Annotated in this window: 117 protein-coding genes (2 of these 117 cut by a window edge); 43 read left to right on the top strand and 74 right to left on the bottom strand. The window is 57.4% G+C overall.

Going from position 1 to position 113,520, the window contains the following annotated elements; genetic code table 11:
- Together ACR0D6_RS06965 and ACR0D6_RS06960 are read left to right on the top strand one after the other, a co-directional pair.
- On the top strand, window positions 1–353 hold the final stretch of the coding sequence (locus ACR0D6_RS06965; RefSeq protein WP_480764968.1) for a pyruvate dehydrogenase complex E1 component subunit beta. Its footprint begins 1,021 nt before the window's first position; 353 of the gene's 1,374 nt are visible here — the last part of the coding sequence; its start codon lies off the left edge, out of view; it ends in the stop codon at window positions 351–353.
- A 14-nt stretch (window positions 354–367) separates the two neighbouring features.
- Window positions 368–1,675 carry a pyruvate dehydrogenase complex dihydrolipoamide acetyltransferase gene (locus ACR0D6_RS06960; RefSeq protein WP_480764967.1) on the top strand — a complete coding sequence of 436 codons (1,308 nt, stop codon included), beginning with the start codon at window positions 368–370 and terminating at the stop codon, window positions 1,673–1,675.
- Between the two features lie 65 nt (window positions 1,676–1,740).
- Here the strand turns inward: ACR0D6_RS06960 and cysE are convergent, their stop codons facing one another.
- Window positions 1,741–2,550 (bottom strand): serine O-acetyltransferase, encoded by an 810-nt coding sequence (gene cysE, locus ACR0D6_RS06955; RefSeq protein ID WP_170651947.1) that lies wholly within the window; start codon window positions 2,548–2,550, stop codon window positions 1,741–1,743.
- 85 nt (window positions 2,551–2,635) lie between these two features.
- Here cysE and ACR0D6_RS06950 point away from each other — a divergent pair, with 85 nt between their 5' ends.
- Window positions 2,636–2,974: a TraR/DksA family transcriptional regulator gene (locus ACR0D6_RS06950; protein WP_480764966.1), complete on the top strand. Its 339-nt coding sequence runs from the start codon at window positions 2,636–2,638 to the stop codon at window positions 2,972–2,974.
- Here the strand turns inward: ACR0D6_RS06950 and ACR0D6_RS06945 are convergent.
- The 27 genes from ACR0D6_RS06945 to fabD form a co-directional block, all read right to left on the bottom strand.
- Window positions 2,955–3,251 (bottom strand): DUF7742 family protein, encoded by a 297-nt coding sequence (locus ACR0D6_RS06945; protein ID WP_480764965.1) that lies wholly within the window; start codon window positions 3,249–3,251, stop codon window positions 2,955–2,957. The two genes, ACR0D6_RS06950 and ACR0D6_RS06945, sit on opposite strands and share 20 nt — an antisense overlap.
- A 7-nt stretch (window positions 3,252–3,258) precedes the next feature.
- A complete protein-coding gene (locus tag ACR0D6_RS06940) occupies window positions 3,259–7,242 on the bottom strand; it encodes a baseplate multidomain protein megatron (RefSeq protein ID WP_480764964.1) in 3,984 nt (1,327 codons plus the stop codon).
- On the bottom strand, window positions 7,242–7,688 hold the full coding sequence (locus tag ACR0D6_RS06935) for an NlpC/P60 family protein (RefSeq protein ID WP_170651939.1): 447 nt from the start codon (window positions 7,686–7,688) through the stop codon (window positions 7,242–7,244). The genes ACR0D6_RS06940 and ACR0D6_RS06935 overlap by 1 nt, the downstream gene beginning before the upstream one ends.
- On the bottom strand, window positions 7,685–8,572 hold the full coding sequence (locus tag ACR0D6_RS06930; RefSeq protein WP_480764963.1) for a DUF2163 domain-containing protein: 888 nt from the start codon (window positions 8,570–8,572) through the stop codon (window positions 7,685–7,687). Before ACR0D6_RS06930 ends, ACR0D6_RS06935 begins: the two co-directional genes overlap by 4 nt.
- On the bottom strand, window positions 8,572–9,204 hold the full coding sequence (locus tag ACR0D6_RS06925; RefSeq protein ID WP_170651935.1) for a DUF2460 domain-containing protein: 633 nt from the start codon (window positions 9,202–9,204) through the stop codon (window positions 8,572–8,574). The genes ACR0D6_RS06930 and ACR0D6_RS06925 overlap by 1 nt, the downstream gene beginning before the upstream one ends.
- Before the next feature lie 15 nt (window positions 9,205–9,219).
- A complete protein-coding gene (locus tag ACR0D6_RS06920; RefSeq protein WP_480764962.1) occupies window positions 9,220–9,882 on the bottom strand; it encodes a phage tail tape measure protein in 663 nt (220 codons plus the stop codon).
- The gene (locus ACR0D6_RS06915; RefSeq protein WP_480764961.1) at window positions 9,869–10,078 is read right to left on the bottom strand and encodes a rcc01693 family protein; all 210 of its coding nucleotides are present in this window, start codon (window positions 10,076–10,078) and stop codon (window positions 9,869–9,871) included. The genes ACR0D6_RS06920 and ACR0D6_RS06915 overlap by 14 nt, the downstream gene beginning before the upstream one ends.
- A complete protein-coding gene (locus tag ACR0D6_RS06910; protein WP_170651929.1) occupies window positions 10,075–10,395 on the bottom strand; it encodes a gene transfer agent family protein in 321 nt (106 codons plus the stop codon). The genes ACR0D6_RS06915 and ACR0D6_RS06910 overlap by 4 nt, the downstream gene beginning before the upstream one ends.
- Window positions 10,395–10,808, bottom strand: coding sequence for a phage major tail protein, TP901-1 family (locus ACR0D6_RS06905; RefSeq protein WP_170651927.1), 414 nt, complete (start codon window positions 10,806–10,808; stop codon window positions 10,395–10,397). Before ACR0D6_RS06905 ends, ACR0D6_RS06910 begins: the two co-directional genes overlap by 1 nt.
- A gap of 20 nt (window positions 10,809–10,828) precedes the next feature.
- Complete coding sequence (locus tag ACR0D6_RS06900; RefSeq protein ID WP_480764960.1) at window positions 10,829–11,242, bottom strand: DUF3168 domain-containing protein; 414 nt, start codon at window positions 11,240–11,242, stop codon at window positions 10,829–10,831.
- Window positions 11,239–11,577, bottom strand: coding sequence for a phage head closure protein (locus tag ACR0D6_RS06895; protein WP_480449893.1), 339 nt, complete (start codon window positions 11,575–11,577; stop codon window positions 11,239–11,241). The genes ACR0D6_RS06900 and ACR0D6_RS06895 overlap by 4 nt, the downstream gene beginning before the upstream one ends.
- Window positions 11,574–12,173: a head-tail connector protein gene (locus tag ACR0D6_RS06890; RefSeq protein WP_480764959.1), complete on the bottom strand. Its 600-nt coding sequence runs from the start codon at window positions 12,171–12,173 to the stop codon at window positions 11,574–11,576. Before ACR0D6_RS06890 ends, ACR0D6_RS06895 begins: the two co-directional genes overlap by 4 nt.
- Before the next feature lie 172 nt (window positions 12,174–12,345).
- On the bottom strand, window positions 12,346–13,524 hold the full coding sequence (locus ACR0D6_RS06885) for a phage major capsid protein (RefSeq protein ID WP_480764958.1): 1,179 nt from the start codon (window positions 13,522–13,524) through the stop codon (window positions 12,346–12,348).
- 34 nt (window positions 13,525–13,558) lie between these two features.
- A complete protein-coding gene (locus ACR0D6_RS06880) occupies window positions 13,559–14,104 on the bottom strand; it encodes an HK97 family phage prohead protease (protein WP_480764957.1) in 546 nt (181 codons plus the stop codon).
- A gap of 26 nt (window positions 14,105–14,130) precedes the next feature.
- A complete protein-coding gene (locus tag ACR0D6_RS06875) occupies window positions 14,131–14,349 on the bottom strand; it encodes a GTA head formation protein, RCAP_rcc01685 family (RefSeq protein ID WP_170572321.1) in 219 nt (72 codons plus the stop codon).
- Entirely contained in the window at window positions 14,342–15,505 is a 1,164-nt protein-coding gene (locus ACR0D6_RS06870) for a phage portal protein (protein ID WP_480764956.1), read from the bottom strand. The genes ACR0D6_RS06875 and ACR0D6_RS06870 overlap by 8 nt, the downstream gene beginning before the upstream one ends.
- 259 nt (window positions 15,506–15,764) lie before the next feature.
- Window positions 15,765–16,391, bottom strand: a complete 627-nt coding sequence (locus tag ACR0D6_RS06865) for a C39 family peptidase (RefSeq protein ID WP_480764955.1) — start codon at window positions 16,389–16,391, stop codon at window positions 15,765–15,767.
- 185 nt (window positions 16,392–16,576) lie between these two features.
- On the bottom strand, window positions 16,577–17,947 hold the full coding sequence (locus tag ACR0D6_RS06860; RefSeq protein ID WP_480764954.1) for a DNA-packaging protein: 1,371 nt from the start codon (window positions 17,945–17,947) through the stop codon (window positions 16,577–16,579).
- Complete coding sequence (locus ACR0D6_RS06855; RefSeq protein WP_480764953.1) at window positions 17,856–18,200, bottom strand: hypothetical protein; 345 nt, start codon at window positions 18,198–18,200, stop codon at window positions 17,856–17,858. Before ACR0D6_RS06855 ends, ACR0D6_RS06860 begins: the two co-directional genes overlap by 92 nt.
- A 223-nt stretch (window positions 18,201–18,423) precedes the next feature.
- A complete protein-coding gene (locus tag ACR0D6_RS06850) occupies window positions 18,424–20,277 on the bottom strand; it encodes an adenylate/guanylate cyclase domain-containing protein (RefSeq protein ID WP_480764952.1) in 1,854 nt (617 codons plus the stop codon).
- 222 nt (window positions 20,278–20,499) lie between these two features.
- Window positions 20,500–21,660, bottom strand: a complete 1,161-nt coding sequence (gene mltG, locus ACR0D6_RS06845; protein WP_480764951.1) for an endolytic transglycosylase MltG — start codon at window positions 21,658–21,660, stop codon at window positions 20,500–20,502.
- Entirely contained in the window at window positions 21,661–22,926 is a 1,266-nt protein-coding gene (fabF, locus tag ACR0D6_RS06840; RefSeq protein WP_480764950.1) for a beta-ketoacyl-ACP synthase II, read from the bottom strand.
- Window positions 22,927–23,133: 207 nt separating this feature from the next.
- On the bottom strand, window positions 23,134–23,877 hold the full coding sequence (locus tag ACR0D6_RS06835) for a 1-(5-phosphoribosyl)-5-[(5-phosphoribosylamino)methylideneamino] imidazole-4-carboxamide isomerase (RefSeq protein WP_170651907.1): 744 nt from the start codon (window positions 23,875–23,877) through the stop codon (window positions 23,134–23,136).
- Between the two features lie 123 nt (window positions 23,878–24,000).
- Window positions 24,001–24,540: a GNAT family N-acetyltransferase gene (locus tag ACR0D6_RS06830; protein ID WP_480764949.1), complete on the bottom strand. Its 540-nt coding sequence runs from the start codon at window positions 24,538–24,540 to the stop codon at window positions 24,001–24,003.
- Between the two features lie 136 nt (window positions 24,541–24,676).
- Complete coding sequence (locus tag ACR0D6_RS06825; protein WP_170651903.1) at window positions 24,677–24,910, bottom strand: acyl carrier protein; 234 nt, start codon at window positions 24,908–24,910, stop codon at window positions 24,677–24,679.
- 207 nt (window positions 24,911–25,117) lie between these two features.
- Window positions 25,118–25,855, bottom strand: coding sequence for a 3-oxoacyl-[acyl-carrier-protein] reductase (gene fabG / locus ACR0D6_RS06820; protein ID WP_170651901.1), 738 nt, complete (start codon window positions 25,853–25,855; stop codon window positions 25,118–25,120).
- 43 nt (window positions 25,856–25,898) lie between these two features.
- A complete protein-coding gene (gene fabD, locus ACR0D6_RS06815) occupies window positions 25,899–26,837 on the bottom strand; it encodes an ACP S-malonyltransferase (RefSeq protein ID WP_480764948.1) in 939 nt (312 codons plus the stop codon).
- Between the two features lie 160 nt (window positions 26,838–26,997).
- On the opposite strand from fabD, the gene ACR0D6_RS06810 reads away from it, so the two are divergent.
- Window positions 26,998–28,227, top strand: coding sequence for a cytochrome b/b6 domain-containing protein (locus ACR0D6_RS06810; RefSeq protein WP_480764947.1), 1,230 nt, complete (start codon window positions 26,998–27,000; stop codon window positions 28,225–28,227).
- 88 nt (window positions 28,228–28,315) lie between these two features.
- Here ACR0D6_RS06810 and ACR0D6_RS06805 read toward each other — a convergent pair whose 3' ends face one another.
- Window positions 28,316–28,888, bottom strand: coding sequence for a YceI family protein (locus tag ACR0D6_RS06805; protein ID WP_170651895.1), 573 nt, complete (start codon window positions 28,886–28,888; stop codon window positions 28,316–28,318).
- Between the two features lie 126 nt (window positions 28,889–29,014).
- Entirely contained in the window at window positions 29,015–29,461 is a 447-nt protein-coding gene (locus ACR0D6_RS06800; RefSeq protein ID WP_480764946.1) for a hypothetical protein, read from the bottom strand.
- Between the two features lie 345 nt (window positions 29,462–29,806).
- Between ACR0D6_RS06800 and rpsF the strand changes: the two genes are divergently transcribed.
- The 6 genes from rpsF to ACR0D6_RS06770 all read left to right on the top strand — a co-directional run bounded on the left by rpsF (window position 29,807) and on the right by ACR0D6_RS06770 (window position 33,600).
- The gene (rpsF, locus tag ACR0D6_RS06795) at window positions 29,807–30,160 is read left to right on the top strand and encodes a 30S ribosomal protein S6 (protein ID WP_480449905.1); all 354 of its coding nucleotides are present in this window, start codon (window positions 29,807–29,809) and stop codon (window positions 30,158–30,160) included.
- Between the two features lie 28 nt (window positions 30,161–30,188).
- Complete coding sequence (rpsR, locus tag ACR0D6_RS06790; RefSeq protein WP_005982441.1) at window positions 30,189–30,416, top strand: 30S ribosomal protein S18; 228 nt, start codon at window positions 30,189–30,191, stop codon at window positions 30,414–30,416.
- 12 nt (window positions 30,417–30,428) lie between these two features.
- Window positions 30,429–31,043 (top strand): 50S ribosomal protein L9, encoded by a 615-nt coding sequence (gene rplI, locus ACR0D6_RS06785; protein WP_170651889.1) that lies wholly within the window; start codon window positions 30,429–30,431, stop codon window positions 31,041–31,043.
- 161 nt (window positions 31,044–31,204) lie between these two features.
- Window positions 31,205–31,693, top strand: a complete 489-nt coding sequence (locus ACR0D6_RS06780) for a transglycosylase SLT domain-containing protein (RefSeq protein WP_480725606.1) — start codon at window positions 31,205–31,207, stop codon at window positions 31,691–31,693.
- Between the two features lie 237 nt (window positions 31,694–31,930).
- Window positions 31,931–32,632 carry a LuxR family transcriptional regulator gene (locus ACR0D6_RS06775; protein WP_170651885.1) on the top strand — a complete coding sequence of 234 codons (702 nt, stop codon included), beginning with the start codon at window positions 31,931–31,933 and terminating at the stop codon, window positions 32,630–32,632.
- Between the two features lie 98 nt (window positions 32,633–32,730).
- Entirely contained in the window at window positions 32,731–33,600 is an 870-nt protein-coding gene (locus tag ACR0D6_RS06770; RefSeq protein ID WP_170651884.1) for an acyl-homoserine-lactone synthase, read from the top strand.
- A gap of 101 nt (window positions 33,601–33,701) precedes the next feature.
- On the opposite strand, the gene tig is transcribed toward ACR0D6_RS06770, so the two are convergent.
- The 3 genes from tig to ACR0D6_RS06755 form a co-directional block, all read right to left on the bottom strand.
- Window positions 33,702–35,033, bottom strand: a complete 1,332-nt coding sequence (gene tig, locus ACR0D6_RS06765) for a trigger factor (protein ID WP_480765244.1) — start codon at window positions 35,031–35,033, stop codon at window positions 33,702–33,704.
- 182 nt (window positions 35,034–35,215) lie between these two features.
- Window positions 35,216–36,343, bottom strand: coding sequence for a porin (locus ACR0D6_RS06760; RefSeq protein ID WP_480764945.1), 1,128 nt, complete (start codon window positions 36,341–36,343; stop codon window positions 35,216–35,218).
- 402 nt (window positions 36,344–36,745) lie between these two features.
- Window positions 36,746–38,383, bottom strand: coding sequence for an NAD(P)H-hydrate dehydratase (locus ACR0D6_RS06755; RefSeq protein ID WP_480764944.1), 1,638 nt, complete (start codon window positions 38,381–38,383; stop codon window positions 36,746–36,748).
- Window positions 38,384–38,551: 168 nt separating this feature from the next.
- Here ACR0D6_RS06755 and ACR0D6_RS06750 point away from each other — a divergent pair, with 168 nt between their 5' ends.
- The 6 genes from ACR0D6_RS06750 to ACR0D6_RS06725 all read left to right on the top strand — a co-directional run bounded on the left by ACR0D6_RS06750 (window position 38,552) and on the right by ACR0D6_RS06725 (window position 44,025).
- Window positions 38,552–38,890: a P-II family nitrogen regulator gene (locus tag ACR0D6_RS06750; RefSeq protein WP_170472761.1), complete on the top strand. Its 339-nt coding sequence runs from the start codon at window positions 38,552–38,554 to the stop codon at window positions 38,888–38,890.
- A gap of 37 nt (window positions 38,891–38,927) precedes the next feature.
- Window positions 38,928–40,334 (top strand): type I glutamate--ammonia ligase, encoded by a 1,407-nt coding sequence (gene glnA / locus ACR0D6_RS06745; protein ID WP_480764943.1) that lies wholly within the window; start codon window positions 38,928–38,930, stop codon window positions 40,332–40,334.
- Between the two features lie 126 nt (window positions 40,335–40,460).
- The gene (locus tag ACR0D6_RS06740) at window positions 40,461–41,108 is read left to right on the top strand and encodes an MSMEG_1061 family FMN-dependent PPOX-type flavoprotein (protein ID WP_480449910.1); all 648 of its coding nucleotides are present in this window, start codon (window positions 40,461–40,463) and stop codon (window positions 41,106–41,108) included.
- A 128-nt stretch (window positions 41,109–41,236) separates the two neighbouring features.
- The gene (locus ACR0D6_RS06735) at window positions 41,237–42,073 is read left to right on the top strand and encodes an amino acid ABC transporter substrate-binding protein (protein WP_480764942.1); all 837 of its coding nucleotides are present in this window, start codon (window positions 41,237–41,239) and stop codon (window positions 42,071–42,073) included.
- A 60-nt stretch (window positions 42,074–42,133) separates the two neighbouring features.
- Complete coding sequence (locus tag ACR0D6_RS06730) at window positions 42,134–42,931, top strand: lytic murein transglycosylase (RefSeq protein WP_480764941.1); 798 nt, start codon at window positions 42,134–42,136, stop codon at window positions 42,929–42,931.
- 197 nt (window positions 42,932–43,128) lie between these two features.
- Window positions 43,129–44,025, top strand: coding sequence for a hypothetical protein (locus ACR0D6_RS06725; RefSeq protein ID WP_480764940.1), 897 nt, complete (start codon window positions 43,129–43,131; stop codon window positions 44,023–44,025).
- A 34-nt stretch (window positions 44,026–44,059) separates the two neighbouring features.
- On the opposite strand, the gene ACR0D6_RS06720 is transcribed toward ACR0D6_RS06725, so the two are convergent.
- A complete protein-coding gene (locus tag ACR0D6_RS06720; RefSeq protein WP_480764939.1) occupies window positions 44,060–44,803 on the bottom strand; it encodes a heme-dependent oxidative N-demethylase family protein in 744 nt (247 codons plus the stop codon).
- Between the two features lie 123 nt (window positions 44,804–44,926).
- Here ACR0D6_RS06720 and dddP point away from each other — a divergent pair, with 123 nt between their 5' ends.
- The gene (gene dddP, locus ACR0D6_RS06715) at window positions 44,927–46,267 is read left to right on the top strand and encodes a dimethylsulfonioproprionate lyase DddP (protein WP_480764938.1); all 1,341 of its coding nucleotides are present in this window, start codon (window positions 44,927–44,929) and stop codon (window positions 46,265–46,267) included.
- Between the two features lie 174 nt (window positions 46,268–46,441).
- Here dddP and ACR0D6_RS06710 read toward each other — a convergent pair whose 3' ends face one another.
- A complete protein-coding gene (locus ACR0D6_RS06710) occupies window positions 46,442–47,326 on the bottom strand; it encodes an FkbM family methyltransferase (protein WP_480764937.1) in 885 nt (294 codons plus the stop codon).
- 362 nt (window positions 47,327–47,688) lie between these two features.
- Here ACR0D6_RS06710 and ACR0D6_RS06705 point away from each other — a divergent pair, with 362 nt between their 5' ends.
- Window positions 47,689–48,903 (top strand): bifunctional alpha/beta hydrolase/OsmC family protein, encoded by a 1,215-nt coding sequence (locus ACR0D6_RS06705; RefSeq protein WP_480764936.1) that lies wholly within the window; start codon window positions 47,689–47,691, stop codon window positions 48,901–48,903.
- 22 nt (window positions 48,904–48,925) lie between these two features.
- Here the strand turns inward: ACR0D6_RS06705 and ACR0D6_RS06700 are convergent, their stop codons facing one another.
- The 4 genes from ACR0D6_RS06700 to ACR0D6_RS06685 form a co-directional block, all read right to left on the bottom strand.
- Entirely contained in the window at window positions 48,926–49,273 is a 348-nt protein-coding gene (locus ACR0D6_RS06700; protein WP_480764935.1) for a hypothetical protein, read from the bottom strand.
- 10 nt (window positions 49,274–49,283) lie between these two features.
- Entirely contained in the window at window positions 49,284–49,844 is a 561-nt protein-coding gene (locus tag ACR0D6_RS06695) for a hypothetical protein (RefSeq protein ID WP_170651862.1), read from the bottom strand.
- Between the two features lie 63 nt (window positions 49,845–49,907).
- A complete protein-coding gene (locus tag ACR0D6_RS06690; RefSeq protein WP_480764934.1) occupies window positions 49,908–50,378 on the bottom strand; it encodes a DUF6314 family protein in 471 nt (156 codons plus the stop codon).
- Window positions 50,375–50,707, bottom strand: coding sequence for a hypothetical protein (locus tag ACR0D6_RS06685; protein WP_480764933.1), 333 nt, complete (start codon window positions 50,705–50,707; stop codon window positions 50,375–50,377). Before ACR0D6_RS06685 ends, ACR0D6_RS06690 begins: the two co-directional genes overlap by 4 nt.
- 88 nt (window positions 50,708–50,795) lie before the next feature.
- Here ACR0D6_RS06685 and purB point away from each other — a divergent pair, with 88 nt between their 5' ends.
- The 6 genes from purB (at window position 50,796) to ACR0D6_RS06655 (ending at window position 56,127) form a co-directional block, all read left to right on the top strand.
- Complete coding sequence (gene purB / locus ACR0D6_RS06680) at window positions 50,796–52,100, top strand: adenylosuccinate lyase (RefSeq protein ID WP_480764932.1); 1,305 nt, start codon at window positions 50,796–50,798, stop codon at window positions 52,098–52,100.
- A 120-nt stretch (window positions 52,101–52,220) separates the two neighbouring features.
- The gene (locus tag ACR0D6_RS06675; RefSeq protein WP_170651853.1) at window positions 52,221–52,376 is read left to right on the top strand and encodes a chitin-binding domain-containing protein; all 156 of its coding nucleotides are present in this window, start codon (window positions 52,221–52,223) and stop codon (window positions 52,374–52,376) included.
- Between the two features lie 105 nt (window positions 52,377–52,481).
- Window positions 52,482–53,030: a tetratricopeptide repeat protein gene (locus ACR0D6_RS06670; RefSeq protein ID WP_480764931.1), complete on the top strand. Its 549-nt coding sequence runs from the start codon at window positions 52,482–52,484 to the stop codon at window positions 53,028–53,030.
- 123 nt (window positions 53,031–53,153) lie between these two features.
- Entirely contained in the window at window positions 53,154–54,200 is a 1,047-nt protein-coding gene (locus tag ACR0D6_RS06665; RefSeq protein WP_480765243.1) for a flagellar motor switch protein FliG, read from the top strand.
- 139 nt (window positions 54,201–54,339) lie between these two features.
- Window positions 54,340–55,194, top strand: a complete 855-nt coding sequence (locus ACR0D6_RS06660) for a DMT family transporter (protein ID WP_480764930.1) — start codon at window positions 54,340–54,342, stop codon at window positions 55,192–55,194.
- Window positions 55,195–55,203: 9 nt separating this feature from the next.
- Window positions 55,204–56,127, top strand: coding sequence for a lysophospholipid acyltransferase family protein (locus tag ACR0D6_RS06655; protein WP_480764929.1), 924 nt, complete (start codon window positions 55,204–55,206; stop codon window positions 56,125–56,127).
- Here ACR0D6_RS06655 and ACR0D6_RS06650 read toward each other — a convergent pair whose 3' ends face one another.
- Window positions 56,128–56,829 (bottom strand): DUF1223 domain-containing protein, encoded by a 702-nt coding sequence (locus ACR0D6_RS06650; protein ID WP_480764928.1) that lies wholly within the window; start codon window positions 56,827–56,829, stop codon window positions 56,128–56,130.
- Between the two features lie 225 nt (window positions 56,830–57,054).
- Between ACR0D6_RS06650 and acnA the strand changes: the two genes are divergently transcribed.
- From acnA to ACR0D6_RS06635, 3 genes are all read left to right on the top strand, one after another.
- Complete coding sequence (gene acnA / locus ACR0D6_RS06645) at window positions 57,055–59,745, top strand: aconitate hydratase AcnA (protein ID WP_480764927.1); 2,691 nt, start codon at window positions 57,055–57,057, stop codon at window positions 59,743–59,745.
- A 143-nt stretch (window positions 59,746–59,888) separates the two neighbouring features.
- The gene (locus ACR0D6_RS06640; protein ID WP_480449927.1) at window positions 59,889–60,590 is read left to right on the top strand and encodes an SDR family NAD(P)-dependent oxidoreductase; all 702 of its coding nucleotides are present in this window, start codon (window positions 59,889–59,891) and stop codon (window positions 60,588–60,590) included.
- Window positions 60,591–60,688: 98 nt separating this feature from the next.
- The gene (locus ACR0D6_RS06635; protein ID WP_480764926.1) at window positions 60,689–62,191 is read left to right on the top strand and encodes a BCCT family transporter; all 1,503 of its coding nucleotides are present in this window, start codon (window positions 60,689–60,691) and stop codon (window positions 62,189–62,191) included.
- Between the two features lie 72 nt (window positions 62,192–62,263).
- Here ACR0D6_RS06635 and ACR0D6_RS06630 read toward each other — a convergent pair whose 3' ends face one another.
- The 10 genes from ACR0D6_RS06630 to yajC all read right to left on the bottom strand — a co-directional run bounded on the left by ACR0D6_RS06630 (window position 62,264) and on the right by yajC (window position 69,261).
- On the bottom strand, window positions 62,264–62,809 hold the full coding sequence (locus ACR0D6_RS06630; protein ID WP_480764925.1) for a DsbE family thiol:disulfide interchange protein: 546 nt from the start codon (window positions 62,807–62,809) through the stop codon (window positions 62,264–62,266).
- Window positions 62,802–62,960: a heme exporter protein CcmD gene (ccmD, locus tag ACR0D6_RS06625; RefSeq protein WP_480449929.1), complete on the bottom strand. Its 159-nt coding sequence runs from the start codon at window positions 62,958–62,960 to the stop codon at window positions 62,802–62,804. Before ccmD ends, ACR0D6_RS06630 begins: the two co-directional genes overlap by 8 nt.
- The gene (locus tag ACR0D6_RS06620) at window positions 62,957–63,730 is read right to left on the bottom strand and encodes a heme ABC transporter permease (protein WP_170651835.1); all 774 of its coding nucleotides are present in this window, start codon (window positions 63,728–63,730) and stop codon (window positions 62,957–62,959) included. The genes ccmD and ACR0D6_RS06620 overlap by 4 nt, the downstream gene beginning before the upstream one ends.
- A gap of 61 nt (window positions 63,731–63,791) precedes the next feature.
- Entirely contained in the window at window positions 63,792–64,448 is a 657-nt protein-coding gene (gene ccmB, locus ACR0D6_RS06615; RefSeq protein ID WP_480764924.1) for a heme exporter protein CcmB, read from the bottom strand.
- Window positions 64,445–65,059 carry a heme ABC exporter ATP-binding protein CcmA gene (gene ccmA / locus ACR0D6_RS06610; RefSeq protein ID WP_170651831.1) on the bottom strand — a complete coding sequence of 205 codons (615 nt, stop codon included), beginning with the start codon at window positions 65,057–65,059 and terminating at the stop codon, window positions 64,445–64,447. Before ccmA ends, ccmB begins: the two co-directional genes overlap by 4 nt.
- Window positions 65,060–65,197: 138 nt before the next feature.
- Entirely contained in the window at window positions 65,198–65,551 is a 354-nt protein-coding gene (locus tag ACR0D6_RS06605) for an Mth938-like domain-containing protein (protein WP_480764923.1), read from the bottom strand.
- A gap of 12 nt (window positions 65,552–65,563) precedes the next feature.
- A complete protein-coding gene (locus tag ACR0D6_RS06600) occupies window positions 65,564–66,328 on the bottom strand; it encodes a TSUP family transporter (protein WP_480764922.1) in 765 nt (254 codons plus the stop codon).
- On the bottom strand, window positions 66,309–67,277 hold the full coding sequence (gene secF, locus ACR0D6_RS06595; protein ID WP_170651824.1) for a protein translocase subunit SecF: 969 nt from the start codon (window positions 67,275–67,277) through the stop codon (window positions 66,309–66,311). The genes ACR0D6_RS06600 and secF overlap by 20 nt, the downstream gene beginning before the upstream one ends.
- A gap of 1 nt (window position 67,278) precedes the next feature.
- Window positions 67,279–68,940 carry a protein translocase subunit SecD gene (gene secD, locus ACR0D6_RS06590; protein ID WP_170651822.1) on the bottom strand — a complete coding sequence of 554 codons (1,662 nt, stop codon included), beginning with the start codon at window positions 68,938–68,940 and terminating at the stop codon, window positions 67,279–67,281.
- Between the two features lie 33 nt (window positions 68,941–68,973).
- A complete protein-coding gene (gene yajC / locus ACR0D6_RS06585; RefSeq protein WP_480449933.1) occupies window positions 68,974–69,261 on the bottom strand; it encodes a preprotein translocase subunit YajC in 288 nt (95 codons plus the stop codon).
- Window positions 69,262–69,477: 216 nt separating this feature from the next.
- Between yajC and ACR0D6_RS06580 the strand changes: the two genes are divergently transcribed.
- Together ACR0D6_RS06580 and serS are read left to right on the top strand one after the other, a co-directional pair.
- Window positions 69,478–71,130, top strand: coding sequence for a mechanosensitive ion channel family protein (locus ACR0D6_RS06580; RefSeq protein WP_480764921.1), 1,653 nt, complete (start codon window positions 69,478–69,480; stop codon window positions 71,128–71,130).
- Between the two features lie 108 nt (window positions 71,131–71,238).
- Window positions 71,239–72,531: a serine--tRNA ligase gene (gene serS, locus ACR0D6_RS06575; protein WP_480449935.1), complete on the top strand. Its 1,293-nt coding sequence runs from the start codon at window positions 71,239–71,241 to the stop codon at window positions 72,529–72,531.
- A gap of 62 nt (window positions 72,532–72,593) precedes the next feature.
- Here serS and ACR0D6_RS06570 read toward each other — a convergent pair whose 3' ends face one another.
- The 5 genes from ACR0D6_RS06570 to ACR0D6_RS06550 form a co-directional block, all read right to left on the bottom strand.
- On the bottom strand, window positions 72,594–73,181 hold the full coding sequence (locus ACR0D6_RS06570; RefSeq protein WP_480764920.1) for a helix-hairpin-helix domain-containing protein: 588 nt from the start codon (window positions 73,179–73,181) through the stop codon (window positions 72,594–72,596).
- A 94-nt stretch (window positions 73,182–73,275) separates the two neighbouring features.
- Complete coding sequence (locus tag ACR0D6_RS06565) at window positions 73,276–74,262, bottom strand: fatty acid desaturase (RefSeq protein ID WP_480764919.1); 987 nt, start codon at window positions 74,260–74,262, stop codon at window positions 73,276–73,278.
- 163 nt (window positions 74,263–74,425) lie between these two features.
- Entirely contained in the window at window positions 74,426–75,874 is a 1,449-nt protein-coding gene (gene der, locus ACR0D6_RS06560) for a ribosome biogenesis GTPase Der (protein ID WP_480764918.1), read from the bottom strand.
- A 48-nt stretch (window positions 75,875–75,922) separates the two neighbouring features.
- Entirely contained in the window at window positions 75,923–77,245 is a 1,323-nt protein-coding gene (locus tag ACR0D6_RS06555) for a PQQ-like beta-propeller repeat protein (RefSeq protein WP_480764917.1), read from the bottom strand.
- A gap of 46 nt (window positions 77,246–77,291) precedes the next feature.
- Window positions 77,292–77,963, bottom strand: a complete 672-nt coding sequence (locus tag ACR0D6_RS06550) for a hypothetical protein (RefSeq protein ID WP_480764916.1) — start codon at window positions 77,961–77,963, stop codon at window positions 77,292–77,294.
- Between the two features lie 224 nt (window positions 77,964–78,187).
- Between ACR0D6_RS06550 and ACR0D6_RS06545 the strand changes: the two genes are divergently transcribed.
- Together ACR0D6_RS06545 and ACR0D6_RS06540 are read left to right on the top strand one after the other, a co-directional pair.
- Complete coding sequence (locus ACR0D6_RS06545) at window positions 78,188–79,426, top strand: efflux RND transporter periplasmic adaptor subunit (RefSeq protein WP_480449941.1); 1,239 nt, start codon at window positions 78,188–78,190, stop codon at window positions 79,424–79,426.
- A complete protein-coding gene (locus ACR0D6_RS06540; protein ID WP_480764915.1) occupies window positions 79,423–83,205 on the top strand; it encodes an efflux RND transporter permease subunit in 3,783 nt (1,260 codons plus the stop codon). Before ACR0D6_RS06545 ends, ACR0D6_RS06540 begins: the two co-directional genes overlap by 4 nt.
- 62 nt (window positions 83,206–83,267) lie before the next feature.
- On the opposite strand, the gene ACR0D6_RS06535 is transcribed toward ACR0D6_RS06540, so the two are convergent.
- From ACR0D6_RS06535 to ACR0D6_RS06525, 3 genes are all read right to left on the bottom strand, one after another.
- The gene (locus ACR0D6_RS06535; protein ID WP_480764914.1) at window positions 83,268–83,675 is read right to left on the bottom strand and encodes a DUF2147 domain-containing protein; all 408 of its coding nucleotides are present in this window, start codon (window positions 83,673–83,675) and stop codon (window positions 83,268–83,270) included.
- 100 nt (window positions 83,676–83,775) lie between these two features.
- A complete protein-coding gene (locus ACR0D6_RS06530; protein WP_480764913.1) occupies window positions 83,776–85,599 on the bottom strand; it encodes an ABCB family ABC transporter ATP-binding protein/permease in 1,824 nt (607 codons plus the stop codon).
- A 57-nt stretch (window positions 85,600–85,656) separates the two neighbouring features.
- Complete coding sequence (locus tag ACR0D6_RS06525; protein ID WP_480764912.1) at window positions 85,657–87,012, bottom strand: LysM peptidoglycan-binding domain-containing protein; 1,356 nt, start codon at window positions 87,010–87,012, stop codon at window positions 85,657–85,659.
- Between the two features lie 122 nt (window positions 87,013–87,134).
- Here ACR0D6_RS06525 and ACR0D6_RS06520 point away from each other — a divergent pair, with 122 nt between their 5' ends.
- Window positions 87,135–87,686 (top strand): TIGR00730 family Rossman fold protein, encoded by a 552-nt coding sequence (locus ACR0D6_RS06520; protein ID WP_170651795.1) that lies wholly within the window; start codon window positions 87,135–87,137, stop codon window positions 87,684–87,686.
- 43 nt (window positions 87,687–87,729) lie between these two features.
- Here ACR0D6_RS06520 and ACR0D6_RS06515 read toward each other — a convergent pair whose 3' ends face one another.
- The 4 genes from ACR0D6_RS06515 to ACR0D6_RS06500 all read right to left on the bottom strand — a co-directional run bounded on the left by ACR0D6_RS06515 (window position 87,730) and on the right by ACR0D6_RS06500 (window position 90,813).
- A complete protein-coding gene (locus ACR0D6_RS06515) occupies window positions 87,730–88,188 on the bottom strand; it encodes a host attachment family protein (protein ID WP_480764911.1) in 459 nt (152 codons plus the stop codon).
- A gap of 214 nt (window positions 88,189–88,402) precedes the next feature.
- Window positions 88,403–89,299 (bottom strand): EamA family transporter RarD, encoded by an 897-nt coding sequence (gene rarD, locus ACR0D6_RS06510; protein ID WP_480764910.1) that lies wholly within the window; start codon window positions 89,297–89,299, stop codon window positions 88,403–88,405.
- A gap of 31 nt (window positions 89,300–89,330) precedes the next feature.
- Window positions 89,331–90,209, bottom strand: coding sequence for a metallophosphoesterase (locus tag ACR0D6_RS06505; protein WP_480764909.1), 879 nt, complete (start codon window positions 90,207–90,209; stop codon window positions 89,331–89,333).
- 4 nt (window positions 90,210–90,213) lie between these two features.
- The gene (locus ACR0D6_RS06500) at window positions 90,214–90,813 is read right to left on the bottom strand and encodes a superoxide dismutase (RefSeq protein WP_170651789.1); all 600 of its coding nucleotides are present in this window, start codon (window positions 90,811–90,813) and stop codon (window positions 90,214–90,216) included.
- A 103-nt stretch (window positions 90,814–90,916) separates the two neighbouring features.
- Here ACR0D6_RS06500 and ACR0D6_RS06495 point away from each other — a divergent pair, with 103 nt between their 5' ends.
- Window positions 90,917–91,675: an FkbM family methyltransferase gene (locus ACR0D6_RS06495; RefSeq protein WP_480764908.1), complete on the top strand. Its 759-nt coding sequence runs from the start codon at window positions 90,917–90,919 to the stop codon at window positions 91,673–91,675.
- Between the two features lie 273 nt (window positions 91,676–91,948).
- On the opposite strand, the gene ACR0D6_RS06490 is transcribed toward ACR0D6_RS06495, so the two are convergent.
- From ACR0D6_RS06490 to ACR0D6_RS06465, 6 genes are all read right to left on the bottom strand, one after another.
- The gene (locus tag ACR0D6_RS06490; protein WP_480764907.1) at window positions 91,949–92,347 is read right to left on the bottom strand and encodes a hypothetical protein; all 399 of its coding nucleotides are present in this window, start codon (window positions 92,345–92,347) and stop codon (window positions 91,949–91,951) included.
- A gap of 80 nt (window positions 92,348–92,427) precedes the next feature.
- Window positions 92,428–92,826, bottom strand: coding sequence for a hypothetical protein (locus ACR0D6_RS06485; protein ID WP_480764906.1), 399 nt, complete (start codon window positions 92,824–92,826; stop codon window positions 92,428–92,430).
- Window positions 92,827–92,997: 171 nt separating this feature from the next.
- Entirely contained in the window at window positions 92,998–93,564 is a 567-nt protein-coding gene (locus ACR0D6_RS06480) for a sarcosine oxidase subunit gamma (RefSeq protein WP_480764905.1), read from the bottom strand.
- Complete coding sequence (locus ACR0D6_RS06475) at window positions 93,557–96,571, bottom strand: sarcosine oxidase subunit alpha family protein (protein ID WP_480449953.1); 3,015 nt, start codon at window positions 96,569–96,571, stop codon at window positions 93,557–93,559. Before ACR0D6_RS06475 ends, ACR0D6_RS06480 begins: the two co-directional genes overlap by 8 nt.
- 68 nt (window positions 96,572–96,639) lie before the next feature.
- Window positions 96,640–96,969 carry a sarcosine oxidase subunit delta gene (locus ACR0D6_RS06470; protein WP_170651777.1) on the bottom strand — a complete coding sequence of 110 codons (330 nt, stop codon included), beginning with the start codon at window positions 96,967–96,969 and terminating at the stop codon, window positions 96,640–96,642.
- 86 nt (window positions 96,970–97,055) lie between these two features.
- Window positions 97,056–98,300: a sarcosine oxidase subunit beta family protein gene (locus ACR0D6_RS06465; protein WP_170651775.1), complete on the bottom strand. Its 1,245-nt coding sequence runs from the start codon at window positions 98,298–98,300 to the stop codon at window positions 97,056–97,058.
- A 176-nt stretch (window positions 98,301–98,476) separates the two neighbouring features.
- Between ACR0D6_RS06465 and ccmI the strand changes: the two genes are divergently transcribed.
- Genes ccmI through ACR0D6_RS06450 form a run of 3 tightly spaced genes read left to right on the top strand, consistent with a single transcriptional unit; the run spans window position 98,477 to window position 100,409 of the window.
- A complete protein-coding gene (gene ccmI, locus ACR0D6_RS06460; protein ID WP_480764904.1) occupies window positions 98,477–99,697 on the top strand; it encodes a c-type cytochrome biogenesis protein CcmI in 1,221 nt (406 codons plus the stop codon).
- Entirely contained in the window at window positions 99,694–100,158 is a 465-nt protein-coding gene (gene ruvX, locus ACR0D6_RS06455) for a Holliday junction resolvase RuvX (RefSeq protein WP_480764903.1), read from the top strand. Before ccmI ends, ruvX begins: the two co-directional genes overlap by 4 nt.
- 17 nt (window positions 100,159–100,175) lie before the next feature.
- Window positions 100,176–100,409, top strand: coding sequence for a DUF1289 domain-containing protein (locus tag ACR0D6_RS06450; protein ID WP_170651768.1), 234 nt, complete (start codon window positions 100,176–100,178; stop codon window positions 100,407–100,409).
- Window positions 100,410–101,056: 647 nt separating this feature from the next.
- On the opposite strand, the gene ACR0D6_RS06445 is transcribed toward ACR0D6_RS06450, so the two are convergent.
- Genes ACR0D6_RS06445 through dusA form a run of 4 tightly spaced genes read right to left on the bottom strand, consistent with a single transcriptional unit; the run spans window position 101,057 to window position 104,444 of the window.
- Window positions 101,057–101,785 (bottom strand): SpoIIAA family protein, encoded by a 729-nt coding sequence (locus ACR0D6_RS06445; RefSeq protein WP_480764902.1) that lies wholly within the window; start codon window positions 101,783–101,785, stop codon window positions 101,057–101,059.
- 37 nt (window positions 101,786–101,822) lie between these two features.
- Complete coding sequence (locus ACR0D6_RS06440) at window positions 101,823–102,608, bottom strand: hypothetical protein (RefSeq protein WP_480764901.1); 786 nt, start codon at window positions 102,606–102,608, stop codon at window positions 101,823–101,825.
- Window positions 102,602–103,426, bottom strand: coding sequence for a sulfite exporter TauE/SafE family protein (locus ACR0D6_RS06435; protein ID WP_170651762.1), 825 nt, complete (start codon window positions 103,424–103,426; stop codon window positions 102,602–102,604). The genes ACR0D6_RS06440 and ACR0D6_RS06435 overlap by 7 nt, the downstream gene beginning before the upstream one ends.
- 28 nt (window positions 103,427–103,454) lie before the next feature.
- Window positions 103,455–104,444: a tRNA dihydrouridine(20/20a) synthase DusA gene (gene dusA, locus ACR0D6_RS06430; protein ID WP_480764900.1), complete on the bottom strand. Its 990-nt coding sequence runs from the start codon at window positions 104,442–104,444 to the stop codon at window positions 103,455–103,457.
- A gap of 875 nt (window positions 104,445–105,319) precedes the next feature.
- Between dusA and ACR0D6_RS06425 the strand changes: the two genes are divergently transcribed.
- The 7 genes from ACR0D6_RS06425 to ACR0D6_RS06395 all read left to right on the top strand — a co-directional run bounded on the left by ACR0D6_RS06425 (window position 105,320) and on the right by ACR0D6_RS06395 (window position 112,630).
- A complete protein-coding gene (locus tag ACR0D6_RS06425; protein ID WP_480764899.1) occupies window positions 105,320–105,832 on the top strand; it encodes a hypothetical protein in 513 nt (170 codons plus the stop codon).
- 80 nt (window positions 105,833–105,912) lie between these two features.
- Entirely contained in the window at window positions 105,913–107,718 is a 1,806-nt protein-coding gene (locus ACR0D6_RS06420; RefSeq protein WP_480764898.1) for an ATP-dependent nuclease, read from the top strand.
- Window positions 107,715–109,478 carry an ATP-dependent helicase gene (locus ACR0D6_RS06415; RefSeq protein WP_480764897.1) on the top strand — a complete coding sequence of 588 codons (1,764 nt, stop codon included), beginning with the start codon at window positions 107,715–107,717 and terminating at the stop codon, window positions 109,476–109,478. Before ACR0D6_RS06420 ends, ACR0D6_RS06415 begins: the two co-directional genes overlap by 4 nt.
- A 125-nt stretch (window positions 109,479–109,603) precedes the next feature.
- Window positions 109,604–110,575, top strand: a complete 972-nt coding sequence (locus ACR0D6_RS06410; protein ID WP_480764896.1) for a DNA cytosine methyltransferase — start codon at window positions 109,604–109,606, stop codon at window positions 110,573–110,575.
- On the top strand, window positions 110,575–111,420 hold the full coding sequence (locus ACR0D6_RS06405; RefSeq protein WP_480764895.1) for an NgoMIV family type II restriction endonuclease: 846 nt from the start codon (window positions 110,575–110,577) through the stop codon (window positions 111,418–111,420). Before ACR0D6_RS06410 ends, ACR0D6_RS06405 begins: the two co-directional genes overlap by 1 nt.
- 2 nt (window positions 111,421–111,422) lie before the next feature.
- The gene (locus ACR0D6_RS06400) at window positions 111,423–111,836 is read left to right on the top strand and encodes a very short patch repair endonuclease (RefSeq protein WP_480764894.1); all 414 of its coding nucleotides are present in this window, start codon (window positions 111,423–111,425) and stop codon (window positions 111,834–111,836) included.
- Window positions 111,837–111,850: 14 nt separating this feature from the next.
- Complete coding sequence (locus tag ACR0D6_RS06395; protein ID WP_480764893.1) at window positions 111,851–112,630, top strand: hypothetical protein; 780 nt, start codon at window positions 111,851–111,853, stop codon at window positions 112,628–112,630.
- A gap of 184 nt (window positions 112,631–112,814) precedes the next feature.
- On the opposite strand, the gene ACR0D6_RS06390 is transcribed toward ACR0D6_RS06395, so the two are convergent.
- Window positions 112,815–113,114, bottom strand: a complete 300-nt coding sequence (locus tag ACR0D6_RS06390) for a hypothetical protein (protein ID WP_480764892.1) — start codon at window positions 113,112–113,114, stop codon at window positions 112,815–112,817.
- 399 nt (window positions 113,115–113,513) lie between these two features.
- On the bottom strand, window positions 113,514–113,520 hold the end of the coding sequence (locus ACR0D6_RS06385) for a recombinase family protein (RefSeq protein WP_480764891.1). Its footprint extends 674 nt past the window's final position; the window shows 7 of its 681 coding nt (coding positions 675–681); its start codon lies off the right edge, out of view — the gene reads right to left on this strand; it ends in the stop codon at window positions 113,514–113,516.

Raw genomic sequence — 113,520 nt, 5'->3', positions numbered from 1 at the left:
TTGGCATCGGCATGCAGTTCGCATTGGAAGCCGCCGACAAACTGGCCGAGGAAGGCATCAGCGCCGAGGTGATCGACCTGCGCACCATCCGCCCGATGGACACCGGCGCGATCATCAACTCGGTGATGAAAACCAACCGCCTGGTGACCGTCGAAGAAGGCTGGCCGCAGGGTTCCGTCGGCAGCTACATCAGTTCCGTGGTCATGCAGGAAGCGTTCGACTATCTCGACGCGCCGGTCATCAACTGCACCGGCAAGGATGTTCCGATGCCCTACGCCGCGAACCTGGAAAAACTGGCGCTTGTGACCACCGATGAGGTAATCGCAGCCGTCAAACAAGTGACCTACCGGTAAGGAGCGACAGACAGATGCCTACCGAAATTCTGATGCCCGCCCTTTCCCCGACGATGGAGGAAGGCACCCTTGCCAAATGGCTGGTCAAAGAGGGCGACACCGTCTCTTCCGGTGACCTGCTGGCCGAGATCGAAACCGACAAGGCCACGATGGAGTTCGAGGCCGTCGACGAAGGTACAATCGGCAAAATCCTGATCCCCGAAGGCACCGAAGGGGTCAAGGTCAACACCGCCATCGCGGTTCTGCTGGAAGATGGCGAAAGCGCCGATGATATTGCGGCGGCACCGGCCAAAGCCCCTGAAGCGGCCCCAGCCGCCGCGAGCAACGAGGCCGCCGCGCCAGCGGCGTCCGAGGCGCCCGCCCCTGCCCCGGCAGCTCCGACCACTGCAGCCGGTGGCCGTGTCTTTGCCTCGCCGCTTGCCCGGCGCATCGCGGCCCAGAAAGGTCTCGATCTGGCGCAGATCAAAGGCTCCGGCCCGCATGGCCGCATCGTCAAGGCCGACGTCGAAGGTGCAACTGCCACTGCTCCGGCCCCGGCTGCTGCACCAGCAGCTGCTGCGGCAGTGCCCGCACCGGCAGCTGCTCCGGCCGGTCCTTCGGCAGACATGGTGGCCCGCATGTACGAAGGCCGCGAGTACGAAGAAATCAAGCTCGACGGTATGCGCAAAACCATTGCCGCACGTCTGAGCGAAGCCAAGCAGACAATCCCGCATTTCTATCTGCGCCGCGAGATCAAACTGGACGCCCTGCTGAAATTCCGTGGCCAGCTGAACAAACAGCTGGAAGGTCGCGGCGTAAAGCTCAGCGTAAACGACTTTATCATCAAGGCCGTCGCCAACGCGCTGCAACAGGTTCCTGAATGCAACGCCGTCTGGGCTGGCGACCGGGTACTGCAGCTGAAACCTTCGGACGTCGCTGTTGCGGTTGCCATCGAGGGTGGTCTGTTCACCCCGGTCCTGCAGGATGCTGACACCAAATCGCTGTCAGCCCTCTCGACCGAGATGAAGGACCTTGCCGCCCGCGCCCGCGAGCGCAAGCTTGCCCCGCATGAATATCAGGGTGGCACCTTTGCGGTTTCCAACCTCGGCATGTTCGGCATCGACAATTTCGATGCCATCGTGAACCCGCCTCATGCCGGAATTCTGGCCGTTGGTACGGGTGCGAAGAAACCGGTTGTCGGGGACGATGGTGAGCTGACCGTCGCAACCGTAATGTCAGTTACCATGTCGGTCGATCACCGGGTCATTGACGGGGCGCTTGGGGCTCAGCTGCTTCAGGCCATCGTGGATAATCTGGAAAACCCCATGGTCATGCTGGCCTGAGCCTGCACGTAAACAACAAAAAAGCCGCCTCTTTCACCGAGGCGGCTTTTTCTGTTTCAGGAGCGTTACTGATCCTTGCCCAGCATGTGATCCATTGAGATTGCGGGCTGATCGCATCCGGCCTCGCCCACGATCTTGGCCGGAATTCCGGCCACCGTCTTGCAGGGCGGAACTTCCTGCAGCACCACGGAACCGGCGGCGATCCGGCTGCAATTCCCGACCTGAATGTTACCCAGCACCTTGGCACCGGCGCCGATCAGAACACCGTCACCGATCTTGGGATGGCGGTCTTCCTCTTCCTTGCCGGTTCCGCCCAGCGTCACCGAATGCAGCATCGAGACATTGTTGCCCACAACTGCGGTCTCACCGATAACGATGGAATGGGCGTGATCGATCATGATCCCCTGGCCAATCCGTGCAGCCGGATGAATGTCGATGCCGAAAATCTCCGATGACCGCATCTGAAAGAAATAGGCCAGATCGTGCCGCCCTTTACGCCACAGCCAATTGGCAACGCGATAGGCCTGCATCGCCTGATATCCCTTGAAGTAGAGAATCGGTTGCAGCAACCGGTGGCAGGCCGGGTCGCGCTCGTACACCGCCATCAGATCGGCCCGCGCCGCATCAACGACGCGATGATCGTCCGCATAGGCTTCGTCCACGATTTCGCGCAGCACCATCATCGACATCTCGTTCGAACACAGCTTGGCCGCAATCCGATACGACAGCGCCCGCTCAAGGCTCTTGTGATGCAGGATACAGGCGTGAACCAGCCCGCCCATCAGCGGTTCCTGCTCAACAGCCGCATGTGCTTCTGTCGTGATGCGATCCCAAACCGGATCGACAGGTGTCAGATTTCTGCGCGTTTCAATCATGGCTTTTGGTCCTTTGCTGCGCCTAGAATAGCCATCTAGGGGCAAAAAGGCCAAACGCAAACCCTTGATGTGCGTTACAACAGAAATGAATGAGACAGATCTGAGAGAATTCGAAACCCTGATCCACAAACAGCTGGCTGAATTGGAACAAAATTCCAGCGCCGGAGTGGAAGCGCAGGCCGTCGTTCAGCTTGATCAGCAGGCCGTTGGCCGTCTCAGCCGGATGGACGCCCTGCAGAATCAGGCCATGGCCAAGGCACAACAGGCCCGTCGCGACGTTGAGGCCAGCCGCTTGCACGCCGCGCTTCAACGCATTGAAGAAGGCGAGTTCGGCTATTGTGAAGACTGCGGTGAAGAAATTCCGCATGGGCGCCTGAAGCTGGATCTTGCCGCCAGCAAATGCGTCAGCTGCGCCTCCGGCTGACGCTGTGCTGGATCAGACACCTCAGGACGGTTTCAAAGCACCTGCAGTATTGCAGATCGTCGAAATTCGGCTCGTCCGGCAGGTTCTGCAACCTCGCTACCGCCATCAGTGACCCGTTTCCGAACCTTGGATGCAGCTTGCCGTATCGCGCCACAAATCGGTCGGCGATCTCGGCCTGCCGCAACAAGCGGAAACACTGACCTTCGCGCTCGGCGGGCGGCACGGACAACAATGCCCGCGCCGCCGCGCTGATATCCCCATGAAGAACCGGTCGCATGGTCCGGTTACTTCACCGTAAGTTCAGCGAACGCACCCGGCCCGTAAGTGGCCGAGACCTGTGCAACTTCAACCACATAGTCGCCGGAAATCCCGTCTTCGGCCTGTTTGGACAAGCTGTACAACCAGTTGCGGTCCCCGATGACGATCTCTCGCCGAACTTCACCGTTCTTGCGGATACGCAGAATGTAGGATTCGCTTTCTTCACCCAATGGCACGTCCAGCCCGGTCCAGTCGTCCCCGTCAACACGAGTACGCCGTATCCACGAGAACCGGGTACCACCGCCCGTAAGCCGCGCGGAAAGATGTGCCGGAGAATAAGGCCTCAGGCCATTGCCCTCGAAGGCCTCGACCAGATGGGTATACGACCTGTTGTTGTATCCGCGCCTTGCCGGTCCAATTCGATAGTTCTTGGCCACACGACGTTCCGAACGCAACAGCCCGGTCTGATACACCCTGTCATCCAGCAACACGAACATCGACCCGACAGGCCAGACATTCGGCATCATCGCATCCGTGCCCAACTGTCCTCGCAACCGACCCGTCAGCTCGTAAATGCCTTTCCCTTGCAACATCGCGTTGCTGAACTGAAAAACCTCCCAGTTTCCGGTGCTGCCGTCACCGATGGCCGCCAGATTGGCACCGTTCAGCAGGGCCGGACGTGGGCGGGATTCCAACACCCCGTCAATCAGATTGACCCGCAGCGCGGCACCTTCATCCCAAAGCCCGGGTGTTGCCCGGATAAGGGGCGTTTCCGTAAACCCGATCACGGCCTGGCTGGCGATGACCTCGCGCAGCGCATAGTCTTCGTCGTTTGACGATGCATAGACGGCAACGTTACCCGGCCACGGATTGGCTGCCACCGCCAGATATGGGGCATAGGGCACCTCGTTACCCGTGATCAGCGGCAGATCCAGAAATACCGGCAAGACCGGCGTGGGCGCCACAAAGGCCTTGGCCGCGACCTCATCTTCGGGCAGGTCCGAGGTCAGATAGACACCAGGCTGAATTCTGACCGCTTCAGCCAGCTGCATTTCCGCCTGCTCAATCCGGTCGATCCGATACAGCCCGCCCTGCTCTCCTTCTCTGGTTCCCGGAAGGCGAACAACGTCACCAGCACCCAGTTCCATCTTTGAAGGCGGCAAGGCAAACCGCGCCGTCTCGCGCGAGACGCGCGCCTCGCTGAGCCACCTTTCCACGGTTTGCCGGCCTTCGCTGCGTGTCATGGACAACGGCATTTCGTTGACCGCGACGGCATGGGTTTCGGTATCCGGCAGAACCACCTCTTCGGCGATCACGTCATGATCCGCATCCGACTGGACAAAGCGCAGCCTCACGCGCCCGGTCATCTGTGCCTCGGCCTCGCGCACATGTTCGACATCGCCGTCGATTTCCGCACTGATCGCAAACTCATCCGGCGCGATCTCGACGGCGTTTCTTCCGTCGCGCATCCGGAATCTCAGCGCGCCATCCCGCTCAATCGCATCGAACCCGTAGCGCAGCATAAGGGGCTGCAAGGCCGAGCGGGCGTCGGTCACATCCTCGATTACATAGCCCCGGACGATGCCCCACAACCCGGACACATCAATCTGCGTGACACCTGACGCGTAACAGATTTCCGCCACGACCGATGCCAGGGTCCGCGACCCGGACCGCCCGTTCAGCCAATGGCCACGGGCATAATTGTCACCATCGCTCCACAACGCACGCAAATTGGGAAATGTCGGATATGGCCGCGCATCCCACGCCCAGACATAGGCGTTGGTCAGGTCGATCATGCGCCTGCCATAGACGTCGGACATCGGGTTTTTTCCGGGCGCATTCCAATATCCCAAAACGGCCCTCAGGTATTGAACCTGCATAAGATCGTCACGCAAGCCATTGGAGTGCTTAGGATACTTCGATTCCGATGATTTGGGATCAATGAACTTGTTCGGCTGGTTCGTCCCTTTGTCGATGGCAGCACATCCCAGTTCGGTGAACCAGATCGGTTTCGATTTCGGCTTCCATGCTGTCCGTTTGGGCCGTCGAACGCCGTTGATCCGCTCGTGATGCGGTTTCGACCACCAGTTGCGCAGATCCTTGTAGCGCCAGACCCAAGGCTCCCCGTGATCGGCATCCTCGATGGGCGTGCGAATTTGAGCATCGGACTGATCCGAACCCCGATAATACCAGTCGTACCCTTCGCCACCCTCGATATTGCTTTGCAGATATTTCAGATCATAGATCGACCGCGCCCCGGCGGCGGCATCCAGATGATCGTCGCCATCCCGCCAATCGGACAGCGGCATGTAATTGTCGATCCCGACAAAATCTATGTTCTCGTCCGCCCATAACGGGTCCAGATGGAAATACCTGTCGCCGCTGCCATCGTCAGGCTGATACCCGAAATACTCAGACCAGTCCGCCGCATACCCGATCTTGGTGTTCGGCCCCAGCAAGGCCCGCACTTCAGCCGCCAAAGATCTCAGTTGCGCAACCGCAGGAAACCCCGATGCGCCCCGAATTTGGGTCAGCGCCCGCATCTCGGACCCGATGCAGAACGAATTGACGCCCCCTGCCGCCGCGCACAGCGCTGCATAGTGCAGAATGAACCGACGCAACCCCCATTCCTGTGGCCCGTGATATGTCACCTCACCATCGCCGATCACAAAATCCGACGCTTTCGCCGTTCCAAAGAACTTGGCCACCTGCATATCCGCCGCAGCCGTCTTGTCGGGCGATCCTTCGCGGCCCGGTGCCTTGCTCAGCGTGATGCGCCCGCGCCACGGCAGGTGCGGCTGGTGTTCGGCATCCGACCACGGGTCGGCCAAACCGTTGTCCGTAAGCTGATCCATCAGGATAAACGGATAGAACATGACACGCTTGCCCTGGCTCCTGAGGTGCCGAATAGCCTGAACAACCGAGCCATCGGCGGGCGTGCCACCATAAACCGGACGCTCATCGACCAGTTTGACCTTTTGCGCAGCAGACCGGGTCTGACCGGCGACCTGCCACGGCATCGTGTCCCCCTCGACATCGCCCTGTACGACCTTGGGCCGAATCTGGCATGCGTTGCACCGCAAGTCGCTGCCGAACCATGACACGATCAGCGAGGCCGCCTCGCATCCCGGCAATTCGCGTCGCAGGGCGCGTGTTGATGCCACCAGATCCGACAGGCCGGACGGAGAGTTCATATTGGCCGCCCAGGACCGCCCCTTGCCTTTGGTATAGTTCATCTGATCACGCGCCAGCGTGTATTCACCTGTGCCGGGCATCAAGGCCACACCCTTGATAATACTGGCCAACCTGTCCCCGTAGCCGGGCATGCCCTTTTGCTCCTGCCGGACCACTTCGAACGAAAACTGGGGAACGCGATTGCCGAAACGGCCCAGCGCCAGATCTTCGATCACAACATACGCCGTCCCGCGATAGGCAGGCACCTTGCCGACACCCTCGGTCGCTTCGATCAGCGGGTCGGGCAACTGGCCCTTCGTCCCGTGATATATCCGCATATTCAGATCGTCATGGGCCAGTTCCTCGCCATCCGCCCAGATTCTGGGGATATCCGCGATCTCGCCCGTTCCCACCGCAATCGCCAGCGAGACCGAATAACTGTAATTGTGCGTGGTGGTTGTCGTCGTGACCTCGGGCTGCTTTGGCGTTCCCTTGCCTCCTCCACCGCCTGTGGTCTGGGACGCAGTCGTCGTGCTACGCGTTTCCAGAAATTCCGAGGCCCAGATCACCTGTCCGCCGACCCGCATCCGCCCGAAAACCGTGGCCATTGGCGCGCCTTCGCCCGTTTCGGTCAGGCGGAACCGGTCCAGACGGCCGGTTTCGACAACCTCGCTGCCGCCGCCCATCACCTTCTGGCTCATCATCCGCTGGTCGATCAGGCGGCCAACGGTTGCTCCGACCGCCCGGCCAATGACCGCGGTTGACAACCCGGCCACCGTTCCACCGATTGACCCACCGAGTGCGGCACCCGCCGCCGATAGAATGATTGTCGCCATCAGCTTACCCCCTCGGGAAATTCGAAACGCGCCACCACCCGGCGGCGCCACGGCTCACTCAGCGAGTTTTCGACAACGCCATGCCCGGAATAGGCATGAATGAAACGCGGAGCTTCACCCGTTGCGCTGACGATCCCCAGATGTTTGGCCACGGCCACATCGCGCATCCGGAACAGCAGCACATCGCCAGCCTCCAGATCAGGGCCGGGTTTCTCGACCAGATGGCGACGGGCTGCATCCCACAACCGCTCTTCGCCCTGCGGCTCGGACCAGTCCGTGCTGTAAATCGGAACCGCCTCGGGCTCGTGCCCGACCAGCTCTCGCCAGACGCCGCGCAGCAGGCCCAGACAATCCGTTCCGGCCCCCTTGACCGACGCCTGATGCACATAGGGGGTTCCAAGCCAGGTCCGCGCCTCATCGACTATATTCTGCCGTGTAATTGTCACCGCCTGCTTCCCCCGTTGTTGGGTTGGCCCTTCTTGGGCACCGCCATCACCCAATCCTCGCTGGGCAGGTCCGGAAAACCCTGAAAATTCAAAATGTTTTCGAATTTTGTTCGACAAGTCGGCATCCGCTTGTCGCATCCAGCAATCAGCCGTGCCTGATCACCGACAGCGACGCCGCCGCCGATCGACTGCCACAGTTCCACGGTCCGCACGCCCTTGCGCAGCCTGTCATGCTTGATCGTCCCCCACAGCCCCTTGGCGCTGCCCGAGATGATCTCCAGCCGTCCTCGTTTGAACCAGCCGCTCTGAAAACGGCCCATGCCCCCAAACCGGAAAATGCCACCGTCTGCCACCTGAAGGATTTCTGCCTTGCCCGAAAACTTTGGGTCCGAGATGTTGATTTGGCAGTTCTCGTCGCCAAGCACAGCTGTACAAGGCTTTTGATACACGCGCCCCAACGGGCGGTTCAGCAGATCGGTCAGCCCGCGAAGCTCGGCATGAAAGGCACCACCGCCGCGCCGCAATTCACCGATCGATCCCCGGAACTGCAGAATACGCTGACTGGTATCGGCCCAGTTCACCAGCCACGCACGCACTTCGGCCGCGTCGAACCGGCCGGCTTCGATATCCTCTTCACGCACCGCAGCGTCGGAGATCGCGCCCATCGCCTCGGCATTGTCAATCGACAACCCGGTCGCCTGCTCAACGGCCGAGGCCGTCAACCCGGTATTGGCCTTGAACGTGACCCCGGCAAAGCTCAGCTCCAGATCGTGATCGGTAAAGCCGTGCACCACCCCATCCTTCCGGGTGATGGACCAGCACCGGCACAGCGTGGTCAGGCCGGTTTTGACATGTGCGTAAAGGGCGTTTTTCTTCAACTCCATCAGACCCGCACCTCCACCACCGGTACATTCGGCACATCGCCTGCCTGAAAGCTGGCGACACTGGTCTGGATCTTGTCGGTATCAAAGCGCACCGGCACGTCGAACTCGAACCCGGCTGTGATCTGTACATCCTCGGCAGGAGGGTTGAACAAGGTGATCACGCCGGTCGTCAAATCGACGTCAAAATCCACGCCCTCTTTCTGCTCGTCCTGCTCAAGTCCGACCCGCACGGTGCCCAGAACCGGTTTGACGATGGGCCGCTCATAGCTGAACCCGCCCGAGGCATAGGATTTGCGCAGCTGAAAGGAGGTCTGCGCGCCGTCCCCTCTGCCGATCACCTGATCCTGCATCGATACATCTGCCGTGGCCGCACCCGATTTGAAATCCGACCAGTCTTTCCAGCGAAATCCGAACATCTGTCCCTGCCGGGCCTCAAAGAACGAAATCAGCGCCTCGACATCGTCAAGCGAGCGCATCCCGACCCCGGCGTCGTAACGTCGCCGCGAATGCGCCCAGGGGGTGTTGCGTTCTTCGAAACCATTGGCCAGCGTCACGATATCCGTCCGCCGCTCCGGTCCCCCAACCGAGCCAAAGCTCAGATTGGCCGGGAACCTCACCTCGTGAAAGTTCATGCGTTGCTCCCCGAATTACCTGTTGCGATTGCCGCGCCCCAGCGCACGGCTCATCTGTGCTGCGATCTGTCCCTGACTGCGGCGAAACCCCTGAACGTCGGGGGTTGTGATATTCATCACCACGTTGACGGCGCGCCCCGCCCCCGAATTCCGCACCCCCAGCTTGCCATCCGGTCCGCGCGCCAGCGGCATGATCGCTTCTGGGCCCGCTTCGCCCATCAGGCCGACACCGCCGCGCATCGGAAAGGTGGTGGGGCCGCTGACCACGCCGCCATTGGCAAACGGCATCACCCGGCCCTGCGCAAAACTGCCGCCATCCGCAAAAGGCAGAATGCCCTGAACCAGACCGCCAACCGTATTGGCCAGCATCCCGCCGAAATGATCCGTCACCGGCTTGATCGCGGCCGCATAGGCGGTCTGAATCATCGAGTTCTTCAGCACATCCAGCGCGTCCGACAGGCCCATGCCATCCAGCACCACGCCGTCAAACGCCTTGCGCAGACCGCTGGACATGCCGCGCTCCAATGTGGCCGCATCCTTGCCCGTCTCTGCAAAGGCTGACCGAACCCGCTTCATCTGGGTGTCAAAGGCCGCCGCCATCGTCGCCGCATCGCCCAGCGCATATCCCAGCGCCTCGCCACGTTCCTGCAGGTCGTCAAACCCGTCACGATCCGTCATCACGCTCTCCTTGTTCCTTGTCCGGATAAGCCGCCAGCAGCGCATCCAGCCCGGCCCGGTTCATGGCGGGCATCCCCGCGCCCTGCCCCAGCATCAGCCGCAGCTCGGCCGGGGTCAGACGCCAGAACTGATCCGGAGCCAGACGCAGGCCGACCAACCCGGCCCGCATCAGGGCTGGCCAGTCGAACCCGCTCATGCCTGTTCCGGCACCATGAAGGCCCGCGCCAGCAGCTCGGCCGCCGCCCGTGCGCCAGCCATGGGGCCACCCTCGATCCCGGCGCTCAGCAGATCGGCGCGGGTGACATCCGCCCCGCCGCCCCGCAACCCGGCCACGATCAGCGCCAGCACATCACCGCTGGAGTAACCACCGCCCTCGAACCGCTGCACCAGCTCCACCAGTGACCCCGCGCCCAGCTCCTGTTCCAGTTCCGCCAAAGCGCCCAGGGTCAGCTTGAGCACCCGCCGCTCTCCGTCGATGGTCAGCGCCACCTCGCCCGTCCACGGATTGGCCATCAGAGCGCCGTAAAGCTCAGCGCACCGGCGCTCGCCATGCTCATCTCATAGGTCGCCTCGCCATTGTGCGAGCCCGCATATTCGATGCCGGTCACCTGAAACGGCCCCTCGACAATGCCGAAATCGGGGATGATCACCTGAAATGCCGGCGTCTCGCTGTCAAAGAACAGCTGCCGCGCGCGTTCGTCGGTTCCTTCATCCCGGAACACACCCGAACCCGAGATCGAGGCCGACTTGACCCCCGCCCCCGACAACAGCTCACGCCAGCCGCCCTGACTTTCCAGGCTGGTCACATCCACGCTTTCCGCGTTGAAACTGATCCGCGTGGCACGCAGCCCCGCGATGGTCTCGAACAGACCCGTGCCGTTCATGTCCACTTTGACCAGCAGGTCCTTACCGTTCTGGGCACCCATATGCTCTCTCCAATGATTGCTTAGTTGTCTTCCACGCGGGCGCGGAATTTCAGGTCGATCTGGCGGATCGCGCCGCCGGTTCCCGTGCGCCGGGCCGAGGCGCGTTCAAACCACAGCCCCACCAGGCGACCCCGGTCGAGCGTCAGTGATGCGCCCTCCAACGCATCACACACTGCCCCGGCCAGCGTCTTGGCCGCGCCGAAACCGGCAGCCCCGGAAACCACCGACACCGTGAACCGATGCACGGCACCACCGCCCGACCGGTCCGAGGCCTCTCGCACCTCCTCCGGTCCAAGCGTCACATAAGTCTGCGGCAGCGATCCGGCGGGCACCGCGTCATAGATCGCGCCACCTGACAGGGTGCCGACCTTTGCATCCCCCGAAAGCTGCTGAAACACCGCTGTCTGCAAAGCAGCCGATACGCCATAGCTCATGCCGCCACCTCCTCATCCGCGAAACAGGTCAGGTACTGGCCACGCCCATCTCGTTCAGCGACCGCGCGGATAACAAAGCGGCGGTCGCCTTCGCGAAACCGCTGATCCGGCGCGGGCCGCATGGCCGACCCCTCGGGCGCACCCCGCACAACGATGCGATAGCTGACCCGTGACACCGGTACCCCGGCAACCTGCCGCTCAGCCCCGCTGCGCGCGGTAACCTCGGCCCAATGGGTGCCCAACGCCTGCCAGCTCTCGGTGTACCCACCGGACCCGTCGGCTGCGCGCACCGGTGCCTCCAGCACCAGTTTCCTGTTCAACCTGGGCGTCTTCATTGCGCCACCCCGGCACCGAACCGCACCATCCGATAGCGCTGGATCAGGCTGGTCACGCCAAATGGCATGCACCCGTCACTCAACGCCGTTTCGTCGCGGTATTCGTAATAATGCGCAGCCAGCAACAGCACCGCCTGACCCAGATCGGCGGGCAGCCCACCCCAATCAGGTGCCATCCCGGCCGTAAATGTGATCTTCACTGACCCGCCCGTAGCGATCATCGGCAATCCTGAACCTGCAGGGCGCAACCGGGGCCGCTGCAAATCCCGTTCCAACCTGTAGGCATCCGCTGCCACCGCAGTCTCGGCACCCGCAGCATCCGTAACCATTACCGCGTCAACCGCAGTTACCGGAGCCACCGGCAACACCTCACCCGCGTGATCGCGCCAGCTGTTCAGGCTCCACGAAAAATTGCGCTCGATCAGTATTTTGCCGGTGCGCGCCTCAATCGCTGCAATCGCCGCGCGCAGGAATCCCTTTAGCACTTCGTCCTGCACATCGCCTTCGGCAAACCCCGTGCCCAGCCGCAGATGCGCCTTGAACTGATCCACCGGCAGCGCCGCATCCGCGATGGCGGTTTCTTCGATCAACATCATCCATTCTCTCCGCAATCTCGGACCCCTCCGGGGGCCGCATCCTTGGAAAATGACGGGCACGCGCCGCCCCACGTTGCTCGGACGGAGGGGAGCAGCTAGACAACGCAGGGGATCTCACCCCGGCCCGCGCCCGCCGCCCGAGGGGCGCAAAGCCCCCCGGATCCGTCACCGCTTAGGCGGTGCCGAATTTCACCAGCTTGATTGCAGCAAAGTCGCTGACGTCGCCGCCCACGCGCTTGGTCGCGTAGAACAGGACATGCGGCTTGGCGCTGAACGGATCGCGCAGCACGCGCAGATCGGGACGCTCGGCGATGGTATAACCGGCCTGGAAGTCACCGAACGCAATCGAGAAGCTGTCGCTGCCCGCGTCCGGCATGTCTTCGGCGATCAGCACCGGATAACCCATCAGACGCGCAGGCTCACCCGCAGCCAGAGCATCCGACCACAGGAAGCGGCCATCGCCGTCTTTCAGCTTGCGGATCACACCGGCAGTCTTCGAGTTCATCACGAAGGTGCCATTGACGCGGTACTGCGCGCCCAGCGCATAGACCACATCGACAATCGCATCCGCATCGACACCGCCGTCGATCCCTGTTGGCACATAACCAAGATTGCCCCACGCCCAGACGTCATTGTCGACCTTGGCGTGATCCAGAATACCCTTGGGCTTGTCCGCACCATCGCCCGAGATAAACGCCGCCGCTTCGGCACGGGCGAACTTGTCCGCGATGCGACCGGCGAGCCAGCCCTCGACGTCAAAAGCACTGTCATCCAGTAGGCGTTGCGAGGCCTTGGGCAGCGCGCTCAGCTCGTGCAGTGTGATGGAAATCCGGTCAATCGACGGCGTCGCCGTCTCGGTCGCGGTCGAGGTCTCATCCGCCCAGCCAGCGCCCACATCCGTATGGTCGATCAGCACGTCGAACGAGTTTGCCTCGACATTCACCACCGATGCAATCGAGCGGATCGAGGCGGTGGATTTCAACACCGACTTAATGATCTCGGCAGTCTGCGGATCGACCAGATAGCCGCCATCGCTGTTGACGGCGCTGGACAGAGATTTGGCTTCCATTTCAAGGCCGCGCAGCCCGTCATCGTCACCCGAACGCACATAGGCATCAAAGGCCTTTTGGTGCGGTGCTCCTTCGGTGCCCGAGGCCGCAAGATGCGGGCGCGCCGCGATGGTTGATTTACGATCCAGCATGGTCAGTCGCTCTTCTGTCTGTTGTAGTTTGGTTTTAACTTCAGCCTTCAGGCCCTTGAATTCATTCACGAAGCCAGCCATCGCCTGCTTCACCTCCTGAACCAGGGGCGCACCCTCTCCGGTCAAGGCCGGAATCTCGGTCTTGCTCATCAGCACTTCCTTGTTTGGGTGGGATTGAGGCGCGCTAGGTCCGCGCCAGCTCCTGCCGGGCGTGATCAAACACCTCGGCAATACTGCGCCAGGTGTTCTCGGCCTCGGGGTCTGTCCCCTTTGCCGCCACCCGTGCACTGGGAAGCATCGGGAATGTCACCAGCGACACCTCCCACAGCTCCAGTTCGGTCAGGACCCGTTGGCCCTTGTCATTCTTCACGGCCCGTTTGGTGCGATAGCCAATCGACAACCCGTCGATGGCCCCGGCCCGGATCAGTTCCGCCGCCTCACGACCCTTTTGCGTCGCCTCCAGCAGACGCCCTTTGACCCACAGGCCCTTGCCGTCCTCACGCACCTCGTCCCACACGCCGATGGGCTGCGCCGGGTCGTGCTGCCACAGCATCTTGACCCGCTGACCTGCCTTCTCTAGCCCCGCCAGCGAAGCACGATAGGCCCCGTTCTGTACCACGTCGCTGCCCTGATCCACCTGACCGAACAGGCTGGCATATCCCTCGATCACAGCGTCTTCGCTAACAGACAACCCGTCTCCAAACCGCGCGAACTTGTGTTCCAAATCCATCAACTTCTCCATGTAACCCGCTGAACTCATGGCGTTACCACCAGAAACGACTGAAACGCCTGCGCCAGAATTACCGCCGCCACACCGTAGACCGTCAGCCACAATCGCCGCTCAAGCCGCTCCATCATGTCCTCGATCTGATCCAGCCGCCGACAAAGATGCGCGTGCTGGATCTCGGCCACCCGCTCATGCGCGGCCAGACGCAGGCCTGGCGCGCAGTCGAACGGCGGATACCCCTCAGCCATCGGCGCGCTCCGGCAGCCCCAGCAGCGCCCGCTTTTCCGCATCCGTCAGGAACTCCGCCCCGCTGACCCGCGCCCATTGCGCATCGCGTTCTGCCGACAGCGCAGGCACCTGATCCAGATCGGGTTTCAGCACCAACTCCTCGCCGGTAAAGGCTGACAGCCACTCCGACACCGCCGCCGCCACCCGCGTCACCAGGGGCAGCACGGTCAGGCGATAGAACGCCCGGTTGGCCTCCTGATAGTTCGAATAGGTCGCGTCGCCCTGAATTCCCAGCAGCATCGGCGGGACCCCAAAGGCCAGCGCGATCTCGCGGGCGGCGGCTTCCTTGGTCTTTTGAAACTCCATGTCGGACGGCGAAAAGCCCATCGGCTTCCAATCCAGACCCCCTTCCAGAACCATCGGCCGACCCGCATTCCGCGCGCCACGATAGTTCTGCTCAATCTCGTCAGACAGACGGCGGAACTGATCCTCGGCCATAACCCCCTGGCCATCACCGCCCTTCCAAACCAGAGCTCCCGAAGGCCGCGCCGCATTATCCAGCAGAGATTTCGACCAGCGAGACGCGCTGTTATGCACATCAATCGCCATCGCCGCCGCCTGCATCGGCGAGAACCCGTAATGGTCGTCCTGCGGGTGGAAGGATTTGATATGACAGATGTTTTCCGTTGCGAACCGGTGCGTCTTGCCCCCCGCTGTATAATCATACGCCTTGGGCCAGCCATCCGCCCCCGGCACTACGCTCATCCGGTCCGAGCGCAGAACATGCAGCTCAACCGGCAAGCCCTCCTCGGCTTGTACCGCCTCGACGTAAGCGTTGCCTGACAACAGCAACTGCCCGAACAAGGCCTCCATCAGCTCCGCCCGCCCCTGCGCCGCATTTGGACGCCGCATCAGGCTCAGGATCGGGTGCACGTCATAGCGCTGCGTCTGATCCTGCAGGACCAGGGGCAAAGCCGCCGCCGCCTCGGCAATCAGCTTGACCGAGCGAAACCCCACCGGGTTCCCCGAAAACCCGGTCCGCGTCAGCGACACCGCATCCCGAGGGCTCCATGCCACGCGCCCACCCGTCTGCCACGCAACCACCGGCCCCGCAGCGCTCGCCTTTGCCTCCGGCGCTTCCCCAGCCGATCCACGACGCAAGAAATCGAATACCATCTGTGCTCCTTTCTGCCGCCGCTCTGCCCGGCTTGTTGAAAGGAGTTATGAGGGAAAGAAGTTTAAACCTCGGGAATGGGGCGTACGGAGGTTGGGCAACACCGATCTCGGCCCTTTGCCACGATCCATCACAGCCATAGTTTCAGACTGCCGCGTCACAAAAAAAGCAACCGTTCGCTTTCTTCAGACGAACCCTGAGTCTTACAGTTTCAAAACTCTGTTCCGGATGGGCAGTACGAAACCAGCAGTTTAATCCAGACTACTTCGGGTACGCGAAAAAAGCGCTGCGGTTGTTCGCGAATCTATGGTTGTGCCAATTTTCCTTCAGTACCGCATAACTCAAAATGCGAGACTGTTTTCCTGGCAAGTTTGGATCGCGAATGTAGACAACCTGTGCTTCATCATTAAAGCCCATGACGACAAACGTGTGACCTTCATCTTGGTGGACATCGATAAGTACCGGGCGGCCTTTTCTCAAACTTGCCTTTATATCGCGAAGACCAGACTTAAAGCCGGAGGATGATTTTGGGTAATCGCGAATTTTCCACCGATACCCATACTTGCGAAGAGCGTAGTTGGCATCTCTCCAATATGTAAACTTTGAATTTCTTTGGCTTTTGGGCTTGTGACCTTCAGCGATGGTTTTTAGTTCGACGGGATCAATTCTACCCCCAAAATACTGAACAACCATTGCCGCCGAAGTTGGCACGCAAAGATTTTCGCCTTGCCTAATATGGGGAACATCCAATCTGACGTAAGACTCTGTAATTCCCGGTGGTGGCAACTTCCGGTGTGACACAGCTCCCTCGCGCCAACCGACCTCAGCGTTTGCAAACGGCGAAATGAAAATAAGAAACACAAATGACAGAATAATCGTAAAATACACTTCGTCCTCCTTTTTCAGAAGCGTATTCTAACCTTTCTGTAGCAGTCAAATTGAGCCGAAGGGCTCTGCTTTTGAAGTTCTTTTCCAGGCAAAAGTAGCGAAGCAAAATGCCGGATGCCATTTGAGCGTTTTTGAATAGGCTCAAAGCATATGATTGGTTTTCGCGACTTAAGAAAACACAATCCTCACAAAACCCGCACCCTCGGCCTCCGGTATACCCCTGCAGGCCCCACAACCAACTCATGCAAGGCCCAGACCAGCGCATCGACCCGGTCGGGTGAGCCCTGCCCCTCAAATCCGCGCGCTGTCATCTGGCACATCTGCTCCTCCAGCGCGTCCAGCCCGGCCACATGCGCCACCCGCCCCTGCTCGTACAGGGCCGCCACAGGCTCTGCCCGGGCTACCTTGCCACGCGACGCACGCACTGCCCGGAACGGGACCACAGGGTCCACCTGCCGCACGACCTCCTCAACCAGTTGGCCGCCCTGATTGACCTCGGCCACCAGCCGCTCAGCCCCGAAATCATCCATCGCGTCAATCGCCGCCTGCGCCCAGCCTGCCGGGCCAACGCCCTGCACCGTCCGGTCGGCCAGCACAAACGCCCGCCACTCCTCGGGCGGCCCCTGCAGTTGCGCACCGACCACCACGATCCCGCAGGCATCCGCGTCTGATCCTGCCGTCACCGCCGGGTCCAGCGCCACCACGATACGGTCCAGTTCAGGCACCCGGTCAATCCGCGCCGCCTCCAGCATCGGGCCCGTCCACAGCGCCCCCTCGGCGTCCGACAGCAGCACCCCGTCCAACTCCTGCCGCCCCAGCCGTGTGCCTGCATACCGCGCGCGCACCTCGTCCAGAAAAGACTCCGCCAGATTGGCACGGTTAGCCTCGGTCGGCGCATGAGTTTGCACGGTAGACGGAGTCGCCAACAATTCCTTCAGAACCTTCACATTTCGCGGTGTGGTCGTCACACAGACCCGCGGTCGCTCTCCCAACCGAAGGGCAAACTGCAGCATATCCCATGTCTCTCCGGCCTTTTTCCACTTGGCCAGTTCATCCACCCATGCCGCATCGAACTGCGGCCCCCGCAACCCCTCGGGATCATGCGCCGAAAACGCCTGCGCCTCGGCCCCGTTGGGCCAGACAAGTTTTTTTTCGGATGCTTTCCACACCGGACGCCGATCCGGCGGAGAACACCGCAATATCCCGCTATCACCAAAGATCATCACGTCGCGCACCTGATCAAAGGTCTCACCGACCAATGCCACCCGACTGGCCTCTCCTCGGTCCAGCGGCTTTGCCCCCTCGACCATCGATCGCACCCATTCGGCCCCGGCCCGCGTCTTGCCCGCGCCACGCCCGCCCATGATCACCCAGGCTCGCCAATCCCCCTCGGGCGGCAACTGGTGCGGCAGCGCCCAGAACTCGAACAGGAAAGGGAGGGCACACAGCCCCCCCTCCCCGATCTCACTCAGAAATCGGTCCCGCACCGCAGCATCGGCGGAGGCGAGCCAGTCTGCACCCGATCTCAGACCGGGCGCGTTCAAGATCGAGTGCATAGCCCCCCTGGGCGATTCCGATCTGTTTGTGATGTTGTTCGACAAGGCTTGTCTCCACTTTCTGACAACTTCGGATCAGGCCCTCCAGCTGCCCGAGTTGCCTGGCTGAACCAGCAAGATCTGCATCCTCCCCGGTCCCGATCTGCTTGCGCAGGTCTTCCGCCGCTTGCCGCAGACCGCGAATGGATGCCTCCAGCGACTGCAACAGTTCCGCCGTTTGGGACATCCGCTCTTCCGGGGTAATCAAAGTCATGTTTGCCTGTGACCTCATGCGTGAGTTTTTCCGCACGAGAGAAATGAAAAACGGCCACCGGGTTGCCCCGGGGCCGTCGCCCACTTCTTCTAGCATGACACAACCTATACGAGAGTCAGTTCGGAAAGTCAAGGTTTTCGCAACAGGTGCGCAACGCCCAACGCACCGGAATGATTAATAAATTCTTGCCCACCGGGCACCCTGACCGCCCTGTGGCAATCGACTATTCCGGCATCCCTGCTATCCGCAGGTCCGAATACCACTGCTCAAGATACTCTTTCGCGTGATATTCCCTGTCCAGATAGGACCGCATTTCGGTGATGCTGTAATCAGGATTGTCTGCAAGAAATTCGGCAATCACCTGCCGCGCGTCATCCTTGCGGCCAAGGCAAATATATATCGTCGCCAATGTCCGCAGGCGCAGGCTTGGAGGGTTCCGCTGTCCGTTATAGGTTTCCAGTGCGGTTTCACAATCGCCGAGTATATACTGCACCCAGGCGAGGTTGGCCTTGAAGTGATCCGGATGATGCGGGTCCAGTTCCATGGCTTCCTGCAAAACCGCAGCAGCTTCTTCCAACCGTCCAAGGCTCATCAAAGGCAATGACAATGTGTTCATGTATCGCGACGAACTCGGATACAGTTCGATGGCTTTTTTGAAATGGACAACAGCCTCTTCCAGTTCCCCTTTTCCATAATGCACCCAACCGCGGGCATATTGCGCACCTGGGGCGTTTGGATCCAGTGACAGGGCTTTTTCCGCTGCTTCCTCGGCCAGCCGCAATGCCTCGTCCCGATCAACATCGGACCAGCCGCGCCGGTATCCTGCCATGTAGGAAAAAGCCAGGCCGATGTATCCGAAGTGAGAATCCGGATCAGCCTGCACAGCCATTTTGTTCAATTCCAGACTGGCCAAGGCGCCCTCTTTCGTGAATTTCCGCTGCTCCTGCCTTGCTTTCAGGTGATAGTGCAGCGCATTCACCGACGCCGCGCCCGTCACCGGCGGGTCGCGAAACCCAACTCGCGCGCCAACCGCGGCGGCAATGGCGCGCACAATCTCGTCCTGCACGACAAAAAGGTCACCGATTTCACGGTCGTATGTGTCCGCCCAAACATGTTCACCGGACGTTGCATCGATCAGCTGCACCGTCACACGCAACTGATCCCCGTTCTTTTGCTGGCTGCCTTCGACAAGGTAAGACAGGTTCAACTCTCGTCCGACCTCAACCACATTCACTGGAGCATCGCGGTAGGAAAAACTTGTATTTCGGGCCAGAACCGAAACTTCCGGCACACGGGACAGTTCCGTGATCAGACCTTCGGCTATGGCGTCACTCAGATACGACCTTTCATCACCTGTACTCAGATCATCAAAGGCCATGACCGCAAGGCGCGGCAGCCCCGACCTCATGTCCGCATTGGTGGCATTCCTGACGCTTGTAGCCCACCACAAGCCCCCCGCGACCATGAGCAGAACAACAGCCAATATTGCGACCAATCTCCGGGAAACCGGCTTTCGGCCGGTTGACGGTGTTGTTTCCGGCATCGACAGGCTGTCGGCGCGTTCATCCAGAACCACTTTGAAGGCAGGAACCGGTTCTTCGATATTCTTGACCTTTTGCTCACCCAAACTCTCGAACGTCAAATCAAGTTTGCTTCGAACCTGAGTATGCACCGAACGGGAAATACAGATGCCGCCGGGCTCGGCCAATGATTGCAGCCTCGCCGATATGTTGACGCCATCCCCAAAAATGTCGTCATCCTCTACCACGATGTCACCAACATTGATGCCAACGCGGTATTGCAAGCACAGATCGTCAGGTGACTTCGCATTGTTGTTTCTGATTTCAGTCTGCACCGTGACAGCAAAAGCGACCGCGTCGACTGCACTGGCGAATTCCATCAATGCGCCATCACCCATCAACTTAATCGTCCGGCCCCCGAATTTTTCGGCCGCAGGATCAATCACATTTTGACGGTTGGATTTCAGCTTTGACAGGGTCTCGGATTCGTCGATCTCCATTGCCCGGCTGTAACCGACGACATCAGAAGACAAGATGGCTGACAGGCGTCGATGCATCGCATACCCCTCGGCCAATATGTTACACCAATTTTGCAAAATTTTCCATTCGCGCGCACAGCGTCAACGCCTTGGCATCCGGGCTTGTCAGCGTTCAATCGCGGAATTCAAGCGGACCAAAGACTGAGATTTCCGTTTAAGAAATCTTAACTTCGGTCCGCATTTTTTGTTGTACAAAACGTACAGAACCCCACTGGAAACTGGTACAAACCGGAAGATTTATCAGTTGTCCTGAGCTTTCCGCTCCGCCTCGATCTCGCGCCATTTGGCGACGTTGCGATTGTGCTCCTGCAACGTTTCGGCAAAGGCATGCCCCCCCGTGCCGTCAGCAACGAAGAACACATAATTCGTCTCATCCGGCGCAACCGCCGCCTCAAGGCTCGCAAGGCCCGGGCTGGCAATCGGTGTCGGAGGCAACCCATCAATCAGATAAGTATTCCAAGGGGTTGAACGACGAAGTTCACTACGACGCAGACCACGGCCCAGTACGCCTTGTCCCTTGGTGACGCCATAAATCACGGTCGGGTCCGTCTGCAGTTTCATGCCCCGCTCAAGGCGGTTCACAAAAACACTGGCAACCTGCCCGCGCTCCTGCGGTACACCGGTTTCCTTTTCGATGATCGAGGCAAGTATCAGCATTTCTTCCGGGCTGCTCAGCGGCAAACCATCCTGACGGTTCTCCCAAACTGCATTCACCCTAAGCTGCTGTTTTTCCTGCATTTCCGCAAGGACTTCGCTGCGCTCTGTTCCTGGCCTCACCTCATAACTGTCCGGTGCCAGCATTCCTTCCGGTGGCAGTTCGGACACCTCGCCGCTCAGCACGTCCACCGCTTTCAGGGCCTCTACAACCTGCCAGGATGTAACCCCTTCAGCCAAGGCCACACGAAAGCGCGTATCTGCCTCAGAGCTTTTTTCGGCATAAGATTCAGGTACTTCCCCTTCAGCGGGATTGAAGGACGCAACTTCGACAAATTCAAGCGTCGCCGGGTCAAGCTCTCGCACTTGCGTCTCATTTCGCGTCACGCCGATACGGTAAACGATCTCGGTCCCGCACGTACTCGCCCCGCCCTTGGTGATGTCGTCGACGATCTGTTCCATCGACGCACCTTCACGCACCAGAAAGCTGCCCGCCTTCAACTGCTGAGACTTGTCCGCATAGTCCGCACCCAACCGGAAAATCGTGGCGCTGGTTACCGCACCCTTTTCCTGCAGGTCACGGCTCACACGGGACATGTTGGACCCGCGTTCTACCCGCAGGCAGATCGCGCTTTCCAACGGACCTTCTGCGGAATATTGCGCCTGCCCCCACAGGACCAAGCCAGCCAAGAGGAACAGGCCGACCGCCAGAACGGTCAGCATGTTCGATGCAAGCGCGCGCCACATTTAGTCGGCCTTTCCGAAAATCACACTCGCATTGGTGCCACCAAACCCGAAAGAGTTCGACAAAGCCACGTTGATCTCGCGCTCACGTTTCTCATTCGGCGCCAGATCCAGCGCGGTTTCGACCGCAGGGTTGTCCAGATTGATCGTCGGAGGCGCAACCTGATCCCGGATCGCCAGGATCGAAAAGATTGCTTCGATCGCACCCGCAGCCCCCAGCAAATGACCGGTGGCCGATTTGGTCGAGGTCATGGTCGCATTGGCCGCATGTTCGCCCAACAGACGCTCAACAGCGCCCAGTTCGATCGTGTCGGCCATGGTCGAGGTACCGTGCGCGTTGATGTAATCCACGTCCTTCGGCTCCAGCCCTGCGCTTCTCAGCGCGGCCCTCATCGACCGTTCCGCACCATCACCGTCTTCGGACGGTGCGGTGATGTGATAGGCGTCGCCGGACATACCGTACCCCAGCACCTCGGCATAAATCTTGGCGCCGCGGGCCTTGGCGTGCTCGTATTCTTCAAGCACGACGATCCCTGCGCCCTCACCCATGACAAAGCCGTCACGGTCCTGATCGTACGGACGGCTGGCCGCCTTGGGATTATCGCCGTATTTCGTGGACAACGCCTTGCATGCATTGAACCCGGCGATGCCGATTTCACAAATGCAGCCTTCACCACCGCCAGCAACCATCACATCCGCATCACCGGCGCGGATAATACGGCTGGCGTCACCAATGGCGTGTGCGCCTGTCGAGCAGGCCGTCACAACCGAATGGTTCGGCCCTTTGAAACCACGTCGGATCGATACCTGACCTGATGCCAGATTGATCAGCGCGCCCGGGATAAAGAAGGGCGATACACGGCGCGGACCTTTGTCTCGGATAAGGTTCGCAGTGTCGGCGATGGAACCCAGCCCACCGATACCCGACCCGATCAGAACGCCCGTACGCAGACGTGCCTCTTCGTCTTCTGGCAGCCAGTCGGCATCCTTACAGGCCATTTCCGCAGCCGCGATGGAGTACAGGATAAAGTCCTCGATCTTGCGCTGTTCCTTCGGCGGCATCCAGTCGTCGGGGTTAAAGGTTCCGTCCGTTCCGTCACCGTGCGGCACTTCGCAGGCATAGGTCGTGGCGACCCCACTTGCCTCGGCATCGAACTTGGTGATTGGGCCTGCGCCGGACTCTCCGTCCAGCAGTCGCGACCAGGTTTCCTCGACCCCGCTGGCCAAAGGAGTGACCAATCCCAGACCGGTTACAACGACTCTGCGCATGAAGTGCCTCTTGCCTGCTTCCTGTTTGAGAACCGCTCATACCCCGGCCAAGGGTCCGGGGGCAAGAGCGAGGGTAAATATTGAACTGGCGAGATCCTGCCCGGCGGTGCCGCAAGCTATTTCATAAGATTACGGCATTGCACAAAAAATGCCCCTCCCGAATTTAGCAGGAGGGGCAGATTGCCGTATTTCGATGTTTCGGTACTTCTACTGAAACTCAGCTACTGGCTCATGAGCCGATTTTGCGACGTCAAGCGCTTCGCTCAGGTCAACTGTCTTGCGGAACAGCGCCCGTCCCACCAGAGCGCCCGAAATGTTGTGCACATAGGCCAGACGCGAAATATCGTCGACCGTGCGCACCACGCCACTGGCGATTACAGGTGTTCGCGAATTCGCCGCAAGACCCGAGATCAGACCCAGCTGAGCTTCGACATCTTCCATATCGCTGTCGATATCTGTCACCAGGATGGCAGCAAACGGAGTGTCGGCGAAGGCTTCGATAAAGGCTTCGGGGGTAAACGCGCTTTGGCTGCGCCAACCTTCGGTCATCACCTGACCCTGCCAGACATCAACGGCCAGAACGATCTGATCCGGATATAGCTTAGCCAGTTCCTTGACCAGAATCGGATCGCGCGCCGCCATTGTTCCGATCACGATCCGGCCTGCGCCTTTGTCGATCCAGTGCTCTACCGTTTCGCGGCTACGCATACCACCGGCAAGCTGCACCGGAATCTCGGCCGAGCGAATGATTTCTTCGACCAGTTCGGTGTTGGTGTTCTGACCTTCAATCGCATCAAAATCCGTCAGATGCATCCATTCGGCACCCGCCGCTGCCCAGCTGCGCGCGGTTTCAACCGGATCGACATGCCAAATCATGGCTTCGTCCAGGCGTCCCTTGTCCAAGGTCACGCACCGGCCACCTTGAAGTTCCATTGTTGGGTATATCCTCATGAGCCTCAGCCTCCGCTCAATCGCTATGCAAATTCAGTGTAGCATAGCCTGACGAAAACCGCGCTCATTACACGGTTTCGGCATCAGACGCTTCATTTGCGGCGTGTCAGATCGAAACGTAGTCTAAAACCTGTCCCGAGGGCCATTTCGCCGGAACAAATGAACCGGGGTGCCCTTGAAACACGCCTCGCGCATGAGGTCATAGCCCAATTTCTCTGCCAATTTTCTGGACACCTCATTGGCCGAATCGACCATTGCAACCAAGGGGCCCGGAATCACCCGGTCGAACCAGTCGTGCGCGGCCTGCGCGGCCTCATATCCGAAACCCTGTCCCTGAGATTCGGGAGAGAGCACCCAGCCAGCCTCGGGGAACGTATCAAAATCCTCGCCCATCCCCCGATCACCGTAAAAAAATCCAGCTTGCCCGATCATCAGGCGATTGGACTGCAAGACCACAGCCCATTGTCCGAAACCCGCCATCTGCCAATGTCCGGCGTTGCGAAGAAACGCGTCCCACGCCTCGCCCCGGGTTCGGGGCTTGCCACCGATATGACGCACAACTTCGGGGGTGCGCCATATCTCGGCGAACCGCTTGAAATCCTCGGGGCGCATTGCGCAAAGCGTCAACCGCGCCGTGTTTATCATCGGGGTGGATCGTATCATGCCCTGCCCGCGTCGATGTTGCCTCTTGCACCAGAGTGCAAATCGAAATCACTTACGCAAGGTGGAAATCCAACTAACCATAGAAAAACGGCGCCTCCGTTGCCCGGAAGCGCCGCTTTTGATCTCACATCGAAACTCAGGAAGCTTCGGTGATGAATTTGACGGCGTCGCCGAAAGTCTGGATTGTTTCGGCCGCATCGTCGGGAATCTCGATGCCGAACTCTTCTTCAAAGGCCATAACCAGCTCAACGGTGTCCAGGCTGTCTGCGCCCAGATCGTCGATGAACGAAGCGTTTTCGCTTACTTTGTCCTCTTCGACACCCAGGTGCTCAACAACGATCTTTTTCACGCGATCTGCGACGTCGCTCATGTCAATTCCTCATTCCTTCAGGGCGCTCTGCCCGGTTCTGCCCTTGCCCGCTCGGGGTGGCTTTGATTTGCCCGTACCGGGCGGTTTATCTCCCGGATGCCCGGGAAAGTTGAAGGCCGCCCAAATTGACCGGCCTCCGCATGCATGCGCCGCCTATAACACAGACGACGCAAGAGGCAAACGCTTTCGCGCCGACCTCAATCGCGGTTACAACATGGCCATACCGCCGTTCACATGCAAGGTGCTGCCGGTTACATAACCCGCTTCGGGGCTTGCAAGATACAGAACGGCCGCCGCGATTTCGGACGGTTCACCCATGCGCCCTGCCGGAACCTGCTGCAGAATGCCTGATTTCTGTTCATCGTTCAGCTTGTCTGTCATTGCCGTCGTGATGAAACCCGGCGCCACGGCGTTCACGGTGATGCCCCGCGTCGCAACTTCGTAGGCAAGTGATTTCGTCACGCCCACCATGCCCGCCTTGGAGGCGGCATAGTTGACCTGCCCCGGGTTCCCCGTTGCACCAACGACCGAAGAAATGTTGATAATGCGACCCCAGCGCGCCTTCATCATCCCGCGCAAGACACCCTTGCACAGCTTTGCTGTGGCGGTCAGGTTCACGTCGATCACGCTCTGCCATTCATCATCCGACATGCGCATGAAAAGGTTGTCGCGCGTGATACCAGCGTTGTTGACCAGAATGTCGACCGAGCCCATGTCTTCGGCCGCCTGTTTGGGCAACGCCTCGACAGCGGTGAGATCGCTCAGATTGCAGGGCAGAACATGCGCGCGGTCCCCCAGTTCATCGGCCAGTGCCTGAAGCGGCTCAACCCGCGTACCCGACAAACCGACAGTTGCACCGGCGCCATGCAGTGCGCGGGCGATATCGCCACCAATACCTCCGGACGCCCCGGTTATCAGTGCATTTTTTCCCGATAGATCAAACATCCAATTTCCTTTCCCAGCGCCTGAAAATAGCGCGCCCTGTTCGTTATGCGTCGGCCTGAGTGACCTTCTGTACATCCTCGGGCGAACCAACAGCCTTGGACCCGATTGCACGGTCGATCTTGCGGATCATGCCGGACAGCGCCTTGCCGGCACCAATTTCCCAAGCTTCGGTCACACCCTGTGACGCCATGTATTGAACACTCTCGCGCCAACGCACCGATCCGGTCACCTGCTCGACCAGCAGTTGCCGGATGAGATCGGGGTCGGTCACGGCCTCGGCGCGGACGTTGGCGATCAGGGGTACGGCGGGCGCCTTGATCTCAACCGATGCAAGGGCTTCGGCCATCACATCCGCAGCTGGCTGCATCAGTGCGCAATGAAATGGCGCGCTGACAGGCAACATGATGGCACGCTTTGCGCCCTTTTCCTTTGCAATCTCAGCCGCGCGCTCAACCGCAGCCTTGGCACCGGAAACAACAACCTGTGTGGGATCATTGTCGTTTGCGGCCTGACAGACCTCTCCTTGAGCAGCTTCTTCCGCCACGGCCCGCACCGCGTCCAGATCCAGTCCGAGAATTGCAGCCATTGCGCCCTGTCCCACAGGAACTGCACTCTGCATTGCTTGACCGCGCGTCCGCAGCAACCGGGCTGTATCCGAAACTGACAATGCCCCAGCGGCGGCCAGCGCCGAGTACTCTCCCAGCGAATGCCCTGCCACATAAGATGCTTTCGAGATCGACGCACCTTCGGCCTCAAGCGCCCGCATCGCGGCAATCGAGGTCGCCATCAGGGCGGGCTGCGCGTTTTGCGTCAGGGTCAGTTCTTCGATTTCACCTTCCCAGATCAGCGTGCTGAGTTTTTCACCCAGCGCATCATCGACCTCGTCGAAAACTGCCTTGGCTGTGGGGTATGCGTCTGCCAGCGCCTTGCCCATTCCGATGGTCTGGGCGCCCTGCCCGGGAAAAACGAACGCGATTGTCATTGAAACCTCTTCGATGACGTTAGGTTGCGGCGGGGTGTAAACCGACTGCGCGGGCGGCACAAGCTCTGCATCTCGACACGCCTCATGTGCATTTCGCGGTATTGTGTCCCCGCATCATATAATTAGGTTGGCGGAAAGCAGTAATCCGGAGCCACACACAATGCCTCTTACCAACACCCACAGCACCTACGGAGGCATTGCCAAAACTTTCCATTGGCTGACTGCCCTGCTGATCTTTACGGTACTCCCGCTTGGGTGGGTCGCGAATGATATTGCCCATGCAATCTATGACCCGGCGATCCCGACGACCGAAGAAGACATTGCCCGTGCCGCCAGGCTGTTTTCGCTGCACAAAACAATTGGCGTTACGATCTTCTTTGTCGCTCTGGCCCGAATCGTCTGGGCATTGACGCAAACCAAACCCGGCCTTCTGAACGCCGACAACAAACCAGAGGCGTTTGCCGCCGAAACAGTCCACTGGCTGCTGTACGGATCACTGGTTCTTGTACCCCTGACCGGCTGGATACATCACGCTGCCACCGAAGGTTTCGCGCCGATCCTGTGGCCCTTTGGGCAAAACCTGCCCTTTATCCCGAAATCCGTTCCACTGGCCGAAGCGACAGCTGGCCTGCATTGGGTGCTTATGTGGGTTCTGGTGGGTGCAGTTTCGCTGCACGTCCTTGGCGCCATCAAACATCACGTGATCGACAAGGACAGCACCCTGCGCCGAATGCTACCGGGTCGTTCGGATGCACCGGAACCGACCGAGCAACACCACTCGTCAACACCCGCCCTTGCTGCCTTGCTGCTGTGGGTCGCTGCTCTGACTGGCGGTTGGTACATAGGCGCTTACTCTGACCATTCGGGTGGCGGGAAAGATGCTGCGGAATTGGCCGAGGTTCAGTCCGACTGGCAGGTGCAGGAAGGCACTTTGTCACTCACGATCACACAGCTTGGTAGCCCGGTTACAGGACAGTTCGGTGAATGGACGGCCGCCATCACGTTTGACGATCCTGCCGAAAACGGGCCAGCGGGGTCTGTGGATGTCACCGTTTCCATCGGGTCGCTCACCCTTGGTACCGTGACAGATCAGGCAATGGGTGCCGACTTCTTTGACAGTACACAATTTCCAACGGCTAATTTCAAAGCCGACCTGTTCAGGACCGACGATGGATTTGAGGCACGCGGCCCCCTGACAATCCGGGATCAGACGTTGGACATCGTGCTGCCCTTCACCCTGGATATTCAGGATGGTCAGGCAAACATGGCCGGATCGGTTGAATTGAACCGACTGGATTTCGACATCGGGAAAAGCATGCCCAAAGAGGATTCATTGGCTTTTGCGGTGGAGGTGGCGGTTGAATTGACCGCAAGCAGACAGGAAAACTGACATCCGCGTTTTTGCGGTTCATAAAGTGCACAAAAAAGCCGCCGGTTCCATGGAACCGGCGGCCTGCTATTCCCTGTATGTCTGAGACTTATTCGGCCTTTTGCGCCTCAACCGAGATCCGGATGTCAATTTCATCGCCTACAAACGGAGCAAACTTGCCCAGATTGTAGTCGCTGCGCAGCAAGGTCGTCGTCGCGTCAAAGCCCGCCCAGGGTTTCCCCGCCATCGGATGCTCGCCAACCTGATTCAACTTGGCGTCCAGAACAACCGGCTTGGTCACACCGTTAATGGTCAGATCACCGGTGATGTTCGCGGTGTTTTCGCCAGTGACTTCAATCGCGGTCGAGTTGAAGGTCACCAGATCCCCTTCGGTTGCGGCAAAGAAATCTTCGGACATGAAGTGTTCTTCACGGGGCGCCCAGCCGGTGATCATCTCGACGACCGGCATCGAAACCGACACGCTCGAGTCAGCCGGGTTTTCCTGATCAAACATGATCTCGCCCTCGAACCCCGAGAACATGCCGGTGGTGGTCGAGAATCCAAGGTGGTTGTAGGTAAAAACAACCTGGCTGTGGCTGGAATCCAGGACGTATTTCTCGGCGCTTGCAAAAGCCGCGGACGCCGAAACGGCCAGAGCAGCGGCAAGGAGGGTGGTTTTCATAGCAATCTCCGCAAAAAAGTGAACGCAAACCGTTTGGGTTGCACCAAAAAGAAGATGTGCCGCCCTAGGGCGGCACACAACCTTTATTCGCTAACAAATTCTGTTCCTTTTTGAACAGAACGATTTTTAGACTGAAATTGGCACCGTTCCGCTGAGTTGCCCTTTCAACGCCCGGCTGACTTCCGCCGATTCCAGAGGCAGCTTCATCAGCAGGCTGCCATCCATGTCGAACAGCTCTACCCGGTCGTCGGCAAAATGCGCTCCACCCAGCGTGTCGTAGCTGCGACGCAACACGGTCTGAGGACGCCCGTTCTCGTTTTTCTGCAACACACGCACCTCGCGGCGGATGGGATCAAAATATGCATCCGGGCGATTATCCAGAACTTCCAGCGTCAACAGGCTTACACCCCCGACAAGGAACAAGAGCGAAGCCGCCAGTTTGATCGGCCAGACTTCGGCCCCCATGACGGAGCCGGGCATAAGCCACATCGAAAACGCGCTGATGATCAGGAATGCCCCCACGACGCGGCACAGAACCATCCGCGCTCTCCAGTTGGCTGCGAATGTGATCATCACAGGTACGGAGTTATCAAAGGCCGACACCGAAGCCGGTTGTTGTACTGTATTTGTATTTATGGCGGTCATCTTTCTCGCGCCCCTGTCGCTGGTTACCCTACTATCCGGGTTGTTTCCGGGTTGAGTTCAACTTTGAGCCGAAAAGAGTCAGCAATTGGGCGCAGCAAAGGTATTAGGGCGGCGCGACCAAGGCATTTTGGCGGGGCTTGTCCTTGCCGTACAAACGTGTATATGGGGCCATCCTTCGCAAGCACGTATGAACCGCGCAGCCTCTCGTGGCAGGGTCGCGAAGGGATCAGGACCCCGCCTATGAAATGCGCCTTGATAGAAACAGGAGTGCACATGCCACTGTATGAGCATGTAATGATCGCGCGTCAGGACCTGTCCAACGCGCAGGCAGAAAGCCTTGTCGAACATTTCGGCACCGTTCTGGCTGACAACGGCGGCAACGTCGTCGACAGCGAGTACTGGGGCGTCAAGACGATGGCCTACAAGATCAACAAGAACCGCAAGGGCCACTATGCCTTCCTCAAGACCGACGCCCCCGCTGGCGCCGTTCAGGAAATGGAACGCCTGATGCGTCTGCACGATGACGTCATGCGCGTTCTGACCATCAAGGTCGACGAGCATGCCGAGGGCCCCTCGGTCCAGATGCAGAAGCGCGACGACCGCGGCGAACGCCGCGAGCGCCGTTGATCAACGCCTGAGGAAAGGACACAAAGCCATGGCCGCAAAACCATTTTTCCGCCGCCGTAAGGTCTGCCCGTTCTCGGGCGACAACGCGCCGAAGATCGACTACAAAGACACCCGTCTGCTGCAGCGCTACATCTCTGAGCGCGGCAAGATCGTTCCCTCGCGCATCACCGCCGTTTCGGCGAAAAAGCAGCGTGAACTGGCCCGTGCTATCAAGCGCGCCCGCTTCCTCGCCCTGCTGCCCTACGCCGTGAAGTAAGGAGAGACTGACATGCAAGTTATCCTTCTGGAACGCGTTGCGAAACTGGGTCAGATGGGCGACGTCGTCGACGTCAAGCCCGGCTACGCCCGCAACTTTCTGCTGCCGCAGGGCAAAGCCCTGAGCGCATCGGACGCCAACATCGCATCTTTCGAGGCCCAGAAAGCGCAGCTGGAAGCTCGCAACCTGGAAACCAAGAAAGAAGCTGAAGCACTGGCTGAAAAGCTGGACGGTCAGCAGTTCATCGTGATTCGCTCGGCATCGGATGCCGGCGCTCTGTATGGCTCGGTCACACCGCGCGACGCAGCAGATGCCGCCACCGAGGCCGGATTCACCGTCGACAAGAAACAGGTCATCCTGATCGCACCGATCAAGGAACTGGGTCTGCACTCGGTTGCAGTTAAACTGCACCCTGAGGTCGACGTCGAAATCAAGATGAATGTCGCCCGCTCGGAAGAAGAAGCCGAACTGCAGGCATCGGGCAAATCGATTCAGGAACTGGCTGCTGAAGAAGAAGCCGCTGCTGAATTCGAAATTGCCGAACTGTTCGACGATATCGGAACTGCCGCGTCTGATGACGAGGAACTGGCCGCGGAAGCGCCAGCAGAAGACGAAGCCAAAGCCTGATATCAGGCTGGTACAAAGATTGAGAAGCCGCGCATTTTCTGCGCGGCTTTTTCTATTGCTGCCCCAAATCGACGCTGAGCAATTTCCGGCCAAGACCCGACGTCCCGCTTGCGACGGCGCCCTGTCCCCTTATCATTCCGGCGCGAATACGGAGAATACGCATGACGACTTTGCCCCGCCGCAATTTCATGGCACTACTGGTCGCCGGTCCGCTGGCGGCCTGCGGCTTGTCCAACGACCGCCTGAGCAGCCGAAACGAACCTTTCGACCCACCGCTTTATCCAAACGAAACGCCGGAATTGCGCGCGTCGATCAACAAATGGGCGGATCACTATGAGCTTCCCCGGGAACTGGTCCACAAACTGGCAATCCGTGAAAGCACCCATCGCCCCTGGGCTGTAAACCGGCCTTACTACGGCTTGTTGCAGATCCTGCCGGCAACCGCCCGATCGATGGGATATCGCGGAAAGCCCCAAGGATTGCTGGATGCGGATACCAACCTCGAATTTGCAGGAAAGTACCTGCGCGGCGCCTGGCTGTTGTCTGACGGCGATCAGCAGCGTGCAATATTCCTGTACGCAAAGGGTTACTATCCCGAGGCCAAAAAACGCGGCATGTTAGTGGAAACAGGTCTGGTCCAGTCCAACTAGGAAAAGGGTCCGGATTACGAACAAAACCGCTGTAAACTGCGGTACAAATCGGAGTGTCCACAACCTGTATGCAAGTCTGGGTCGGAAAGACGGGTGTTGCCAAGTAATCGCAGTATAACAGCGCACATAATGAATAACATCTGTACTTAACCGAATATTTGACGCTAGGTTATGACGCGAATATGGTGAGTAAGGCGCCGCCGTGGATGGGGCCGGTGTCCATGCAAGAGGTGTATGGTGAAACTGATAGACTTGGCTGCGGTCGACCAAGAAGAAACGACCGCCAGTGCCATATTGGACTCAGTTTGCGAGTCGCTGGGGTTTGACTATGCGTCATACGCCACGATGAACGCAGTCCAAGGGGACGTCCAGGGCTATGCCAACTATCCCGACGAATGGAAGCTGCACTATGGTCAGCAGGGATTCCATCACCTCGACCCAACGTTGTATAAATCCGCACTCAGCATAGCCCCGGTGGACTGGAGCCGTTTTGAACAGGATAAAAAGTTCAAGGCCGTGTTCCGCGACGCCAGCGATTTCGGGATAACTAGCCGTGGGCTTACGGTCCCCATACGTGGGCCTTATGGCGAATGCGGGTTGCTGAACGTCACACGCGATTGTTCAGACAACGAATGGGAAGCGCAAAAGAAAGAATTCATTGCGGATCTGCAAGTCGCGGCGGTACATATCCACGACACCGTCATGCGATCAGGCCTTTTGGCCAAAGCGCTGTACCTTCCCCCCTTGTCTTCGCGGGAAAAGGAAATCCTGCAATGGGTGGCAGAAGGTAAATCGCAGCAGGACATTGGCGATATACTGTGCATTTCCCACAGAACCGTCGAAGTCCACATGCGCTCAGGCCGGGAAAAGCTGGGGGCCCTGACAACGCCCCAAGCAGTGGGACGGGCCATTAGCCTGGGCCTGATCTACCCCGGTTAAGGCAAAAAATCACAAAAATACGGGAAACCCCCAATAGCCCCGACGCGTAAGTCTTGTAACGTTAGCGTTACGGACAAGTAAGACTCGAGGGGGATGACATGATCATTGTCATTGACGGGCTGAACGCGGACAAGTTCAGTGAAGTTCTGGACGAAATGTTTAAATTGCGCGCTCGCGTATTTAGCGACCGGCTAGGCTGGGACGTTAAAGTCGTAGAGGGGCGTGAGCGGGATGAATTCGATAATTTACACCCGACACATGTCGTCAGCATCAACGACGAGGGGGAAGTCGTTGGGTGCATGCGCCTTTTGCAGACCACAGGGCCGCACATGCTTGCGGACGTGTTCAGCGATATCCTTGACGGAGAGCCGCCCTTGCGCAGTTCTCAGGTCTGGGAAGCGACACGATTCTGCGTTGATACAAACAAGTTAGGGGGCGGTCGTGGAAAGAACACCGTCTCGTACGTCACAAGCGAAGTGATGCTTGGCTCTTTTGAATACGCTCAGAAAGCGGGTGTATTGGATGCGGTCGCCGTAATAGATCCGGTGATCAACCGCGTCCTGAAACGATCGGGCAACGCGCCTTGTGACTATCTTGGCAGCGCCAAGCCGATGGGAAAAGTCACAGCGATGGCAGCATTGATGGACTGCTCGGACGAGCGCATCAAATCCATCCGGGAATACGCAAGTATCGAACACGATGTTTTTCTGAGCGAAGACGCCGCGCTTGAGCTATTCGAGAAAAGCCGCACTCCGGCCAAGATCAGCACCTTGCAACCACCGGCAAATCGTGACCACAAACCACTGAATACGCTTGAGAAGTACTTTGTCGAACAGATGACTTCGGCAAGAACGCACAAGGAAAGACAAGCGGTTCTAGATCTGATCGAAGCGCTTTCAGACAAGTTTACGCCAGAGCAAAAGACCGCTCTGCTACAAACCCCCCGTGCTTTTGCTCATGAGGCCTGACCCCCTCACCTCATAGGTACAAAGCCACCCACGCGGAGCCGTCAAATTACTGACGGCTCCGTATTTTTTTGCCCCCACTTAGAAAGTGGGGAGAAAGAGGATTACTCCTCTTCCAGAGCCTCGACAGCTTTTTGCAGCTCGTCCTTGCTGATTTCCTTGTCCGAAACCTGCGCCAGCTCGAACACGTAGTCCACGACCTTGTCTTCAAAGATCGGCGCACGCAGTTGTTGCTGCATCTGGGCGTTCTGTTGGATGAACTCAAAGAACTGACGTTCCTGACCCGGATACTGACGCGCCTGATTCATGATGGCCTGAGTCATCTCGGCATCGGTCACTTCCACTTCGGCCTTCTGACCCAGCTCAGCCAACAACAGGCCCAGACGCACGCGGCGCGCGGCCAGTTTGTTGTGCTCGTCTGTCGGCTCGATCTCAGCGTGGTCGTGGCCTTCGACTTCCGGGTTTTCTTCGTGCCACAGCTGATGGGCGATCTGCTTGGCCTCTGCTTCGACCAGCGACGGCGGCAGATCAAACGAAACTTTGGTGTCCAGAGCGTCGAGTAGGCCGCGCTTCATGACCGCGCGGGCGGCACCGGAGTATTCCGCTTCCAGGCGCTCGGTGATCTGAGACTTCAGCCCTGCCAGGTCCTCTGCGCCAAACTTTGTTGCCAGTTCGTCATTGATCTCGGCGGCAACCGGTTCCTTCACCTCTTTAACGGTGCAGGTGAAAACGGCGTCTTTGCCTGCCAGATGCTCGGCACCGTACTCTTCGGGGAAGGTGACATTGACGTCTTTTACTTCTTCTGCCTTCACACCGACCAGTTGCTCTTCGAAACCGGGGATGAAGCTGTTCGATCCCAGAACCAGCGGATAGTCTTCGGCGGAACCGCCTTCGAATTCTTCGCCGTCAACTTTTCCGACAAAATCGAACACGATCTGATCGCCGTCCTTGGCTTTCGAACCTTTGCGGCGGGCTTTGAAGTCCTGCGCAGTTTCTGCCAGGTTTTTCAGGGCTTCTTCAACGGCCGCATCGTCTGCTTTTACAACCAGCTTTTCCAGCTCGATCGACTTCAGATCAACCTCGGGAATTTCTGGCAGCGCCTCATAGGACATCGCGACCTGAACATCGTCGCCTTCTTTCCAGTCCTCGTTGGTCATTTTGACCTCGGGCTGAAGCGCCGGACGATCACCGCTGTCCTCGAAGTGCTGGTTCATTGCACCGTCGATGGTTTCCTGCATCGCTTCGCCAAGCAGACGCGGGCCAAACTGTTTTTTCAACAGGGCCATCGGCACCTTACCCTTGCGGAAGCCTTTCATCTCGATTTCCGGCTGCGCTTCGGTCAGCTTCTCATTGACCTTGTCATCCAGTTCGGCAGCGGTGACAACGATGTTGTAGCCGCGTTTCAGACCTTCGTTCAGCGTCTCGGTAACCTGCATTATGGTAGTCCCCATAGGATTCGGGGCGCGCAAAAAGGCGCGCCGGGCAAATTTGACGCCTTCTATTTGCCCTACCGGCTGCGCGCAAGGGGCAAAGGCCGGATCAGCCTTGTTTTGCCGTCGATTTGAACAAAAAACGCCCCGGACAATGCCGGGGCGCTTCTAAGGATGTGATCTTTGGATCAGAACCTCCAGCGGGCACCAAGTACCCAGGCGTCGTTCTTGTCAAAGGTCGACGCGGTGTCGTCGAAATCGTGATTGCGGTATTTCAGATAGGCATCGGTGTTGATGCTGTCGATCCGCTGAACAACCGCAATACCCCACGCCTTGGTGCTCGAGCCATTGGTGTCGAAATCCGACCCGTCATAGTAGTCGATACCGACGCCGGTTTTACCCCAAGATATCCAGTCGCCCTCATACGCGATCTTGCCGTACCAGTAGTTCGGGTCCGTCGCGCCAGCTTGGTCGTCGCTGCGGGTACCGCCAGCCAGCGTAAAGCTCAGGCCGCTTGGCAACAGCACCGAAGCCGAACCGATCGTGTCCTTGCGGTCGCCGGAATTGTCGTCGCGCTCGCGCACGGCATAGGCCAGGCCAGCGGCGAATTCGACACCACCGGCGAAGGTGTTGTTGTAGAATACACCAACGTCGTAATAGTCGTCGTCATCGCTGGAAGACAGGATGTTCTGACCATATGCGAAGCCAGCCGAGAAACCGTTGAACTCCGGGGTGTCATACCGGATACGACCACGACGTGTACCGTCAAAGTTGCTGCTGGAATCGCCAACGGTGATGCCGCTCAGCATTCCTGCAGTGTCACGGTAAAAGAAGCTGCCGTTTTCATCATTGGTGAACGAATAAAGCGCAGTTCCGACATAGGACAAATCGACCTCAGCTGCACCATCTGAAACCATGCTGCCCTGACCAGCCGATGCAGTACCCCAGTCGCCTTTCAACGCGAAATCAACGTGGCGAATATCTTCGCGAGTCCACCCGTTGAAGCTGGTGCCCAACTGGTTCCATTGACTCGAGTTGGGAAGGCCCAGACCGGTTTCGAACCGGAAGGTGAATTCATTCGCCCCAAAAGGTTGGAACACGCGCAGGCCAACGCGGCTGTTGGACAAATCGTTGTCCAGAACGCGGGTCTCGGTGTCCTGCCCGTCATCGACCGAGATCAGGGCCGGGTGCAATTGTCCATACAGCAGAACATAACCGCCGCTGTTGTTGTCGTATTTCAGTTCCGCAGCAGCGGGAATCGCGGTGGTTGCAGCCAGAACGGCGGCCACCGATGTAATTTTAGTTTTCGAGGTCATTTCACTCACCATGAAAAGTTCCGGTTTCAGGTACTGCTCAAATGTGAACAGAGCGCATTGTTTCCCAGAGGATCGCTGCCAGACCAATGCAAGCATTGCAATAAAGCCACAGGGCACACCCCCTTCAGGAAATAATATTGTTTCCTTTCAGGGCGTTATCCGCACTCGTTCTATTCAAGAAAATCATTCCAAGTGAATTCTGCCCGCTGAGCCCTGCAATAAGCAAATACTCGCTATGCATTCCCGACGCAGGTCTCAGCAATTTTTTGCCGAGTCACCCCCCGCTCGGCCATTACCCGCTCAAATCACCGGATCACAATTCTGATCATCGTCTTCAGAAGTATTGAAAACCCAATTCGCCAACCGGGGTGAGCAATTTACCTCCATAACGAAGCCAATGACTTAACGGATATCCATCCTCCGCATGATTGCAGGGAGTTGTTCGGGCAGATCTTCCGCAATCAACCCGGGTCCGAATTCTCGTGCGGCTTCTACGTGTAACCAGGCCGCGGTTTCAGCGGCGTCCATTGCAGTGAACCCGCGCGCCAAAAGCCCGGTTATGAAACCAGCCAGTACATCGCCCGATCCTGCAGTTGCTAACCACGGTGCGGCGCACTCATAAAATGCCGCATGGATTGAACACCGACCGTCAGGCGCGGCAATTACCGTATCCGGCCCCTTGAACAGAACCACGCAACCTGCCCGACGCGCCGCTTCCCGTGTGGCGTCCACTTTGGAACAAGCCGGGCCTTTCGTTGGGGTCTGTTTCATTTTTTTGGCAAGGTCAGGAAAGAGGCGCGAAAACTCGCCCCCATGAGGGGTCACAACGCAGTCTTCATGCAAGGACTCAAAAAGCGTTCCGGGGTTCTCAGCAAATGCCGATAATGCATCTGCATCCAAAACGGTCGGGCGCGTCTCACCTGCCCCTCTCAAAGCTACAGAAACCAGATCGCGCGCGCGCTCGGGTCCAAGCCCCGGACCAAGACAAAGCGCGTTCAACCGTTTGTCTTGCAGGATTCCAGACAAAGCGTCGGCATCTTCCACACGTTTCAACATGATCGCGGTGATCTGACTGGCCACTTCCATCTGGGCCGCAGGAGGCACACCAAGCGTCACCAACCCGGCTCCGATCCGCAGCGCACCTCTGGCCGCCAAGCGCGCTGCCCCCGTTTTGCCGGGTCCGCCCGAAAGGATCAGCGCGTGACCATGATCATATTTATGGTCGCCACTGGCCTTCGTTATTGCGAATGCAGAACCATCATCCAGCAGCCTGACGGCATCCTCACATGCTCCGCCCAATCCAATGTCGACGACCCGCACTTCCCCGCAGTAACCGGGCCCATCGCCCAAGACGTGCCCCAGCCTCATGCGATGGAATGTAACCGTAAGAAATCCGTACACGGCACCATACTCATCGCTTAAAGCCCGGCCACTATCCATGCACAGACCGGTCGGCGCATCCACGCAGACCATCCGCCCGAATGTTCTGCCTGCGACATAGATTTCAGTCAGTGGCCCCAATATCTCTGCCGAGGGCGCTCTGGTTAGGCCGGCCCCAAAAATTGCATCGACGTACAGCGATGCGGCAGGCCCGTTCAGGATCGCCTCGGCAGACCATTCCGCAACATCCACGTGACCGGCCAACCGATCATAATTCGCTCGCGCATCTGGCGGTAGTTTCTCCGGCGCGCCAAACAGATACACTTCAACTTCCCACCCGCGCTTTTTCAGCAAGCGCGCCACAACAAACCCGTCGCCGCCATTATTTCCCGGTCCACACAGGATAACGACCCGTAACGGACCTTCTTCATCTGACACTGTGTTCTCAGGGGAGCGGCTGCCATCATTTCCGTCGTCGGTTCCTGCGGCCGTTGGCGACGAGCTATCCACGCGCCGGTCCAACTCCGGCCACTCCTCGAATATCACATCGACAACGCCCTGCCCGGCCCGTTCCATCAACTCCAGACCGGAGACTGCACCAGACTCAATCGCCGCCCTTTCGATCTCTCGCATCTGCGACGCTGTCAGCAATTCCGCCATTTTCAATCCACCACGATTCAATTGTGATTACTTTTTGTGCAACTCGCTCAAAACTTAACCAACCACCCAAATTCAGTGCGACGCAATACTGTCAGAACCGCAAACGCATTGCCGCCTGATCTTAGACGTGATCATAGCCACTCTGACAACCATGCGAGGTGAGCCGGAATGAAAAAGATCGAAGCGATCATCAAGCCGTTCAAGCTGGACGAAGTAAAAGAGGCACTGCAGGACGTCGGCGTCCAGGGCCTCAGCGTGATCGAAGTCAAAGGCTTCGGCCGCCAGAAGGGACACACCGAACTGTATCGTGGTGCAGAATATGTCGTCGACTTCCTGCCCAAGGTTAAGGTCGAGGTCGTTCTGGACGACGATCAGGTCGATGCTGCCATCGACGCCATCGTTTCGGCGGCCAAAACCGACAAGATTGGCGACGGCAAGATTTTTGTCTCGCCCGTCGAACAAGCCATCCGTATCCGTACCGGCGAAACCGGCTCGGACGCGCTGTAACCCTATTACCGAATTCTCAAACAGAGGAATCAAGAGAATGAGCAAGGACGCAGTTCTTCAGCTGATCAAGGACGAAGACGCCGAATACGTCGACGTTCGTTTCACCGACCCGCGCGGCAAGCTGCAGCACGTGACCCTGATGGCCGATCAGGTCGATGAGGACTTTCTGGAAGAAGGCTTCATGTTCGACGGTTCGTCCATTGCGGGCTGGAAGTCGATCGAAGCATCGGACATGAAGCTGATGGTCGACACCGAAAGCGCCTATGTCGATCCTTTCTACGCGGAAAAAACCATCTGCGTGCACTGCTCGGTTGTCGAACCCGACACCGGCGAAGCCTACGAGCGTGACCCTCGCGGCACCGCCCAGAAAGCCGAAGCCTACCTGAAATCCTCGGGTATCGGCGACGTTGCCTACATGGGCCCCGAAGCCGAGTTTTTCCTGTTCGACGACGTTCGTTTCTCGAACTCGATCAACAAAGTTTCCTACGAAGTTGATGCGACCGACGCTTCGTGGAACACCGACACCGAATACGAGATGGGCAACATGGGCCATCGTCCGGGCGTCAAGGGCGGCTACTTCCCGGTCAACCCGATCGACGAAGCGCAGGACCTGCGTTCGGAAATGCTGTCGACCATGAAGCGTCTGGGTATGAAGGTCGACAAGCACCACCACGAGGTTGCGTCGTGCCAGCACGAGCTGGGCCTGATCTTCGACAGCCTGACCAAGCAGGCGGACGAGCTGCAGAAATACAAGTATGTCATCCACAACGTCGCACACGCCTACGGCAAATCGGCCACTTTCATGCCGAAGCCGATCGCAGGTGACAACGGTACCGGCATGCACGTGAACATGTCGATCTGGAAAGACGGCAAGCCGCTGTTCGCAGGCGACAAATATGCTGACCTGTCGGACGAGGCGCTGTACTTCATCGGTGGCGTTCTGAAGCACGCCAAGACGCTGAACGCCTTCACCAACCCGGCGACCAACAGCTACAAGCGCCTGATCCCGGGTTTTGAAGCCCCCGTTCTGCGCGCCTATTCGGCCCGTAACCGTTCGGGTTGTGTCCGTATTCCGTGGACCGAAAGCCCCAAAGCCAAGCGCGTCGAGGCCCGCTTCCCCGATCCGGCAGCAAACCCCTATCTGTGCTTTGCCGCTCTGCTGATGGCCGGTCTGGACGGCATCAAGAACAAGATCGATCCGGGCGAAGCCATGGACAAGAACCTGTACGATCTGCCCGCCGAAGAGCTGGCCGACATCCCAACCGTATGCGGCTCGCTGCGCGAGGCGCTGGAGGCACTGGCGTCGGATCACGACTTCCTGCTGCAGGGCGACGTGTTCACCAAAGACCAGATCGACGGCTACATCGCGCTGAAGATGGAAGAGGTCGAAACCTACGAACACACGCCGCACCCGGTTGAGTACGGTATGTACTACAGCTGCTGACGGACAGTAGTTCTCATTCAGAAAGGGCGCCGGTTCCGGCGCCCTTTTTTGTTATATGCCCCGGATTTGACATAACTATTCCCCCCGCACACACTTTCCCACGGGAAACAATTGCGGAACGGAACCATGGCGTCAGATGAAAATCCTTATGCCGGCTTCACGGATTTTGTAACGTCCAAAGAAGAACTCGAGGCCCTCTCAGGCCCGCCTCTTCCACAGATTATTGCCAAGGAACTTACTGCGCTCGACGGGATTTGCCGTGAGTTCATATCGCAGTCCCCGTTCTGCGTCATCGCGACCGCCAACACAGACGGACATATCGACGTTTCGCCCCGGGGCGATCCGCCGGGGTTTGTTCAGGTCCTGTCAGACACCCTTCTCGCCATTCCGGACCGGCCGGGAAACAAGCGTATGGACTCGTTTCATAACCTGTTGAGTGATCCCCGTGTTGGCATCCTGTTTCTTATTCCCGGCAAGCGCGAAACCCTGAGAATCCGGGGCAAGGCACGCTTGTGCAAAGACCCCAAGCTGCTTGAAACGATGGCCGTGAACAAGCGCAGCCCGAAACTGGCTTTGCTAATCCACGTGGAAACTGTCTTTGCCCATTGTCCGAAATGCATCATGCGCTCCAACCTCTGGCAGCCTGACAACTGGCCGGATGCATCGAATCTGGCCGACATGAACGAAACGATGATTAAACACGCAAAGATACCTTTGACTGCGGAGGAGTGGTTTGAGGAGCTTAAGCAAAAAGGCGAGCTTGATCTGTACTAGGCCGCGCGCATATTTGGCCGCGTAGTCTATTACGCAACGGCGCCTTTCGGGGAATTGGGAAATTGTCTTTATCCCTCGCCTTTGTGCAGGTACGCTTTGATTTGATTTCAACCTTATGGATAAGTTTCATGCGCCTTGTTTCCCTTGCCGCTTCGGCCCTTTTGTTTGCGTCGGCGGCGTCTGCCCAGACACTCGACAGGATCAAATCCAGCGGAGAGCTTAAGATCGGATTCCGCAGCGATGCGGCCCCAATGTCGTTTGTCGATGATACAGGGCGCCCGTCGGGTTATACCCCTTTGGTTTGTGACCGGCTTGCACAGGCAATTGCGGACAAACTGCAAATGGACGACCTCAAGGCCACGTTCCTGGTGGTTGAACCGACCGATCGTTTCGACAAAGTGGCATCAGGTGACATCGACTTGTTGTGCGGGGCTGCGACCATAACCCTGTCCCGACGGGAAAAAGTGGACTTTTCGATCCCTATATACGTTGACGGAACCGCGGTCCTTCTCCCCAAGGATGCCAGTTCGGATTTCAACCAGTTGGCCGGAAAAAAGATCGGTGTACGCAGTGGTACGACAACGGAAGAAGCCGTTGTAAATTCGTTCGGCGCAGCCGGGGTCGAGGCTGAGTTGCTTCGTTTTGCGTCTCATCCGGACGGCATCAACGCACTGGCGTCGGGTGAGATCGCGGCCTATTTCGGCGATCAATCCATTTTGATGTTCAACTATGCCGCCGCAGGCCTGACGCAGGATTTCAAGATCTCGCCCGAGATCATGACCATCGAGAAACACGGGATTGCATTGGCTAAGAACGACGCGGACTTCAGGCTGCTGATCGACACCGTTTTGTCTGAAATGTACGCCAATGGAACCATGGAAGAGATTTTTCGTACAATCCTACCGGGGGCCGAACCCGGGGCCGCGCTCAAAGCGCTTTATATAATCGCGCCCACCCTGCCCTGACGTCCTGCACCAACCCGCAGCCCTGCACCCCGGGGCTGCTAAAAATTGGAGGTCCACCTGATGCCGCGTCTGGCAATTCTGGTCACAAGTCTGGTCTTCGCGTCGACAACGGCGTTGTCGGCAGCCACCTGCGGGAACACCAGTGCCGGGTTCGAAGCCTGGAAAAAGGATTTTGCGAAACAGGCAAAAAAGTCAGGTGTCCGGAAAAAAGGACTACAGGCACTGGCTCAGACGTACTATGCGACCGGCACGATCGCGGCGGATCGCAATCAGAAAAGCTTCAAGTATTCACTGGACAAGTTCATGAAGGTGCGGGGCGCGGATGTGATCGTTGCTCAAGGTCGCAAACGCAAAGCCCGAAACCCGCAATTCTATGCAGCGCTGGAGCAGCAGTACGGTGTGCCGGCGGGCGTTCTGATCGCCATTCACGGCATGGAGACCGGGTTTGGAAACTTTATGGGCGACAGTCAGGTCGTTTCCGCAATCACAACACTGGCCTATGATTGTCGCCGTTCCGATTTCTTTGTTCCGCATGCCATAGGTGCCCTGAAACTTGTCGATCAGGGTAGCATTTCAATGGCGACAAAGGGGGCAAAGCATGGCGAACTGGGGCACACCCAGTTCCTACCGGGAAACGCCATAACGTATGGAGTAGACGCAACTGGGGATGGTCGGGTCGATTTTTACAACATGACCGACGCCCTGGCTTCGACCGCAAATTTCCTGCGCAAAAAGGGTTGGAAGCCCGGTCGCGGCTATCAGCCGGGGCAACCAAACTTCGCCGTTATCCAGCAATGGAACGCTGCGTCTGTCTATCAGAAATCGATTGCCATAATGGCGAGTCGGATCGATGGATAGAGCGCTGCAGTTTGGCCAACGTCAGCCCAATTTCCGCCACAAACTCGCCACAGAAACCCATTTGGGCCAATTGTTTCTTAGTTTCCAATACGTAATCAATAGGCGAAATTTCTAAGAATATTTCATTTTCGTCAAATTTTCTCCCTTTTCGTGGCTTAGCGTATTAGCTCAGAATTCATGCATCAGAGGTATGCGCTGTGACTCCTAAGAACAGATACCACGGTGGTCTTCAATTCAGCGGCGAGGATGAAGGCGCGTTGACACGCCTGTCGGAAATTGTCGCCGCAACTCTGGAAGACTATGGCCATCTGGTTGAGCGCAAAAACATTCTGAGCAAAACCGAGGCAAGTATCGTATCGAGTCAGTATCTGGTGCGCCTGTGTCTGGACACCAACATGTTCGAACCCAAGGATCGACATGAATGTCTGGACCGGGCGGCGGGCCTTAAGACCGAAACCCACGCACCGCAGGGTCGGAACAGGAACCGGCTGGTCATTTCCATGGCCCCCGTTTCGGAATTGCTGGATGACAGCGAGGTTTCCGAACTGATGCTCGTCGTCATGTTGTACCGGATGGTCGACATTTGTTCGTCGCAGCGCGTGGAATGGCTGTCCCCCAACACTGTTCTGACGATTGAACAATTCATGAGCGCGTTCGACTCGCTCACCCCAAGTCGCCAACGGAACCGCAAACAGATTTTTGAAACTGTGAACGGCCCTTTTGCCGGAGCGGAAGTTCCAAGCCAACCAGAGCCGGAAACCGATACCCCGGCCGTAATCAGGGACACCGTCCGCCCAATCAAGCTGACAGACGAGCAGTTGCTGAGCATCGCATTCAGAAAAGATGCCGAAGAACATCAGGAAGAACCAGATGACGGCAAGTTGCAGCGCGATATTCAACGTTTGACCAGTTGGGGAATGACTGGTGTGGTCGCCTCTCTCTCGGCGCCCGTGGCCCTGTCGATGGCAGCCGTGAATCTGATCCGTGGTGAGGATTTCCGCCTCAATACTCAGGTGCTGGCCTACACTGCGGCAATCGTGATGCTGCAAACAAGCGGTGCATTGGCCGATGTCAGTGCAGCTTTAGGCATGTAAGAATTTAAACGACCCCTCCTTGGAGGCCCCGCCATCAGGCGGGGTTTTCCATTTTAGGCAAGGCGTCTTCGGTTAAGACGTAGGTATGGATCGAAAAAACCACGGCCTGGGTTTGAGGTAGCCTCAGCAGACATTGGCGCTCACTGCGCAGATAACCTGCCCTTTCGCGGTCGCGGACAAGGCGTGGATCGGTAAAGCTGCGGGGCTGATGCAGTTCTGCATCCTCGTACCAAAGGGCATTGAATCGCCAAAGCGGCTGACCGACCCGAATGCCATCGAACAGCCGTTGAACGCGTCTTGCGATGTTTTCGTCATAGTCATCCACCGTGTCGTGAATGCCCATCAGCGGGCGCATGAACTTTTCCGACAGTCGCCAACTGGCGGGAAAGCACAGTATAGCGCCCGTCAGAACATGCTCGTCACCCTGCTTTTGCAGGATGCAGAAATCTTCCTGCACCAGCCTGCACAGGGTATCCAGCGGCTTTGCATGATCAACCTCGACGACAACGCCGTCAGGGCGCAACGCCTGATCGCGCGCCTGTGGGTAGTTCAAGCCCAGAACCAGATCCAGCAATTCCCGGGCAGCTGGTACAGCGCCATCATCCAATGCCAGTACGTCGGCACGCCTTTGCGCCAACAGAGATTCTCGTTTTCGCATTTGCTGGGCAAAAGCATCGTCCTGATGCAGCCACGTTTCCATCGAGGCGGGCTGAATTCCCGGCAATGGGCGCAAAACCAACGGGTTGTAGGGGATCGAATTCTGCAAAATGTCCGTCATGAATCCCGATTATCATCATCGCACGTCCGTGTCGGTCAAAAAGCGACCTCGCCGGGGTCGCAAACCTCAGAGACGTGGCGCCTTGCTGCACGCACCCTTGCCCTGCAAGCAGGGAGGCAAGCCGTGAACCATCATTATCGTGACAGCCGAAAGATTGATCCAACCCGCGGCCAGACACTCGGCGACGGGACACCGAACGACAATAACCGTATCGAGATCGGCCCGACTCAGCTTGCCTTTTCAGAATGGGCGGAGGCCGGGCTGGAACTGCCCAACCTGGAGCGGATGCGCGAACATCGCTGGAAACGGCTGACAAAAGCCATCATCGACCGTGGATACGGCGGCTTGCTGATGTTCGATCCGCTGAACATCCGCTATGCCACCGACAGCACCAATATGCAGCTTTGGAACACGCACAATCCTTTCCGGGCCGTATTGTTGTGCGCCGACGGATACATGGTGATCTGGGATTACAAGAACTCTCCCTTCCTAACCAAATTCAACCCGCTTGTACGCGAGCAGCGATCCGGTGCGGACCTGTTCTATTTTGATCGGGGCGACAAGGTTGATGTGCAGGCAGACGTCTTTTCGAACGAAGTGCGAATGCTGATGCAGGAACATGCATCGGGAAACATGCGTCTGGCGGTCGACAAGGTCATGCTGCACGGTCTGCGCGCGCTTGAAGCGCAGGGGTTCGAGATCATGGAGGGCGAAGAGGTCACGGAAAAGACCCGCGCGATAAAGGGGGCGGATGAGATTTTGGCGATGCGCTGCGCTCACCACGCCTGTGAAACTGCCGTGGCCGAGATGGAGAAATTTGCCCGCGCCAATGTGGGTGATGGCAAGACGTCAGAAGATGACATCTGGGCCGTTCTGCATGCTGAAAATATAAGGCGCGGCGGTGAATGGATTGAAACCCGCCTGCTGGCGTCAGGACAGCGCACCAATCCATGGTTTCAGGAATGCGGCCCCCGGATCACCCGGAAGAACGAGATCATCGCCTTTGACACCGATCTGATCGGATCTTACGGCATCTGCATAGACATTTCGCGAACTTGGTGGATTGGTGACAAAAAACCGCGCGCGGACATGATCTATGCCATGTGCCATGCGCATGAACATATCATGACCAACATGGAAATGCTCAGACCCGGCGTGACGATTCCTGAGTTGACCGCCAACACCCACAAACTGGACGATAAATTTCAGGACCAGAAATACGGCTGCCTGATGCACGGTGTTGGCCTGTGTGATGAATGGCCGCTGGTTGCCTATCCGGATAACGCCGTGGCCGGTGCCTACGACTATGCGCTGGAACCGGGAATGGTTCTGTGTGTCGAGGCCTGCGTCGGCGAAGTGGGCGGCGATTTTTCGATCAAGCTGGAAGATCAGGTTCTGATTACCGAAGACGGGTATGAAAACCTGACGACCTATCCGTTCGACAAGGCTCTAATGGGTGAGTGAGGGCCCTATCTTATTGCCGTGTTTCGCATCCGGGCTGACATCGCCTAATTATCGCACAAAGGCCGCAAGCGATCATTTGCGGTCTTTGAGCACAGGCACAGTTGTCTCGAAATTGCGATGATCGCCAGATGTGATGCATCAGAAGCCAAAACCTGTCAGCACGTATGGAAATGATCAGCTTCGCTTTACCTGCTCCGGCAACAGATCAATATACTTCGCGGCATCTTCCTCTGTAACACAGCCCCTGTCGCACAGAATCTCCAGGCACTTGAGCGCAAGATCGTAGCATTCGATCAGAGCGTCAGCGGCAATACAAAGTTTGAAAATCTGGTTGTCGCTGAACGCGTTTGGTGCCGACAGATCCTTAATATACACCACGTCTCCATCAATGGCCTGAGCGCCGCGTTTGGCTTGAGAAATCTCCTTCAGAAACCTACTGTTTATAGGCATAGCCTTGGTGAAACGGGTCGTTAGGTAGGAAAACCCCAAACTCCTCATGAAAGTATCAATTTCGCCAAACATTGGCTCACCCTGATACAGTCGCAGGTATCTGACTTCGGGAATGATCATGATCGCATTTTGTAAAACGCGCTTTCCGCTAATGATGATTTCGCGTTCAACACCTTGAACATCTATTTTCAGGACATCCCCGTCTTTGAGCCCCTGGACCTCATCCATACGTTGCAATTCAACTTCGATCTCGCCAATTTTCCTAAGCGCACGTTTCAGCCGCCCCAGATATCGCAACGACGGCTCAAAAGGTCTGAGTACCGAGGTGAACCCAGGTGAAAGATATAAGTTAAGGCTCCTGAATGTACCGTCGCCGAGTGCCGCGCAGAAGTATTCAGCGTTATCAGGCTTGTTTTGCATGAGTTTCTCGAACTCATGCGGGCTTGGCTCAAACGCTGACAGCGTGCAAAGCCGGGCCTCAAGAAGTTCCTTGTAAAGAGGCGTTTCCGAAGGCCTAGCCCCGACATCAATTACATGCGGGATTTCGCCTTGCCTAAAACTATCGACAAGGTGCGTCCAGCGGACGGCATTATTGTTTTTCAGTTGCACTATGCACTTCTTTCGCTGGTCTCACTGCGGATGTTTGGCGGCCAGGCGCATAAGGTCACGCGCCGAAGATATTGATCGAATGCCCGCCCGTTGGCCTTGCCTGGGCTATTTCAACCCTCGTGAATGCACAAACTCATGTTCTTCGGCCGGAAGCGCCTATTAGCAACCACCCTAATCCTGACTGAGCTTACCCAAATGCCGTTTAAGTGAAAGGCGAAAATCTGCAGCACACCAAACAGATACCCAATTCAATTTCAGCAGGAAGGACTGTTAACTGTAACCTCCGCGTGATCGTCCTGACACAAGGGTTGAGACGTGTCGGCACCTGCCCCACTGTACAGATATTCACCAAGGACAAAGACATGCCCACCGAAAGAATATCTTTTGCCGGACACGATGGCAGCCAACTGGCGGCCCGGTTAGACATGCCGGACGGCCCGGTTCTGGCAACCGCGCTCTTTGCGCATTGCTTTACCTGTTCCAAGGACATTCCCGCCGCCCGCCGTATCTCTGCACGACTCGCGGCAATGGGAATCGCCGTTTTGCGTTTTGATTTCACAGGATTGGGCCATTCGGAAGGCGAATTCGCCAACACGACGTTCACATCGAATGTCGAGGATCTGATTGCCGCAGCACAGTACCTTGCTGGCAGAAATCTGGCTCCTGCTTTGCTGATTGGCCATTCGCTTGGCGGAGCAGCGGTTTTGAGGGCGCGGGCCGGTATCCCTTCGGTCAAGGCAGTTGTCACCCTTGGCGCCCCTGCCGACCCCGGCCATGTCACGCATCACTTTGAAAAGGCAATCCCACAGATCGAGACCGAGGGCTCTGCCGAGGTCATGCTGGGCGGTCGACCGTTCCGCGTTGGCAAAGCATTTGTAGACGACATTTCAGAAACCGCGCTAACGCCTGCCATTGCAGAGTTGAAGGCGGCCCTGCTGGTACTGCACGCCCCGCGTGACGAGACCGTTAGCATTGACAATGCCAGCACGATCTTTCTGGCAGCGAAACACCCAAAAAGCTTTGTCACGCTTGATGACGCCGATCATCTGATCACGCGCAGCGCCGACGCAGATTACGCTGCCGAAGTAATCGCCGCCTGGGTATCGCGATATGTAAAGCTGTCGCCACCAGCCCCGCCCCCTGGTGCACCGGAAGGTGTTGTGCGCGTGACCGAGGCCGACCCCAACGGATTCCTTCAGGACGTGCAATCAGGGCCAAAACACCATGCTGTTGCGGATGAGCCTATTTCATACGGCGGAACCAATCAGGGCATGTCGCCATATGGTTTTGTTTCGGCCGGACTGGGGGCTTGTACCTCGATGACGATCCGCATGTACGCTCGGCGTAAAGGCTGGCCCCTGCATGGTGTCAGCGTCGATGTCTGTCACAACAAGGTGCATGCACAGGATGCGGGTCTGGTTGGCGAGAACAAGATTGACCATTTCCGTCGCAAAATCAGGCTGACAGGTCCTTTGGACGATACGCAAAAGGCCAAGTTGCTTGAAATCGCCGACAAGTGCCCGGTTCACCGGACACTTGAAGCAACCGCACATGTGACAACTGAGCTACTCAGCTAAGTATGCCACCGCTATCCGCCGGTCACCCCCGTCTGGGTGCGGGCCGGTGGATCGGAGGACGCGCTGCAGGTGGCCGCGCGACCGGTGGTCGTGGCCGTGCCGGAGGCTTGGAAATCGGCGGTTTGGTATGCGGTGGATTGGGCCGGTCGGGACGGTTTGGGCGATCGGGACGGTTCGGACGATCAACGTCAATATCCACATCCACATCGCGATGGTAATAGTCGTTCCAAAGCATTGAGTCGTAGAACGGGTCATAATACCCGGTCCCTACCCCCACCCCTACGCTTACACCGTCGCAGCCGGTCAGGATCATGGCCCCGCCGCCAAGCCCGAGAACAAGGGTTGCCCGTTTCAGTAATTTGCGCGCCATCTCACCCTCCTCAGTTCGCGGCCCGGAATGACGCGAACACAGCGTTCAGGTCATTCACGAATTCCGGGTTGGCATCATCGCGCATTACCGTCACCGCAACCGCGACTCGGTTTCGCGGCAGATCGATGACCGTAGCGGTGAAATTCACCCCGCGTCCGTCACGCCGCCCTGTGCCCCGAACTACCCGGGCTGGCAGACCACCGATCCTCACGTTGGAGTCGCTGGAAATCTGAGGGTCCTTCACAAGAAACTTGTCGATATCCGCGAGATAGCCAAATCCTCCATCAATCGTTGCCACGCCTGCAGGTGAGACAAAGCCCATCCAGACGCTGTCGTCGGAAACCGGGCGTATCCCCATCACCCGGCTGACCGCTCGCGGATCCTCCAGTTCGGTATCTTCGATCTCGCGAATACCACCGGTACGCAGCAGCCAGAAATCAGGAACGTCGAACCGGAACAAGGCCCGGCCTGCATCTGTATAGGTCACCGGAGTGTCTGCGAATGCGGGAAGTGACGTGCCCAGAACAAGGGCCGCAATCGCGGCCAGAGAAGACTTTGATAACAAGCGCATATCTAAATAGCCTAATGATTGATCCGGCTCAGATTGGACAAAACGAACAAGGCTTGTCCAGTACTACTGGCCGAACGATGAGTTTTTCGGGTGCGGGAACCCGGTCAGCGCATGCAAAAACGAATAACGGGTGTGCATTTCGTAGGATTTGTCTGGCCCGGATACCACCCAGCGAACCGACCATTGAGGCCATTGGGAAAAGTCGTAACTTGCGTGATATTTGTCAGGCGGGCAGTCGTGGTGGTCGTTGATACGCTTTTGCCCAAGCGCTAGCCGGTGAAAATACCGTCCATCCTCGAAATGAACGGCGATCTGGCCCTGATCGGTGCGCCACAAATATTTGCGCGTTCCCCTGATCGCGGGTTGTCCGGGTATATGCAGCGTAACCGCTTCGCGGTAGCAAAGCCCCTCTTCATCCGGCGCCCACTCGGCAGTGCCCTCAGCATGCAGCGTCTGTGCGGCCTTTGCATCCTGGATAACTCGGCTCAGCCGCCACTGGCCTTGAAAATCAAACAGGCTAGCAGGTTTGATCACTTAGAATAAACACCTTCGGTAATGTCGCCGCCTGATCCAACAAACCGGATCACATCCCCCTGCCGTTCCACAGTATAGCAGGCCCACAAATCCGACGGCGGCCAGACCGAGCAATACTGATCATCCCGCACCGCCCATTGGCCAGAACTGGGCCCGCCCGAAAAATATTGGGTATACATTGACGCATCAAAAGTCTGGGATGCACCGTTGTTGTATTCCAGCCTCTGCCCCGAAAGCGCATCAAGTATCTCGGCACCAGTCAGGGTTTGGAACTCTTCCGCTGCCAGAACGCCCGGTAAAACCGCAAAAATCAGGGCAAACAGTCTCATCCCCACTCTCCTGCCTTGTCCGTTGGGTCACACGAGTCTATGACCCGCGCCAACGCCTCATGCCAATCACAAAAAGGTGCTGCTGCCAATGATCCCCCGCTATTCCCGCCCCGAGATGGTCGCCATCTGGTCGCCCGAGACCAAATTCCGCATCTGGTATGAAATCGAGGCGCACGCTTGCGACGCCATGGCCGATCTGGGTGTCATCCCGCGCGAGAATGCCGAGGCCGTCTGGAAGGCCAAGGATGTCGAGTTCGACGTGGCCCGCATTGATGAGATCGAGGCCGTCACCAAGCACGACGTCATCGCGTTCCTGACCCACCTGGCCGAACATGTCGGCAGTGACGAGGCACGTTTTGTCCATCAGGGCATGACCAGCTCGGACGTTCTGGACACTTGTTTCAATGTTCAGCTGACCCGCGCTGCCGACATTCTGATCGCCGACATGGAAGGTCTGCTGGCCGCCCTGAAGCGCCGCGCATACGAGCATAAGGATACCATCCGCATCGGTCGTAGCCACGGCATCCATGCCGAGCCAACCACGATGGGTCTGACTTTTGCCCGCTTCTATGCCGAAATGGACCGCAACCTGAACCGTCTGAAAAAGGCACGGATGGAGATTGCCACCGGCGCGATCAGCGGCGCGGTTGGTACCTTTGCCAATATCGACCCCCGTGTCGAAGAACATGTCTGCGAAAAGCTGGGGCTAGAGCCGGAGCCGATCAGCACTCAGGTTATCCCGCGCGACCGCCATGCAGCCTTCTTTGCCGCCCTCGGCGTTGTTGCCTCTTCGATCGAAAACGTCGCCATCGAAATCCGCCACATGCAGCGGACTGAGGTATTGGAAGCCGAAGAGTTTTTCTCGAAGGGTCAAAAGGGTTCGTCGGCTATGCCGCACAAACGTAACCCTGTTCTGACCGAAAACCTGACCGGCCTCGCCCGGCTGGTACGCATGGCAGTAGTTCCGGCGATGGAAAACGTGGCACTCTGGCACGAGCGTGACATCAGCCATAGCTCGGTCGAGCGCAATATCGGCCCCGACGCCACCATCACGCTGGACTTTGCACTGGCGCGCCTGACCAGCGTGATCGACAAGCTGGTCGTCTATCCCGACAACATGATCGCCAACATGAACAAGTTCCGCGGTCTGGTTATGTCGCAGCGGGTTCTGCTGGCCCTGACACAGGCCGGTGTAAGCCGCGAAGACGCCTATCGCCTGGTTCAGCGCAATGCCATGAAGGTCTGGGAAGAAGGTAAGGACTTTAAAACAGAACTGCTGGGCGATGCCGAAGTAACCGCAGCTCTGAGCGTCGAAGAAATCGAAGAAAAATTCGACCTCGGCTATCACACCAAGCACGTGGACACGATTTTCTCTCGTGTTTTTGGCGACTAAGCCAGATCTTCTCAGGTAGAATTATATCGACCGGGCCGCTATTTTCGGCCCGGTCTTTGCTTTTGCCCGACTCGCGGAAAATCTCTATACTGGATGCAGCATTCAGACAGGAGAACCGCGATGACCATCAGGACGCTTCTCTGCTCGTTGATACTGGGGCTGACCGCCTCGGCGGCATTGGCTTGCAGTTCACATCAGAAACAGGCCCAGTCCTGTATTCCCGGCACAATCTGGGACAGCGAAAGCCAAAGCTGCGTGAAAGAGGTCAACAGCTGAACCGGACCTCACCGAACTTTGAAAAGAAGCGGGTCAATTGTGGCTCGCTTTTTCGCTGACCACGCTATGCTTTCACAGGATGAGATTTTTCAACGGAGTGCTCAGATGCGCCTTTTGCTTGCGACTGCAATTGCCCTTCAGTCCTTTGCCTTTACCCCTCTTGCGGTCCACGCCGCCGGTAGTGCTGACAACAACCCACCGAAACCAACCAATACAACCCGCAAGTGCCTGTTCGGACGGGTTTGGGATGCGGGTGCGGGGAAGTGCGTCAAACCCAACAAGACAAACTTTACCGATGACGAGCTATATGACGCGGTGCGGGAACTGGCCTATGATGGGCAGTATGATCATGCGCAGGATGTCCTGCGCGTCATGAGCGATCAGAATGATGATCGGGTACTGACATACTGGGGCTTTACGTACCGCAAAATGGGCGAGCTGGAGCTGGCGAATGTGTTCTATGAAAAAGCCATCGCCGCAAATCCCGACAACATTCTGGCCCGCAGCTACATGGCGCAAGGCTTTGTGGCCGAAGGGAAAACCGATCAGGCCATTGCCCAGTGGCGCGAGATCAAGACCCGTGGCGGCGAAGGGACTTGGGCCGAAACCTCGCTACGCGAGGCGATCAGGACAGGGCTGACTTACAGCTATTGAACTTCAGGGTTTCTTTACCAGCCGCCGCATACTCTGCCTGCGCAACGTTCGGAAGATTGGCAGCGCAGGCAGATGGCAAAAAACAATGCACTTGTTCAGATTTCTCCGGGTGATCCGGCGCCTATGGCTGACCGGAACGACGGTCCCGCGGCGCTGATCCCCCGACAACTTTCAGGCCGAGAAAAGGCAGCCGTAGTTGTGCGCCTGTTGCTGAATGAGGGCGCGGATATTCCGCTGGAAGAATTGCCCGACGCATTGCAGGAACGTCTGACACAACAGATGGGCCGTATGGGTTTGATCGACAGGGCAACACTCGGCTCCGTCGCACAGGAATTCGCCGAGGCGCTGGACAGTGTCGGCCTGTCCTTTCCGCATGGCCTTGCCGGGGCATTGGACACGATGACCGGAAAAATTGCGCCTTCCACGGCGGCGCGCCTTCGCAAGGAAGCTGGCGTTCGTCAGATCGGCGATCCATGGCAGCGCATTCGCGAGTTGGAACCGGATGAGCTTGGCGCGATAGTTCAGGCAGAAAGCACCGAAGTTTCCGCTGTCATTCTGTCAAAACTGGACACCGCCAAGGCGGCACAGCTTTTGCAGCAGCTTCCCGGCCCGGTTGCCCGGCGCATTACGTTTGCAGTTTCCAAGACCGGCAATGTCACACCGGATGCCGTTGACAGAATCGGCTGGTCGCTGGCCTCGCAACTGGATCAAAGGCCGATACCCGCCTTCAAGGACGCACCCGGTGCCCGCGTTGGTGCGATACTGAATCAGTCGCCGTCGGCAACACGCGATGGTCTATTGAACGCACTTGACGAAGAAGATGCGGATTTTGCCAATACCGTAAGGCGATCCATCTTTACCTTCGCACACATTCCGTCCCGCATCGTACCCCGTGACATCCCCACCATTCTGCGCGCGGTCGATCAGGTGGCTTTGGTGACTGCTCTGGCCGGAGCGGTAGCGGAAGGCGATGCAAGGGCCGCAGAATTCATGCTGGCCAACATGTCGACGCGCATGGCCGACAACCTGCGGGAAGAGATCGGGGAACGCGGCAAGATCAAGCAGACTGATGCCGAACAAGCCATGGCCAGCATCGTTGGCGTCATTCGCGGGCTGGTCGACGAAGGCGCAATAGCCCTCGCCGAAGTAGATGAGGAAGGGGCCGGTTAGTACGTTTCTGCCGGTATTTTCTCAATCCCGGATCGTTGCGGATTTCATCGGTGTTACCGATGGACAGTCCGGGGTTAGTCAGAATAACTGACGTCATGAAATTTGTTTTTGCTCTCACCGCTTGCACCGATCGCTTTTCATGAGTGCAGCAGCCAACCGATCCATTGTATACATGGTTCTGGCCATCCTGTGCTTTACCCTGATGGATGCGTCAGTCAAAGCGCTGGTACCGCAAACCGGTGTCCTGTCCGCCCTGTGGGTTCGATACACGGGTCAGATGGCCGTTGTCGTTGTTTTGGTTTTGCCGCGATTGCACAATGTGGTGCGAACGAACTATCCAATGCTGCAATTTCTACGATCACTACTGTTGATGGGCGCAACAGGTTTCTTTTTTCTGGGGCTCAGCTTAATTCCGCTGACCGATGCCTCGGCGCTTATGTCGATAAATCCGGTACTGATCACATTGGGTGCGGCATTGTTTCTGGGTGAGCATCTGGGTCCGCGCCGCATTGCAGGGATCGTTTTTGCGGTCATCGGTGCGGCCATCATCTTGCGACCCGGTGCTGGTGTCTTTCAACCTGCTGCATTGTATCCCGTGGGGGCCGCAATATGTTACTCGGCCTATGCCCTGCTGACCCGCCGCGTCGGACCTGACGAAGATCCATGGACGTCGCTTTTCTATACCGGGCTGGTTGGCACCGTGCTGCTAAGCATGATCGCACCCACGCAATGGCAGCACCCGACTGCATCAGGATGGGTACTGATGGTTTGTGTGGCTGGATTTGGAACCATTGGCCAGATGATGCTCATCCGAGCTTTCAGTCTGGGCGAGGCTGCGATGCTGGCCCCATATGCCTATTCCGGACTTGCATTTGCCGCGATCTGGAGTGCGGTGTTCTTTCACGAGTATCCGGATATCTGGACGATATGCGGCACGCTTGTGATCGTCGGAGCGGGTCTGTATGTCTGGCACCGCGAAACGCAAACCCGGTGAGTATCCCCAATGCCCGTCGAAAAATCGGAACTGAGCCGCTTTGAGCTTGGCAAATACTATGTCGCAAATCTGTGCCTGAAGGGCGTGATCGGCGGGATGCGCCTGTTGCCATACGACCGGCGTATTGCCGCTATGGGTGCGATCATGCGAACACTCGCGCCTGTTGTGGGCTTTAACAAACGGGTGCGTCGCAATCTGAAACTCACCTGCCCGGACCTGCCCGAGACTGAGGTTGACCGCATCTGCCGGGCGGTGCCGGATAATGCTGGCCGCGCCATCATGGAGCACTTCTCGCCCGAGGGCTTCACCGAGAGACAGAGCAACGCCAAGATCTCGGGCCCCGGAATCAAGGCCTTCGACGAGGCCTGTGAAGCCGGAAAACCCATCATGATGATCACGGCGCATTTCGGGCACTATCTGGCCGCACGGGTTGCACTGCAGGCCCGTAGCAACAAGCCGATTGGCTGTCTTTATCGCAGGATGGCAAACCCCTATTTCAACGACATGTATGTCGATGCCTTCTACAAGACCGGCGAACCGATGTTTGAACAAGGCCGCCGGGGCATGATGGAGATGGTTCGGTCACTGAAAAAGGGTGGGATCATCGCCATTGTTTCGGACCTGCATGCCCATGGCGGCGAGGAACTGACATTTTTTGGCAAACCGGCCGTGACATCGGTTCTGAACGCGGAACTGGCCATCAAGTACAAGGCGGTGATGATCCCGTGTTATGCCGTGCGTCAGCCAAACGGCATCGACTTTGAAATCGTCCTGCACGAGCCGGTGCCGCATACCGACGCCAGCACAATGACCCAGTTCACCAATGATGATCTTGAGGCCATGGTGCGCAAGAACATGGGCCAATGGTTCTGGATTCACCGCCGCTGGAAAGCGTGGGGCGGCCTGGGTGTCCGGCCCGAGGATATGCCCTGATCATTCGGCCCGGGCGGCGGCAACAATCGGGCCATACCCTGCACTCTGAACCAGAACCGCCGCAGGCAGTTCCGAGGTCAGCGTAGCCGACAATGTCAAAGGCTCGGCACCGTTCCATTTTCCGACAGACTGCCAGGATTCCACGACATTGGCATAGTTCAGGTCATGACCAGCCAGCTCACCCCGTTTGATCGAGGCATGGCGCATCGGTGAATATTGCACGACCTGAATGTCATACGCTCCATTTAAAGCAGCCAATGCCGGTTTCACCTCTATGACAAGGTCATTGCCGGTGCGGGCCACATCGACCTTCGCGGCGGGGCTATCGGCTAGATGCTTGGCAATCAGGCTCGACAGTTGCGCCGCTTTGGCCCCAACCACATCTTCCTGACCGTTGATGATCATCTGCGGCGTGTAGATCATGGTGCGTCCACCTTCGCGCGCATAGGCCCGTTGGCGCTTTGCATGGGACGGATCCGCATACTCGTCTTTCCAGCCGATGTAGTCCCAGTAATCCACGTGCAGCGCGAGGCCGATCACATCCTCCCGTTTGGCGAGGTCATGCATCAGTGCATCCGCTGGCGGACAGGAGGAGCATCCCTGAGACGTAAACAACTCGACCACGACCAGGTTGTCATCGGCGATTGCGGATGACGCGAAAAAGGCAGAAAGAAACAGGGCCGTAGCGCTTGACTTGAACATATTGAGCCTCGAATTGATGCTGTGCCACTCTGGTTTAAACACTCTGCGGTTCAACAGCCAATCAAGGTTTCTTGAAACCTTTGCAGCACAAATCGGCAGAAATGTGTGCAATGGTATACAAAAATTGCCGCACCCCGCCTCTTGGACCTTGAACCGCGCGCTTGGGTGATGCAGATACCCCTCAGCGAATCCCATATTCCACGTCATTTGAGAGGGAGGCCACAGATGCCCATCAAAGTCGGACAGGATACCGCCAAGACACGCCGCACCCTGAGCGTGAATGGCAAATCCATTTCCTATTACTCGATCCCCGCCGCGCAAGAGGCCGGTCTGGGCGATTTTTCCAAGCTTCCCGCCGCGCTGAAAGTGGTGCTGGAAAACATGCTGCGGTTCGAGGATGACGGATTCTCGGTCTCGGTCGACGACATCAAGGCCTTCGCCGAATGGGGCGACAAAGGTGGTAAGAACCCGCGCGAGATTGCCTATCGCCCGGCCCGCGTGCTGATGCAGGACTTTACCGGCGTTCCGGCAGTGGTCGATCTGGCCGCAATGCGCGACGGCATCAAGGCGCTGGGTGGCGACGCACAAAAGATCAACCCGCTGAACCCGGTTGATCTGGTCATCGACCACTCGGTTATGATCGACGAGTTCGGTAACCCGCGTGCGTTCCAGATGAACGTCGACCGCGAATACGAACGCAACATGGAACGGTATCAGTTCCTGAAATGGGGTCAGGGTGCGTTCAACAACTTCCGCGTTGTTCCCCCCGGCACCGGCATCTGCCACCAGGTAAACCTGGAATATCTGGCGCAGACCGTCTGGACCGACACCGACCAGAACGGGGATGAGGTCGCCTATCCTGATACGCTGGTAGGAACCGACAGCCATACCACCATGGTCAACGGCATGGCCGTTCTGGGCTGGGGTGTTGGCGGGATCGAGGCCGAGGCCGCGATGCTGGGTCAGCCAATCTCGATGCTGATCCCCGAGGTTGTGGGCTTTGAACTGACCGGTGATCTGGTCGAAGGCACCACCGGCACCGACCTTGTTCTGAAGGTCGTGGAAATGCTGCGCGAAAAAGGCGTGGTGGGTAAATTCGTCGAATTCTACGGCGAAGGTCTGGACCGTCTGCCGCTGGCCGACCGCGCAACCATCGCCAACATGGCCCCGGAATACGGCGCAACCTGTGGCTTCTTCCCGATCGACGGCGAGACGCTGCGCTATCTGCGCAACACCGGCCGTGACGAAGACCGTATCGCGCTGGTCGAAGCTTATGCCAAGGAAAACGGTTTTTGGCGTGACGCGGATTACGCGCCGATCTACACCGACACACTGTCGTTGGACATGGGCACCATCGTTCCCGCGATCTCGGGTCCGAAACGTCCGCAGGACTATGTTGCACTGACCAACGCCAAGGCCGCCTTCACCAAGGAAATGGCCGAGACGTTCAAGCGTCCGATGGGCAAGGAAGTCGCCGTCAAAGGCGAAGACTACACCATGGAATCGGGCAAGGTCGTGATCGCCTCGATCACCTCGTGCACCAACACCTCGAACCCTTACGTGATGATCGGCGCGGGTCTGGTGGCACGCAAGGCCGCTGCTCTGGGCCTGAACCGTCAGCCCTGGGTCAAAACCTCGCTGGCGCCGGGATCACAGGTTGTGTCCGCATATCTTGAGGCCGCTGGCCTGCAGGAAGATCTGGACAAGATCGGCTTCAACCTCGTCGGTTACGGTTGCACCACCTGTATCGGAAACTCGGGTCCGATCCAGAAAGAACTGTCCGAAGCAATTGCCGAGGGCGATCTGGTCGCTACCTCGGTCCTGTCCGGCAACCGGAACTTCGAAGGCCGTATCTCGCCTGACGTGCGCGCCAACTATCTGGCCTCACCGCCACTGGTTGTTGTCTATGCGCTAGCAGGAACCATGGATATCGACCTGACGTCCGAGCCGATCGGTCAGGACAAAGACGGCAATGACGTCTTCATGAAAGACATCTGGCCGACCCAGCAGGAAGTGGCCGAACTGGTCGAGCAGACCGTGACGCGGGAAGCGTTCCAGTCGAAATATGCCGACGTGTTCAAAGGCGACGAGAAATGGCAGGCGGTTGAGACAACCGATGCCGAAACCTATGACTGGCCGCCGACCTCGACCTACATCCAGAACCCGCCCTATTTCCAGGGTATGGGGCATGAGCCCGGCACCATTTCGAACATCGAAGGCGCCAAGGTTCTGGCGGTTCTGGGCGACATGGTGACCACCGATCATATCTCGCCCGCTGGTTCTTTTGCGACCACGACCCCTGCAGGCAAGTACCTGCTGGACCGTCAGGTGCAACCGCGCGAGTTCAACTCGTACGGCTCGCGCCGTGGCAACCACGAGGTCATGATGCGCGGCACCTTTGCCAACATCCGCATCAAGAACGAGATGCTGGACGGCGTTGAGGGCGGTTACACCAAAGGCCCCGATGGCGAACAGACCTCGATCTACGACGCGTCGATGGCCTATCAGGCTGAAGGCACGCCGCTGGTTGTGTTTGGTGGCGAGCAGTACGGCGCAGGGTCCTCGCGTGACTGGGCAGCCAAGGGTACTGCCCTGCTGGGGGTCAAGGCCGTGATCGCCGAAAGCTTTGAGCGTATCCACCGCTCGAATCTGGTTGGCATGGGCGTCATCCCGTTCGAATTCACCGGCGGCGATAACCGCAAGTCGCTGGGGCTGAAAGGGGATGAAACCGTCTCGATCCACGGTCTGGATACCATCCAACCGCTGCAGGAGGTGCCCTGCACCATCACGTTCGGCGACGGTTCCGAAAAGACCATCACCCTGAAGTGCCGCATCGATACCGCGCCCGAGATCGAATACATCGAAAACGGCGGTGTGCTGCAATACGTTCTGCGGAACCTGGCAAAAGCAAGCTAAGCCACGGTTTTAGAAGTCTGAAAGGGCGTCCCCAGCGGGCGCCCTTTTCTTTTGCGAGGTTTTCCCCCTCGGTCCAAAGCGTCTTGAACAGAAGAAGTTGCCTTTTTTCGCGTTCCCGGCTCTGTTGTGCCAAGGAGGAGCGGATGGACAAAGTGGCTTTGGTGACAGGGGGCGCGCGCGGGATTGGGCGGGCGATTGTCGAGGATCTGGCGAAGGATCACCGTGTTGCGTTTACATGGCGGTCCACAGAACCCGCAGATATGGCGACCGGAACCGATTTGTTGCCACTGCAAGCGGATTTGACACAACCCGATCAGCCCGAAAAAGTCGTTTCGCAGGTCATTCGCCACTTTGGCAGGCTTGATGTGATTGTGAACAATGCAGGTCTGGTCGCGTCCACGCCCAAGGATGTCTTTGACGCGGATAATCACCGCGCGATTCTTGACCTCCACCTATTGGTCCCGGCTGCATTGCTGGCGGCGGCTCTGCCGCATCTGGAACCGGGTGCCGCTATTGTCAGTATCTCGTCCGTCAACGCTGTCCTGCCTCCGCGTGACGCGGTGACTTATGGTGCCAGTAAGGCCGCACTGAACCTGTGGACCCGCGGAATGGCGAAAGAACTTGGCCCGAGCGGCGTTCGCGTCAACGCTGTCGCACCGGGTGCGATTAACATCCCCGAAGCGCCGCGTCCGGACGATCTGACCGCTCTGTTTGTCAATGAGACCGCCCTCGGCCGGATCGGAGCACCGCAAGATGTCGCCGGGGCTGTCCGGTTTCTGATCTCGGACGCTGCCTCTTTTGTAACAGGCGAAGTCCTTACGGTTTCGGGCGGGTATCGGCTGTAGTTGTTCCTGCTCAGGGGGTAAGCGCCTGTCGTTAGTTCTGGTAACAGTCCTGAAAACATTGCAATCTTCCGATATATCAACCAGGGATGGATACCCGGATGGCCAGGCCGAACGCATTGCTGATCTGCTCTCTTGCAGTCATTGCCGTCGTCGGGATTTGGGGCATCATTGACATCCAAGGGCTGGTGGCATGGGCCAGCGGCATCGTTCAGCAGACATTTCACAGCCGGGGCTGGTTCGTGATGCTGGCTGCCTCGGGGATGTTGATTGGATGTCTTGTTCTGGCGTTCTCCCCTTACGGAAACATCCGATTGGGACGGGATGATGAAGAACCCGAATTCTCGACCCCGTCATGGATCGCCATGTTGTTTTCGGCGGGAATGGGCGTGGGTCTGCTGTTTTGGGCAGTGGCGGAACCGCTGACGCATTATCGGTTCATTTCGGAAATGGCACCGGACTTTATCGCAGCTCAACAGGCAATGCTGGCAACCAATTTTCATTGGGGCCTGCATGCCTGGGCGATTTACGGTTCAACCGCGCTGACTATCGCCTATTTCAGCTTTCGCCGGGGCACCGGGATGCTGGTCAGCGCACCGATCAAAAGCTTGTTTCCCGGCGAGAGATGGGCCGACATTGTGGGGTGGTGGTCCGATTTCATGGCGATCATTGCAATTGCAATCGGTGTGGGCGGATCGATGGCCATGGGTGTGTTTCAGGTGGCCGATGGCATTGCCGTCATGATGAATGTCGAAGTGGCCGGTGCCCTACTGATCGGGGCAGTTTTTGTGGCAATGGTTGCCGCCTACCTGCCCGCGCTGATGATCGATCTGGGACAGGGAATGTCGCGGCTGTCGAATGCGGCCATGCTGATTGCCATCGCCCTGGTGGCCTACACCATTGTTCTGGGCCCGACGGAGTATCTGTTGAACACCGTCGTGCAAGGCTTTGGCGACTATGTGACAAACGTCATTCCGCGCGGGTTCCAGACCTACACCTTTTTCGGTGACACTGTTGCCAAGTGGTTCAGCGACTGGACGCTGACCTATATGGTCTGGTGGATCGCATGGGGGCCGTTTGTGGGTGTCTTTGTCGCCCGCATCTCGCGTGGGCGCACGATCCGCGAGTTTGTGATCGGCGTATTATTTGCGCCCACTTTGTTCTCGGTTCTGTGGTTTGGGGCCTTCGGCGGGATTGGTCTGTTCGAAGCTTTGAACGGTGCGGGTGAGTTGCTGGCGATGACTCAAACCAATATCGAGCGCGTCACTTTTGGCCTGCTGGAACGCTTACCCCTGCCCTTTGTCACCACGCTGGCCACAGTTCTGGCCGCATTTCTGTTCATCGTTACCAGCGTCGTCAGCGCGGCTTTTGTTCTGGGCACATTTTCAACGGCCGGTGATCCGAACCCGCCGCCTAAGGTCCGACTGATCTGGGGTGCTTTGCTGGGGCTGTTGAGCGTCGCAATGATCCTGTCGGGTTCGGTGGATTCGGTAAAAATCCTGATCTCGCTGGGCGCCCTGCCCTTTGTGTTCATCTCGGTTCTGCTGATGGTTTGCCTGTTCCGCGGCCTGCGCGAGGAAGGAGCGATCCATGCTGATCGGTGACCTGACAGATACTCTGATGAACCTGACAACATTTGCCTTTATCGGCGCAATGGTCTGGATCTGGCTGCGCCGCTAACCGGAATTGCCCGCAGCCTTTTCCAGTGCAGGGCGGATCGTGTTTTCAATGACGCGTTGGGTGACCGGCCCGGCAAAGCGCAGAATGATCGTGCCTTCGCCATCAATCACATAGGTTTCGGGCACGCCATAGACGCCCCAGTCAAGGCCGGTACGCCCGCTCTCGTCCCGACCGATCGCACGATAGGGATCACCCAGCTCCACCAGAAACGCGTCGGCATTACCAAGCTTGTCTTTGTAATTGATGCCATAGATCGGAATGCCCTCTTTCGACAGGGCTTCGAGGTTGGGGTGCTCGGCACGGCATGGGGCACACCAGCTTGCCCAGAAATTCACCAGCTTCACCTCGCCATCGCGTAGCGTCGCGTCGTCAAAGTTCTGCTTTCCTGGAAATTCAGCCATAGCGACCGGCGGTGCAGGCTGACCTTCGCGCGCGGATGGCAAGGCGTTGGGATCTTCGCGGAACATGCCGACTGCCGCCAAAAGAGCGAATGCGCCAAAAATCAATGGCGGAGCAAGCATCAATGGGGAAACCTTAGCCATGCCGGGTCATCCTTTGTTCGATCTTTTCCATTTCGGCGCGAACTTTGCGGCCGCGCAGGATGCTGAACGCAACAAGTGCGACAAGCAGCACAACCGACGCCCCATAGGCCGAAAGGACCGTATCGGCATATTTTCCAAGATCGGGGATCATGCGTTCACCCTTTCACGTGCCAACAGCGCCTTTATGCGCCGTGCGCGGATTTCGGTTCCGGTGCGGTAAAAAACCAGTGCAATGAACAGCAATACAAAACCGATGATGCACAGCAACAGCGGGTAAAAGTAGATATTGCTGACCTTTTCTTCGGTATCCGTTCCTGTAATCGCACCCGCCCGCATCACCGAAGCCCCCTGATGCAGCCCCTGATTCCAGAAGTTCACTGCATAACGGCTGAGAATGGCAAAAACCGAACCAACAAGGCACAGGACCGATGTCAGATCGGCGGCGGTATCAGGATCTTCGATCGCTTCCCACAGGGCCATATAACCCAGATAGAACAGGAACAGGATCAGAAACGACGTCAGGCGGGGATCCCATTCCCACCAGGTACCCCACATCGGCTGACCCCAGATCGCCCCGGTCACCAGTGCAATCAGGGTCATGACCACCCCTATCGGCGCTGCTGCCCGAGCCGCCAGTGCGCTGACGTGATGACGGCGCACCAGCCAGACCAGCGACGTGGCCAGCATCATCAGCCAGCAATTGATCGCCATCAACGCCGCGGGCACATGCAGATAGATGATCTTTACGGTCGACCCCTGTTTGTAATCGTCCGGTGTGAAGAAAAAGCCCCAGACAAGTCCGACCACCAGACAGACAGCGGCGCTGATCCAGAAAAACGGCAGCACCCGCTCGGTCGTGGCGAGGAACTTTTTGGGATTGGCATATTCCCAGAGGGCATTGGCTTTGGTTGCGATTGACATGGGCCTTATCTAGTCCGAGTCGGCTGTGTTCTCAATTGACATCGGTCAACGTTGGCAAACGTCACCGAAGATTGATGCGCAGAACGGCTGCGCTGGCGAAGGGAAGCAGGGCGATGGTTGCGGCGGTAATGCCGGCCAGCATCAGCAGCGGTGTGCCGGTCTCCATCTCCGTGGCGCCGCGCCGGGCGACTTCGGCACCAAAGATCAGCGTTGGAACATACAGGGGTAGCACCAGCAACGACAGCAGCAGACCGCCGCGTTTCAGACCAACTGTCAGCGCCGCCCCGAACGTGCCAATGACACTGAGCGCGGGGGTGCCGACCACAAGCGAAACGACAAGCCAAAAGAAACCCGGTGTAGGCAGATTTAGCAGAACGCCCAGCACCGGCGCAGCCAGAACCAGAGGCAGACCGGTTGTGATCCAGTGCGCAAACGCCTTGATCGTCACAACCGATTCCAACGGCAACGGCGCAGTGGCCAGCAGATCAAGCGATCCATCCTCCCAATCCAGCGCCAGCAGGCGGTCGAGGGACAAAAGGCAAGCCAGCAGCGCGCCCAGCCACAACACACCCGGCGCGATAGTGGACAGAAGCGACGATTGCGGACCGACAGAAAATGGCACCAGCACGGTCACTATCAGAAAAAAGGCCAGACCAAGCCCAAAGCCGCCGCCTGCACGGAAGGCCAGTTTCAAGTCGCGCAACAACAGAGCGATCACAGGAAACCTCCGTCGAAATCATCGATGGGTTTGGGTTTGGCCTTGTTGGGGCCAACGTCCAGCACCTCGCCATCCAGTCCCAGATCGATATGGGTGGCGATCAGGGCTGAACCGCCCTGCTCCAGATGCCTGCGCACAGCATTCGCAAACATGGCAACCGCGTTGCGGTCCAGCGACACGGTGGGCTCATCCAGCATCCAGATGGGGCGGCCTGTGACCAGCATCCGTGCCAGCCCCAGACGCCGTTTTTGCCCGGCCGACAAATTGCCCGCGTGTCTGTCCGCAAGATCGTTCAGTTCAAAGGCATCCAGAGCTGGCTGAATATCGCCTGCACCAAAGACCGAGGCCCAGAACGCAAGGTTCTCGGTAACAGTCAGCGTCGGCTTCAGCCCGTCCGAATGAGCGGCGTAGGCGATGCGGTCCTCCGCGCCTTCGATTTGGCCGGAAAGCGGGGGTTGCAGACCGGCCAGCGTGCGCAGCAACGTTGTTTTACCGATGCCATTCGGCCCCCGCAGAATCAGTGCCTTTCCCGCCAAAAGCGTGAAATGCAGCCCTTCAAGCACCGGAATGCCGCCGCGCGTGATCGACAGGTTGGTTACGGTCAGTGTCATGCGTCCCGCTTATCCCATTGCCGTCAGGGGCAAAAGGCGGGAATTGCCGCATGACCCTCGCGTCGTGCATTTGGAAGCGTGCGAAGGGTCAGCCCCACGCGCTCCCCGGTGTATTTCCGGCCAGATGAAAGGGGTCACCTATACAGGTATCAGGGCGAGCGCGACCCGGCGACCTTCGGCCAGAAGCACGTTATAGGTACGGCAGGCAGCGGGGGAATTCATGATTTCGACACCCAGCCCCGCATCCTCGAGAGCTGTCCGGAGGGTGGCGGGAATGTGTGCCATCTCGGCTCCGGTGCCCACGAACAACACATCCACCTGCCCTGCAAGATCCAGCAGTTGTTTATCATCGGTGTAACCGCCCCATGCCGTTGTTCCGGTCGGGCCGGTGATAACCGCGCCTTCATGCACTTGACCACCGATGCGAAAAAAGCCAGGTCCGTAGCCGTCAATTGGTTTGGCGTCCGAATAGGTAACTTCGTTGAGGCGCATCGTGGTTCTTCCTCAGTCAAGGAGAGGCAGGCCCGAGATCACGGCCAGCAGGATGACGGTGTATGATGCCATGCGATAAACCTTTTCCAGCGAGGGATCAAACAACGCTTTCCCGATCAGCGTCGTAACGAGATACGGAATGGTCAGCAGCGCTGCAGTCCACAGCATGGCCGGGCTGGCAAGGCCGCCGATGAGAATGTTGGCGACGATCACGATGTCCAGCATGGCAAGGAAGATGATCGTGTTGGCCCGGACCTTGCGCACATCCCGTGCATTGGCGAGGTAAAAGACGATCACAACCGGCCCTGTCAGGCCAGTCATCCCGCCAATAGTTCCGGCGCCGCCCCCGATGGCAAGGCGACCGGGCAAGCCCGGCCGTCCATGCCAGCGCCACCCCGTCACGACGGCCAGCAGAGTGGCCCCGATTACTGCGCTGGCGATCCAGCGGACAACCAGCGCGTCGAGCTGCACCATGATCCACAGCCCCAGCGGCACGGTTATCGCAGCGGCAAGCGCCAGCGTGCTGACTTCACTTTTGTCGCATTCCCGCCAAGCCTGAGGCGCGAGGGCCAGCGTTGAAATAATGCCCGTTGACGCCATGAGAAAAACAACCTCGGCGGCGGGTAGGAATTGCGTGCCGACCGGCACAAAGATCATCGCCGTTCCAAAACCTGTGAAGCCGCGGACAAGGCCCGCGGCTCCGATCGTGAACAGCATCCAGCCTAGCCCGGGCGTGGCCAGGGCAAGGATCAGGCCGTCAGGCATCGATATTGGCATACTGGTTGCCTGCCGTGTTGGACGGCTTGGACCAGTCGCGTTTGACACCCAGCCACAGCAGAATGGTCGAGGCAACGAAGACCGAGGAATAGGTCCCCACGATCACTCCCCAGATCATCGCAAAGACAAATCCCCGGATCACGTCCCCACCCAGCACATAAAGCGAGATGAGCGCCAGCAGGGTCGTGACCGAAGTCATTACCGTCCGGCTGAGGGTCTCGTTGATCGAGATGTTCAGAACCTCTTTCAGGTCCTTCTTCTTGTATTTCCGCAGGTTTTCTCGCACCCGGTCGAATACAACCACGGTATCGTTCAGCGAATAGCCGACGATGGTCAGCAGCGCAGCGATGATCGCCAGATCGAAGCGAATCTGCAGTTCCGAAAAGATGCCGATGGTCAGAATCACGTCATGTACCAGCGCGGCCACCGCACCCAGCGCGAACTGCCATTCAAAGCGTAGCCAGATATAGACCAGAACCGCACCAATCGCGAGAGCCACCGCGATGACGGCAGTCTGGATCAGTTCGCCCGAGACTTTCGGGCCGACGGATTCAACCGACACGAACTGAATATCCGGTGCTGCCGCAGTCAGCGCCTGTTCGACGGCCGTGACGGTCTGGGCCGAGACGGATTCGGCATCTGCCTGAGCCTGAATGCGGATCATCGCCACGTTTTCGTCCGGCCCGAAAGTCGGATCGAAAATCTCGGTAATGGTCACATCGCCCAATTCCAGTGGCGCTATTGCATCGCGATATGCGCCCACATCGATTTCCTGCGCGCTTTGCGTGCGGATCGTGGTGCCACCACGGAAGTCGATGCCGAAATTCAGCCCCTGAATCAGGAACGAGGCAAAGCCCACCACCATCAGCAAGGCCGATATGCCCAGCCAGACTTTCCAGCGGCTGAAGAAATCGAACGAGGTGTCCTTGGGAACAAGTCTCAGTCTCATATCAAACCTCGATCATTTTGGGGCGGCGGCGTTCGAACCACATCACGATCATAAGACGCGTGACGAAGATGGCGGTGAACACGGATGTCAGGATGCCCAGTCCCAGAGTGATGGCAAAGCCGCGGACAGGGCCACTGCCCATTGCAAACAGGATCACGGCAGTAATGAAAGTCGTGATGTTGGCATCCAGAATGGCCGACAACGCTTTTTCATAACCCAGATCGATAGCCCGCGATGGACCTTTGGCGGTTTTGAGTTCTTCGCGAATTCGTTCAAAGACAAGTACATTCGCATCCACCGCCATACCAACCGTCAGCACGATCCCTGCAATGCCTGGCAGGGTCAGCGTTGCGCCGATCAGTGAAAGCAGGCCAAAGATCAGGCCGACATTGATGATCAGCGCGACATTGGCAAAGATGCCAAACAAGCCATAGCTGAGCGCCATGAAAGTCAGAACTGCGACAAAGGCCACGATAGTCGCCACCTTACCCGCGTCGATGCTGTCCTGCCCCAGTTCCGGGCCGATGGTCCGTTCTTCGAGGAATTCCAGACCCGCAGGCAGCGCACCGGCGCGCAGCAGAACCGCCAGATTGGTACTTTCCTCTACGGTGAAACGACCGGTGATGATGCCGGAACCACCCGGAATGTGGGATTGAATAACTGGGGCCGAGATGACCTCATCGTCCAGAACGATGGCAAAAGGCGCGCCAATGTTGTCACGGGTATAGTCGCCGAATTTGCGCGCACCAGAGGTGTTGAAGCGGAAACTGACGGCCGGACGGCCGTTCTGGTCGAATGAAGGTTGCGCATCAACCAGTTCTTCACCGGTTACTACCGGGGCCGCTTCAACGGTGTAATAGACACCGTCTTCGTCCAGCGAAGGAATGATTTTTTCACCGATGCCCGGAGTAGCGTCTGCGTTCGTTCCTCGCCCGGCTACCGGATTGAACGTCAGCTGCGCCGTCGTACCGATGATATCCTTAAGTTCCGACGCGCTACCGATACCCGGCACCTGAATGAGAATACGATCCGCGCCCTGACGCTGAATTGTTGGTTCGCGCGTGCCAACCTCGTCAATCCGGCGACGGATGATTTCCAGCGCCTGCCGCACGGTGCGGTCGTCTGACGCCAGCTTTTCCGCTTCGGACAGCCGGACAACGATGGTATCGCCCTCGGCACTTACGTCGATGTCCGACGCACCAACGCCGGAGAGCGACTGAATCGGCCGCGCCAAACCACGCACCACCTCCAGCGCGCGGCTCATGCCTTCGGGTTGACTGATCCGAATGCGAATCTCGTCCGGGGCTGAAGGTTGCTTGCGAATTGTACCGATGGTCGCGCGCTCATCCCGCAGAGCGTCCCGGATTTCGGGCCACATCGCCTCCATACGGGATTCGTAGACGTCGCCCACCTGAACCTCGGCCAGCAAGTGCGCACCACCGCGCAGATCGAGGCCAAGATTGACCAGAGACGACGGCATCCAGTTCGGCCATTGAGCCGCCACGGCCTGCATCTCGGGTGTGTCAACGCCAAGCTCGATTGCGGCTTTGGCGTCGTTTGACTGTTCAACGCGCGTATAGAACGCATTCGGCAGGGCCATGAGCAGGCCGACCACACAGACCAGCCAGATCAGAACCCGCTTCCAGGTATCAATTTGCAGCATTACCCTGCCTTTTCAAGGGATTGCGGAACGAAGTTATTTCGCCGGTTCAGTCTTGTTCAGAACCTGTGCGATCGTCGCTTTTACCACGCGCACCTTGACGCCTTCGGCAATCTCGACTTCGACCTCGCTGTCGCCTTCCTTGACCTTCGAAACCTTGCCGATCAGACCGCCCTGGGTCACGACCTGATCGCCACGACGAACGGCCTCGACCATGGCCTGATGCTCTTTCATTTTCTTCTGCTGAGGGCGGATCAACAGAAAGTACATGATCGCAAAGATCAGGATCAGCGGGAGAAACTGGGCGATTGCGCCACCATCCATGGGATATTCCTTTATTTTGTGCTTTGGGGAAGTCTTCCCCGCAAATTTGGCGGGAACCTATGCCCTGAAATGGGGGTTTGCAAGCAATGGCGTAGCCGGGCCAGCCAAAAATCAGGTTGTGGCGCCCCGCCTGTGCGCTGAATCAATAAATGATCGTTGCAGATATGTCCTATGCAGTTCGCCTCGCCCCGATATAGTCTGGTCAGAGGGGAAAAGATGGCAAAATCAATACAGTTTCTGATGGCCTCGCTGGGTATGGCGTTTTGTCTGATTGTTTGGGCACCTGCTGTACCGGCTCAGGAAGTCGAACGACCTTTAGAGCTGACTGAGGAATCGGAAGAAGAGGTCTTTCACGCGCCGGTGATCGTCGACGGCGAAGAATTGTTCGACATCCGCGGCTCCAGCGCTCTGCCCGCATCAGAGCGGGTAGAACGCGTTCAGAACAAGATCATCGAGGTCGCGGAGTCATCAGAAGCAACCAACGTCGAAATCACCTTCGAGGAAACCGATCTTGGCATCCAGATATTCGCCGATGGTGAGTTGATCACGATCGTGACCGAGGCGGATGGCGAACTGGATCAGATGGACGTCCCCGTTCTTTCCACCTTGCAGGGGCAGGCGATCCGCGAGGCGATTATTTCCTACCGTGCCAACAGAACAGAACAGGCGCGTGTGTCTGGGGCAATCGAAGCGGGGTTGTGGACGCTGGGTTTCGCGGTGCTGATCTTCGTTATTCTGTGGCTTCACCGTAGGATACGCCGCCGCACGATTGCATTCGTCAAGCGCCATCTGAAAGACGTTGAAACCGCTACCAACAAACAGGTTCAGGCCGAAGCCATTTCTGCCCTGATCCGATACGGTCTGAACTTCGTTCTGCTGGTTCTGTTTTTCATAGGCTTCTACTACTACCTGTCCTTCGTCCTGCTGGCCTTTGCCGAGACCCGGTATTTTGCGCAGCTTCTGCTGACCTATGTGACCGAGCCGGTGCTGCTGATTTTCAGAGGCATCATCAGTTACATCCCGAACCTGATCATGCTGGCCCTGATCGCGCTGGTCACTCAGTACGTGATCCGGGGATTGCGGGTCTTTTTCGACGCGGTCGAGGCAGGAACCTTTGAACTGGGCGACTTTGAACGGCACTGGGTCAATCCGACGTTCAACATTGCCCGCGTCGTGGTCATTCTGATCGCGCTGGTCTTTGCCGTCCCGTATATACCCGGCTCGGATTCAGCGGCCTTTCAGGGGCTGACAATCCTTGTTGGCGCAATGCTTTCTCTGGGTGCCAATTCCGTTGTCAGCAACATGCTGGCCGGGCTTTTCGTCATCTATCGCCGGTCCACCTCGATCGGAGATCGGATTCAGATCGGTGAACATATCGGCGATGTGGTTCAGATCAAGCTGATGGAGACGCATCTGAAATCCATCAAGAACGAATTGATCTCTATTCCCAATGCGCAATTGATGAACTCGGACGTCGTGAACTATTCGAAAAAGACGGACGGCAGCGGGCTGTTGCTGCACACAACTGTCGGCATCGGTTATGAAGAACCACCCGCCAAGGTCGACGCGATGCTTATCGAAGCCGCGCGCCGGACCAAAGGGCTGAAGGCCAAACCCGAACCCTTTGTCCTGTGGACTGCTTTGGCCGACTACGCGATCAATTATCAGATCAACGCCTATACGACCCGTGGCGCGTTCATACCGCGTATCAAATCCGACCTGCATCGCAACATCGTGGCCGTTTTCAACGAGAACAAAGTGCAGATCATGACGCCCTCGTACATGGCCGATCCGCCAGAGCCGAAAATCCCCGAAGAAGAATGGGATGGCCATTTGGCGCACGACACCACAAAGGACGCCAGCACCTAGTTGAAAAATATCACGCTGGCGTCTCACAACCGCAAAGGCAGTGCTACACCCTGCCTGTCAGATGGTGCATAAGCGGCTGTAGTGATTCACCGTTCAAGGATTTGACCCATGCACGACATCCGCGCCATTCGCGAAAACCCTGCCGCCTTCGACGCCGCCCTTGCGCGCCGCGGGGACGCGCCGGTGTCGTCAGACCTTTTGCGGTTGGATGAAAGCCGACGGGCAAAGATCCTGGCGGCGGAAACCGCGCAGGCTGAACAGAACAAGGCCAGCAAAGAAGTCGGCGCAGCCAAGGGCCGTGGCGACGAAGCCGAATTCGAGCGTCTGCGCGCGCTGGTGGCCGAAAAGAAGGCCGAAGTGGCGCGGATGCAGACTGAAGCCAAGGATCTGGACGCATTGCTGAGCGATCAGCTGTCCCGCATTGCCAACCTGCCCGCAGATGATGTGCCGGAAGGTGCGGATGAGAACGACAATGTCGAAATCAGCCGCTGGGGCACTCCGCCTGAATTCGATTTTGCCGCCAAAGAGCATTTTGAGATCGAGAGCGTTCAAAGCGGCATGGATTTCGAAACGGCGGCCAAGCTGTCCGGGTCGCGTTTTGTGCTGATGTCGGGCGGAGTGGCACGCATTCACCGGGCTCTCGCCCAGTTCATGCTGGACACACACATCAACGAGAATGGGCTGACCGAGATGAATGGCCCCGTTCTGGTTCTGTCCGAAATGATGCAGGGCACTGGGCAACTGCCGAAATTCGGTGAAGACAGCTATCAGACCCGTGAGGGGTGGTGGCTGATCCCGACATCCGAAGTCTCGCTGACCAATATTGCCAATGATACGCTCATGGACGAAAGCGACTTGCCACGCCGCTACACCTCTCATTCGCTGTGCTTCCGGTCCGAGGCCGGGTCGGCAGGCAAGGATACGCGGGGCATGCTGCGCCAGCATCAGTTCGAAAAGGTCGAGATGGTCTCGGTCACCCATCCGGACAATTCGGACGACGAACAGAAACGGATGCTGCGCTGTGCCGAGGGGATTCTGGAAAAGCTTGGTATCCCCTACCGCACTGTGATCCTGTGTACGGGTGACATGGGCTTCGGCGCGCGCCGGACCTATGACATCGAGGCATGGTTGCCTGGCCAGAACACCTATCGCGAGATTAGCTCGGTTTCGACTTGCGGAGGGTTTCAAGCCCGTCGCATGAACGCCCGTTTCCGCCCCGAAGGCGGCGGCAAGCCGGAACATGTGCACACGCTGAACGGTTCGGGTCTGGCAGTCGGGCGTTGCCTGATCGCGGTTTTGGAAAACGGCCAGAATGCGGACGGCACCGTTACCCTGCCTGAAGTTCTGGTGCCCTATCTGGGCGGCAAGCGTGTGCTGCAACTAGACGGCACACTGGCCTGACAATAAAAGCCGGCCTGCCTGAGGCAGCGCCGGCTTTTTGCGATTGAATGAGCGAAGAAGGCTTACTTCTTCGCTTTTTTCTTGCTCTTTTTCTTGTCGTCTTTTTTCTTGTCGTCTTTTTTCTTTACGTCCTTCTTGGACTTTTTGGATTTTTTGTCCTTTTTGGACTTTTCCTTGACCTTTTCCTTGGCCTTTTTGAACGCGGCTTCCATCTCAAGCTTTTTTCGGGCGGCTTTTTCCTCTTTGGCCTTGGCCTTGGCTTTTTTCTTGGCCTTGGCCTCTGCCAGTTCGGCGGCTGCTCGTGCTTCGGCGGCTGCACGTTCTTCTGCTGCCTTGCGCTCAGCTTCGGCCTTTTTCGCAGCGGTGGTCTTGGCCGTGGTCCTGCGCGTTGCAGGTTTGCGCGCAGCAGGCTTGCGGGTCGTTGTTTTGCGCGCAGGTGCCCGACGCGCGGGTGCTGCAGCAGGTTTTGCTGCGACAGCTTCTTTGGCAGCGGCAATCAGGCGCGCCGCGCGGGCAGCACCAATACGGGGAACTTTCACCAGTTGTTCGACCGTGGCCTTTGCCATGTCCTCCGCGGATTTGATGCCGTTGGCTGCCAGAGCGTTGCCAAGTGTCTCTCCCACGCCCCGCACGTTGGTAACTGGTGTCATTTCAGGTCCTTTCCATTACTCCCCTGCACATTCGTATATACACGGCATATACAAACTTGCAAGCGGCACTCGCCCGGTGTTCAATTGCGTGGTTTCAGCCACTTGGCGCCAACCTTGCGTTCTGACCGGTCTTCGGGAAAGGCACCAGACGTTTGGCATCCTCGTCCCACAGTTTCAGGTTAAGCGCCGCCACCGCCTCGGGGAATTTGATCCGGCGTGGCGTGTATTCCGGCGGCAGATTATAGTGACAGGCGCGCAGCCGATAGGATGGTATCCGCGCATTGAAGTGGTGAATATCGTGCAGGGTGATGCAGGCAACCGCAGTGTCGAACCACCAACCGAAATCAAGCGCTGACGAGCCCTGCAGCGCCGCCACCTTGGGGTCAAGTTCAGGCCGACGATCCCAATAGGTGTCTTCGAAGTTGTGCTGAAGATACACAAGAAAGACGCCCAACATTCCGCCCAGCAACGAAAACACCAGCCAGACCAGAATGCCCGTAGTTCCGGCGATCAGCCAGAGCAGCCCCAGAAACACGACAATGGACAGGTTGTGCAGCAGCACGCCTTTCATCCCGAACCGCATGGTGTTTTTCGGCCAGCGGTATCGAATAAAGTAGGTAAAGATCGCGCCAACCGGTACCAGAATGAATGGGTTGCGATACAGACGATAGAACAGACGCGTCTTCCAGCCCGCCTCGTTCCATTCGCGCAAAGTCATGGTGTGGATTTCACCGGTTTCACGGTGCTCAAGGTTACCAATACCAGCGTGATGAAGATTGTGGTTCTGCTTCATCACTTCGAACGGCGCAAAGGTAAATGGCGACAGGCCGTGCCCGGCCCATTCATTCTGCTTTCGCGTCTCGAACAGTGAATGATGACCGCAATCGTGTTGCAGGACGTAGAGGCGCACGGCGGCGAAGGCAAAAACGACACCGGCCGGGATCATGATATACCACGTATCGACATAGGCGATCGCAAGCGCAAGTGACGCGAAATATACCGCGAAAGTCCCAAAGTAACTGAGTGCGGCAAGCCTGTTGTCCTGTACCGCGTATTGTCTTGTGTAATCCCTCAGATCCATCCAGCCTGTTCCCCACGATGGCCCGGTTCAAATTCGTTTCAAAACTAGTTACGCATCACGCGCACGCAAGCAGCGTGCGAAAACAAATGCACGCACGTGAATGCTAACGCCATGCGCGGGGCGTGTCACGCCCCATGCACAAAAACGCTGAAAATTGGCGCAGTTACGCCCTGCCCTTCAGATGCTTGGCCAGAGCACCGGCATTTTTCTTGCGCCGTCCCTTGTAGGGGTTCTTGTCCCCCTGACCTCGTAGGGTCAGACGGATCGGCGTGCCGGGCATATCAAAGTCCTCGCGCAGGCCGTTAACCAGATAGCGGGAATAACTGTCGGGCATCTTGTCGGGGTGTGAACACATCACCACAAATCCCGGTGGGCGCGTCTTGGCCTGGGTCATGTAACGCAGCTTAATCCGCTTGCCCTGCGGCGCCGGGGGCGGATGCTGTTCCAGCATGCCAGTCAGCCAGCGGTTCAAGGCGGCGGTTGGCACGCGGCGGTTCCAGACGTCGTGCGCACGCAGGATCGCTGCATGCAGCCGATCCAGCCCCCTGCCCGTTTTGGCCGAAACCGTAATCAGCGGCGCGCCGCGCAGTTGCGGCAACAGGCGTTCAAAGGACTGTTTCAGGTCGCGTAGTTTTTCCTGCTTGCTGTCCTCGACATCCCACTTGTTGACGGCAACCACCACAGCGCGGCCTTCGCGTTCAGCCAGATCTGCAATGCGCAGGTCCTGCTGTTCAAACGGAATCGCCGCATCCAGCAGGACCACCACGACTTCGGCGAACTTGACGGCACGCAAACCGTCCGAGACCGAGAGCTTTTCAAGCTTCTCCTGCACCTTTGCCTTTTTGCGCATACCAGCAGTGTCGAAGATGCGCATAGGAGTGCCGCCCCACTCGATCCGCAGGCTGATCGCGTCGCGCGTAATCCCGGCCTCGGGGCCAGTCAGCAACCGATCCTCTCCCATGATCTTGTTGATCAGCGTGGATTTACCCGCATTGGGTCGCCCGACCACAGCCACCTGTAGCGGCTTGGCCGCAGTGATGGCCGGCACCTCACCTTCGTCACCCTCTTCCAGTTCGATATCTGTTTCGGGTGCGTCCTCAGCAGCCCTTTCAGCCATCGCATCAGCAATCGGCATTAACACGGTATAAAGGTCGGTCATCCCCTCGCCGTGTTCACCGGACATGCGGATCGGTTCACCGAGGCCAAGGTTGTATGCCTCCAGCACACCGGCATCCGCCGCGGTACCCTCAGCCTTGTTGGCGGCAAGGATCACGTGTTTCGAACGCTTGCGCAGGATATCGGCGAACATCTCGTCCGTTGGCGTAAGGCCCGTCCGCGCATCGATCATAAACAGGCACACGTCAGCCATATCCACGGCGCGCTCGGTCAGTCGGCGCATCCGCCCCTGCAGGCTGTCGTCGGTTGCATCCTCAAGGCCTGCCGTGTCGATCACGGTAAATCGCAGATCGCCCAACCGCGCTTCGCCCTCGCGCAGGTCGCGCGTTACGCCGGGTTGGTCGTCGACCAGAGCCAGACGTTTGCCCACAAGGCGATTGAACAGAGTGGATTTGCCCACATTCGGGCGCCCCACGATGGCGAGGGTCAGGGACATGTCACTATACTTTCAAGACTCAGACGCGCCCTTTAGCGCATCTTGCCGTCAACGGAAAGCGTGCAGTTCGCCCTTGGTCGAAACCACATACAGGGTTTGACCAGCTACAACCGGCGCTGTGGTTGCTCCGCCAGGGACTTCGACCTGGTTTATCAGAGTGCCATCTGTCGGGTTATAAAACCGCAGATATCCATCATTTGTTGCAACGATGACCCGACTGCCCGCCATGATGGGGCCATAGTTGGCATAGATAACCCCCCGTTTCCGGGGCTTGTCTTTGACGAACCCGGGCAGGTCCTTTGCCCAAACGATGGAACCGTCTGCCGAGTTCAGACGAACCAGCTGGCTGCGGTCACTGATCAGAAAGACGCTGTTGCCAACAGGCCAGACGGGATCGACCGCCCCTTCATCCGCCGTCCAGATCCGTTCACCCGAGTCGGCGGCAAAGGCCACGGTGCGACCCGAGTGGTTGCCGATATAGACGGTGTTTCCCGAAACCATCGGGCCACCGGTCACGTCAACGATCTGTGCAGCGGCGCGGCCCTGCCGCCCACCTGCGACCGACGCGTTCCAGCGACGAATTCCACCCTTGCGGAACGTGGCGGCCACATCCCCAGACCCAAAGGCAAATATTGCCAGATCTGAGGCCAGAACCGGTGCCGGAGCGCCCAGAACGTTGCCGACGCTTGGTGTCCCCTCGATCTGCCATGCGATCCGGCCATCCTTGGTGTTGACCGCCCAACCGGTGTCATCACCCGCCACCAGATACAAAAGGCCGTCCTTTACCAGCGGCGATCCACTGCCGGTTGCGGCCAGCTTTTTCTGCCAGCGAACCGCACCGGTTCTGGCATCCAGCGCGGTCAACCGGCCAAAACCCGACGAGACATAAAGAATACCGCCCGAATAGGCCATTCCTCCGCCTGTTGCCTCAGCCTCGCTGTCGCGCGACGGGATCAGGTCGGTCTGCCACACGATGCCGCCCTGAGGCGACACAGCGGAAACGGTTGCGGCGGAGTCCAGCGTATAGATCAGGCCGCCCGCGACCACCGGATCTGCCGTAATCCGCTGTTTACGCGCATCGCCACTGCCGATCGATACCGACCAGATGCGTTGCGGTGCGCTGCGAAGTGCGGCGTTGGTGGTCCGGAAAGCAGCAGTTCCGGGGCTTTGCTCCCAGCTGGCATTCGCCTTTTGCGCCGGAATGCTGATCGGCTTGGACCCCTGAGTCTGCACAGTTCCGGTTTCGGTCGACGGGCGAATATCCTCACGGGTACCAGGCAGAATAACTTCGGATTCTTCACATGCGGTCAGAACGGTCAGTGCCAATGCCGCAACCGGCAATCCCATGCGGGAAAAGATATTTGCTACCATGATTTTCTGAACTCGCCTGTCGTGTTTGTCGTTCTTTCGGCCGGGATCAGCCCTGTTGCCCTGCAAGAGCGTCCGGTCTGCCGCCAAGCGCCACAATCAACTGAGCGGCACGTTGTTGCAAGTCTACACTGGCCTCGGCATCCTGACGCAGCGCCTGCAGCCGTTCCAGAGCGGCATCTGCATCACCTTCGGCAACATCGATCAGCGCCAATTGTTCTTCTGCCAGCAAACGAAGGGGCGCGCCCGGAGTTGCCAGAGCCTCGAACTGCTGGCGACGATCGGCGACTGGCATGCTGTCACTTTGCAAAAGCAGCGCCTTGAACGCCGCCATCGAGCGATAGATTTCCGGAAGTTCCCCCTGAACGGCGATCTTGTTGAGGCTGTCCACGGCCTCGGCCTGTGAACCGGATTCCATCTGAGAGGCAGAAATCAGCATGTTCAGGATCGCATCGCCCCCCGCAGAGTCTGCGGGCACGCCTTGCAGTTTGGCAACCCGCTCGGCGGATTGATTTTCATCCAGCGCCGCAAGAATGGCATCTCCAAGGCTCTGAGCGGCTGCAGAGTTTTGTGCCTTGCGGTATTCGTTGAAGGCCGCCCCCCCAACGATTGCGACAACGGCCAGCGCGCCAACCCATCCCCAGCGGCGCAACAGAATGAACAGACGATCACGGCGAACCTCTTCGGTCACCTCATCAATAAAACTGTCTGTATCGCTCATCCCTGCACTCCGGGGCTGTGTTTTCCTATATTGCGCCATGTCATACCCCGCCCTTAGCGGCAAGCCAAGGGTCCGATTCCGCACTTTTTCGCGCGACTTGCATGGGGTTGCGGAAAAAAATAAACTGAACTAGTCAGTTCAGTGTAGACAAGTCACACGCCAATCCCCATGTGAAAGCGTGTACGCCGAGTGGACACGGCGAGCAAATCTTAGAAAGGCACGGAATGCGATTGATCTCCTTTATCAACGCCCTGTTGGTGATTGTTGCATTGTATTTTTTGGTTTTTGAGCGTGATGCCCTGTTTGCATTCGCCGGAAAAGGCGAGGCTGAGGCCGAAGAAACCGGTGAAACCGCCGGCGAATCCGAAGTCGCGGCCAAAGTGGCCGAGAATGCAATTGGCGTGGTCGCGGTGCGTTCGGTAGCCGCCGAGATCGACAGCGCCGTTGTTCTGCGTGGCCAGACAAAGGCCAACCGTCAGGTCGAAGTGCTGGCAGAAACAACGTCGACGGTCCTGTCGGAGCCCAAACGCAAAGGTGCGTTTGTCGAAGCGGGCGACCTGCTTTGTGAGCTTGATCCCGGCACACGCCACGCCAGCCTTGCAGAAACCATGGCGCGAAAGCTTGAAGCCGAAAGCCGCATCCCCGAGGCCGAGGCCCGTCTGGAAGAAGCCCACGCGCGTGTGGCCGAAGCCGATATCAATCTGAAAGCCGCCAGAAAGCTGTCGGAAACCGGCTTTGGCTCGGAAACCCGTCGAATCTCCAGCGAAGCTGCCATGAGCACCGCCGAGGCTGGTGTAAAATCTGCGGAGGCCGGTCTGGAAGCAACTCAGGCCGGGATCGAAGCCGCCGCAGCTGCAGTTGCCGCATCCGAGCGCGAGATTGATCGTCTGACCATCGAAGCCCCGTTCCGGGGTCTTCTGGAAAGCGACACGGCAGAACTTGGAAGCCTGATGCAGCCGGGCTCGCTCTGTGCGACCGTCATCCAGCTTGACCCGATCAAGCTGGTCGGGTTCGTACCAGAGACCGAGGTCAACCGCGTCATCGTCGGTGCCCCGGCAGGCGCGCAACTGGCAACCGGCCTGCAGGTCGAAGGCCGCGTGACGTTCCTCAGCCGTTCAGCGGATGAAACAACCCGCACGTTCGAAGTGGAAATCACCGTTCCCAACCCGGAACTTCTGATCCGCGACGGACAGACGGCGACCATCCAGATCGCTGCCGAAGGGGCAAAGGCACATCTGTTGCCGCAATCCGCACTGACGCTGAACAACGACGGCCAATTGGGTGTTCGCACCATCACGACAGGAAACATCGTTGATTTCATGCCCGTGCGGCTGCTGCGCGACTCGGCTGATGGCGTCTGGATTGGCGGCCTGCCGGAAACCGTAGACGTGATTGTCGTAGGTCAGGAATTTGTGACCAAAGGCGTTGCCGTTAAGCCGACCTATCGGGAGGCCTCGAAATGACAGGCATCGTCGATTGGGCTGCCTCGCGCGCCCGAATGGTTCTGGCATTCATCGCGATTTCTTTGATCATTGGTGGCTTTGCCTATGTGAATCTACCGAAAGAAGGGGAGCCGGATATCGAAATTCCGGCTCTGTTCGTCTCGGTTCAGTTCCCCGGTATTTCTGCCGAGGACAGTGAAAATCTTCTGATCAAACCGATGGAAACCGAGCTTGCCGATTTGGACGGGCTCAAGGAAATGACAGCGACCGCTGCCGAAGGTTATGCCGGTATCGCGCTGGAATTCGATTTCGGTTGGGACAAGACCGCGATCACCGCAGACGTTCGTGATGCAATGAACAGCGCTCAGGCCAAGTTCCCGGAAGGCGCTGAACAATACACGCTGACCGAATTAAACTTCTCAGAGTTTCCGATCGTCATCGTCAACCTGACCGGTGCGGTTCCCGAACGGACTATGGCGCGCATTGCCAAAGACCTGCAGGACGACCTTGAGGCCATGGATGCGGTCCTTGAGGCTGGCATCGCCGGCAATCGGGACGAAATGCTTGAGGTCATCATCGATCCGCTGCGGCTGGAGGCGTACAACGTCACCGCCGCCGAATTGATCAATGTTGTTCAGAACAACAACCAATTGATCGCTGCGGGTGAAGTTGAAACCGAACAAGGGACCTTCTCGGTCAAGATCCCGTCCTCCTTCAAAACGCCTCAGGACGTCTATGGTCTGCCGGTCAAGGTGAACGGCGACCGCGTGGTGACTTTGGGTGAGCTGGCAGAGATCAACTATACCTTTGAAGACCGCGAGGGCACGGCCCGCTTCAACGGCGAAAACACGGTTGCGTTGCAGGTTGTCAAACGCAAGGGCTTTAACCTGATCGACACTGTCAATGCGGTCAAACAGACGCTGGAAGCCTCGCAGGAGAAATGGCCCGAGGAACTGAAAGCTGCGGTTCAGATCGGCACCTCGAACGATCAAAGTCGCGTCGTTGGGTCCATGGTCAGTCAGTTGGAAGGCTCGGTTCTGACGGCGATTGCACTAGTCATGATCGTTGTGCTGGCTTCGCTCGGCTCGCGCGCGGCGTTGCTGGTTGGTTTCGCCATTCCGACCTCGTTCCTGCTGTGTTTTGCATTCCTTGCAGCCGTCGGCATCAGTATCTCGAACATCGTGATGTTCGGCTTGATCCTGGCCGTGGGTATGTTGGTCGACGGGGCCATTGTTGTCGTCGAATACGCCGACAAGCGCATCAAGGAAGGCGTCGGCCCGATGCACGCCTATGTGGAAGCCGCTCAGCGGATGTTCTGGCCGATCGTGTCGTCCACCGCGACCACGCTTTGTGCCTTTCTGCCGATGCTGTTCTGGCCGGGCGTGCCGGGCGAATTCATGGGAATGCTGCCGGTCACGCTGATCTTTGTTCTGTCGGCTTCGCTGGTGGTTGCACTGATTTACCTGCCGGTCATGGGCGGTGTCTCTGGGCGCCTCAGCCGTATATTCAGCCGCGTTTCGGACTGGTTGCGGATGAGAACGCCTTGGTGGGCACGTGCCGCGATGGTCCCGCCTGCGCTTTACATGATCTTCCTGGGCGCGATGCAGTTGCTGAACCCCAGCTATCTGATGCCAGAGGGCGCTGCAGGTGGAACCCTGTTCGGCGCCGCCCTGTTCCTGTTTGGCGCGTTCGCCGGGTCCGTCACGCTGAGTGCCGCGCGCATCGAACGTGCGGAAGAAAGAGTGCACACCGCCAAGGAACACACAGCGTTTGGACACGTCATCCAGTTCATCGCAGGTAATCCGGTGATGCCGGTCGTATCAATCGCGGTTGTGTTCTCTGTCGTCTACTATGTCGCGGTCGTTCTCTTTCCGGCGAACTCTCGTGGTGTCGAATTCTTTGTCGCGACCGAGCCCGAACAGGCCACAACCTATGTCCGGGCACGTGGGAACCTGTCTCTGGCAGAGAAAAACGAGATGGTGCGTGAGGTCGAAGAGATCATTCTTGAACACCCGGCGGTGGTCAACGTCTTCTCCTTCGCTGGCGAAGGCGGCCTGAACACCGGCGGACCGGGTGGCGGGCAATCCCCTGCCGACACCGTCGGACAGGTTCAGTTTGAGATCATTCCGTGGGAAGACCGGCCAACCCAGTCCGAAAGCTGGTTCTTCGGAAAGCTGAGCCGTCAGGTCACCGCCACCGAATATGACGGCGACTATGTGATCGACGAACTGAATGCGGAATTGGCGAAACTGCCTGGCATCTTTGCCGAAATCCAGCCTCTGGAACAAGGGCCAGGACAAGGCAAGCCAATTCACCTGCGTATCAAGGGCGACGGATGGGAAGACCTGCGTTCAGCCACGGCAATTGCACGCGCTGAATTCGAAGAAACTCCTGGTCTGATCAAGATCGAAGACACCCTGCCCCTGCCCGGCATCGACTGGCAGATTGACGTCGATGTCGCCAAGGCCGGACGTTTCGGTGCAGACGTGGCGACCGTCGGTGCGATGGTGCAACTGGTGACGCGCGGCATCCTGCTGGGCGAGATGCGCCCCGAAAGCAATGACGAAGAGATCGATATCCGCGTCCGCTTGCCTGAACAGGACCGCGTGCTTTCGACGTTGGATACACTCAAGGTGCGTACGCCTGACGGGCTGGTGCCCTTGTCGAACTTCGTAACCCGACAGCCGGTGGACAAACTGGCACAGATCAACCGTGTGGATCAGGAGCGTTACTATGACGTGAAGGCTGATGTTGAGCCCGGCCTGATGCAGATTGCGACCGATGGGGCGGAAGGGGCCGTTGACCGTTTGGCGTTGGTGCGTGAAGTGCCGGAAGGCACCCAATCCGACGCGCCGGTTGTCAACAAGCCGGATGGCACTTCGTACGAAGTATTCCAACTGACTGGCGATGAAGACATCGCCGCCGTGCAGGCTGTGATCGATGCCGGCGACGCCAGCTTCACCCCTGTTAACCCGAACGAAAGGATCATCCTACTGACCGAATGGCTGGAGACCGAGCCTTTCCCCAATACTGTTAGCTGGGTCTGGACCGGTGATCAGGAAGAACAGGCGGAAAGTCAGGCCTTCCTGTCCAGTGCTTTTCTGGCCGCGTTGGGGTTGATGTTCGTCATTCTGCTGGCGCAATTCAACTCGTTCTATAACTCGGTTCTGGTGTTGCTGGCGGTTGTTCTGTCGACAACCGGTGTGCTGATCGGAATGATGGTGATGCAACAGCCGTTCTCGATCATCATGACCGGCACGGGCATCGTGGCGCTGGCTGGTATCGTCGTGAACAACAACATCGTTCTGATCGACACCTACCAGGAATACAGCCGCTACATGCCCCGGATCGAGGCGATCGTTCGCACCGCCGAGGCCCGAATTCGCCCGGTTCTGCTGACCACGCTGACCACCATGGCGGGTCTGACACCGATGATGTTCGGCCTTTCACTGGACTTTATCGGTGGTGGCTATTCCATCGACAGCCCCACCGCGCTGTGGTGGAAACAACTGGCCACGGCCGTGGTGTTTGGCTTGGGTATCGCAACGGTGCTGACGTTGATCGTGACACCTTCGTTCCTGGCGCTGCGGGTCTGGTTCTCGACCTACATGGTATGGCTGGGCAAAGGATTGGCGCGTCTTACGGCAGGCCGGTCCAGCCAGGTCGCACGCGACATGGCGCTTGGCCGCGCTGCACGTCAGATGCAGGCAACCGAGATTGTCTGGGACGAAGGCCAACCGCCCACGTCGCTGGTCGAGGACGTTCCACCAGAACATCCACCGCTCAAGGCAGCCGAGTAACAAAAAAAGGGCGGCGAACCAAACGGTTCGCCGCCCTTTTTCAATTGCTGATTTCAAAAATTCTATTGTGACAAACGTGTCCAGGTCTGGTGTCCACAAACCAGATGTTCGCACCCTTTGATCTTCAGCGTGTTGCCAGAAACGGATATCTGAGGGGCAACGTCCACATCGATCAGCGGCACCCAGAAATCGCCACCGCCATATTTCCCGCCACCCTCGCTGGCGACGTCCCAGAACAACTGTTTGCCGATGTTGGGGGTCTGCACCTCTTTTCCGGTCTTGTCATAGGCCGATAGAATCTTACCGCAGAACTTGTCGCCGCAGGCGCTGATCTGAATGTGCGAAATCAGGTCCTTTCGATCTGGCTCTGTTTTCCAGACACCGACAATCGGGTCAGCGACCGCCTGCCCGGCCGCAACAACCGCGCCGAGCGCGATCACTACCGCCAGAAACTTACTTTTGCCAAGCATAAAGCAACTCCGAATGATCGACTCAAATCTCCGTGCGGACAGTATGGCTGGTAACTACCGCACGGCAATGATTGCTTTAGGATCGCCCATAAAGAGCGCGTCAGGCGGCCTCGGCATCCGATTGCTGACGGCTCCAGAGTTGCGCGTAACGCCCCTCGCGCAGCAAAAGCTCATCATGGCTGCCCTGTTCGATCACCTCGCCGTTTTCAAGAACGACGATCTGGTCTGCCTCAGCAATGGTACTCAAACGGTGGGCGATGGTGATTACCGTACGCCCCTCGCCCGCGCGGGCCAGCGCCCCTTTGATTTCCTGTTCGGTGTCGGTGTCCAGGGCTGACGTCGCCTCGTCCAGCAGAAGGATCGGAGGGTTTTTGAGCAGCGTTCGTGCGATACCCACACGCTGCTTTTCACCCCCCGACAGCTTCAGTCCACGCTCACCCACAGCTGTATCGTAGCCTTCGGGCAATGAAACGATGAAATCATGAATCTGGGCTGCACGCGCGGCAGCTTCGATTTCTTCCCGGCTGGCCCCTTCCCGCCCATATGCGATGTTGTACAGGATCGTGTCATTGAACAGAACCGTGTCCTGAGGCACCACACCAATGGCCGCGTGCAGGCTGGTTTGGGAAACATCCCGGACATCCTGACCGTCTATTTTCAATGCGCCGCCGGTTACATCGTAGAACCGGAACAGCAACCTGCCGATCGTCGACTTGCCCGATCCGGTGGCTCCAACGATGGCGACGGTCTGGCCTGCCGGGACGGTTAGCGAAATACCTTTAAGGATCTCGCGATCTGCCTCATACCCGAAGTGGACATTATCCAACGCAACCTCTCCGCCATTGACCTGCAATGCGGGGGCAGCGGGTTTGTCAGTCACTTCCGCAGGTTGCTCCAGCAGTGTGAACATCTGCCCCATGTCGACCAGAGATTGCCTGATCTCGCGGTAAACTGTGCCAAGAAAATTCAGCGGTACGGTGATCTGGATCATGTAGGCGTTGACCATGACAAAATCCCCGACGGTCAACGCTCCATTCTGAACACCAATTGCCGCCAAAACCATGACGCCAATCAGGCCGCAAGTGATCAGAAAGGACTGCCCGAAATTCAGAAACGCAAGCGAATAGGCCGTTTTAAGAGCCGCCTGTGCGTAAGCTTTCATTGAGCTGTCATAGCGATTAGCTTCGCGCTCTTCCGCGTTGAAATATTTGACAGTTTCAAAATTCAGCAGGCTGTCGATCGCGCGCTGGTTTGCCTCGGTATCCTGATCATTCATCTCACGCCGGAGCTTCACGCGCCATTCGGTCACGGCAAAGGTAAACCAGATATACAGCGCGATGGTCACGGTCACGACGACCAGATACCAGACGTCGAAAAGCCACATCAGGATAATGGCCACCATCAGCAGTTCGAGGATAAGCGGAGCGATGGAAAAAAGCAGAAACCGCAAAAGGAACTCAACGCCTTTTACGCCGCGCTCGATGATCCGGCTCAGCCCGCCGGTGCGACGGGTCACGTGATAGCGCATGGAAAGCTGGTGGATGTGCTGAAACGTCTCAAGCGCAAGGGCACGCAAGGCGCGTTGCCCGACCGGTGCAAACAGGGCATCCCGCAATTGCTGGAAGCCCACGGTCATCATGCGCGCAACGCCATAAGCGACGGTCAGTCCCACAGCGCCCAGCGCCAGCGGCGGCACACCCTCGCCCGCAAGGCCGTCGACAGCACCCTTGTAAAGTATGGGCGTATAGACGGCGATGAGCTTGGCAAGCACCAGCATCAACATGGCCATTACAACGCGGCGTTTCACCCAAGGTTCATCCTTGGGCCAAAGATATGGTGCGACCTTGCGGATCGTGAGCCAGCCCGAACGGCGTTCGTCCGATTCTGTAATTTCGCCCGAATGCGTCTGAGATGGTCTTCTCATCACGTACCTTAACTGCGGTCAGAGAACGCTCTGGCCCGTGTCGGCCAGAGGTGTTTGTTATTCCGGGATCGTAAAGATCTGCCCCGGGTAGATAAGATCCGGATTGCGGATTGCACCCCGGTTCGCCTCGAAAACTTTTACGTAAAGCACACCATCTCCGTAGCGTTCCCGGGATATGGCCCAAAGCGTATCGCCTTGTTGCACGGTAACCGCCCGTATGGGCGGAGTTTCGGGGTCAGCTTCCGGATCATCAGCAGGTTCAGCCGCTTGCAGAACCTCGACCGGCTCCCGTTTGAATGGGGTCTCGATCCTGCTGACCACGTTCCCGTCCTCGCCAACCTCGTCCAGTCGTAGGGTGTAAACACCCGGATCAATCCCTTCGATTTCGCCGCGCCACTGACCTTCGGCATCAGGTGTCAGGTCCGTGATGAGACGGTTGTTCAGGTAAAGCCTGACCACCGATCCGTCCTGCGCGCGACCTGTAAGCTGAACGTCACCCTCATCCGAATAACCGATAGTATCCAGTGCGACTTGTTTCGGCGCCTCGTCCTGAACCGCGGGGCGTTGAACCAACTCAACCCCTTCTTCACCTGAACGCAGGACCGCAACCTGCTGACCGGGATCACTATTATCTTCGGGCGCAGCTTCATCCGCCACCTCTTCACCGGTTATTTCCGGGGCAGTTTCAGTCTGAACGGGCTCGTCTTGCCCGGCCTCAGTAGCTGGTTGTTCGGCTTGCGTTTGCGCTTGCTCTTCCTCTGCCTGCGCAGCCTCGGCACTCGCAACAACCTCAGCCCATTCAGCAGGCTCAGGAAGCGCCGCAATCAAATAGTCGTCCGAGCGCGCGATCTGCCCATCGCTTTCGGATTCCAGAACCAGCCCACGGGCCGCATCACTGAATGGAAGCACGATAAACTCGGCAAACTGCCCGCTTGCATCCACTGTGAAAGAGTGGATTACGACCTCATCCAACAAAATACTCACCTTGCTGCCCACGCTGGCACTGCCGGACAATAGGGCGCTGCCCTCCTTTTCCACGAAAATCTGGTCCAGAACCGGTGCGACCGGTGCTTGCACAACAGGGGTGCTTTCCTGTTCGACCTCAGCGGAACTGGAATCCGTTGGCGTATCGGATGTTTCGGCAGCATCGTCCTGTGCAGGAACGCTCTCTGGCTCCGGGGCAGCCTCGGTTTCCGCTTTCGGGGCATCAGGCGTTTTCACCGCTTCGGCGGTTTCGGACGTTTCCGGAGCAGGTGCAACAGCTGCGGTTTCGTCCTGCGCTGCCTGTTCCGGCTGTTCGCCGCCCAGAATTCCGGAAAGATAAAGCCCCCCTGCAACGATCAATGCGCCCGCACCGGCGACCATCCCCCACACGAATGCACCGGATCTTTCGCTTCCCGACTTGGCAGCCATTCTTTTCCTTTCACTCCGCGGCACAAATGCCTGTCTTGCAGACATTCCGCGCGGTTGAGCCAATCTATCAATACCGCTATCACGGGTCAAAACGTCTGACACAAGCCCGGAGAAGCGCCTTTATGTCTCGGAAGTCCATCTGTGTGTATTGCGGGTCACGAAATGGCGCCAATACCGAGTATTCAGCGGCCGCGAAACGGTTCGGAGAGCTTTTGGCCGAGGAAGGCTGGAGGCTGGTCTATGGTGCCGGGGATGTCGGATTGATGGGAGAAGTTGCGCGCGCCGCGCAGACCGCCGGGGGCGAGACTTTCGGGGTAATTCCGACGCATCTGGTGCGCCGGGAAGTCGGCAAGACCGATCTGACGCATTTCGTGATCACCGAAACCATGCATGAACGCAAGAAGGTCATGATCATGAACGCGGATGCTGTCGTTGTTTTGCCCGGCGGCCCAGGGTCGCTGGATGAGCTGTTCGAGGCCCTGACATGGCGGCAGCTGGGCCTTCACGACAAACCCATTCTGGTTATGAATGTGAACGGATATTGGGATAAACTGCGCGCCCTGCTGGATCAGGTCATTGATCAGGGGTTTGCCGATGCATCCTTGAGCGACTTTATCTCGTGGGTCGATGACCCAGCTGAGGCGATGACGCTGCTACGGTCGAAACTGTCGTGATTCCATGGCGTTGGGCGGTCTGTTTCCAAACCGCCCTTCGATCTCAGGTCGCTGCACTCAGGCGTTGAGTCAGCACCTGCTCGACCTTGTGCAAGGGGTGATTGGTCAGTGTTTTGTCCACTTCGGCAATCACCTTGGACAGGACCTTGCTGTGCAGCCTGCGCCTGAGCAGCCCAAGCACCTGCGGGCTGGCGACAAGGACCAGTTGCCTGTAGGCGCCCTTTAACCCCCGCTTATTCAGAAGATTGGCCAGATCCTGCACAAACAGGGATTTGGCGTGCGTTTTCCAAGCTGCTTCGCCAAGCGCTGATTTCTGATTAGGCCCTGTATCCAGACGGCGCCCCGCCCGGTCAGAAGGCTTGGAAGATGCGCTTTGCGTGTCTTGCTCTTCAACTGAAACCACAACCAAATTCGGGTCTTCCGCGTCTGTAATGTTCTCCATGAACAACGCTTTTTCGCCGTCCGCGATGACAACCCATGTTCCCTGCTTTAGTTCGACCATAAAGACCTCCTGACATGTTTTTCCGGTTGCCCCCCGGTTTCCAGACACAATTCAACGGGCGCGCAAGATCAGGTAATCCACGCGAGAGCTTTTTGTTTTCAACTATTTGACGGTTCTCTCCTCCCGTGCACTTAAGCTAGGTACTGCGCGGATCAGTACAATCCCCCGACCGTTCGAAAGTTGACGCGCGGGCAATTTGTCGCCTGCCGGAAGATTACGGCCGAAGGGCAGCGTTTCGCCCGGCCCTGTCACGCAGGATCGCTGAAACCGAAAACACGATCACGGCCACCCAGATCAGAGAAAAGGCAATCTGGTGCCACACCGTGAAAGGTTCCCCAAACGCCAGGACGGCACACAGAAACTGCAGCGTCGGGTTGAGGTATTGCAGAACACCTACGGTAGACAACCGAACCCTGCGCGCGGCATAGCTAAACAGGATCAGAGGCATCGCGGTCATCGGGCCGGACAGAACCAGCAGGATGCTGACCTGCCAGCCGGTTCCGAAAACCCCCTGCCCGGTTCCGTGAAACCAGGCCAGAACAGCCAGCCAAACCGGCATGAAAATCAGGATTTCACAGGTAACCGAAACCACCGGCCCGATTGGAAGGCTCTTTTTCAATGCACCGTAGATTGCAAAGGTGACCGCCAAAATCAGGGCGATCCAAGGCGGAACACCAGATCCCACCGTCAGTACCGCAACAGCAAGAGTGGCCAGTATAATGGCCCCCCATTGAGCAACGCTCAGCTTTTCGGAAAACCACAGGAAACCGATAAGTACGGTGACAATCGGAAACAGGTAATATCCCAGCGAGGCTTCGGTGGCCTTGCCGATTTGAATCGAAGTTATGAAAACGAACCAGTTTGCCGAAATCATCAGGCCTGCAATCGCAATCAACACTACGCGACGGCGGCTGACAAATGCTGTCCCAAGCTCGGATAGCCGCCCCTGAACGGCCAGAACGGTTCCGAACAACACAACCGACCATAAAGTCCGATGAGACAGCACCTCAAGCGGAGGAACATCCGACAACAGCTTGTAGAAAAGCGGCGACAGACCCCAGATCGTACAGGCGCAAATCATGGCCAGAACGCCCTTGGTCACGTCTGTCATGCCATTCCTCCGATCGTAAATCTACTGGCTGTCAGGCACTCAGTTCGACAACTGTTATTTCCGGCACGACCCCAAACCGAACCGGAATCATCGAACACCCGATGCCACCCGACACCACCAGATGCTTACCGTCTTCTTCCACGGCCCCATAGGCGTATCTGTTGCCATACTTTGATGGCACCATCGGAGAGTATCCGAACATCCGAACCTGCCCGCCATGCGTATGGCCACAAAGCGTCAAGGCCACATTCGAGGGCACTTGCGGGAAGATATCTGGCTCATGTGCCAGCAAAATCACTGGCGCACCTTCCGGAATCTGCTGCAGTGTACCGGGCAGATCGTCCACGCCCGAAAATCCACGAGGGCCGCGAAACGCCAATTGATCACCCAACCCAGCCAGCCAAAGGCCATTAGGCAGCTCAAGCGCATCATTCTCCAACACACGGATGCCGTTTTTTTCTAGTTCCACGCCCGTCTCGACCGGTCCTGCACGACGCCTTTGCGCTGTAAGGTCCATCCACCAGTCGTGGTTGCCGAGAACGGCATAAACTCCCTGCGGCGCCTTCAATTCAGCCAGCGCCTTTGTCGTTTCCGACACCGGGATAGCGCGCCCCGTAAGTTCATGATCCGAACTCAGATCACCCAGAATTACGATCAGGTCCGCCCCCACAGCATTTGTGCGCGCGACGACCTTTCGCAACCGGTTCAGCGAGGTGAACGGTTCGGCAGCGTGGATATCCGTCAGCACCGCAATCCTGATAGGGCGATCTTTCGGCCAGTCGTCCCGGCGCAGTGTCCACTTCTTCACCCGCAGGCGAAGCGCGGGTTCGAGGAAAAAACCGTAAGCCGACACAAAAAGGGCTGCGAACATCGCAGCCAGCAGCCCTTTTATGAACCCTCTTCGGGTCAATCGATCACATCCGCGACGCGACGTTTTCCCAGTTCACCAAATTGTCGAGGAAGTTCGACAGGTAAGCCGGGCGCTTGTTGCGGAAATCAATGTAGTACGAATGCTCCCACACATCGCAGCCCAGCAGCGCGGTCTGACCGAAGCACAGTGGGTTCACGCCGTTTTCGGTCTTGGTCACTGCCAGCGAGCCGTCGGCGTTTTTGACAAGCCATGCCCAGCCCGAACCGAACTGACCTGCACCAGCAGCGCTGAACTGCGACTTGAACTCGTCAACCGAACCAAAGCTTTCGGTCAGAGCCTTCTCCAGCTCGCCCGGCATGGCGTTGTCGCCGGGGCCCATCATCTCCCAGAACTGGTTGTGGTTCCACAGCTGGCTGATGTTGTTGAAGATGCCATTCTGCGCCACTGCGTTGGCGTCGTAGGTGCCGGTGATGATCTCTTCCAGCGATTTGCCGTCCCACTCGGTCCCTGCGATCAGCTTGTTGCCGTTGTCGACATAGGCCTTGTGGTGCAGATCATGGTGATATTCCAGCGTTTCCGCGGACATACCCTTGGCTGCCAGCGCGTCATGTGCATAAGGAAGATCAGGAAGTTCAAAAGCCATCTTGGCCCCCTGTTGAAATGAATGTTGCGGTTCCCAAGGTTACATGCTTTGGCCAAGCGCATAGGTCAAGAGGCGAGACAAGAAAACCCGGAGGCAGGGGCGAATGCTGACAAAGGCGCGCAAGATGTTCTACCGCGCCCGCGGATACTATGCGGGCAATCTGAACGGCGAACCGTTCCGGCTGGATCCTTACCATTCAAAGTTCTGGCGACGCGCGTCCGAGGGACGTTGGGAGCCGGAAACATTCGCCGTACTCGACAAACATCTGTCACAGGACAGCGACTATCTGGATATCGGATCATGGATCGGCCCGACGGTTTTGTACGGCGCGCGTAAGGCTCGCCGGGTCTGGTGTTTTGAACCTGATCCCGTCGCCTATCGTCATCTGGCCTGGAATCTGGAGTTGAATAATATCCGAAATGTATCGGCCTTTGGCGTGGCGCTGTCCGATGGTTTTGGTGTCGCACGTATGGCTTCCGCGCACGGAGAGCCCGGGGATTCGACGACTTCTCTTTTGAACGACGCGGAAAACGGAACTGATGCGCTAACCATCTCGTGGGACCAGTTCGCCGGGACGGTCGATCTGTCACGCGTCTCGTTGGTCAAGATGGATATCGAAGGGGCGGAATTTTCAGTGCTGCCCGCATTGCTGGATTGGCTGAAGAAACAACGCCCTGCACTGCTGTTGTCCACCCATGGTCCCTATCTGGATTCTGGAAACCAGAAAAAACAGTTTGAGGCGCTGGCCGAGCAGCTATCGTTTTATGACAGTTGCCGGGACGACAAAGGGACCTCAGGCCTTGAAAACCTGACGTCAAGCAGAGCTATGGGGCAATTCCCGACGTTTCTTTTGGAAGGATGACACTCGCCTTCGTTTTCTAGTCGCGTTTGCACTTTCACGATTTAGACGTCTTGGCGGTAGCTGACCATGTTGGCTTGAAGATATGCTTCCATTGTTCTGGGATTTAGATAAGCCATTTAAATTATTGGTATTTCTCTTTCTTGAGCAGGATAAAACCGCGCCGGTATTTGCCAGCCCCCTTGCTCTTTGATCCTGCCATTCAAACGAACACACAGGTTTTTTCAGTGTTCCTATAGTGGGTGAGTTTCTCATGCGTCTCAGCCATTCGACTGCTCACGATTTGTGCAACTCGCATGTGCCGCGACCGCGGGGCGCGTTGCCATCCATGCCGCTGAGGACAGCAGACATCGTGACCTTTTTTTTCGAAACGTCGAAATTTGCACTGTACTCAACATCGCTGGACCCACGGCGACCACCGGTGAAGGCAAAGTCCTTAATTTCCCAGCTAAAGTTCCATTTACCCTTGCCACGCTTTGTTACTTGCGCCTCGAGTGGTTCACCTACGGTTTGCTCTACGTACCCATCGTAGACGTAACCTGTGGATTTTTCCTGATCCAGAAACAGCGCCAGCTTTGGTGGTATCCATCCAATCTGTGAAAAGCTCTTTAACTCACAGATATAAGCCTCTCCACCGAACTCAGCATCCTGTGCGGTTGCAGGAACGCCTATCATTGCGAGCGCACAGGCAGCGAATAGAACGTTGAGTTTCGCCGGAAAACATCCCGATCCATTTCGATTTGAGTGTGTGTACTTCATTGAACCGAACACTTTGCTTTTCCCGTGATATCGTTGTCATAACCGCGCGGCCACGCACGAAATGTTGCCGTGTTCCGCTTTGTGTTCAATCGGACGAAATAGTCCATGGAAATCTCGCGGGTTCCATCTGTTCCCACGTTGCGGAAAGACCAGCTCAATTGGACAACATCGCGCCCGAATCCCCCGGAAGAGGAAACAGGCTTTGGATCTTCGGTTACCTGACCATCGAATGAAAGCGCCATTTTGGCCTCTTTCTTGCTCCGATCGATGACAAATACCGCCTGTTCCGGAATCCAGCTCTGCTCGGCTGGAGAGCCAAAGGCCTTTACTTCACACTTATAGGTACGCGGGTTTTCCGCCGATATGGACGTGCTTGCCAATACAAGCGCAACCAATACGATAGCCCCTCTGAATAAATTTGATTGCATAATTGCCTTTCTCCAGATGGCCTGACTCGATCAGCCATCTCATCTAACAAACCGACGGGGCAAAAAAAAATGCCCCCAGATAATATCTGAGGGCACCCTAATTTGCAGATTTTGGAACCACAACTCAAAATTGAGCTGTCAGTATACTCCAACCTCACTGCCCGGCTGGGCCGCGACCTTGAGCAGTTTGAACGCATAGTCAGCCGCCGACCGAAAGCAAACCACGCGGAAGGTTTCCGCATCGTCCATCCAAAAGGCTCCCGCAACCTGCGCAAGACGTGAGCGGCGGATCTGACCGGGCTGGAAGGCTTCGGGCGACAGATCGACCGGTGACAGTTTTGCGATGACCTCACGCGCATTGCTGCCCGAGACACGGAATACCGCGCGCGCGTCCGAGACGTTGACAGCCAGTGCGTGAACGCCGCCCAGTGCGTTGTTGATCGCGGCCAGCTTGTCGTTGACTTCGGCATAGGGCACCAACACCAGCAATTCGTCGGGTGACATCCAGCACAAGCCGCTTTCGCCATCCACATTTGCCTGACGCTGACCGGGCATCTTCTGCCCGGTAGCTTCCGTTACAGCCTTGATGACAACCTTGTCACTCAGATCGCCGCGAAGGGTGATCATGCCCTGCAAACCGGTTTCCACGACCTTTGCGATGCCGTCATAGCTGGCGTGGTTCAGTGCGCTGATGGGTTCAGACATTCTGCTTCTCCCCGTCCTTGTCGTAGAATACCGGGTCCACGATCTTTGCCTTGTAGGATTTTCCGTCGGTGCCCGGGAATTCGATTACCTCACCCATGCGATCCGGGCCGTGCTTGACCAGCCCCATGGCGATGCCTTTACCCAGATTGGCCGAGTAGTAGGTCGAGGTCACGCGCCCGATCATGTTGCGCTGACCATTGGCATTGACGCCCTCGCCCACCGCATAAGCACCGTCGGGAATAACCGATCCATCCACAGTCTCGAGACCAACCAGTTTCCAGCGTTCCGGATCAGCCATATGGCTACGCGAATGCGCCCGTTTGCCCAGGAAATCCTCTTTCTTTTTCGAAAGCGCCCAGTGCAGTCCCAGATCCTGCGGGATCACGGTACCGTCGGTCTCATCCCCGATCATGATAAAGCCCTTCTCGGCCCTCAGGATGTGCAGGCATTCGGTACCATAAGGCATGACGCCGAACTCTTTGCCTGCCTCCATCAGAGCGTCCCAGAACGCCTGACCCTGCGACGCAGGAACCGCGATCTCATAGGACAACTCACCCGAGAACGAGATGCGATAGGCGCGGCAATCGAACTCGCCGATTTTGCCATCACGCCATTCCATGAACGGCAACGCCTCTTTGCTGACATCCATGCCGCCCAGCTTTTCAAGAACTTTGCGGGCATTGGGGCCAACAACAGCGACCTGAGCGTATTGCTCGGTCACGTTGGCAACGTAGACTTTCCAGTCCCACCATTCGGTCTGCAGCCACTCTTCCATATGACCGTGGATACGTTCCGCTCCGCCGGTGGTTGTGTGGCACAGCCAAGTGTCCTCGTCGATCCGGGCGACAACGCCGTCGTCTATCAGGAACCCGTTTTCCGAACACATCAGGCCATAGCGGCATTTGCCGACCTTCAGCGTGGACATCATGTTGGTGTACATCATGTCCAGGAATTTACCGGCATCGGGGCCTTTGACGATCAGTTTACCCAGCGTCGATGCGTCCAGCAGGCCGAGGTTTTCGCGAGTGTTCTTGACCTCGCGATTCACGGCGTCATGCACACTTTCACCGGGGCGAACATAGGCATAGGTCCGGCGCCATTGGCCGACCGGTTCCCAGTCAGCGCCATTGCGGTCGTGCCAGTCATGCATCGGAGTGCGGCGGATTGGCTGGAACACATCCCCACGCGCCTCGCCACCAATCGCACCCATCGAAATCGGGGTGTAAGGCGGGCGGAACGTGGTGGTGCCAACCTGCGGAATCTCGGAATTCAACGAGTCAGCCAGGATCGCCAGACCGTTGATGTTGCTGAGTTTCCCCTGATCAGTCGCCATACCCAGCGTAGTGTAACGCTTGGTGTGTTCGACGCTTTCATAACCTTCGCGGGCCGCCAGTTGCACGTCCGAGACTTTGACGTCGTTCTGGAAGTCCAGCCAGGATTTCATGCGCAGCTGGATTTCGGCATTGGCTGGCATAAGCCAGACAGCTTCCATCTGCGCCTCATCGGTGCTTGCACCTTCGGGGGCCTTGGTGTTCTTCGGTTTGAAGCCAGCCGCTTTGGCCGCCGCCTTGCCGGCAGCATGCGCATCCGACATCACGCTGCCCAGCGACAGCGGGCCGTTGGCAGACCCGGCTGCCACCACAAACCCTTCGCCATTTGCGCCCAGCGGAGGACGGTCCGGATCAGGGCGGAAATGCGCGTTGGCTTCATCCCAGATCAGCTTGCCGCCACAGTGGGACCACATGTGAACAACCGGAGACCAGCCGCCTGACATCGCGACCGCGTCGGCCTCAACCTCTTCACGAGCGCCGCCGATACCTTCCTGGTTGCAGATGGCAACTTTCTTGACGCGTTTGCCGCCCTTGACCTTGGCGATCGCCTTGCCGGGGTCGACACGGATGCCAAGCTGACGAGCCTCTTCGGCCAGTTGCCCGGCAGTCGCGCGTGCATCGACGATACGCAAAACATCCACACCGGCCTGTTTCAAGGTGATCGCGGTGCGATAGGCATCGTCGTTGTTGGTGGCTACGATTACACGCTCGCCCGGGGTTACGCCCCAGTTTACGACATAGTCCCGCATGGCCGAAGCCAGCATAACGCCCGGTACATCATTACCCGCAAAGGACAGCGGTCTTTCGATTGCACCGGTTGCAGTTACAACCTGCTTGGCCCGGACACGCCATAGACGATGGCGGGGCCCTTGGGTGCCCGGATTGTGATCCGTCAGACGCTCGTATCCCAGCACGTAGCCGTGATCATAGACCCCAGCACCCATGCAGCGCAGGCGCAGCGTGACGTTGTCCATTGCCTCCAATTCGGAAACAGTTTGTTCCACGAACTTATCCACAGGCTCGCCATCAATGGTTCCCCCGTCAACCGGAGCGCGACCGCCCCAATGCGCGGTCTGCTCGATTAGCATGACCTTAGCACCCGACAGGGCCGCAGCCTTGGCAGCCTGCAGGCCAGCCACACCACCACCGATCACCAGAATATCGGCGAAGGCATAAAAGTGTTCATATGTGTCCGCGTCGCGGGTTTCCTTGTCCGGCGCCTTGCCCAGACCGGCTGACCGGCGGATGAAGGGTTCGTAGACGTGTTTCCAGAACGGCTTGGGATGGATGAACGTCTTGTAGTAGAAACCGGCGGGCAGGAACCGCGCCAGAGCGGTGTTAACGGCGCCAATGTCGAATTCCAGGTTTGGCCAGTGGTTCTGCGAAATCGCGGTCAGGCCGTTGAACAGCTCGGTCGTGGTGGCGCGCTGGTTCGGCTCGAACCTGCTGCCCTGCCCCAGACCGACCAGTGCGTTCGGTTCTTCCGCGCCGCTGGCAACGACGCCACGCGGACGGTGGTACTTGAACGACCGGCCCATCATCATCTGATCGTTGGCCAGCAGAGCCGAGGCAAGCGTATCGCCCGCATAGCCCTGCATCGAGGTGCCGTTAAAGGTAAAGGTGACCTGTTTCGACCGGTCAATAAGCCGGCCTTGGTTTGCGAGACGGGTGCTCATTTATCTGGACCTTTCGCAAGCGGAGATGTGGGAGCCTCCGGCGGAGATATTTCTGGCAAGAGGAAGTTTCATGCGAACTCTCTCCATTTCCAGCCGGGGCGTTTGGCTGAGATCGCGTCGCAAATATCCTTGGGCGGCTCGGTCGTCTGCGCAGGATAAGTGCCAAAAACTTCAAGGGTGGCAGTGCAGCGCGCGGCGTGGAACCACTTGCCGCAGCCATTGGCATGGCGCCAGCGTTCGAAATGAACGCCTTTCGGGTTCTCGCGCATGAACAGGTAGTCGTGGAATTCTTCATCCGACGAGCCGGGGCCAAAGCGCTTGAGATGTGCTTCGCCGCCAGCGGCCAGTTCCGATTCTTCTGCGTCCACGCCGCAATAGGGGCAATTGAGGATCAGCATATGTTCATCCTTTCGGCGGTAGGTTGGCGATGCGGCCAACCTGAATTCTAATCTGTGGCACTTGTCAGGTCCGGAATGACCGGAATTTAGTGTGCCACCCCGGCGGCAACGCTTTCGTCGATGAAGCGACCTTCGTTGAACCGGTCCAACGAGAAGGCTTCCGTCAGCGGCGAGTGACCAGTGGCCATCAGCTGCGCCATACCCCAGCCCGATCCCGGGATCGATTTGAAGCCGCCGGTACCCCAGCCACAGTTGACAAAGCAGCCACCCAGAGGCGACTTCGACAGGATGGGCGAGCGGTCGCCGGTCATGTCCACAATTCCACCCCACTGGCGCAGCATCTTGAGGCGCGAGATCATTGGGAAGGTTTCGACCAGTGCGCGCACCGTTTCCTCGATGTGATGGAACGAGCCGCGCTGGGTGTAGTTGTTGAATCCGTCGGTGCCGCCACCGATCACCATCTCACCCTTGTCGGATTGCGACATATAGCCATGGACGGTGTTTGCCATGACCACCACATCCATGCAGGGCTTGATCGGCTCGGATACCAGCGCCTGCAGCGCCAGCGACTCGACCGGAAGACGGAAGCCCGCCATCTCGGCAAGCTGACCCGCGTGACCGGCAACGACCATACCCAGCTTATCGCATTCGATTGCGCCTTTGGTGGTTTCGACACCTGTCACACGACCGTTTTCTTGGCGTACACCGGTGACTTCGCATTGCTGGATAATGTCCATACCCATGTTCGAACAGGCACGAGCATACCCCCAGGCCACGGCATCGTGGCGTGCGGTGCCGCCGCGTTCCTGCCAAAGCGCCCCTAGAACGGGGTAGCGCGGACCATGGATGTTGATGATTGGCACCAGTTCCTTGACACGTTCAGGTCCGATCCACTCGGTCTTGACCCCCTGCAGTGCATTGGCATGGGCCGTACGCTGATAGCCGCGAATTTCATGCTGGGTCTGAGCCAGCATCATCACGCCGCGGGGGCTGAACATGACGTTATAGTTCAGATCCTGGCTCAGATCTTCGTAGAGGCCACGGGCCTTTTCATAGATCGCCGCAGACGGGTCCTGCAGGTAGTTCGAGCGGATGATGGTCGTGTTCCGGCCGGTGTTGCCACCGCCCAACCAGCCTTTTTCGATTACGGCGACATTCTGAATGCCGTAGTTTTTTCCCAGATAATACGCGGTCGCCAGACCGTGCCCACCTGCGCCGACGATGATCACGTCGTAACGCTTTTTTGGTTCAGGCGAGCGCCAAGCGCGCTCCCATCCGGTGTGATAGCGCAGCGCTTCGCGCGCCACAGCAAAGGCTGAATAGTGTTTCATGAGCGAATCCATCCGGTTCGGTGATTGGTCGCAGATATGCAATGCGAGGGCAAAATACCCCTGCCGCACAACGCCGCAATATAGCGCTATTGCGACATGTGTTCCATTCGCGGCCATTTGTCCCTTTTTTCATCGGGCTGACAGGTCTAAGTGAGGGCAACACTCTCGGAGAGCACATGACATTCTGGGTCCTGATCATCCTTATGGCGCTGCTGATCGCGGCAGTACTGGGATATACTATGCTGCGCGGGCGCCGCGGCGGCGAACCGGCAGCCGCATACGACCTGCGCGTTTATCGTGAACAACTGACCAGCGTTGACCGCGATCTGGCGCGTGGCGTGATTGGTGAGGCCGACGCCGAACGCGTTCGAAACGAAATCTCACGCCGCATTCTGGCGGCAGATGCACAGATGCGAGGTGAAGGTGGCTCTGGCGGACCGGCCAAGACGACGTCTTTTATCGCGGTCTGTATTCTGGGGCTGATTTTGGTCGGCGGTGCCGCCGCATTGTACCAACGCCTTGGTGCGCCCGGATACGGCGACCTGCCTCTTTCGCTGAGATTGGAGATGGCCGAAGAGATTCGGGCAGAACGCCCGCGTCAGGCTCAGGCGGAAAACCTGTCGCAATCGACACCGGACATACAGCTGGACGAAAGCTATGCCAATCTGCTGAAACAGTTGCGGGAGACCGTCGCAGGGCGACCGGATGATCTGCAGGGCCATATGCTGTTGGCTCAGCACGAGGCAAATGCGGGGAACTTCAAGGCTGCTTATTCCGCCCAGCAACGTGTCATCGAATTGTCCGGCGCGACTGCAAGTGCCGACAACTATACCGATCTGGCGGAAATGATGATTCTGGCAGCCGAAGGATATGTCTCGCCCGAAGCCGAAGAAGCTTTGAGCCAAGCGTTGGAGCGCGATCCTGCCCACGGTCCCGCGCGGTACTACTGGGGTCAGATGCTGGCCCAGACCGGACGACCGGACGCCGCTTTCGAGGTTTGGCAGGCCACATTGCGTGACGCTCCCGCCGGCGCCCCATGGGCCGAGGCCATTCGCGGGCAGATCGAAGAACTTGCCTATCGTGCCGGTGTCTTCAACACACCGCCCGCACCAGCCCCGTCCGGTCCGAGTCAGGAAGACATCGCAGCGGCCAGCGAATTGACCGCGGAAGAGCGGCAAGAGATGATCCGTGGAATGGTGGATCAGCTTTCTGATCGGCTGGCGACCGAAGGCGGTGCTGTGGAAGAGTGGGCCCGTCTGATAGCCGCACTGGGTGTTTTGGGTGAAACCGAACGCGCCAGCGCGATCCGTGATGAAGCCGCGACCGTCTTTGCCGGAGATGACGATGCGCTGCAGATGATTGCGGCGGCAGCCCGTCAGGCGGGCGTGGCGCAATGATCTGTGATGTGTTCGAGGATTTTGCCGCGGCCCTGCCCCCGACGACCGCCCTGATGGGGTTGGACCTTGGGGAAAAGACCATCGGCGTTGCCGTCTCGGACCGTATGCGTGGTGTCGCCAGTCCACTGGAGACCGTGCGACGCAAGAAATTCACGTTGGATTCCGCCCGCCTGCTTGAGATCGCGGCAGATCGCGAGATTGGGGGCATTCTACTTGGTCTGCCCAAGAACATGGACGGAAGCGAAGGCCCGCGCTGTCAATCCACTCGTGCTTTTGCCAGAAATCTGTCGCGTCTGACCGACTTGCCGATTGGATTCTGGGACGAACGCCTCAGCACTGTTGCTGCAGAAAAGGCACTGCTTGAGGCGGATACGACACGAAAACGTCGCGGACAGGTTATCGATCACGTGGCCGCAGGTTATATTCTGCAGGGAGCGCTGGATCGTCTGCGCTTTCTGTAACAGGTCGGAGACCGCTGATGACCAATATGGTTTGGAAAAGGAACGAGGTCGAAAGCCCTTGCATCCAGATCTGCGTTGTCCACCCGACTGAACGCATCTGCACCGGATGCTACAGAACAATCGACGAGATCAGCCGTTGGTCCAAAATGGACAGCAGCGAACGCGCCGGGATAATGGATGAATTGCCCTCGCGCAAACCGCGTCTTGCCAAACGTCGGGGCGGACGGGCGGCGCGGGTGGACCGCGGTTAGGCCCGGATCAGCGATCTTCTGAAGATACAGACGAGACAGAGTGATCTCGGGTCTTAAGTTGCCTTTTGGGATACTCTGACTGTTTGTCGCTCAGTTCTCTCTGAAACAGTTTCGTCAATTCGGATTGCCGAAGAACGTTTTTCGAATCTTCCCGTAAGGGCCCCGCGTGCGACGGGTTTCCATTTGTTGGTTCTTGTGCGGATTTACCGCGAAAAAGACGTTCAAAAATAAATTTATACAACATGTCAGCTATCCTGCAGCTTCGGTCGATTGTCGCTGCGGATCTCTGTCCGAACCCGGTTGGCGGCTCGAGGACAGTCGGTTACGTGAGTGGCAATCCGCAGCGACACGGCGCATTTATGTGGCTCATTCCCTCAAAAAAGGGGGAAAAAGCCACAAATTTCACCGCGGATTGGCCGAAAGTCAAAAAATTCAAAAAAATTCGGTCACTTGCAGCGCAAAGCTACTGGGGCCATTTTATTGGAGGACGTAGCGTCAAATTTCAGGTGGGTCTTTACGAAAGTAACAGAGCCTGCGGGAAATCCAGCAGGCTCTGACCTGAAATGCCGAAAAAGGAAAGTCGGGCCAGTGCGGACCTGTGCCGACGATATTACCTACCCGGGTAGGTGCACGCTGTTTTGGACGCCTTAGCCCGCCTCCAGCCACGCCTTGGCATTTTCAAGGTCTTCAGACGGAAAGTACTGCGTGCGAGTGCCAAGAACATGGCTACCGACCCGCTCAGCCATCTTCTGCCAGGTCTTGTCGCCGACAATGGCCGCGCGGTCCAACAGCCCGACGTGATTGCGAGCAAGGCGGAAATGCGCACCCATGGCGGACAAGCCCTGCCAGCCTTCAAATTCGGTCAGATCGATCAGCAATCTGAAACCCGTACGTCCGTGGATCAACGCGTCCAGATCCCGTTCGGCCTGCTTGTATTCGGCCGGGTCAAGCTTGCCCATCAGCTTGATCTGGACGCAGGGTTCACCAAGATCCAGAACGTGGATCGCGCCTAGTGACTCGCGTATCCAGCGGCGCGCGGTTTCGACCTCGGCCAGATCAAATACCTGCACGGGGCATGGCATGATCGGCGCAGCAAGACGCACTCCGGTTTGGACCCACTTTTGGTCGGCCACGACGGCAATTCTGTCAAACCCGCGCCAGTTCCCCAGACCCAGCTTGGTATCGGCCCAGGCCGCACCCAGGTCATAGCCGCGAAATTCCTGCCCCATTATGACGATCAATCTGATCGAGTCGTGATCGGCCAACGCGGACTCAACCGCCGGAACCAAAGTCTTGGCATAATCATCGCTGGTAATTTCACCCGATAACTCGGCCTCGATCAGCGCACCATCTAAATGGGTTGTGATGGTAATCATCTTCCCAGAACCTCCAAAGTCAAAGAATGACAGGACGTTAGGGGGATTCGATCCATTCGGCTACTCCCCCGGGGCACTCGGGCCTAAAATAGGCAATCATTCGTCCATCCGGTCCGGCAGACGCGGCGCTACCCCAGGGCGCAACCCCATGCAGACAATGGCGGTGCAGGACATAAGCCTCACCCGGTCGTGCAGGCAATTCGATGCGCGGGCAGGTTTCGAACACCTGACGGCGGGCTTCCTGATAAATCTCGGTTATGTCGACCGTATGCAAATCCTCAGACCGAAGGCCGGCAAAAGCACGGGCAAATGCCGCGCCGAGGATTTTATGGCTGCCCTCCCAAAGCACCAGAGGCGCGGCATCCGCGCTGGCCTGCGTCAGCGGTATTCCCAAAATCCAGGTATGCGGCTCGTCCACCCGGCGGCGCCTATCCGGGCCGTTCGGTTTCAACCCATCCACATGCGCGCCGTCCCGTCGGGCGCGATAGCGCGCAGCGGCTTCGTTCTCGCCCTTTCGAGGACGCGGGTATCCCGGATAGATCACCGAAACCTGCCCCTTGTGCAGAGGTTGTACGCCCAGATGTTCGGATATGAATCCCATCGCCTGACCGGCCAGTGGCTTTGAATGCCCCACCCTGCCCTTGGCATCGTTCTCCAAAGCGTCAACGCCAATGAACCACGTTCCTTCGCAATCATGCCATTGTGCATGAGCAGGATCGCTTACCGAGGCTCGGGCTGCAGGCAGAACGTGCGAAACCCACTCGGCCAGAACTGGATCATGAGGGAATTTGACCCAGCCTTTCCGAAAAAACGCCTCTACCATCCCAGCGCCTTGCGCAGCATGTTCAGCGCCACCAGTGTCAGAAAGACCGCAAAGACCCGTTTAAGCGGTTTCGGGTCCATCGAGTGCGCCAGTTTTACGCCCCAGGGGGCCGTGATCAGTGTCATCGCGACAACGATCCCGAACGCGATCAGATTAACTGCCCCAATGGTCAGCGGGGGCCGATGTTCCGCTGCGATATCCAGAAACAGAAACCCGATAACCGAAGGCACGGCAATGATCACGCCGAACCCGGCAGCTGTCGCGACGGCCCGGTGGATCGGAGTATTGTAAAGGCTCATCAAAGGCACGCCAAAGCTGCCACCGCCAATCCCCATCAGAACGGATAGAAACCCAACCGAAGGCGACAATGCGGCCCGCCGCACTCCCTTTGGCATTTGGTCACCCAACCGCCATTCCGACCGTCCCAGCCCAAGATAGGCACCGATGACCATGCCCAGCAGCCCGAAAAGGGCCTGCAAAGCTTCGGTCCGCAAGGCCGAGGCCGCCAGAACACCAAAAACCGCGCCAACAGCGATCCCCGGCCCCCAACCGCGAAGGATATCCCAATCCACCGCACCTTTTTTGTTATGGCTCAGAACAGACCTGATGGACGTCACGATAATGGTCGCCAGTGATGTGGCCAGGCACATCTGCATCAACTGCGGCCCGCCATATCCAAGCGTCTGGAATGCATAGAAAAACGCGGGAACCAGTACGATCCCCCCACCCACGCCAAGCAATCCGGCCAGAACCCCGGCCAACGCGCCGATTACAAGCAAAAGGCCCAACATCTGGGCCAGCATCATCGTCTCGGGCATTCTCCCCCCAAACCGGCAAACTGCCGTATCAACCCGCCTGCTCAACCTCGGGCAGTGGCGTCACACAATTCAGCGCAGCCAACACCAGATCAGCCCCCGCCCCGTCTTTGACCGCGCCTTCAGACAGCATCCGCCGCCACCCTCGCGCACCTGGACGGCCTGCAAACAACCCCAGCATATGGCGGGTGATCTGATGCAGACGGCCGCCGTTGGCAAGGTGTTGCTCGATATAGGGCACCATTTTGTGAACAACTTCAATCGGATCAGTAACCTGCCCTGCACCAAAGATATCGCGATCAGCGGCACAAAGTACATCCGAGGGCTGATGATAGGCCGACCGCCCGATCATCACACCATCCAACCCGGCATCCAGATGTTTGCGGGCCTCATTCAGAGAAGTGATGCCTCCGTTGATCGATATATGGAGATCGGGAAAGGCCGCCTTCATCCGATGAACCAGTGGGTAATCCAAAGGCGGAATATCCCGGTTTTCCTTCGGGCTTAAACCCTGCAGCCACGCCTTACGCGCATGGATCGTAACGCGATCGCAGCCAGCGGCGCTGATTTTTTCCAGAAACTCCGGCAATACCTGCTCTGGGTCCTGCTCATCCACTCCGATGCGACACTTGACCGTGACGTCAATGTCTACGGCCTCACGCATAGCCGCAACGCACTCAGCCACCCGCGACGGATCCTTCATCAGGACTGCTCCGAACGTTCCGGACTGAACCCTGTCAGAGGGACAGCCGCAATTCAGGTTGATCTCGTCATAACCCGCCTTCGCCCCGAATGTTGCAGCTGCTGCCAATTCGTCTGGGTCCGACCCACCCAACTGAAGGGCCACGGGATGTTCTTGCGGGCTGAACTCGAGAAGATGCAAAGCGCCCCCGCGGACCAATGCTGGGGCCGTGACCATTTCCGTATAAAGTAGGGTTTGTGAGCTCAGCAGCCGATGCAAAAAACGGCAGTGCCTGTCGGTCCAATCCATCATGGGCGCAACCGACAAGCGGGAGGCCATTCTGATCACCGCGTTATTTTCGGCGCACGTCACTGTTGGCCACCTTTCTTTTCAGCGTTTATTAGACCTGGCATCGGTTAATCGGGGCTGGCGCCGATATTCAAGGGCTACACCCCAATTTGCAGGCTCCATGATCGAGCTAGATGCGAACAATCAATCATCCTAGTTCTGGGCGGTGCTTCACATAATGTAAAAGGGAGAGTTCGTCTACCAAACGGCGTATGCACAGGAACTGCTGCCGATCACAAAACCGCTCCATTCAGGAATCTCGTGCGGGACGTTGCGCTTGGGGCTCTGGATTCTGGTGCGGTCGAGAAGACTCGATACTCGGATTTTTTTTATAACTGTTGATAAATAAATACTTTTTTCGAGTCATCACACAGCTAAACGTTCACTCTTGTGTGACGTTCACCTGAGTTGTTTTTCTTCCCTTTGCTCTTCTTTGGCACTGCAATTTATTGGCTTTCCATCTTCATCCAAACTCCGCCGCCTGCGGATTTCGTCAATCAGAGGCTTGTAGAGTCTCTCCGGGTGCGGTGGTGCCGTCTTTGATCCGTAAGTCATGTTGGTTTCTTGCTTAGTGGAATTTCTGAATTGCCCGTTGAGACGCAGCGCTCGGGTCGATCACGCTTCGGTCTATCGCGAGTGCAGCAAGTCGCGAACCGCAGATTCCGGACGTCCATCGTCAGGTGGCCAAGACAGGTGAGCGGTCAAAGCTGTTGTAAGCAGCTAGGATAGAGTGCAATCTTGTGATGCTCCATTTGGTTTTTTATTCCCGCTATTCGCCTGCTATACCCGAGGGTTCATTGCGCCTATATCTAGTTTCAATTCTTTTGTGCGTGTGCACCTCGGCAAGCGCCTACACAGACATAGATATGGCTAGACGCGCCTACGCAGCGATTCCATTTTCCGATATCTATGCCAATAAGGATCAGCGCACCGAAATGGCGGTAGCGATTCAGGCTTATTGGCAGGACTTTGACAACCGACTTCCAAGGCTATCGCCGAACGAGCTTGAATGGCTTAAGAGCGAGCTAGATACCACTGACAACGCGAGATTGAGCAGAGCGATGCAGACCCGCGAGTTTTCCCTCTGGGAGCTGGCAAATATCTCTGATCAATGCACAAATGCGGTGGCTGGGCTTGTGACCGCAATCAATACTCCGGCTCAAGAGCAAACGGAGATGTTCCACTGGAGCAAAGTCGCCAATTGTTACCACCAAAGCAACGGGTCACTGTTCAGACATCTACGCGGGGCGCGGTTGGACACAAATGGTGACGCCAACGACGGCCACACGTTAGACAGCCTGATGCTTTCTCGCATCCTGTTAGTCATCATCCCATCGTCGATGGCAGACACCATGGGATGGGAGCTAAACAGCAAATAGGTTTGGGCTCGAAGCGGTCGTTCTCTGCGGTAGGCATCAACAGATCGAAAGAGCCCCAAAACACATAAGGCATATTGCGGATGAGAATTTCAAGAATCGTTGTTCAGAACTATCGTGGATTGCAGAGTGTCGATGTTGGTATCGACAATGACCTTGCTTGCATTATTGGTGAAAACAACACTGGCAAGACGGCTTTACTTCGTGCTGTCCAGATGTGCCTGGATGTGTCCTTTCCTTCCATGTTTCGCTCATTGGTCCGTGAAGACATTCATGCAAGTGTCGACATCACCCATCCAAGCCAGGTTCTCATTGGCGTCGAGCTGACGGGGTTTGAGGGCGTCGTGAACCAGGAAGCCTTGGTTGCGACGTGGAAAACAGACGCGGACAAAGCGCGGATTTTCTACCGATTTCGCCCCAAGCTAAGTGTACGCGAGGCGCTTGGTAGTGGAGAAATGGATGCCGGTGATTTGACTTTAGAGGATTATCAGTGGGAATTGAAAGGCGGAGGAAACCCTGCAATCGATCTCACGGAGATCGATTGGGATGACGACATTGGCGAAGCTGTTCGTTTCTCGGATTTGCAGTCGTACTTGGTTGTGAGCCTGCCAGCTCTGCGCGATGTTGAGAATGAACTGCGCAGTTTCAGAACATCACCTTTGGCGCGGTTGATTGAAGCATGTGAGATTGACCAAGCAGAGCAGGATGCGCTGATAGCAGTTCTTGACAATGCCAATCAGCAAATTGAGGCATCGGCTACCGTAGCAGACATCGCAAACTCAATCGACGCATCATTCAAGGATGTGTCAGGACCTGCATTTGAAATGAATGCAACGCTCGGGCTTTCTGCCGCGACATTCCAAGCAATTATTCGTAATCTAAAAATTCTGCTTTCTGACCTAGCATTGACGTCTTTCGAACCTGGCCGAAACGGTTTGGGCATGAATAACATCCTATATATTGCTATATTGATGGAATATCTGGAGAGACGGCGCACTCGCGGGGACTCGGCAGGTCAACTCATTCTGGTCGAAGAACCGGAAGCGCATTTACATCCTCAACTTCAAGCTTCTTTGCTTGTTGCGCTCCGTTCAAAGGACGTACAAACCCTTCTCACAAGCCACAGTACACAGATCACCTCGCTTGCACCTTTCAACACGCTAGTTTCTCTTACCAAACGCGCCGACGCATCAATCGCCTCTAGCACATTGGCCGACAACGATCAGTTGGATGCCAGCGCCATTGCCGATCTTGAGCGCTATCTGGATTCAACCAAAAGTAACTTGTTGTTTGCGCGGCGAGTCATGCTTGTTGAAGGTGCTGCTGAACTATTCCTTCTTCCGGCGCTTTATGAGGCAGTTCATGGCGGGAACCTTGAACGGGAGGGTATATCTGTTGTTGCCATTCATGGCGTTCATTTCGATGTATTTGCCCGCCTGTTCCGCACGGGCAACCTTGAGAAAAAATGCGCAATTGTGACTGACGCAGACTTAAAGCCGTCGGATGCAAGCGATGAATTTGATCTGCATGTGGACAAGCCAAACCTTGCGGCCCTCGAAGGGGAGTTCGTGCGCGTGTTTGCAGGTGCTACGACGTTCGAGCGCGAGTTGGTAATGGTTGAAACGCTGCCTATGCTTATCGAGGCGTGCAGGCAACTTGGAGCGCCTCAGATCACAGCGCAACTTGAGACTGGACTTGCTTCGCTACAAAACGACAACCTTGGACCGGAGATTGAAAGTCAGGTTATCGAAGAGTTAGGAACAGCAGTTCTCAATACTGCCAAACGATTTGGTAAAGGTCGTTTCGCGCAGGTCGCGGCGCGCCATGTGGCTTTGTGTTCTGATTTGCCTCCGTACATTCAAGAAGCAGTTGATTGGCTGAAAGAATGACCTCTTTGACACCGGAACAACGGCAAGCTGTTGAACACAAAGGAAATGTACTGCTTTCAGCTTGTCCCGGCAGTGGAAAAACGCGGGTAATCATTGCCAAGTTATTGTTGCTCGCCGAACAAGTTGAAGGCACTCCGCGCTCTATTGGTTGCATCACTTACACCAATACCGCCGTGGACGAGATTGAAGATCGGATAAAACAGGCTGGCTCTCAAACGCTGTTTGAGCGCTGTGAGATCGCTACGATCCATGCCTTCTGCCTGCAATTTATCCTGAAACCCTATTGCTGGCTCATTCCCGAGTTACCTCGTGATTTCAAAATTCTGACACGAGAGATGAGCCTCTTTGACCGCCTTGTCAGAGCAGTTGAAGATGAGATCGGCAGGGAAGTTCAGTTCCGGACTTTCGACGACTATGCTTCCTTACGTATGGATGCCGTTGGTCAACCAACTGGTGTCGGTATCGAAGGAGGAATTGTCAGCGCGGCTAACGCCGAGCGGTATTGGGAGTTGATGCACCAGAACGGCTACATCGACTTTTCGATGATCCTGTTCTACTCGCTACGAGTTCTGCGGGAACAACCTTTTGTAGGACGTGGTCTTTCATGCAGGTTTTCCTGGCTCCTTGTGGATGAGTTTCAGGACACAACCGACGTTCAAGTCGCAATTCTAGGCGAGCTAAACCGGCATCTTCAAAGCGGGTTCTTTCTCGTTGGTGACGAGAACCAATCGATCAATGGCTTTGCCGGTGCTCGTCCAGACTTGGCGCAAGCGTTTGCAGTCGATGTGCAAGCGGAACAGAACCTTGCCCTCACTGGCAATTTCAGATGTGCACCTCAAATTGTCCAACCGGCTGAAACACTTATTCCACGGATGCCCGCCATGCATTCGGTTGGCGCTGCTGCTGGTTTTGCAGGAACCGTCGAATATCACCACGTACAATCTCCGATTGAAGGTATTACTGACCACTTCCTGCCATTGCTCGAAGAAGAGGGAATCCCACTTGGCCAGGCGGCTATTGTCGCACCGTGGTGGCGTCATCTGGTGCCCGTGGCACGGCGGTTGCGCGGGTTTGATGTGCCCGTCTACGGGCCTGGTGCCCGCCCGTATCAACGAAGACGGCTCTACGCCATTTTGGCCGAACAACTCGGGGCAAGCGTCGAAGCTCAAAACTTGTCACAACTCCCTAGTGTTGAGAAAGCCATCTTCCGGTTGGTTAGCGAAGCAATGGGGCAGACCCGTTTTGACATCTTTTCCTATTCCGGCAGATGCACAGCATTGGCGCTTGTATACGCGGCACAACAAAGTGCCGTTGACCACCCCGGCGGTATGGCTTGGCTTCAAGTGTCTGCGCAGATTGTTGGTCAGATCCTTGTGCGGGATGAGTGGATTGATCAGGCCACAGCCGCCGCGCTTGCACATTCGGTTGAAGAGATGAAAGCGGACATGGTGAGAAACAAGATTGATGTTGAGAACCTGCAGATCGCCGATCTTGGACTATTTGCCAATCCAGACGATGCTATCAAGTTGATTACACTGCATAACTCCAAAGGGCGAGAGTTCGACGCTGTTGCCATCATCCATGCGAACAATGGGAATATTCCGCATTTTACGGCTAAAACGCAGGCCGATTTTGACGAGGCGCGCCGCCTATTCTACGTCGGCATCACGCGCGCCAAGAAGCATCTCCGAGTGTTCTCCGATCAAACGCACTATCGGAACGTGCCATCGCGTTTCATCAAAGCGGCTGGCCTCGTATAGCCTTGTAAACTCTTTCTAAACTCCCGCGCAGAACATATGCGGAACAAAGCTGTGTGGATATCCACATATCGTCCCTTCCGAAGTTTGATGCACAAGGTTATGATGATAAAAAAGGGGTGCAGTGCATGCAGGCGAATCTAACATCGGTGGAACTCTGTGCTGGCGCTGGCGGCCAGGCTCTTGGCTTGGAGCAGGCGGGATACGGCCATGAGGCACTTGTCGAGATCGACAACCACTGCCGCAACACCTTGATGCTGAATCGCCCGCAATGGAACGTCTTGCAAGGGGATCAGGCCGATCTGATGAAGTTTGATGGCCGTCCATACGAAGGAGTCGATCTGCTTGCTGGAGGCCTGCCCTGTCCACCATTTTCAGTAGCCGGAAAGCAACTCGGTGACGCGGACGAGCGAAATTTGTTTCCTGCCGCATTGCGTGTTGTTGATGAAATCCGGCCGCAAGCAGTGATGATCGAGAATGTGCGCGGCTTTCTTGATGCCGTTTTCGCGGATTATCGGCAAAACCTTAAACGACAACTCAAGAAACTAGGCTATGAAACCGAATGGCATTTGTTTAATGCTTCGGACTTTGGCGTTCCACAACTGCGTCCACGTGTAGTGATCGTTGCTATCAGGAGTGATAGAGCAGAGCATTTCTCGTGGCCTGTGCCGACGGGTAAGAACGCTCCGACTGTTGGTGAAGTACTTCACGATCTCATGGCAGAGAACGGTTGGAAGGGCGCAGGACGCTGGCGCAAACAGGCTGATGAAATTGCTCCAACAGTCGTTGGCGGCTCCAAGAAACACGGAGGCCCCGATCTAGGTCCAACAAGAGCAAAACGGGCTTGGGCAACACTAGGCGTAGACGGCATGGGTATAGCAAACGAACCGCCAGAGCGCGACTTTGTTGGCATGCCCCGGCTTACGGTTAGGATGGTCGCACGGCTACAAGGTTTTCCGGATCATTGGGCGTTTTCCGGTAAGAAAACACCTGCTTACAGGCAGGTTGGGAACGCATTCCCGCCGCCAGTTGCCGAAGCTGTAGCGCTCAAAATCAAGGAAGCGCTTTCTGTCAGAACATCGGTGCAAGTGGTGGCGTAATGAGTCAGGCCTGGATGTCGCAGGCGCGGCGGGAGTTTCACGCTACGCTCATGGACAGCATTCTAACCAGGAGTGCTGCTGGAATACCAAGCAATGCTGACAAATCCAGTAAGCCTAGCATTGCGATAGCCAACTCCATCCTGGACCAGCTCGGCACGGCAAAAACTGCTCCGAAACTTGCAGGTCAAACTGCTGGAGCCGACTTTGAAGGCGTGTGTGCGACATTCGTAAGAGTTTGCTTTGAAAGGATGCATCACTTGCGCCCTGGCACCTTCACGGTAACCAAGGGCGGAGCTATCGCCACTTTTGACCAATATGCTCATCTTGATGATCTTGAAGCCATCGCAAAAGCGAACCGGGAGATCGCGACGGCGCTTGGATCGGACTATCTCATCAAACCCGACATCGTCGTCGCGCGATCACCTGAAGAGGACGCCACGATCAACGCCATTGAAAACCTGGTGGACAGTGGCACAGCGCGCTTGACTAGCTTGCGCAAAGCTAATCAACAACTCGACATTCTTCACGCTTCCATCAGTTGTAAATGGACCTTGCGAAGTGATCGCGCACAAAATGCTCGGTCAGAAGGGCTCAATCTTGTTCGTAATCGGAAAGGGCGACTACCGCATATCTCTGTAATCACAGGAGAGCCAACACCAGGACGCGTTGCTTCTCTTGCTTTGGGAACCGGAGACATCGATTGTGTGTATCACTTTGCGCTCTTTGAGCTTCGCAAAGCTCTTGTGGACCAAAACCGCGAAGAGACGCTGGAACTGCTCGACACTATGATCGAAGGTAAAAGGCTACGCGACATTTCCGACTTGCCGCTTGATCTCGTGACATAGCCATGGCCGATTCTATTCCGCCGGAACGGCGAAGCTGGAATATGAGCCGTATCCGGTCAAAAAACATGAAGCCGGAGATGATTGTTCGACGGCTTGTTCACGGGATGGGGTATCGATACAGGCTTCACCGTAAAGACCTTCCTGGAAAGCCCGATCTTGTCTTTGGCCCACGGCGGAAAGTGATATTTGTGCATGGGTGTTTTTGGCACCAGCACAACGACCCGGCATGCAAGATCGCCCGTATCCCCAAGACTCGGCTTGAATACTGGATACCTAAACTGGAAAAGAACGTCGAGCGTGACCGTCAGCACATAGATGCTCTAAGCACTACTGGTTGGAGCGTGTTAACCATTTGGGAATGTGAAACAAAAAACATTGCAGCCCTTATTAAAAAGCTAGAGAAATTTCTTGCATGAAAGTGTGAGGCTCAATGAAAGTTACTTTTTCCGATTGTCATTCAGAACTCGTCAAAAATGGCGGGCCGGGCGCAAGAAAAGCCTTCGACGAGTGGCGTCGGCGTCCAGGTTATCAGCAAGTTGTCGACTTTGTCCGGGGTTTCGATCATGAGAAAATATATGCTTTGACTCCTGATGATATCCGAACTGCGGTGAAAAATACGGATCACGCTTTGGGCGATGTTCCAGCAAAGGACCAAATCCGCGAGATAGAGGACTTTACTTGCCCCTTTGCCCTGCAACACCTTTTTCATCACTTTGTTGAGCAACGAGGATATGTGCCGACATGGCAGAGGTTTTTCAGATGGATGAACAAACAAGCAAAGCCGTATTGGCTAGATCAGATCCAACCGCTCTGCCACGAACTTAACGCTCGGTACTCTGAAAAACGTATCAATGATGCAATCAGATGGCGGCTCGGGAAATTCTACTACTCAGCACTACGAGAGGTAGACTTTCTTGTTTGGATGCACACGCATGGTGTGAAGCTAAAATACCATCTGCTTGCTGATGTGCTCCTGCGTACTGATTATTGGATGGAACAAACCATTTTGTGCACCTTCGCGCCAAATCCACGTTACCGATCTGAAGGCGAGGGCCGGAAGAATCCGGCTGAAGTCTACTTCCGAGATGCTGCGCAGCCGTTCAATATTATTGACTTTGAAGTACAACATCAGGGCTTCGGGAAAGTCTGGCTGACCAAAGAATCTTCCAAGCTTGAGATATTAAAATTGTTAGAGCAGGCGCACCGTTGACGCGGTCGGGCTCGCGTGAACCAAGCCTGTAGTCTGGGCCGTTCGGCTTTGATCCCTTGCGCTTGAAGTAGTGCGGCCAGCCGTGACCGGCTGACACTTCTCTTTCTTTGGGGCTTGCAGTCCCCTGGCCATCAAGACCTGAACACGCCTTTGGGGTGCGCTTGGCGCGTATGGGCCGTTCGCTTCAGTTTGCATAGTCCGTTTCCGGCGCATTGCCGCCGTTCGCAGCCTCAGTTGTCGCACCTGCGGCGAACGGCAGCTTGGTGGCCTTACAAACAGAATGGGCGTGTGCAGTGAAGGTCGGAAACGCCCCGCCGGTGTCTCGCTCTAGATCGCGAACGGCGCGCTGTCCGGTCTTGCGGGAAGAAAACATCTGGGCGTAGAGCTTGAAGAGAAATACTGCACACACGCAGAAAAGCGCCTTGCAGGTGTCTCTCGTTACCGCGCTTCGAAAGAGATCAAGTGTGCGGCCTAGATAGAACAAACTCCGTATCGGTTTGCAGCCGATTGCAAACCGAAACTGAGCTTCAAGCCCAAAAGGGCGGACGCCAGTGCAACTTTTTTGCCGAATTTTTGAAACTAACGAAAACCCCATATTGTGCGATTTTGCTCAACAAATTTGGGCTTTGGGTCCCCCGGTCGAAAAATTTGAGGGTGGTTGTACTACCACTGCAGCTAAAAGGGTTGCAACTTTAAATCGCGAGTTGCTCTGGTCTCGGCAGGAGGCATCTACCGCCCCTACCCACCCCCACCGGTATATCCCCGACGGGTCCCATTTTACTTTTATTTTCAACAATTTATGATGATCTTAGGTTCACCAGAACTGAAGCAAAGTAGGTATTTTCAAGCCGCTAACGCGGCCATGCGCTGTGCTTTGGTGCTATTAAGAT

The sequence above is a fragment of the Ruegeria sp. BJ6 genome (assembly GCF_056537885.1).
The sequence above is the reverse complement of the archived record's forward strand: the minus strand, read 5'-3'. Positions and strand labels throughout refer to the sequence as shown.

Coding starts and splice junctions, on each gene's coding strand:
- ACR0D6_RS06960 (WP_480764967.1), top strand. CDS start 368: ATGCCTACCGAAATTCTGATGCCCGCCCTTTCCCCGACGATGGAGGAA.
- cysE (WP_170651947.1), bottom strand. CDS start 2,550: ATGATTGAAACGCGCAGAAATCTGACACCTGTCGATCCGGTTTGGGAT.
- ACR0D6_RS06950 (WP_480764966.1), top strand. CDS start 2,636: ATGAATGAGACAGATCTGAGAGAATTCGAAACCCTGATCCACAAACAG.
- ACR0D6_RS06945 (WP_480764965.1), bottom strand. CDS start 3,251: ATGCGACCGGTTCTTCATGGGGATATCAGCGCGGCGGCGCGGGCATTG.
- ACR0D6_RS06940 (WP_480764964.1), bottom strand. CDS start 7,242: ATGGCGACAATCATTCTATCGGCGGCGGGTGCCGCACTCGGTGGGTCA.
- ACR0D6_RS06930 (WP_480764963.1), bottom strand. CDS start 8,572: ATGGAGTTGAAGAAAAACGCCCTTTACGCACATGTCAAAACCGGCCTG.
- ACR0D6_RS06925 (WP_170651935.1), bottom strand. CDS start 9,204: ATGAACTTTCACGAGGTGAGGTTCCCGGCCAATCTGAGCTTTGGCTCG.
- ACR0D6_RS06920 (WP_480764962.1), bottom strand. CDS start 9,882: ATGACGGATCGTGACGGGTTTGACGACCTGCAGGAACGTGGCGAGGCG.
- ACR0D6_RS06915 (WP_480764961.1), bottom strand. CDS start 10,078: ATGAGCGGGTTCGACTGGCCAGCCCTGATGCGGGCCGGGTTGGTCGGC.
- ACR0D6_RS06910 (WP_170651929.1), bottom strand. CDS start 10,395: ATGGCCAATCCGTGGACGGGCGAGGTGGCGCTGACCATCGACGGAGAG.
- ACR0D6_RS06905 (WP_170651927.1), bottom strand. CDS start 10,808: ATGGGTGCCCAGAACGGTAAGGACCTGCTGGTCAAAGTGGACATGAAC.
- ACR0D6_RS06900 (WP_480764960.1), bottom strand. CDS start 11,242: ATGAGCTATGGCGTATCGGCTGCTTTGCAGACAGCGGTGTTTCAGCAG.
- ACR0D6_RS06895 (WP_480449893.1), bottom strand. CDS start 11,577: ATGAAGACGCCCAGGTTGAACAGGAAACTGGTGCTGGAGGCACCGGTG.
- ACR0D6_RS06890 (WP_480764959.1), bottom strand. CDS start 12,173: ATGATGTTGATCGAAGAAACCGCCATCGCGGATGCGGCGCTGCCGGTG.
- ACR0D6_RS06885 (WP_480764958.1), bottom strand. CDS start 13,524: ATGAGCAAGACCGAGATTCCGGCCTTGACCGGAGAGGGTGCGCCCCTG.
- ACR0D6_RS06880 (WP_480764957.1), bottom strand. CDS start 14,104: ATGGATTTGGAACACAAGTTCGCGCGGTTTGGAGACGGGTTGTCTGTT.
- ACR0D6_RS06875 (WP_170572321.1), bottom strand. CDS start 14,349: ATGGCTGAGGGGTATCCGCCGTTCGACTGCGCGCCAGGCCTGCGTCTG.
- ACR0D6_RS06870 (WP_480764956.1), bottom strand. CDS start 15,505: ATGGTATTCGATTTCTTGCGTCGTGGATCGGCTGGGGAAGCGCCGGAG.
- ACR0D6_RS06860 (WP_480764954.1), bottom strand. CDS start 17,947: ATGCACTCGATCTTGAACGCGCCCGGTCTGAGATCGGGTGCAGACTGG.
- ACR0D6_RS06855 (WP_480764953.1), bottom strand. CDS start 18,200: ATGACTTTGATTACCCCGGAAGAGCGGATGTCCCAAACGGCGGAACTG.
- ACR0D6_RS06850 (WP_480764952.1), bottom strand. CDS start 20,277: ATGCATCGACGCCTGTCAGCCATCTTGTCTTCTGATGTCGTCGGTTAC.
- mltG (WP_480764951.1), bottom strand. CDS start 21,660: ATGTGGCGCGCGCTTGCATCGAACATGCTGACCGTTCTGGCGGTCGGC.
- fabF (WP_480764950.1), bottom strand. CDS start 22,926: ATGCGCAGAGTCGTTGTAACCGGTCTGGGATTGGTCACTCCTTTGGCC.
- ACR0D6_RS06835 (WP_170651907.1), bottom strand. CDS start 23,877: ATGAGGATATACCCAACAATGGAACTTCAAGGTGGCCGGTGCGTGACC.
- ACR0D6_RS06830 (WP_480764949.1), bottom strand. CDS start 24,540: ATGATACGATCCACCCCGATGATAAACACGGCGCGGTTGACGCTTTGC.
- ACR0D6_RS06825 (WP_170651903.1), bottom strand. CDS start 24,910: ATGAGCGACGTCGCAGATCGCGTGAAAAAGATCGTTGTTGAGCACCTG.
- fabG (WP_170651901.1), bottom strand. CDS start 25,855: ATGTTTGATCTATCGGGAAAAAATGCACTGATAACCGGGGCGTCCGGA.
- fabD (WP_480764948.1), bottom strand. CDS start 26,837: ATGACAATCGCGTTCGTTTTTCCCGGGCAGGGCGCCCAGACCATCGGA.
- ACR0D6_RS06810 (WP_480764947.1), top strand. CDS start 26,998: ATGCCTCTTACCAACACCCACAGCACCTACGGAGGCATTGCCAAAACT.
- ACR0D6_RS06805 (WP_170651895.1), bottom strand. CDS start 28,888: ATGAAAACCACCCTCCTTGCCGCTGCTCTGGCCGTTTCGGCGTCCGCG.
- ACR0D6_RS06800 (WP_480764946.1), bottom strand. CDS start 29,461: ATGATCACATTCGCAGCCAACTGGAGAGCGCGGATGGTTCTGTGCCGC.
- rpsF (WP_480449905.1), top strand. CDS start 29,807: ATGCCACTGTATGAGCATGTAATGATCGCGCGTCAGGACCTGTCCAAC.
- rpsR (WP_005982441.1), top strand. CDS start 30,189: ATGGCCGCAAAACCATTTTTCCGCCGCCGTAAGGTCTGCCCGTTCTCG.
- rplI (WP_170651889.1), top strand. CDS start 30,429: ATGCAAGTTATCCTTCTGGAACGCGTTGCGAAACTGGGTCAGATGGGC.
- ACR0D6_RS06780 (WP_480725606.1), top strand. CDS start 31,205: ATGACGACTTTGCCCCGCCGCAATTTCATGGCACTACTGGTCGCCGGT.
- ACR0D6_RS06770 (WP_170651884.1), top strand. CDS start 32,731: ATGATCATTGTCATTGACGGGCTGAACGCGGACAAGTTCAGTGAAGTT.
- tig (WP_480765244.1), bottom strand. CDS start 35,033: ATGCAGGTTACCGAGACGCTGAACGAAGGTCTGAAACGCGGCTACAAC.
- ACR0D6_RS06760 (WP_480764945.1), bottom strand. CDS start 36,343: ATGACCTCGAAAACTAAAATTACATCGGTGGCCGCCGTTCTGGCTGCA.
- ACR0D6_RS06755 (WP_480764944.1), bottom strand. CDS start 38,383: ATGGCGGAATTGCTGACAGCGTCGCAGATGCGAGAGATCGAAAGGGCG.
- ACR0D6_RS06750 (WP_170472761.1), top strand. CDS start 38,552: ATGAAAAAGATCGAAGCGATCATCAAGCCGTTCAAGCTGGACGAAGTA.
- glnA (WP_480764943.1), top strand. CDS start 38,928: ATGAGCAAGGACGCAGTTCTTCAGCTGATCAAGGACGAAGACGCCGAA.
- ACR0D6_RS06740 (WP_480449910.1), top strand. CDS start 40,461: ATGGCGTCAGATGAAAATCCTTATGCCGGCTTCACGGATTTTGTAACG.
- ACR0D6_RS06735 (WP_480764942.1), top strand. CDS start 41,237: ATGCGCCTTGTTTCCCTTGCCGCTTCGGCCCTTTTGTTTGCGTCGGCG.
- ACR0D6_RS06730 (WP_480764941.1), top strand. CDS start 42,134: ATGCCGCGTCTGGCAATTCTGGTCACAAGTCTGGTCTTCGCGTCGACA.
- ACR0D6_RS06720 (WP_480764939.1), bottom strand. CDS start 44,803: ATGACGGACATTTTGCAGAATTCGATCCCCTACAACCCGTTGGTTTTG.
- ACR0D6_RS06705 (WP_480764936.1), top strand. CDS start 47,689: ATGCCCACCGAAAGAATATCTTTTGCCGGACACGATGGCAGCCAACTG.
- ACR0D6_RS06700 (WP_480764935.1), bottom strand. CDS start 49,273: ATGGCGCGCAAATTACTGAAACGGGCAACCCTTGTTCTCGGGCTTGGC.
- ACR0D6_RS06695 (WP_170651862.1), bottom strand. CDS start 49,844: ATGCGCTTGTTATCAAAGTCTTCTCTGGCCGCGATTGCGGCCCTTGTT.
- ACR0D6_RS06685 (WP_480764933.1), bottom strand. CDS start 50,707: ATGAGACTGTTTGCCCTGATTTTTGCGGTTTTACCGGGCGTTCTGGCA.
- purB (WP_480764932.1), top strand. CDS start 50,796: ATGATCCCCCGCTATTCCCGCCCCGAGATGGTCGCCATCTGGTCGCCC.
- ACR0D6_RS06675 (WP_170651853.1), top strand. CDS start 52,221: ATGACCATCAGGACGCTTCTCTGCTCGTTGATACTGGGGCTGACCGCC.
- ACR0D6_RS06670 (WP_480764931.1), top strand. CDS start 52,482: ATGCGCCTTTTGCTTGCGACTGCAATTGCCCTTCAGTCCTTTGCCTTT.
- ACR0D6_RS06665 (WP_480765243.1), top strand. CDS start 53,154: ATGGCTGACCGGAACGACGGTCCCGCGGCGCTGATCCCCCGACAACTT.
- ACR0D6_RS06660 (WP_480764930.1), top strand. CDS start 54,340: ATGAGTGCAGCAGCCAACCGATCCATTGTATACATGGTTCTGGCCATC.
- ACR0D6_RS06655 (WP_480764929.1), top strand. CDS start 55,204: ATGCCCGTCGAAAAATCGGAACTGAGCCGCTTTGAGCTTGGCAAATAC.
- ACR0D6_RS06650 (WP_480764928.1), bottom strand. CDS start 56,829: ATGTTCAAGTCAAGCGCTACGGCCCTGTTTCTTTCTGCCTTTTTCGCG.
- acnA (WP_480764927.1), top strand. CDS start 57,055: ATGCCCATCAAAGTCGGACAGGATACCGCCAAGACACGCCGCACCCTG.
- ACR0D6_RS06640 (WP_480449927.1), top strand. CDS start 59,889: ATGGACAAAGTGGCTTTGGTGACAGGGGGCGCGCGCGGGATTGGGCGG.
- ACR0D6_RS06635 (WP_480764926.1), top strand. CDS start 60,689: ATGGCCAGGCCGAACGCATTGCTGATCTGCTCTCTTGCAGTCATTGCC.
- ACR0D6_RS06630 (WP_480764925.1), bottom strand. CDS start 62,809: ATGGCTAAGGTTTCCCCATTGATGCTTGCTCCGCCATTGATTTTTGGC.
- ccmD (WP_480449929.1), bottom strand. CDS start 62,960: ATGATCCCCGATCTTGGAAAATATGCCGATACGGTCCTTTCGGCCTAT.
- ACR0D6_RS06620 (WP_170651835.1), bottom strand. CDS start 63,730: ATGTCAATCGCAACCAAAGCCAATGCCCTCTGGGAATATGCCAATCCC.
- ccmA (WP_170651831.1), bottom strand. CDS start 65,059: ATGACACTGACCGTAACCAACCTGTCGATCACGCGCGGCGGCATTCCG.
- ACR0D6_RS06605 (WP_480764923.1), bottom strand. CDS start 65,551: ATGCGCCTCAACGAAGTTACCTATTCGGACGCCAAACCAATTGACGGC.
- ACR0D6_RS06600 (WP_480764922.1), bottom strand. CDS start 66,328: ATGCCAATATCGATGCCTGACGGCCTGATCCTTGCCCTGGCCACGCCC.
- secF (WP_170651824.1), bottom strand. CDS start 67,277: ATGAGACTGAGACTTGTTCCCAAGGACACCTCGTTCGATTTCTTCAGC.
- secD (WP_170651822.1), bottom strand. CDS start 68,940: ATGCTGCAAATTGATACCTGGAAGCGGGTTCTGATCTGGCTGGTCTGT.
- yajC (WP_480449933.1), bottom strand. CDS start 69,261: ATGGATGGTGGCGCAATCGCCCAGTTTCTCCCGCTGATCCTGATCTTT.
- ACR0D6_RS06580 (WP_480764921.1), top strand. CDS start 69,478: ATGGCAAAATCAATACAGTTTCTGATGGCCTCGCTGGGTATGGCGTTT.
- serS (WP_480449935.1), top strand. CDS start 71,239: ATGCACGACATCCGCGCCATTCGCGAAAACCCTGCCGCCTTCGACGCC.
- ACR0D6_RS06570 (WP_480764920.1), bottom strand. CDS start 73,181: ATGACACCAGTTACCAACGTGCGGGGCGTGGGAGAGACACTTGGCAAC.
- ACR0D6_RS06565 (WP_480764919.1), bottom strand. CDS start 74,262: ATGGATCTGAGGGATTACACAAGACAATACGCGGTACAGGACAACAGG.
- der (WP_480764918.1), bottom strand. CDS start 75,874: ATGTCCCTGACCCTCGCCATCGTGGGGCGCCCGAATGTGGGCAAATCC.
- ACR0D6_RS06555 (WP_480764917.1), bottom strand. CDS start 77,245: ATGGTAGCAAATATCTTTTCCCGCATGGGATTGCCGGTTGCGGCATTG.
- ACR0D6_RS06550 (WP_480764916.1), bottom strand. CDS start 77,963: ATGAGCGATACAGACAGTTTTATTGATGAGGTGACCGAAGAGGTTCGC.
- ACR0D6_RS06545 (WP_480449941.1), top strand. CDS start 78,188: ATGCGATTGATCTCCTTTATCAACGCCCTGTTGGTGATTGTTGCATTG.
- ACR0D6_RS06540 (WP_480764915.1), top strand. CDS start 79,423: ATGACAGGCATCGTCGATTGGGCTGCCTCGCGCGCCCGAATGGTTCTG.
- ACR0D6_RS06535 (WP_480764914.1), bottom strand. CDS start 83,675: ATGCTTGGCAAAAGTAAGTTTCTGGCGGTAGTGATCGCGCTCGGCGCG.
- ACR0D6_RS06530 (WP_480764913.1), bottom strand. CDS start 85,599: ATGAGAAGACCATCTCAGACGCATTCGGGCGAAATTACAGAATCGGAC.
- ACR0D6_RS06525 (WP_480764912.1), bottom strand. CDS start 87,012: ATGGCTGCCAAGTCGGGAAGCGAAAGATCCGGTGCATTCGTGTGGGGG.
- ACR0D6_RS06520 (WP_170651795.1), top strand. CDS start 87,135: ATGTCTCGGAAGTCCATCTGTGTGTATTGCGGGTCACGAAATGGCGCC.
- ACR0D6_RS06515 (WP_480764911.1), bottom strand. CDS start 88,188: ATGGTCGAACTAAAGCAGGGAACATGGGTTGTCATCGCGGACGGCGAA.
- rarD (WP_480764910.1), bottom strand. CDS start 89,299: ATGACAGACGTGACCAAGGGCGTTCTGGCCATGATTTGCGCCTGTACG.
- ACR0D6_RS06500 (WP_170651789.1), bottom strand. CDS start 90,813: ATGGCTTTTGAACTTCCTGATCTTCCTTATGCACATGACGCGCTGGCA.
- ACR0D6_RS06495 (WP_480764908.1), top strand. CDS start 90,917: ATGCTGACAAAGGCGCGCAAGATGTTCTACCGCGCCCGCGGATACTAT.
- ACR0D6_RS06490 (WP_480764907.1), bottom strand. CDS start 92,347: ATGATAGGCGTTCCTGCAACCGCACAGGATGCTGAGTTCGGTGGAGAG.
- ACR0D6_RS06480 (WP_480764905.1), bottom strand. CDS start 93,564: ATGTCTGAACCCATCAGCGCACTGAACCACGCCAGCTATGACGGCATC.
- ACR0D6_RS06475 (WP_480449953.1), bottom strand. CDS start 96,571: ATGAGCACCCGTCTCGCAAACCAAGGCCGGCTTATTGACCGGTCGAAA.
- ACR0D6_RS06470 (WP_170651777.1), bottom strand. CDS start 96,969: ATGCTGATCCTCAATTGCCCCTATTGCGGCGTGGACGCAGAAGAATCG.
- ACR0D6_RS06465 (WP_170651775.1), bottom strand. CDS start 98,300: ATGAAACACTATTCAGCCTTTGCTGTGGCGCGCGAAGCGCTGCGCTAT.
- ccmI (WP_480764904.1), top strand. CDS start 98,477: ATGACATTCTGGGTCCTGATCATCCTTATGGCGCTGCTGATCGCGGCA.
- ruvX (WP_480764903.1), top strand. CDS start 99,694: ATGATCTGTGATGTGTTCGAGGATTTTGCCGCGGCCCTGCCCCCGACG.
- ACR0D6_RS06450 (WP_170651768.1), top strand. CDS start 100,176: ATGACCAATATGGTTTGGAAAAGGAACGAGGTCGAAAGCCCTTGCATC.
- ACR0D6_RS06445 (WP_480764902.1), bottom strand. CDS start 101,785: ATGATTACCATCACAACCCATTTAGATGGTGCGCTGATCGAGGCCGAG.
- ACR0D6_RS06440 (WP_480764901.1), bottom strand. CDS start 102,608: ATGGTAGAGGCGTTTTTTCGGAAAGGCTGGGTCAAATTCCCTCATGAT.
- ACR0D6_RS06435 (WP_170651762.1), bottom strand. CDS start 103,426: ATGCCCGAGACGATGATGCTGGCCCAGATGTTGGGCCTTTTGCTTGTA.
- dusA (WP_480764900.1), bottom strand. CDS start 104,444: ATGGCCTCCCGCTTGTCGGTTGCGCCCATGATGGATTGGACCGACAGG.
- ACR0D6_RS06425 (WP_480764899.1), top strand. CDS start 105,320: ATGGCTAGACGCGCCTACGCAGCGATTCCATTTTCCGATATCTATGCC.
- ACR0D6_RS06420 (WP_480764898.1), top strand. CDS start 105,913: ATGAGAATTTCAAGAATCGTTGTTCAGAACTATCGTGGATTGCAGAGT.
- ACR0D6_RS06415 (WP_480764897.1), top strand. CDS start 107,715: ATGACCTCTTTGACACCGGAACAACGGCAAGCTGTTGAACACAAAGGA.
- ACR0D6_RS06410 (WP_480764896.1), top strand. CDS start 109,604: ATGCAGGCGAATCTAACATCGGTGGAACTCTGTGCTGGCGCTGGCGGC.
- ACR0D6_RS06405 (WP_480764895.1), top strand. CDS start 110,575: ATGAGTCAGGCCTGGATGTCGCAGGCGCGGCGGGAGTTTCACGCTACG.
- ACR0D6_RS06400 (WP_480764894.1), top strand. CDS start 111,423: ATGGCCGATTCTATTCCGCCGGAACGGCGAAGCTGGAATATGAGCCGT.
- ACR0D6_RS06395 (WP_480764893.1), top strand. CDS start 111,851: ATGAAAGTTACTTTTTCCGATTGTCATTCAGAACTCGTCAAAAATGGC.